This window comes from Paraburkholderia lycopersici, assembly GCF_900096975.1.
Lineage (GTDB): Bacteria > Pseudomonadota > Gammaproteobacteria > Burkholderiales > Burkholderiaceae > Paraburkholderia > Paraburkholderia lycopersici.
The window spans coordinates 55,195-170,537 of record NZ_FMYQ01000003.1; the positions used below are offsets into that span (position 1 = coordinate 55,195).

The window sequence follows — 115,343 nt, forward strand, 5'->3', positions numbered from 1 at the left end:
AAGAGGACGGCGGGACGTGTGACGAAGGCGCGCGCGAGCGCCACGCGCTGCTGCTCGCCGCCCGAGAGCAGTTTCGGATAGTGGCCGGTGCGCTCGGCGAGACCCACGCGTTCGAGCAGCGTACGCGCGCGCGCGAAAGCATCACGCGTCGACATGCCGCCCTGCAGTTCGAGCGGCAGTGCGACGTTCTCCAAAGCGGTGAGATGCGGCATCAACTGGAACGACTGGAACACGAAACCCACCGACCCATTGCGCAGGGCCGCGCGCTGGTCCTCGGCCATGCCGGTGAGTTCGTGCCCGAGCAGCCGCACCGAGCCTTCGCTCGCGCTGTCGAGTCCGGCCAGCAGCCCGAGCAGCGTCGATTTGCCGGAGCCCGAGGCGCCGACGATCGCCACGCTGCTGCCCGCCGGCACCGTGAGGTCGATACCGTCGAGAATCGTCAACTCGCCGGTGGCGTCGGTGACCCGCTTGCACAAACCCCGCACTTCAATGACTGGATCGCTATTCATTCGCACATGATGACGCACAGGTTAGCCGTGAACCCAAAACGCGCCGCGCGGCGCTCCGTCGTTGCCCGCGCCTTGAACAGCTTCAGCGCGCTCGCCTCCATCGCTCTCTTCGCCGCCGGCCTGCTCGGCCTGAGCGGCAGCGCGTCTGCCGCCGCGCCCGTTCAGGCGGCCAACGCGGCGGCGAATCCTGCCGCCATGGCAATGCCCACCGTCGTCGTGCTCGGCGACAGCCTGTCGGCCGAATACGGCCTGCCGCGCGATACGGGATGGGTCGCCTTGCTGCGCCAGCGGCTCGCCAGCGAGCGGATCGATTATAGCGTCGCGAATGCGAGCATCAGCGGGGACACGACGAGCGGCGGCCTCGCGCGCCTGCCGCTCGTCCTGCAGCGCATCAAGCCGTCGATCGTGATCGTCGAACTGGGCGCGAACGACGCGCTGCGCGGCGTGCCGCTCGCCACCACGGAAAGCAATCTTCGCGCCATCGTCGCGCAGATCCGCAAAGGCAACGCGAAACCCGTGCTGGTGGGCATGTACGTGCCGCCCAATTACGGACCCGACTACACTCGGAACTTCCATGCTATCTACGCAACGCTTGCGAAGGAACTGGATGTGCCGCTCGTTCCCTTCTTGCTGGCCGGTCTCGCCGACAAACCCGAGCTCTTCCAGGCCGATCAGATCCACCCGACCCGGCAGGCACAGCCTTTGCTCCTCGACAACGTGTGGCCGACGCTCAAGCCGCTGCTCGGCGGCGGCGCGCGGCACTGAGGTGGCAACCGGACGCCCCGTCCCCAGGCTTCGCCCGCCGTGTTCCGAAACGCTTCGGACCGCGTGGCAACGGGCAACGGCGCCTGGAACCCGCCACCGTTTGCGTCAGAGCGGCGAGCCGACAGGGCTCGCCGTCTGAATCCGACCGACCCTGACTGGAGGGAAGAAGCGTGAAATATTTACCTCTCATTGTCGTCACGGCAGCCTTGGCTGCCTGCGCCAATCAGCCGATGCCGAGCGGGACGCAATCCGTCGGTACGAGCCAGCAACCGCCTGCTGCCGTCGCGCAATGTATCGCGCAGAAGTGGGCCGACAAGTCGCAGCAGCAAGTCGTCTCGCAGTCCGTGCTGGCGAACGGCCAGGCGGTCGACGTCTACGTGCCTGGCCAGCAGCCGCCTAACGGCGCTGCGGCAACCATACGCCCGGCGTGGAGCGCCAGTGCGAAGACGTGGGTCGGCTTCCGCGCCGGCGGCGGTGCGGGCGGCGACGCCACCAGCGACATCAGCGCCTGCCTCTGATGTCGCGCTCGCGCAGAATGCAAAAAGCCCCGCCTTAGCGGGGCTTTTTTGTGTCGGCTTCGAAGGCCGGCACGCTGATGCTCTCTACGCCGTTTACTGGCCGCCGTCGCTCGCCTGGCCGGAAGGACCGAGCGAGCCGTAAAGCTTGACCTTCGAGCGATCACGCAGCGAATCGAGATAAGCCTGGACCTGCGACTGGCCGCCCACCTGGGCAAGCTGCTGCTGCGCGGCGGCCAGACGCGGGCCGTCCGCGGCCGGGCCGTTGGTCACGCTGTTCACGCGGTAGATCGCGTAGCCTTCCTTGCCGAGGTCCACGCCCACGTAGGCGGGCAACTTTTGCGCGTCGGCCTTGAAAACCGCCGACAGCGCGCTGGGCGGCAGACCTTGGGCATCGTTGCGCGACACCTTGAGCGCCGACGAGAAGCCATCGGTCGACTTCGACTTCTGCAATTCCGCGAGCTTTGCCTCGCCGTCCTTGCGCGCCATGTCGGCCGCCTGCTGCGCGACCACCTTCTGACGCACGGCGTCCTTCACCGCCGCGAAAGCGGGTACGGCGGCCGGTTGATAGTTCGTCACGTGCGCCGAGATCAGCGTGTTGTTGCCGACGTCGATTGCCTGGGTGTTGTTGTGCTGGTTCACCGAGTCGCCCGCGAACACGGCGTCAAGGAACTTCTGATTGTTCAGCGGGCTGTCCGGCGGCAGCGAAGCATTGGGCTTCGGCGTGACCGTGGCCGTCTGGATAGCGAGCTTGTACTTGTCGGCGGCCGGCTGAAGGCTCCTGGCCTGTTCGTAGACCGTCGAGGTGAAACCCTCGCTCGCATCGGCAAGCAGTTTCGCGGCCTGCTGGGCCTTCACCTCGTTCGCGATCTGCGCCTTCACGTCGTCGAACGGCTTCGTGGCAGCGGGTTTCACGTCCGTGACTTTCACGATGTGGTAGCCGAAGTCCGACTGGATCACATCGCTGATCTCGTCCTTCTTGAGCTTGAACACGGCGGCGTCGAACGCCTGGCCGCCCGCGATCATGCCCGGGCCGAAGTAGCCGAGGTCGCCGCCCTTCGACGCCGAGCCCGGATCCTGCGATTCCTTCTGCGCGATCTGCGCGAACTGGTCGGGATGCGCCTTCACTTCGGCGAGGATCGCCTCGGCCTTTTGCTTCGCCGCGTTGCGGTCGGCGGCGCTCGCATCCTTGGGCGCCGTGATCAGGATATGGCTCGCGCGAACCTCTTCCTGCGTGCGGTAGTGCGCGATGTTGTCGTCGTAGTACTTCTTGAGGTCGGCGTCGGTCGGTTGCACGTTCGCGGCCACGGTGCCCGCCGAGAGCACGACATACTGGATCTGCGCCGTGGCCGGCGTGGCGAACTCGTTCTTGTTGGCGTCGTAGTACGCCTGCAGTTGCGCGTCGGTCGGCTGAACCTTGGCCGCGTAGTCGCCTGCGTGGAAGGCGAGACCCTGAACGTCGCGCTGCTGCTCAGAGAGCCCGGTCAGCTGTTGCGCGAGCGCCTTCGGCGTGAACGCGCTGCTGATGATCGACGCCGGCAGTTGCTGCATGGCGAGGCTATAGCGCACGCGCTCGTCATACTGCTCGGGCGTCATGCCCTGCATGGCGAGCAGTTGCTTGTACTGGTCGAGATTGATCGTGCCGTCGGGATTCTTGAGCGAGGCGATCACCGGATCGGCGAGCAGCGCGCGGCGCACGGCATCGTCCGACGCGGTGAGATGCAGGCGCTGCGTCTCATCTACGAGCACGCGCTGCTGAATCAGTCCGTCGAGAATGTCCTTGCGATGCTGGGGCGTATCGAAGAGGCTCGCGTCGAACTGTGCACCCATGACCTGGCGGGCCTGGTCGAGTTGCTGGCGCGCGGCGTTGTCGTATTCGACACGCGTGATCTTGTATCCGTTGACGCTCGCGACGTTTGCGCTTTCATCGAAAAAGCCGCGAAAACCTTGAATCCCGACGAAGCCCAGCCCTGGCAGGATGACCAGGAGCAGCATGAACATCATCAGGCGTTTGTGATTGCGGAAAAAGTCGAGCATGCGTGACCAGACGTTGAGGGCGCCAAAAAATGGAACGCCCGATATTACAACAGCGGCCAACAAAAAAGGCGAACCGGAGTTCGCCTTCTTGTCGAGATATCCTTGGCGGAGCGGACGGGACTCGAACCCGCGACCCCCGGCGTGACAGGCCGGTATTCTAACCAACTGAACTACCGCTCCGTGCGGGTTTTTTGTGCTTTTGCGCGCCATCAATATTTCGCGCACTGCGCGAGGCACCGGAAACGAAGCTGTGGTGGGTGCTGAGAGGCTCGAACTCCCGACCTACGCCTTGTAAGGGCGCCGCTCTACCAACTGAGCTAAGCACCCAGCTTCATGCTTTCCTGCACTGCGACTTCTGCTGCGCCACCTCAACAGGTAGCGAGCCCGCTAGTTTAGCTCATCCTTGAGCGCTTTACCAGGCCTAAATTTGGGCACCTTTGCCGCCTTGATCTTGATCACATCGCCGGTCCGCGGATTGCGGCCCGTGCGCGCCGTGCGCTTGCCGACGGCAAATGTGCCGAAGCCGACGAGCGTCACCGAGCCACCTTTCTTGAGCGTCCCTTTGACGCCGCCGATCACGGCGTCCAATGCGCGCCCCGCAGCCGCTTTTGAAATGTCGGCTTGTTGCGCGATGTGGTCGATCAATTCCGTTTTATTCATTCCAGCCCCCGAGAATGTGTTTGGGCAATCGTAAGAAAGAAGTTCAACTTATCGGAAAGACGGCCCCGGCAGAGCGCGGGGTTCGCCCATTTAACGGGGCCGAAAGGGCCGTGTCAAGCGGGGTTGCGCCCGATTGGGCACGCGATTCGAGGGATTCCTCGAACAGGCCTGAAAAGAAGAAAACGCGACCGTTGTCATCACGATGTCAATGATCATGGCACGCGTAAAAAAACCCGCGGACCATGCCGCGGGTTTTTGGGGGTTCAACGCGCCGTGCCCGTGGCACGGCCTACGCGCAGGCTTAGTGCTTGACCACTTCGGTTGCGCCGGCATCCTTCGCTTCGGCCACGGGCGCCTTGGCGTCCTCGGCCTTCACCTCTTCTTCCGGCAGCGCCTGCGGCACACGTTCGAGCGCGAGTTCGAGCACCTTGTCGATCCAGCGGACCGGCACGATTTCGATCGCGTTCTTCACGTTGTCCGGGATCTCAGAGAGATCCTTGACGTTCTCTTCCGGGATCAGCACGAGCTTGATGCCGCCGCGATGCGCCGCGAGCAGTTTCTCCTTCAGCCCGCCGATCGGCAGCACTTCGCCGCGCAGCGTGATCTCGCCCGTCATCGCCACGTCGGCGCGCACCGGAATGCCCGTGAGCACGGACACCAGCGCGGTCGTCATCGCGATGCCGGCGGACGGGCCGTCCTTCGGCGTCGCGCCTTCCGGCACGTGGATGTGGATGTCCTGCTTCTCGAACGCCTCGTCCTTGATGCCGAGACGACGCGAACGCGAACGCACCACCGAGCGTGCCGCTTCGACCGATTCCTTCATGACGTCGCCGAGCGAACCCGTGCGGATCACGTTGCCCTTGCCGGGCATGACCGCCGCTTCGATCGTCAGCAGGTCGCCGCCCACTTCCGTCCACGCGAGGCCCGTGACCTGGCCGATCTGGTTTTCCTTCGCGGCCAGACCGAAATCGTACTTGCGCACGCCGAGGAACGTGTCGAGATTGCCGCTATCCACCGTGACGGCCTTGTCGGCCTTCTTCAGCAGCAGCATCTTCACGACCTTGCGGCAGATCTTCGACACTTCGCGCTCGAGCGAACGCACGCCCGCTTCACGCGTGTAGTAACGAATGATGTCGCGGATCGCGCCTTCGGCCACCTCGATCTCGCCGGCCTTCAGGCCGTTGTTCTTCTTCTGCTTGGGCAGAAGATAACGCTGCGCGATGCTGACCTTCTCGTCTTCCGTGTAGCCCGACAGGCGGATGACTTCCATCCGGTCGAGCAGCGGCGGCGGGATGTTCAGCGAGTTCGACGTGGCGACGAACATCACATCGGAGAGGTCGAAATCGACTTCGATGTAGTGATCGGCGAACGTGTGGTTCTGTTCCGGATCGAGCACTTCGAGCAGCGCCGACGACGGATCGCCGCGAAAATCCATGCCCATCTTGTCGACTTCGTCGAGCAGGAAGAGCGGATTGCGCACGCCGACCTTCGCGAGGCTCTGCAGGATCTTGCCCGGCATCGACCCGATGTACGTGCGACGGTGGCCGCGAATCTCGGCCTCGTCACGCACGCCGCCGAGCGCCATGCGCACGAACTTGCGGTTCGTTGCACGCGCAATCGACTGTCCCAGCGAGGTCTTGCCGACGCCGGGAGGCCCGACGAGGCACAGGATCGGCGCCTTCACCTTGTCCACGCGCTGTTGCACCGCGAGATACTCGAGAATGCGTTCCTTCACCTTTTCGAGACCGTAGTGGTCTTCGTCGAGCACGGTTTCGGCGTTCGAGAGGTCGTTGTTGACCTTGCTCTTCTTGCGCCACGGCAGGCCGATCAGCGTGTCGATGTAGTTGCGCACGACGGTGGCTTCCGCCGACATCGGCGACATCAGCTTGAGCTTCTTGAGCTCGGCGTCGGCCTTCTTCTTGGCTTCCTTCGGCATACGCGCGGCCGTGATGCGCTTCTCGAGTTCTTCGAGATCGGCACCCTCTTCGCCTTCGCCCAGTTCCTTCTGGATCGCCTTGACCTGTTCGTTCAGGTAGTACTCGCGCTGGCTCTTCTCCATCTGGCGCTTCACGCGGCCGCGGATGCGCTTCTCCACCTGGAGAATGTCGATCTCGGCTTCGAGCTGCGCGAGCAGATGTTCCAGACGCTCCACGACCGGGAACATCTCGAGGATGTGCTGCTTCTGGTCGAGCTTGAGCGGCAGGTGCGCGGCGATGGTGTCGGCAAGACGACCGGCCTCGTCGATACCCGACAGCGAGGTCAGGATCTCCGGCGGAATCTTCTTGTTGAGCTTCACGTACTGGTCGAACTGCGAGACGATCGCGCGGCGCAGCGCCTCGGTTTCGGCGCTGTCGGCGTGATCGGGCTCGAGCGGCATCACCTCGCACGAAAACTGCGTTTCCTGCTCTTCGATCGAGAGCGTTTTCGCGCGCTGCAGGCCCTCGACGAGCACCTTCACGGTGCCGTCGGGCAGCTTGAGCATCTGCAGGATGTTGGCGACACACCCTACTTCATACATGTCTTTTTCGGTCGGCTCATCCTTCGCGGCGGTCTTCTGGGCGACGAGCATGATGTGCTTGCCGCCTTCCATTGCCGCTTCGAGGGCCTTGATCGATTTCGGTCGGCCCACGAAAAGGGGAATCACCATATGCGGGAAAACTACGACGTCTCGCAGCGGCAGCAGCGGGAGCGTGGTGCGTTCCGGCGGGAGGAGTTGGGTTCCTGACATTTCATTTCCCCATGAGTGGAATCAATTGTTCGGTAATTGAGGCCTGAGATACCGATTGCAAGCCTCGCGCGTGTGGGAAAAGTTCAGTGACTCCAAAATAGTGCGCCATCGACCACAAGATAAACGAAAAAGCCGTTCATCCCATTGTATGAACGGCCTTTTTCCGGAACTCTTTAGCCGATCACCACCATCAGTTCGACCCTGCTACCTTCGGCGCGTCTTCGTAGATCAACAGCGGCTTGCCGTCGCCGTCGATCACGTTGTCGTCGATGATGACCTTGCTCACGCCCTTCATGGCCGGCAACTCATACATCACGTCGAGCAATGCCTGTTCCAGGATCGAGCGCAAACCGCGGGCCCCGGTCTTGCGGCGGATCGCCTTGCGGGCGACGGCCTGCAACGCGGCCGGGCGGATTTCCAGCTCCACGCGCTCCATGTTGAAGAGCTTGTGATACTGTTTGACGAGCGCGTTCTTCGGCTCGACCAGAATCTTCATGAGCGCAGCTTCGTCGAGCTTGCCGAGCGTGGCGACCACGGGCAGACGGCCGATCAGTTCCGGAATCAGACCGAACTTGATCAGATCCTCCGGCTCCGTCTCGCGCAGCACTTCGCCCGCGTCGCGCTCCTGCTTGCTCTTCACGCTCGCACCGAAGCCGATGCCGGTCTTCTCGGTACGGTCGGTGATGACCTTTTCCAGGCCGTCGAACGCGCCGCCGCAGATGAACAGGATATTGGTCGTATCGACCTGGATGAAATCCTGGTTCGGGTGCTTGCGGCCGCCCTGCGGCGGGACCGAGGCCATCGTGCCCTCAATAAGCTTGAGCAGTGCCTGCTGCACACCCTCGCCCGACACGTCGCGCGTGATCGACGGGTTGTCCGACTTGCGGCTGATCTTGTCGATTTCGTCGATATAGACGATGCCGCGCTGAGCTTTGTCGACTTCGTAATTGCAGTTCTGCAGCAGCTTCTGGATGATGTTCTCGACGTCTTCGCCCACGTAGCCGGCTTCGGTCAGCGTGGTGGCATCGGCGATCACGAACGGCACGTTCAGAAGACGCGCGAGCGTCTGCGCGAGCAGCGTTTTGCCCGAGCCCGTGGGCCCGATCAGGAGGATGTTGCTCTTCGAGAGTTCGACGTCGTCCTTCTTGTCGAGATGCTTCAGACGCTTGTAGTGGTTGTACACCGCCACCGCGAGGATTTTCTTCGCGCGCTCTTGCCCGATCACGTACTGGTCGAGAATGTCGCGGATCTCCTGCGGGCTCGGCAGGTCCGAGCGCGACAGCGCCGCGTCGACACCCGCGCCTGCGGCCTCGTCACGAATGATCTCGTTGCACAGATCGATACATTCATCGCAAATGAATACCGACGGGCCCGCAATCAGTTTCTTTACCTCATGCTGGCTTTTGCCGCAAAACGAGCAATACAACAGCTTTTCGCTGTTAGAACCTTTCTTGTCCGCCATGGATAGATGAGCCTCCGGACACTCTGTTACATGATACGCCGTTTCCCCCGGCGAGGCCGGGGGGTGCGTGAACCGCTTGCTGTGACGGCGTTGGGGCCGCAGGCCGCGAAGCGCGTATGCCGATTATTTCACAAGGTCTGCGCGGCGCCGACTATCCCCTTTTGTACGGGGGCCGGGTTGCGCGTATGGGCCGCTCCGGTTCTTTTCGGGGTCGGACGCGCAACGGTCGCTCGCGCGGAATTACGGACGCTTGTGCAGCACCTGGTCGACGAGACCGTACGCCTGGGCGTCGTCGCCCGACATGAAGTTGTCGCGATCGGTGTCGCGCGCAATGCGCTCGACCGGCTGACCGGTATGGTGCGCGAGCAACTGGTTCAGGCGCTCCTTCAGGTACAGGATTTCGCGCGCCTGGATTTCGATATCCGACGCCTGGCCCCGAGCGCCACCGAGCGGCTGGTGAATCATCACGCGCGAATTCGGCAGCGCGAAACGCTTGCCCTTGGCCCCCGACGCCAGCAGGAACGCGCCCATGCTGGCCGCGAGCCCCATGCAAAGGGTCGAAACGTCCGGCTTGATGAACTGCATCGTGTCGTAAATCGCCATGCCGGCCGACACCGAACCGCCCGGGCTGTTGATGTACAGGCTGATGTCCTTGTCCGGGTTTTCGCTTTCGAGGAACAGCAGCTGGGCGACCACGAGGTTCGCCGTCTGGTCGTTCACTTCGCCCACCAGGAACACCACGCGCTCCTTGAGGAGCCGCGAATAGATATCGTAGGAGCGTTCGCCGCGGCCGCTCGTTTCGACGACGATCGGCACGAGCCCGAGCGCCTGCGGGTCGAGGTCCCGCGATGCGTGGGAGGTCAACGTATCCAGCGATTGAGCGCGAATGGTCATGCGGTGCATCCTTGTCTGGAAAAGTTCTTCTGATAAACCCGTATGGAGACGGACCCCGGTCAAATCAACCACACGAACAACATGGCTAAAACCTGCGGATACAAAAACGGCGTGCTGGCCGTCGGTCGCTCCGACAGCCGGCACGCCGTAGCGGGCAGATTTAAGCCTGCGCCGTCGCGCTTGCCAGTTCTTCGAAGCTAACTTGCTTGTCCGTCACCTTGGCCTTGCCGATGACGAAGTCCACGACGTTAGATTCGACGACGTAGGCTTCCATTTCGGCCAGACGCTGCTGGTTGGAATAATACCAGCGCACGACCTCCTTCGGGTCCTCGTAGCTTTTCGCGAATTCGTCGACTTCGGCACGGATCTGCTCCGGCTTCGCCTCGAGGCCGTTGGCCTTCACGAGCTCGGCCAGCACGAGGCCGAGCTTCACACGGCGCTCGGCTTGCTCCTTGAACATTTCGGCCGGAATCGGCGCGTCCTTGGCGTTCGGCACGCCGCGCTGCGCGAGGTCCGCGCGCGCCATTTCGACGAGACGTTGCTGGTCCTGCTCGACGAGTGCGTTCGGCACGTCGAGTTCGGCGATCTTCAGCAGCGCGTCCATGACCTGGTTCTTGACGATGGCCTGCGTGCGGCGCTTCGCCTCGCGCTCGAGGTTTTCCTTGATTTCCGCGCGCATTTTCACGAGATCGCCGTCGGCGATGCCGAGCGACTTCGCGAACTCCGCGTCGATTTCCGGCAGGTGCGGCCATTCGATCTGCTGCATCGTGATCGTGAACTTCGCCGTCTTGCCCGCGACGTCCTTGCCGTGATAGTCCTCCGGGAACGCGAGGTCGAATTCGCGCGATTCGCCCTTCTTCAGGCCGATCGCGGCCTTTTCGAATTCGGGCAGCATGCGGCCTTCGCCCAGCACGAACGCGAAGCCTTCCGCGCTGCCGCCCGGGAATGCGACGTCGTCGATCTTGCCGACGAAATCGACCGTCACGCGGTCGCCTTCCTTCGCTGCGGTGTCGGCGCCGCCGTCACCGTGCTCGCCCGCTTCGCCGCGTGCGTGAAAGTGCACGCGCTGCTTGCGCAGGATATCGAGCGTGCGGTCGATTTCGGCTTCGGTGATGGTGGTCGTCGTGCGCTCGATTTCGGCCGTTGCGACGTCGCCCAGCGTCACTTCCGGGTAGACCTCGAAGGTCGCGTCGAACGCGTAGTCGCCTTCGGCGGCTTCGACCTTCGGGGCGAAGCTCGGCTGGCCGGCGACGCGCAGGTTCTCGGCGCGGCTGATGTCGAAGAATTCCTTGCCGACCTTGTCGCTCAGGACTTCGGCTTCGACCTGGCCCGAATACTGCTGCGTGACCATCTTGAGCGGCACCTTGCCCGGGCGGAAACCCGGCATGCGCACGTTCTTGGCGAGTTTACGGATGCGCGACTCGACTTCTTTCTGCACGGCATCCTTCGGCAGGGAAATCGTCACGCGGCGTTCGAGCTTGCCGAGGTTTTCAACAACGTTAGCCATGGCTTCAATCGTCCTAAAATTGTTCGAGCGAATCAGTAATCTGTAGTCTTTGCGTGCCGCAGCCCGTTGGGGCAGCCCGATGAGCGTTCCGCCAGCGGCTTGCCGCTGGGTCAGCCCGCGCTGGCAATCCTCTGCCGGTGCCTCGGTGCGCCGCTCCACAGCGCCAAAACGGGCGGATTGCGGCGCGGTCCCGTCAAAAGAGCCAAGTATTTTAGCAAACTATTTCGCGGACCCAGTGGAATTGCCTTTCGGATGCAATGGTGGTGTGCGATACGCCCCGATGCGCGCTATCGCAACACCGGTATCCAGCGCGTGCGGGGAGGCTGTTAAGCTTACCCTCGCGCCGGACGCCCCGCCGGCCGCAGCCGCTCCGACCACAATTCTTCCAGCAGAGACACCATGCCGAATTCGTCGACTGACGCTCCCGTTATCGTCATTGCTCCCGATTCTTTCAAAGGCTCGCTCAGCGCGGACGGGGTCGCCTCCGCGATCGCAGAGGGCATCCGCCGCGTGCGCGCCGACGCCGACATCCGCATCCGCCCCATGGCCGACGGCGGCGAAGGCACGCTGGACGCGATGCTGTCGACGGGCGGCGAACGCCGCGTCATTACCGTGGAAGGCGCGGCCGGCCCGAGGCGCGACGCCGCGATCGGCCTGCTCCACGACGGCAGCGCGATCGTCGAGACCGCCGAGATCGTCGGCATCACCGACCCGGTGGGCATGGGCGTGCCGGTCGCCGCGCGTAGCACGCGCGGGATGGGCGAAGCGATCCGCGCGCTGCTCGACGAAGGCGTGCGGCGCTTTTATGTGGCGCTCGGCGGCAGCAGCACCAACGACGCGGGAGCGGGCCTGCTCGCCGGCCTTGGCCTGCAGCTCTCCGACGCCGCCGGCAACGCGATCGAGCCCACGCCGCAAGCCCTCGCGCAGGTGGCGCGCGTGGACGTTTCGGGCCTCGACGCGCGGCTTCGCGAGGCATCGTTCGTCGCCATGTCGGACGTCGACAATCCGCTCACCGGCGATCACGGCGCCACCGCCGTGTTCGGCCCGCAAAAGGGTGTGACACCCGACCAGGTCGCGCCGATCGACGCCGCGCTCGGCCGTTTCGCGGATCTGCTCGAAGCCGCCCTCGGCCGCCGCGTGCGCGACGAGGCGGGCGCGGGCGCGGCCGGTGGCCTGGGTTTCGCGCTGCGCCTGCTCGGCGCGAGCTTCGAGCCCGGCGCCGAAGTAGTTGCGCGCACCATCGGTCTGGACGAAGCCCTCGAAAACGCGGACTGGCTCATCACCGGCGAAGGCCGCTCGGACGTGCAGACGCTGCACGGCAAGGCCCCGTTCGTCGCCTGCCGCCACGCCGCGGCTGCGGGCGTGCCGGCCACGCTGCTCTCGGGCGCCGTGGACGCGGCCGCGCTGCCTCGCCTCGCCGCGCACTTCAGCGGCTGCTTTTCTCCCGCGCCGGGACCCATCACGCTCGATACGGCGATCCGCGACGCCGCGCACCTGCTCGCCAACGAAGCCGAGCAGCTCGCGCGCCTCAAGTACGCTGCGCGTACACACAACTGAGCCGTCCACTGCACGCCGGGCGCGCACGGCCCCGGCCTCGCCGGCTGCTTCTGCGCGAGCCGATCCGCAGGCTGACCGCGCGGCCCATTCCGCAGTAAGCGATTAATAGATTCGTGCGCTCCCGCCGGGCGCTCGGCACGAGGGTTCGGACGCGTTGACCGGCGCGCCAGATGGGACAACAATCATAAAAGCGCGACCGGATCGCGCCCTTCCCAAGCGACCAGACCAGGACTCCCATGAAGGCAAGCAAAGCCGGACTCGAACAATTCCTCACCTATCGGCTGCATGTCCTGAACAAGCTTTCCGAGCGCGGTGCGAGCGAACGCTATCAGGCGAAGCTCGGCATCACGCTGCCGGAAGCTCGGCTCATTGCAGCTGTGGGTGCGTTCGGTCCGTTTTCGGTGATGGAGCTTGCGCGCCACGCGAACCTCGACAAAAGCCAGGCAAGCCGTGCAGCCGAGGCGCTGATACGCCGCGGCCTCATGCAGCGCGCCGCGAGCGAAGAAGACGGACGCCTCGTGCTCGTTTCGCTCACAACCGGCGGGCGCGAACTCTATCGCAAGGTCATGCCCGTCGCGCGCAAGTGGAATGTCGACCTCTTCGCAAGCCTCGACGACAAGGAACGCGACACGCTTGCGCGCGCACTCGACAAAGTCATCAACGCGATGCAGGCCGAGCAGTAGAGCCGCCGATGCAAACAGGGGCAATAACCTAAACAGATGGCGATCGCGTAACCGGCCGCCATCGTTCTTTTGCACGGCTGAGTTTCACCGCGCCCGCATCGCGCCGTTCAAAACAAAAAGGCCATGCCCCCTCCGGGACATGGCCTTTTTTATGGTGCGTGAGGCCGGACTCGAACCGGCACACCCTTGCGGGCGTCAGGACCTAAACCTGGTGCGTCTACCAATTTCGCCACTCACGCGAATTCTTGCGCTTGCTCCGTGCGCCCGGCAGGACCGCTGCGAATAACGCTTGCGATACAACCCTCCGCGACTGCCGACTGATCGAGTCCTCGTGAGACGCCGGGCGGCGTATCTCGCCTTGCCCGCAATCCGGCTCGCTTTCTGGCCGCGCCAGCCGGCTGCGATGCTTTGAAGTCGGGCCGGCCGCACGCGCTCGAAAGCGCAAGATTCTAACCGATTGACCGGCGCTTGTCTGCACCCGCAAAACGGTGCGCGGCAGCGCACCGGCCCGCCCGGCGCAGCCGGTCGAAAGTCGCCCGAATGCTAGAATCGCGGATCTGCCGTCGCGGCGGGCTCCGGCTCGCCGTGCGAGCTGCATCGCCCCACACCCTCCGAGCGCCGTGAACTTCGACGACTACTGCCTGCAAAAGGCGGCCCCCCCCGGTTCGAGCAACTACTATGCACTGCGTCAGGCTCGCGCCGCGCGCCAGCCGCTTCTCACCGCCCTCTTCGCGCTGCGTCGCGAACTCGAGGAAACCGCGAAAGAGACAAGCGATCCCACGGTCGGCCGCACGAAGCTCGCCTGGTGGCAAAAGGAACTGGCGGCGCTCACCGCGGGCAATCCCGCGCATCCGGTCACGCAGGCGATCGCGCAGCATGTCGACGATGTGAGCGCCGTCTATCCTGGCTTGCAGGCGCTGCTCGCCGGCTTCGAGATGGACTTCGAGCAAGCGCGCTATCTCGACCTGCCGAACCTGCGCCGCTATATGAACGGCGTGGGCGGAACGTTCGCCTCGCTCGTCGCGCAACTGAGCGCGCGCACGGACGAAGACCGCCGCTCCGCCGCCCGCTGGGCCGAGCCGCTTGGCAATGCGCTGATGCTCGCGCAGTTCGTGCCGGAGATCGGCAACGATGCGCGCCATGGACGCATCTACGTGCCTATCGATGAGCTGCAACGCTACAACGTGACCGCCGCCGATCTCATCAACCGGCGTTACAGCGCCGAGTTCACGGAGCTGATGCGGTTCCAGACCTCGCGCGCGCGCGAGTCGGTGCATGCGGCGCTCGACGCGATTCCGGCCGCCGTGCGGCGCGAGCAGCGCACCTTGCGTGCGCTCGCGGCGCTCGAGCTCGCACTGCTCGACGAAGTCGAGCGCGAGGGTTATCAAGTCCTGCATCAGCAGATCGTGCTCACGCCGGTCCGCAAACTCTGGATCGCGTGGCGCGCCGCGCGGCGTGCCTGACCCGGCCCGCTCCCGGGTTACGCCCGCAGCAACGGCAACGGCTCGAAGCGCTGCTGCAGCACCGCCCGCGCGTCGAGCCCCCACCATGGCCCAAGCACCGTTGCGTAAATCCGCCGGAAGTCGACGCTCACGGGCAAGTCGCCGTTGCCGTCGAGCCGCGCGAGTTGCGGCGCCTGTCCATAGAGCCCGCCCGCCACCCCGCCGCCCGCGACGAAATGCGCCGACGCCGCCCCGTGATCGGTGCCGCGGCTCGGATTCTCGCGCACGCGCCGCCCGAACTCCGCGTACGTCACGATGAGCGTGCGATTCCAGCGCCCCAGTTCGACGAGCGCGGCGCGCAACGCCACCATCCCGGCCGCAAACTGATGCAGCAAATCGGCGTGACGCTGCGGTTGGTTCTCGTGCGTATCGAACCCGTTCAGCGTCAGACGAATGGCCGCGACGCCGCCGCGCCCAAGCGCCGGCACGCCCTTCGGCGTGCCGGCCGAGGCGAGCGCCTGCATGGCTGTTTTGATCGAGGCCCCGAACGCGCCAGGCGCAAACGAGGTCTTCAAGGCGCCGGCGCGCGGCCGCAAGGCGTTTGCCGCACACCCGTTGCCGCTCTCGACGTCGACGACACCCGCAAGCGCCAGGTTGCGTTCCCTGAGCAAGACGGACGCGCCGAACGGCGAGTCGCTCGCGAACGGCGCGGGATTCGCAAGCGCAATGGTGCACGCCCCGTTCGCGAGCGGCCCCATCTCGGCGCTGCCGAGCACGAGCGCGTCGGCGGCGAAACCGCGTGGCACCGGCTGGCTCGCGAACGCGCGCGTAAGCCAGCCTTCGCGCAGATATTGATCGGAGCGCGATGCCGTGTCCCAGATTTCGATCGAGCGAAAGTGCGAGCGATTCGGCTGCGCGTAGCCCACGCCCTGCACGATCGCGAGTTCGCGTGCGCGCCACATCGACATGAGCGGCGCAAGCGAAGGATGCAGCGCAGTGCGCTCGTCGAGTTGCACTGCGCGAGCGCGCGGCACGGCAATGTTCGGCCGATAGCGGTTGTACAGCGGATCGGCAAAAGGCACGACCGTATTGAGGCTGTCGTTGCCGCCTTTGAGCTCGACGAGAATCAGCAGGTTCTCGTAGCCGGGCGCCGTATCGTGCGTATCGTGACCCACGAGCTGACCCGTGAATTGACCCACGAGCGCCGTGCCTTGCGCGCGAGCCGAGCCGGGCAACGATAGCGCCGCCCCCGCCATCGCAGCGGCAGCCGTGGCGCCGGCCGCAAGAAAGTCGCGTCGCTTCATGCCTTGCCTCGCTCGTCAGTGCGGCGGCGCACATTGTCACCTGGAATTCGGCCGATCATTTCCATGCTTCACTTCAACTGACACACCGGATCCGTCAGCAGTGCCTGGAGACATGAACCCGCACCGCTGCCCGCAGCAATCGCATCGATGGGTGCTCGAAGCTCGAAGCGCGTGCCGCGTTGTCACGTATCGCGTCGCCTCGCTTGCGCGCGACGCGTGTTCCGCAAGTCTTCGGCCGCGCTGGAAATGAACTCGCACCGCAGCTTCACCGCTGCATGACATCGCAGTTTGCGGCTGCGCGCGCAGGATGTCGAGCGCCCCGACACCGAAAGCACCGTTACCCCGAGCACGGTCTTTCTCTCCGTCATCGTGCGAGGCATGGCTATCGATATCGAGACTTCGGCCGGTACGGGCACACGGCTTCCGCAACGTCGCGCCGCAAGTATTGCCTTCGCAGCGCTGCCGCGCGCGTGGTGCCGCAAGCGCGCGTTTTGCGCGGCCATATTGACTGGCGGCCAGCAACCAGGCATCAGCGCCTCAAACGCATATCGCGGCTTAACGCCCACGCGAAACTGAATGCGGCTGGCGCAATGGCTACTGTATTTTTCAGCGCGATTCGTTAGTCCGTCCGCGCGAAGCCGTGCCGCCAAAATCGTGAAAGCCACGCCGGTATTTTTCGCGCGCCGCGCCGATATCAGCGCTTATACAGTTCGCGCACGGCGTCTTCGATATGCTGGCGCAAGAGGCGACGCTCTTCGGGCGTCATGTGTCCGTCGCGGCGACGCTGATCGAGATCGGGGGGAACAGCGGAACGTTGATTGATGTCTGATGCAGGATGCGGAATCGGGTCGCTGCGCACGCGCCGCATCGCCGGTCTGCCGCCCGGCCCGTGACCGGGAGACTGCGCATTCTCATAGCGGTCTGCAGAAGGCTGGGCCCGGGCCGGCGCCGACTCCAGTGCGGCGACCACGCCACCGGCTAGCGCCAGTGCAAGCATGGTGTGGCGCATTGTCGGCCTGACCCCTCCCATCGTTTTGTTCCCTTCTTGACGCGGCAAACGGCTACCTCGAATGCATGTACGAACCCGGCTCGGCGCGGGCCTGGAATTTAAAGTCGAATGAAGTATCTACCGAACGGCCGCTTTACGTAAAGAAGTCTATCCGCCGGTGCTTGATGCCGTGCCACAGGCCGGGTAAATTTTGTAACTGACTGTAACCTGATAATTGGTGCAAACTCGCATCACTATCCAATCGCGCTAAGATGCCAGGCATGGAAACCAAAAACCCGTCCAAAATTCTCGTTGTCGACGATGATCCCCGACTTCGTGACCTGCTGCGCCGCTACCTCGGCGAACAGGGCTTCAATGTATATGTGGCCGAAAACGCGCCCGCCATGAACAAGCTGTGGGTGCGCGAACGTTTCGACCTGCTGGTGCTCGATCTCATGCTGCCCGGAGAAGACGGCCTTTCGATCTGCCGGCGCCTGCGCGGCAGCAACGACCGCACGCCCATCATCATGCTCACCGCCAAGGGCGAAGACGTGGACCGTATCGTCGGCCTCGAAATGGGCGCCGACGACTATCTGCCCAAGCCCTTCAACCCGCGCGAACTGGTTGCGCGCATTCACGCGGTGCTGCGCCGGCAGGCGCCGTCCGAACTGCCGGGCGCGCCCTCCGAAACCACCGAGGTATTCGAGTTCGGCGAGTTCGCGTTGAATCTCGCCACCCGCACGCTCACCAAGGCGGGCCAGGAAATTCCGCTCACCACCGGCGAATTCTCGGTGCTCAAGGTGTTCGCGCGTCATCCGCGCCAACCGCTCTCGCGCGAAAAGCTCATGGAACTCGCACGCGGCCGTGAATACGAAGTGTTCGACCGCAGTCTCGACGTGCAGATCTCACGTCTGCGCAAGCTCATCGAGCCCGATCCGGGCAGCCCGCGTTTCATTCAAACGGTCTGGGGCCTCGGCTACGTGTTCATTCCCGACGGCGCCGCCTGATCCTGGATGGTGTCTCGTTGTCTGCACTGCCTCTGTTGAAACGGGAAGGGCCCATGCGGATTGACCGGCGTTTGCTCACGCTCGCGTTCGGCGATCTGTTCTGGCGCACCTTCCTGCTGATCGCCCTTCTCATAGCGGTCAGTCTCGCCGCATGGTTTCAGAGCTTCCGCGTGATCGAACGCGAGCCGCGCGCGCAGCGCGTGGCGCTTCAGCTCGTCGCCATCGTCAAGCTCACGCGCACGGCGCTCCTCTACTCCGATCCCGATCTGCGCCGCGCGCTGCTGCAGGACCTGGAGAGCAACGAGGGTGTGCGCGTCTATCCTCGCGAGACCACGGACAAATACAAGCTGCAGCCCGACGAGTCGCTCAACCGCCTGATCGAGCATGACATTCGCGGTCGTCTTGGCGACGACACCGTGATCGCGCAGTCCGTGAACGATATCCCCGGCGTCTGGATCAGCTTCAAGATCGACGACGACGACTACTGGGTCGCGCTCGACCGCGACCAGCTCGACAACGTCACGGGCCTGCAGTGGGTGGGATGGGGGATTTCCGCGCTCGCGCTCTCGCTGTTCGGCGCGGCCTTCATCACGAGTCTCGTGAACCGCCCGTTCGCCCGCCTCGCCATGTCGGCGCGCATGCTGGGCTCCGGGCAGTCGCCGGCGCCGTTGCCCGAAAGCGGCATGGGCGTCGCGGCCGAAACCAATCGTTCGTTCAACCAGATGGTGCGCGATCTCGAGCAACTGGAGGCCGACCGCGCGCTGATGCTCGCGGGCATTTCGCACGATCTGCGCACGCCGCTCGCGCGCCTGCGCCTCGAAACGGAAATGAGTCCGTCCGACCAGGCGACGAAAGACGCGATGATCGACGACATCGAACAGATGGACATGATCATCGGCCGCTTCCTCGATTACGCGCGCCCCATGCAGCGCATGCCCGAGCGCGTCGATCTTTCGGTGATCGCCGGCGAGATGGCCGCGCGCATGGCGAGCGAAGACGGCGTGCGCCTCATCACGCGGCTCGCGCCCTCGGCCATGATCGAAGCCGACGACACCGACATGCGCCGCGTGGTGGGCAACCTCATCGAGAACGCACGCAAATATGGCGCGAGCGAAACCGACGGCATTCCCCACATCATGCTCGAAACGCGCGTCTCGCATTCGCGCGTCGAGCTCTCGGTGGTCGACGAAGGCCCCGGCATTCCCGAAGACCAGCTCTCGCTCGTCACGCGGCCGTTCTACCGCGTCGACACCGCCCGCACCCAGGCCAACGGCACGGGCCTCGGCATGGCGATCGTGCAGCGGCTCGTGGGCCGCTATCGCGGCGCGCTGCGCCTGCGCAACCGCCTGCCCGGCCCGGGTCTCGAAGTGACGATCGAGTTCCCGCTCGCCAAGGGCGCTTAAAGCGCGCGCCTCGCCGGATCGAATCGCAAGGGCGGCGCACCCTCGCAGCATGCGCCCGCCGCACCTGCGACAATCGGATTCACAGGCACGCCACGTTACGCAGTGCGCGTGCGGCGTCAAAGCGGACCGGCCGGTCCGCGTCTCGTCTGAGGACCTCCGCCATGAAAACCGTGGGCGACAAACTCGAAGCCTTCACCGTCACGGCCGCGAAGCCCGGCTTCAACCATCCCGAGGAAAACGGCGAATCCGCGTTCGTCGAGATCACGGAGCAGACCTTCTCGAACAAGTGGAAAGTCATTTACTTCTACCCCAAGGACTTCACGCTCGTTTGCCCCACCGAGATCGTCGCGTTCGCGCGGCTCATCAAGGAATTCGATGATCGCGACACGGTCGTGATGGGCGGCAGTTGCGATAACGAGTACGTGAAGCTCGCGTGGCGGCGCGAAGACAAGGACCTCGATCGCCTCAATCACTATTCGTTCGGCGACGTGAAGGGCGAGCTCATCGACCAGCTTGGCATACGCGACAAGGAAGCAGGCGTGGCGCTGCGCGCGACCTTCATCGTCGATCCCGACAACACGATCCAGCACGTGACGGTGAACAATCTGAACGTCGGGCGCAGCGCCGAGGAAGTCCTGCGCGTGCTCGACGGCCTGCAAACCGGCGAGCTGTGCCCCGGCGACCGGGAGATTGGCGGCGCGACGCTCTAGCGCGGCGCTCGCATCACGTCTGGCCCGCCGTGGCGCGCGCGGGCAGGCGATTGCGTATCGCCGTTTCGAGCGGGCGCTTCCATTCGAGCACGCGCCTCTCCAGCACCTGCCACGAGAGATGCGCGAGCAGCACGGCCAGCGCGAACTGCAGCGCGAGCGCGAGGAACGGTTGCGCCGCGTCCGGCACGTGCAGCCGTGCGTAGAGTCCCGGCGCCACGCCAAGTCGCGACGGCACGAGATTGTGGAACAGATAGAAGCCGTAGCTGATCGTGCCGAGATACGCGAGCGGACGCATTTCGAGCACCGCGACGATAGCGCTTTCCTGGCGGCGCACGAGCCACAGGAACAGCGCGCCGAGCGAGAGCGCAAGCCCGATATCGAAGAGGCCCGGCAGCACCGCGCTCCCCGCACGTTCGGCGCAATCCGCGCGCGCCAGCGCGAAGCCGCCGATCGCCGCCCACGCTCCGGCAAGCCAGGCGAGACCCGGCACCCCGGGCCGCAAGGACACGCGTGCGCCGCCGATCGCCAGCGCGCCGCCAAGCGCGAGCATGGCGAAATTCCACGGCGAGAGCGCGTAGATGAGCGGCGCGATCGCACTTTCCTCGTAAAGCGCTAGATGGGCAAGCGCAGCGGCGACGATCGTCACCGCGCACAGCGCGAGATGGCGTGACGCGCGCGCGAACAGCAATGCGAACGGCGCGACCAGATAGAACTGCTGCTCGACCGCGAGACTCCAGAAATGCGAAACGGTGCCGGGCCAGCCGTCGTGCACCATGCCGATCCAGTAATTGGAAAGGAAGACGAAATGCCAGGCGAGACCCAGCTCGACGTCGCGCTGATAGAAGCTCGCATGCGCAATGGCGAGCGCGACGAGCAGCAGGTAGTACACGGGAAAGATGCGCAGCGCGCGCTTCATGAAGAACACGTACAGCAGCGCGGCCGTGCGTGCGCCGTGCTGCTCGATGCGCAGCCGGTTGCGATGCAGTTCGCCGATGATGAGATAGCCGCTGATCAGAAAAAACAGCCAGACGCCGATCTTGCCCGCGTCGATGGCATCGACGTGAGCCTTGTGCGAAAGGAATACGAGCACGACCGCGAGCGCCCGCAGGCCGTCGAGGCCTTTCACGCGACTTTGAACTCCCGCCATTGCCCTCCCCACTTCCCGTTAGCGGTTCAGTATGGGACGAAAAAAACGGAAATTAATCGGCAAGAAAAACCGTAGAGACGATGGTCTCCGCCGTGGCGGGAGCAGGCGCGCGCACTGCTCGCTTTCTCCAGCCCTTCCAAACGAGGGCTGGATGCTGCTCACGCGCGCGTGAGCAGCACGGCGGCCTGCGCTTCGATCCCTTCGCTGCGGCCCAGATAGCCGAGCTTTTCGTTCGTCTTGGCCTTCACGTTGACGCGTTCGATGGGCAGGTTCAGGTCTTCGGCGATCGTCTTGCGCATCGCCTCGATATGGGGGGCGAGCTTGGGCGCCTGCGCGATCACCGTGGTGTCGACGTTCATGAGCGTGAAGCCCGCTTCCTGCACGCGGCGCAGGCACTCGCGCAGCAGCACGCGGCTGTCGGCGCCGTAGAACTGCTTGTCGGTGTCGGGAAAATGGCGGCCGATATCGCCGAGCGCGGCAGCGCCGAACAGCGCGTCGGTGATGGCGTGCAGCAGCACGTCGGCGTCCGAGTGTCCGAGCAGGCCGCGATCGTAAGGGATCGTCACGCCGCCGATCACGAGCGGACGGCCCGGCACCAGCGCGTGCACGTCGTAGCCTTGTCCGATTCTGATGTCCATGTGTGGGGTTCCGGTGGATGGTTGCGATGCGCTTATTCTGCGGCCCGGCTGAGGATCGCCTCGGCGAGCGCGAAGTCTTCGGGGTACGTAACCTTGAAGTTGCGCAGGCTGCCCTGCACGAGACGCGGCGCGTGACCGAGCCACTCGATCGCGCTCGCTTCGTCGGTGAGATCGTGGCCGTCCTGCTGCGCACGCTCGATGGCGGCGCGCAACATGCCGATGCGGAACATCTGCGGGGTCTGGGCCTGCCAGAGACCGTCGCGCGCTTCGGTGCGCGCGATGTGCACGCCGCTCGCGGCATCGCTTTTGGGCGCGGCGCGCTTGAGCGTGTCGGCCACCGGCAACGCCATGATGCCGCCTACGGGGTCGTCCTTGAGCGTCTCGACGAGCGTGCGGATCAGCGCGGGCGTAATACCGGGGCGCGCCGCGTCGTGCACGAGCACCCAGTCGCCGTCGCGCGCGCCGAATTCGGCGAGCGCGCCGAGGCCGTTGTAGACCGAAGCCTGGCGCGAAGCGCCGCCGCAGCGGCGCACGGCGAAGCGCAGGCCGCTGAAGCGGCGGGCGTCGAAGTGGTTATCGTCGGGGGAAATCACCACGAGCGTCTGCGCGAATTCGTTGCAGGCGTCGAAAGCGGCGAGCGTATAGTGCAGGAGGTCACGTCCGGCGACGATTCGATATTGTTTCGGCATGGCCGACCCCGAACGGCTGCCGGTACCGGCGCACGGAATCAGGGCAAAAAGGCGTGGAGTCACGGTATCGCGAGCCGCATGAGTCAAAGTAAAGGACGGATTTTATAATAGGTCCTTTACCCGCACGCCGGACGCCCGCAAAACGCGCCGCAAACGCGCCCGGATTCGCTGGAATTCGAGCCTTGATCTGCGCGAAGGTCGGCAACCGGACGATGCGGCTTCATAGCCGGCTTCGCACTTGAAGACCCGAACCCGGCCCCCAGATCTGTGCGTCGCACGCCGCCCAGCGTCGCCAAAATTAACGGCCACCATACCGACACACGCGTCGGCCACCCTGCTGCCTATGTCCGATATTGCCGCATCCTCGCAGTCACCGTCCCCCGTCGCCGTCGTCAAGCCGGGGCAGCGCTACGCGTTCGACGGCACGCACGGCTCGTCCGATGCGCTCCTGATCGCCCGCTACCGCGAAGCCACGCGCGCCGGCACCGCCGCCGCACCGCTGCTGGCCGCGATCTGCGCGAGCGCCGTCGACGCGCAGCGGCTCGCGCAGGAAATCCCGTTCTTCGCGCCCGAGGCGCGCGTGCGCCTGCTGCCCGACTGGGAAACGCTGCCCTACGACACGTTCTCGCCGCACCAGGACCTCGTTTCCGAGCGGCTCGCCACGCTGCACGACCTCGGCGAAGGCCGCTGCGACATCCTGCTCGTGCCGGCCACCACCGCGCTCTACCGGATGCCGCCCGCGTCGTTCCTCGCGGCTTACACGTTCTCGTTCGCGCAGGGCGAGCGGCTCGACGAGGCGAAGCTCAAGTCGCAGCTGACGCTCGCCGGCTACGAGCACGTGAGCCAGGTCGTGCGCCCTGGCGAATACTGCGTGCGCGGCTCGCTCATCGACCTGTTCCCGATGGGCTCGCCGCTGCCGTACCGTATCGACCTGTTCGACGACCAGGTCGATTCGATCCGCGCATTCGACCCGGACAGCCAGCGCAGCCTCTATCCGGTCAAGGACGTGCGGCTCTTGCCGGGCCGCGAATTCCCGTTCGACGAGGCCTCGCGCACGGCTTTCCGCAGCCGCTGGCGCGAGGTGTTCGAGGGCGACCCGAGCCGCGCGACGATCTACAAGGACATGGGCAACGGCGTGCCGTCGGCGGGCATCGAGTACTACCTGCCGCTCTTTTTCGAAGAGACGGCCACGCTGTTCCACTATCTGCCCGCGAACGCGCAGCTCGTGTTCTCGGGCGATCTCGACGCCGCGATCCGCCGCTTCTCGGCCGACACGAAGCAGCGCTACAACTTCCTCTCGCACGACCGCGAGCGGCCGATTCTTGAGCCGCAGCGCCTGTTCCTCGCCGAAGACGACTTCTTCACGCTCGCCAAGCCGTTCGCGCGTCTCGTGCTGCCGGCCGCGAGCGCGGGCGGCTGGGCCAACGCGCTGCCGGACCTCGCCATCGACCGCCACGCCGACGACCCGCTCGCCGCCCTGCGCGGCTATCTCGGCACGACGAAGAACCGCGTGCTGTTCGCGGTGGAATCGGCGGGCCGCCGCGAGACCATTGCGCAACTGCTCGCCGACAACCATCTGCGCCCGGCCGGCGCCGACAGCTACGAAGACTGGCTCACCTCCGACGAGCGTTTCGTGCTGGGCGTCGCCCCGCTTTCGACGGGCTTCTCGCTGCCCGGCGAAGGGCTCGCCATCGTCACCGAAACCGAGCTGTACGGCCCGCTCGCGCGTCGCGCCGGACGCCGCCGTCAGGAACAGGCGAGCAACGTCGATTCGATGGTGCGCGACCTCTCCGAACTCAAGGTCGGCGACCCGGTCGTCCATGCGCAGCACGGCATCGGCCGCTATCACGGGCTCGTGACGATGGATCTCGGCGAAGGCGACACCGAGTTCCTGCACCTCGAATACGCGAACGGCAGCAAGCTCTACGTGCCCGTCTCGCAACTGCACGTGATCTCGCGCTACAGCGGCGCCGACCCCGACACCGCGCCGCTGCACGCGCTCGGCTCGGGCCAGTGGGAAAAAGCGCGCCGCAAGGCCGCGCAGCAGATCCGCGACACGGCCGCCGAGCTGCTGAACCTCTACGCGCGCCGCGCCGCGCGCGAGGGCCACGCGTTCAAGCTCGATCCGCGCGACTACGTGAAGTTCGCGGAAAGCTTCGGCTTCGAGGAGACGCCCGACCAGGCGGCGGCGATCGCGGCCGTGATCGGCGACATGACGAGCGGCAAGCCGATGGACCGCCTCGTGTGCGGCGACGTCGGCTTCGGCAAGACCGAAGTGGCGCTGCGCGCAGCGTTCATCGCCGTGATGGGCGGCAAGCAGGTGGCGATCCTCTCGCCCACCACGCTGCTCGCCGAACAGCACACGCAAACCTTCACCGACCGCTTCGCCGACTGGCCCGTGCGCATCGCCGAACTGTCGCGCTTCAAGTCGACGAAAGAGGTGAACGCGGCGATCCAGCAGATCAACGACGGCACCGTCGACATCGTGATCGGCACGCACAAGCTGCTCTCGTCGGACGTGCAGTTCAAGCGCCTCGGCCTCGTCATCATCGACGAGGAGCACCGTTTCGGCGTGCGCCAGAAGGAGGCGCTCAAGGCACTGCGCGCCGAAGTGGACGTGCTCACGCTCACGGCCACGCCGATCCCGCGCACGCTCGGCATGGCGCTCGAAGGGCTGCGCGACTTCTCGGTGATCGCGACCGCGCCGCAAAAGCGCCTCGCCATCAAGACCTTCGTGCGCCGCGAGGAAGACAGCGTGATCCGCGAGGCCATGCTGCGCGAACTCAAGCGCGGCGGCCAGGTGTACTTCCTGCACAACGAAGTCGAAACGATCGAGAACCGCCGCGCGATGCTCGAAGCGCTCGTGCCCGAGGCGCGCATCGCGGTCGCGCACGGCCAGATGCACGAGCGCGAACTCGAAGCGGTGATGCGCGATTTCGTGGCCCAGCGTGCGAACGTGCTGCTCTGCACGACGATCATCGAGACCGGCATCGACGTGCCGACCGCGAACACGATCCTCATCCATCGCTCCGACAAGTTCGGCCTCGCGCAACTGCACCAGCTGCGCGGGCGCGTCGGCCGCTCGCACCACCAGGCGTACGCGTATCTGCTCGTGCACGATCCGCAGGGGCTCACGAAGCAGGCGCAGCGCCGCCTCGAAGCGATCCAGCAGATGGAGGAACTCGGCTCGGGCTTCTATCTCGCGATGCACGACCTCGAAATCCGCGGCACGGGCGAAGTGCTCGGCGACAAGCAGTCGGGCGAGATTCAGGAGATCGGCTTCCAGCTCTACACGGACATGCTCAACGACGCCGTGAAGGCGCTGAAGGACGGCCGCGAACCCGACCTCAACGCGCCGCTCGCCGCGACCACGGAGATCAACCTGCACGCGCCCGCCATCCTGCCCGCCGACTATTGCGGCGACGTGCAGGAGCGCCTGTCGCTCTACAAGCGCCTCGCGAACTGCGAGCACGACGATTCGATCGACGGCATTCAGGAAGAGCTGATCGACCGCTTCGGCAAGATGCCGCCGCAGGCCCATGCGCTGATCGAAACGCATCGTCTGCGGCTCGCGGCGAAGCCGCTCGGCATCACGAAGATCGACGCGGGCGAAGCCGTGATCGGGCTGCAGTTCGTGCCGAATCCGCCGATCGACGCCATGCGCATCATCGAAATGGTGCAGAAGCACAAGCACATCAAGCTCGCGGGCCAGGACAAGCTGCGCATCGAAACGCGCAGCCCCGACCTCGCCGTGCGCGTGGCGACGGTGAAGGAAACGCTGCGCGCGCTCGGCGCGCCCAATCGCGCCGGCGCGTCGCGCTGAACGCTGCTTGCCTGCTCCGACGCCCGCGCGGATAGTGCTCCGCGCGGGCTTTTTTTTTGCGTGATGTTGCAGCGCGCCATGGACCTCGCGAACGACTGCCGGGGGAATCGGCGCGCCTCGTCCGCTTTGGCCCGCGCCATTCTTTTTGGGTAAGATGAAGAATACAAGCCAGCCGGAGCCCAATATGTCCCTCGCCGCCGAAGCCGCGCAGTCCTCCTCGCCCTCCGCCTCCCTTCCCGCCTCGCTCCCCTGGGTCACGCGCCTCGTTTCGATGGATACGGTCAGCCGTCATCCGAATCTCGGCCTGATCGAAACCGTGCGCGACGATCTGCGCGCGCGCGGCATCGAACCGACGCTCACCTATGGCCGCGACGGCAAATGGGCCAACCTGTTCGCCACGCTGCCCGCGCACGACGGCTCGACGAACGGCGGCATCGTGCTCTCGGGCCATACCGACGTCGTGCCCGTGGACGGCCAGAAGTGGGACAGCGACCCGTTCAGGCCCGAGGTCCGCGGCGGCCTGCTTTACGGCCGCGGCACGTGCGACATGAAGGGCTTTATCGGCGCGGCGCTCACGCTGCTCCCCGAGATCCAGCAGACGAAACTTGCCAAGCCCCTGCACCTCGCGCTTTCGTTCGACGAGGAAGTGGGCTGCGTGGGCGCACCGCTCATGATCGAAGAGCTCGTGAAGCGCGGCGTGAGGCCCGAGGGCTGCATCGTCGGCGAGCCCACGAGCATGCGTCCGATCGTGGCGCACAAGGGTATCAACGCGTACCAGTGCTGCGTGCGCGGCCAGGCCGCCCATTCGTCGCTCACGCCGCGCGGCTTGAATGCGATCGAGTACGCGGCGCGACTCATTTGCTACATCCGCGACATGGCCGACGAATTCCGCGCCAACGGCCCGTTCGACGAACTCTACGACGTGCCGTTCACGACCGCGCAAACGAGCACGGTCGAAGGCGGCAACGCCATCAACACGGTGCCGGCCGAATGCCGCTTCGCATTCGAGTTCCGCAATCTGCCGACGCTCAACCCGGACACGATCTTCACGCGCATCGAACAATACGCACGCGAAACGCTCGTGCCGAAAATGCAGCGCGAGCACGCAGCGGGCGCGATCGAGTTCACGAAGATCGCCGCGGCGCCCGGCCTCGACGCCACCGAGCAGGCCGCGATCACGCAACTCGTGCGCGCGCTCACCGCCGACCAGGCGCGGCGCAAGGTGGCCTACGGCACCGAAGCGGGCCTCTTCGCGCGCGCGGGCATTCCGAGCGTGGTGTGCGGGCCCGGCGACATCCAGCAGGCACACAAGGCCAACGAATACGTGTCGCTCGACCAGCTCGCGGCCTGCGAAGATTTCCTGCGCAAGCTCGTGCACGGCATGTCCGTGGGAGCCCAGGTGCAATGACGCGCACGCACGCGCAGTGACAAAACAGGACGCGCACCATCATGTCCACCGCCTCGCCGCTCCCCACCAGCCACACGATAGACGGTGAGGCAATCCCCACGCTCGACGCGATCGCCTCGCAGCATTTCGCGCTCGCGCCCTGGGTGCTGCGCACGCCGGTGTTCGACCGCCACGATCTGTCGACGCTCGAAGACACGCTCGTGAACTTCAAGTTCGAGCTGCTGCAGTCGAGCGGCAGCTTCAAGGTGCGCGGCGCGTTCACGCATCTGCTCGCGCTGGACGCCGCGCAGCGCCGCGCGGGCGTCACGTGCGTATCGGGCGGCAATCACGCCATTGCGGTCGCGTATGCGGCGATGCGGCTCGGCATCAGCGCGAAGGTCGTGCTCTTTCGTACCGCGAGCGCGGCGCGCGTCGCGCAATGCAAGCGCTTTGGCGCGGAAATCGTCGTGGCCGGCAACAGCAGCGAGGCGTTCGAGATCGTGCGCCGCATCGAGTCCGACGAGGGGCGCTATTTCGTGCATCCGTTCAACGGCTATCGCACGGTGCTCGGCACGGCGACGCTCGGCTACGAATGGGCCACCCAGGCGCCGGACCTGGACGCGGTGGTGGTGCCCATCGGCGGCGGCGGGCTCGCCGCTGGGGTGGCCACGGCACTGCGCCTCGCGAATCCGCACGTGCGCGTGTATGGCGTCGAACCCGAGGGCTCGGACGTGATGAGCCGAAGCTTCGCTGCGAACCACACGGTACGCATGACCCATATGGATTCCATCGCCGACTCGCTGATGTCGCCGCACACCGCGCAATACAGCTATACGCTGTGCCGCCGCCATATCGAGCGCATCGTCACCGTGTCGGACGACGCCCTGCGCAGCGCGATGCGCGTGCTCTTCGAGCAACTGAAGCTGGCTGTCGAACCGGCCTGCGCCACGGCCACGGCGGGACTTCTCGGACCGCTGCGCGACGCGCTGCAGGGCAAGCGCGTGGGGGTGCTGCTGTGCGGCACCAATACCGATCCCGTGACGTTCCACGAACAGATATCGTTCGCGTACTAAAAGCCCGGGCGCGCGACGCGGGCACGCCGCGTGCATTCGCGGGGCTTCGTCGCCAGCCTCGCCCACAAAATGCCAGAGAATGTCAAATTGCTACCACGATACGGTTGCGTTCGCTATCATTGCCGCAATGCGGCGTTTTGACCCCAGCCAGGTGCCGCGCAATTCAGGAGAGCCCGCTCATGAGCATAGTCAAGGAGTTCAAGGAATTTGCCGTCAAAGGCAATGTCATGGATCTCGCGGTCGGCGTGATCATCGGCGGCGCGTTCTCGAGCATTGTCAACTCGGTCGTGAAGGATCTCATCATGCCGGTCATCGGCGTGGTCACGGGCGGCCTCGACTTCTCGAACCTGTTCATCCGGCTGGGTCACATTCCCGCAAGCTACAAAGGCAACCCGGATTCGTACAAGGATCTGCAGACAGCGGGCGTCGCGGTTTTCGGCTATGGCTCGTTCATCACGGCCGTAATCAACTTCGTCATCCTCGCGTTCATCATCTTTTTGATGGTGAAGTTCATCAACAAGCTGCGCCGGCCGGAAGAAGCCGCGCCCGCAGCGCCGCCTCCCACGCCCGAAGACGTGCTGCTGCTGCGCGAGATCCGCGACTCGCTGAAGAACACCCCGCGCTGAGCCTCGCGAGAGGCCGGGCCACACCCGCGCCACCGCCAGGCCGCTGAACCGCCCCCACGAAGTTGGACTGAACCGCACCGGCCTGGTGGAGGCTCGCGAACGAGCCGGGTTTTTTGCTTCTGCCTCGCGTGAGAATCAGCGACGCGCGTTACGCTGCTGCCGGCATTGCTCGAACACGCACACGGCCGCCGCCGCGGCGACGTTGAGCGACTCCATGCCGCCCGGCTGCGGAATCGTCACGCGCAGCGCCGCCGCGTCGCGCCATACCTGCGAAACGCCCGCGCCTTCGTTGCCGAACACCCACGCGACAGGCCCCGTGAGATCGGCCTCGTCGATTGCCTGCGCGCCGTGCGAATCGGTGATTACGACCGGCACGCCGAGGACTTCGACGAGCGTTTCGACTTCCACGTTCTCGAACACCTGCAGCAGAAAATGCGCGCCCATGGCCGAGCGCAGCACCTTCGACGACCACACATAAGCCGTGCCCGGCGTGCAGAACACCTTGTCGATGCCGGCCGCCGCCGCGCTGCGCAGGATCGAGCCGACGTTGCCGGCATCCTGCAACCCGTCGAGCACGAGGCAAGTCGATTCGACGCGCTCGGGCAACTGCGCCTGCGGCATGTCGACGAGCAACAGCAACCCCACGCCGTGCACGACGTTCGAAAGCTGCCCGAACAGCGCGTCGGGCAGCGTGATAACGCGACGCTCGTCCACCCGCGCGACGATGTCTTGTGCGTCTTCGTGTGCGAGCGCACCTTCGGTCACCACGCAATACTCGGGCTGCGAGCCGCCTTCGAGCCACGCGCTCGCAAGATGGAAGCCTTCGAGCAAGGCCTGGTGGCTGCGCCGCTGCTGGTGCGTCGAACCAGCCAGCGCTTTCAGGCGCTTGTAGAGCGGATTGTCGCGCGAGGTAATGGCTTTCACGGGCAGGCCTGGCGTTTCAAGAGAGGATCGGTGGAAAGGAAAATGGCGCGGCCAGCATCGCGCGAAGCGGCGCGGGCGCGCATGGACGACGGCTCAGGGGAGTGGCGCGAAAGCGTCGTCTTCTTCGAGGCCAGCCACATCGCTGACGATCGCCGCCGTGCCGGACAGAACGATGCCGTGCAGCGCGTAGGCGTCACGCACGGGCGCGAACGAGCGCCGGTGATGCTCGCAAGGGCCATGCACGCGCAGCGCTTCGAGGTGCTGCGGCGTGCCGTATCCCGCATGCGCGTCGAAGCCGTAATGCGGATGGCGTCCGTGCAGTTCGACCAGCATGCGGTCGCGCGTGACCTTCGCGATGATCGATGCCGCCGAAATGCTCGGCACGAGCGCGTCGCCGCCAATCACGGCCTCGCTGCGCACCGGCATCACCGGGCAGCGATTGCCGTCGATCTTCGCGAGCGTCGGTACGATGCTCAAGCCTTCGACCGCTCGCCGCATCGCCAGCATCGTTGCGTGCAGGATGTTGAGCGTGTCGATCTCCTCGACGGTCGCCGAGGCGACGCACCACGCTAGCGCGCGCTCGACGATGCGTTCGTAAAGCTTTTCGCGCACCTGCGCCGTCAGCACCTTCGAGTCGTTGAGTCCGCGAATTGGCCTCGCCGGATCGAGAATCACGGCGGCCGCGACCACCGGCCCAGCCAGCGGCCCGCGACCTGCCTCGTCCACACCGCAGACCACGTCGTCGGGCGACTCGAACAACAGCCCGGCCTGACGCGCCGCCTTGCGACGCGCGGCGAGCTTGAGCGCGGCCTGCGAAGGCGGCTTTCTGCCAGCCGCCTTCGCGCCCGCGGCGGCAGCCGGCGCCCTGGTACGCTTGATCGTGCCCTCGCTCATGCCCGCCCCCTGCGGCTTTCCACGATGCTCGCGACCACTTCGGCCGCGCGCTCCGAGGTGTTTTGACGCAGAGTCAGATGCATCTGCGTGAACACCTCGGTCAGCGTGCGCCGGTTTGCCTCGTCGCGCAACTGCGTGAGCGTGGCGTCGGCGAGCGCTTCGGGCGTCGCGAAGTGCTGCAGGATTTCCGGCACGACGAAGCGGCCCGCGAGGATGTTCGGCAAGCCGACGTAAGGCAGATAGCCCTGGCGGCGCATGATCTGCCCCGTGAGCCAGGGCACCTTGTAGGAAATGACCATCGGCTTCTTGAGCAGCGCTGCTTCGAGCGTGACCGTGCCGCTCTTCACAAGAATCGCGTCGGCGGCCGTCATTGCAAGCTGCGACTGGCCGTCGATGATCGTGAGCGCGAGTCCCTGATGCGCGTTCGCCAGTTCCTGCAACTGCGCGTGGATGGCGGGCGTCGCCGCCGGCATCACGAAGCGCAGGCCCGGCTCGCGCCGCTGCATGATCTGCATCGCGTCGAAGAACGTCGGCCCGATCAGGTTGATCTCCGAGCGGCGGCTTCCCGGCAGCACCGCGATCACCGGGTCGCTCCCGGCCAGGCCGAGCGTGCGGCGCGCACCGGCAACGTCGGGTTCGAGCGGAATGTCGTCGGCAAGCGGATGGCCGACGTAGGAAGCCGCCACGCCGGCCCTTTCGAGAATCGCCGTTTCGAACGGGAACACGCACAGCATGTGATCGACGGCCTTCTGGATCTTCTTGATGCGCCCGCCGCGCCACGCCCAGATCGAGGGGCAAACGAAATGGATCGTCGGAATGCCCGCATCGCGCAGCGCGTGCTCGAGGCCGAAGTTGAAGTCGGGCGCGTCCACGCCGATGAACGCGTCGGGCGGGTCGGCCAGCAACTGATGCTTGAGCTCGTTGCGGATGCGCAGGATCTCGGGAATGTGCTTGAGCGCCTCGACGTAGCCGCGCACCGAGAGCTTTTCCATCGGCCAGTGCGCATCGAAGCCGGCAGCCATCATGCGCGGACCGCCGATTCCATAGTACTGCGTAGTACTGGGCAAGCGGGCCTTGAGGCCCGCGAGCAGCGAAGCGGCAAGCAGGTCGCCGGATGGTTCGCCGGCAACCATCGCGAGGCGCAACGGACGCGATTGCAGCGCCATCGGTCAGCGAATGATGCCGCGCTGCGACTGCTCGACGAAGTCGAGCAGCGCTTTCACGTGGGCGTCGCCGTCGCCGCCCGCCTGCGCGAGCTCGGCGAGCTGCACCTTCGCCTCTTCGAGCGAGAGCCCGTTCTTGTAAAGCGTGCGGTACGCCGAGCGCAGCGCCGAAATCGCGTCCGGCGTGAAGCCGCGGCGGCGCAGGCCTTCGACGTTGATGCCGTGCGGCACCGCCTTGTTGCCGGCGGCGATCACGAACGGCGGCACGTCCTGCACGAGCGCCGATGCGCCGCCCACCATCGAGTGCGCACCGATGCGCACGAACTGGTGCACGCCGGTCATGCCACCGACGATCGCATGGTCGTCGACGATCACGTGACCCGCGAGTTGCGCGTTGCTCGACATGATGATGTTGTCGCCGAGCCGGCAGTCATGGCCAACATGCACGTAGGCCATGATCCAGCAATCGTCGCCGATGATCGTGACGCCGGTGTCCTGCACCGTGCCCGTATGCAGCGTCGTGAACTCGCGGATGGTGTTGCGGTTGCCGATCACGAGCCTGGTAGGCTCGCCCTTGTACTTCATGTCCTGCGGGCGGCCGCCGATCGACGCGTAGTGGCCGATCGTATTGTCCTCGCCGATGGTCGTGTGGCCTTCCAGCACGCTATGCGAACCGACCTTCGTGCGCGCGCCGATTGCGACGTTCGCACCGATGACCGCGAACGCCCCGATTTCGACCGATTCGTCGATCTGCGCGCCCGGCTCGACGACCGCAGTGGGATGGATCCTGCTCATTCGTCCTCGCTCTCCGATTCCTGTTTCCGTGCCGGAGCGCCCCGCTCGAGGCGTGCGGCGGCATGCGGCGGCGCCTCTTATTGCGGCGCGTCCATTTTCTTGACGGTGCACATGAGCTCCGCCTCGCAGGCGACGGCGCCGTCCACTTCGGCCTGCGCCTTGAACTTCCAGATGCCGCGCATGTAGCGCTCGAATGTCGCATTGAGGATGAGCTGGTCGCCCGGTTCGACCACGCGCTTGAAGCGCGCACCGTCGATGCCTACGAAGTAGTAGAGCGTATTCTCGAAGTCCTGCTCTTCTTCCGAAAACGTGAGCAGCGCGGCGGTCTGCGCCAGCGCCTCGAGAATCATCACGCCGGGCATGACAGGACGCTGCGGGAAGTGACCCGTGAAAAAGGGCTCGTTGACCGTCACGTTCTTCAACGCCTTGATGCTCTTGTGCGGCTCGAGCTCGATGACCCGGTCCACCATCAGGAACGGATAGCGGTGCGGCAGCAGCGTGAGAATCTTGTGGATGTCGAAGTTGAGTTTTTCGATGTTCATGGTGGTTCTGCTCACGCAGGAATTGCGCGTGTGACTTTCGATTTCGATATTCGAGGCGCCTGGCCAAACATGCCCGCGCTGACGCGAAGTATGCGCCACGCCCGGGCTCCCGTGCATGAGGATTGCCCCGGGCGGGAAGCCCCGGGCGGGAAGCCCCGGGCGGAAAACCCCGGTTTGGCCGCCCGTGACGCAAAGCGGCGCGCAAGAGCCGGCGCCACGCACCGGCACCGGCTCTTGCGCGCCAGCCCTGCGACGTGCCGCTTGTGCGCTACGCCGCCCGTTACCCTCTACTGCTTTCCCGTTCGTCGCCGGCCTGCGGCTTCTGTGCGACAGCGGCCTCGAGCGCCTTGATGCGGTCGCGCAACTTGTCGATGTTACGCAACAGCGCAGCGCTCTTGTTCCAGTCGGCGTGATCGACTGCAGGGAAAGCGCTCGTATAGATGCCTGCCTTCGGCAACGACTTCGAGACGCCCGACTTCGCCGTGACGATCACGTAGTCGCCCAGCGTGACGTGCCCCGCAATGCCGACCGCGCCGCCGATCATGCAATGACGCCCGATCGTCGTGCTGCCTGCAATGCCGGCGCACCCGGCGATGACCGTATACGCGCCGATCTTGCAGTTGTGGCCGATCTGCACGAGGTTATCGATCTTCACGCCCACTTCGATGATCGTGTCGGCCATCGCACCACGGTCGATCGTCGTGTTCGCGCCGATCTCGACGTCCGGCCCGATGGCCACGCCGCCAACCTGCGGAATCTTGACCCAGCTGCCCGTACGCGAGTCGCCCTCGCCCGTGAAATCGGGGGCGAAACCAAAACCGTCCGATCCGATCACGGCGCCCGCATGCACGATGGCGCGTGCGCCGAGCTTGCAGCCGTGGTAGACGCTCACGCCCGGATACAGATGCGAGCCCTCGTCCACCTGCGTACCGCGGCCGATAAAGACGTTGGCGTCGAGGCGCACGTTCTCGCCGATCACGGCGCCAGCTTCGACCGTCACGTTCGGCCCGATCACCGCGCTCGCGGCGATCTTCGCGGTGGCGTCGACGTGCGCGCTCGCATGCACGCCAGGCTGAGCCTTCGGCGTGGCGAGGTCGATGAACGCCTGCGCGACGCGCGCGAAGTAAGCATACGGATTCGGTGTGACGATGAAGTTGCGACCCTCGCGCGATGCGAGCTTTTCGAGGTCGGCGGGGCTGATGAGCACCGCGCCCGCGCGGGTCGTCTCGACCTGGGCGAGATACTTCGGATTGGCGAGGAACGCGAGCTGTTGCGGACCGGCCTGGTCGAGAGGCGCGAGCGAACCGACGCATTGCGTCGCGTCGCCCACCACCTCGCCGCCGAACCGCCCGACGATGTCCTCAAGCGTAAATGCCATGCGCGTACTGCTCCTGCCTTAGTTGCTGTTGCTGCCGGCGCTGCCGGACGCCGCGAGCGCCTTCAGCACCTGGTCGGTGATGTCGATGCGCGGGCTCACGTACACCGCTTCCTGCACGATCAGGTCGTAGTGCTGTTGCTCGGCAATCTGCTTGATCACCTTGTTCGCACGGTCGAGCACCGCCGCGAGTTCTTCGTTGCGGCGCTGGTTCAGGTCTTCGCGGAATTCGCGCTGCTTGCGCTGGAAGTCGCTGTCGAGCGCCGAAAGATCGCGTTGCTTCTGCGCGCGATCGGTCGGCGACATCGACGCGCCGCTCTTGTCGAGCGAATCGGACATCGACTTCAGGCGCTGCGCCATGTCCTGCAGATCCTTGTCGCGCTTGGCGAACTCGGCTTCGAGTTTGGTCTGCGCGGCCTTCGCGGGAGCGGATTCGCGCAGGATGCGATCGGAGTTCACCGCCGCGATCCTTGCTTCCTGCGCTTGCGCCGCGCCCATGCCGAAACCGAGCAGCGCCAGCGACACGGTAACGGCCCCGATCGCCCGTCTGGAAAACATACCCGTTAGCAAATTCATCCTCTCGTTTCCTGGGTTCCGGCGCCGCGCTTCGCGGCACCGGGCTGAACATACGTCAGAATGCCGTCCCGATCTGGAACTGGAACTTCTGGTACTGGTCGCCATCGTGCTTGACGAGCGGGAAGCCAAGGCTCAGCTTGAGCGGGCCGATCGGCGAGATCCACGCAAGACCGAAACCGTAGCTGTAACGCAGGCCGTTCGAGCCGATGCTCGTGCCTTCGTCGCCCCAGACGTTACCACCATCGACGAACGTGAAGACTCGCAGCGTGCGGTCGTAGCCCGTGCCCGGCAACGGGAAGGTCAGTTCGACGTTGCCGACGAGCATCTTCGAACCGCCGATCGGGTCGTTCGTCGTCCTGTCGCGCGGACCCAGCGAGCTCGGCTCATAGCCACGCACCGAACCGATACCGCCCGCGTAGTAGTTCTTGAAGATCGGGTATGGCTTGCCGCCGAGGCCGTTGCCGTAGCCGCCCTGGAAGTTCAGCCCCAGCACGAAGCCGCGCGCGAAGGAGTAGTAGTACTGCGCCTGCACGTCGGCCTTGTAGTACTGCGTACCGCCGACCGGCGTGCCGTATTCGGCGTTCGCCTGCGTGAAGTAGCCCTTGCTCGGCACGAGCGCGCTGTCACGCGCGTCGCGCGACCAGCCGATCGTGAGCGGCACGTTGTTCGAGACACGCCCGAATTCATGCACATAGTCGATATAGCTTTGCGGCGTCGCGCCGTCGATGTCGAGCGTGTCCTGCTCGAAACCGGCACCGAAGTAGACCGTATCGACTTCCGAGAACGGAATGCCGAACTTGAGGTCGCCGCCCATCGTGATGATGCGGAAGCTCGAATCGGTCGAGTAGTACAGCGGCTGGTACGTGCGGTAGTAAACGTCGGTAATGCGCTTGATGCCGTCGACCGTGAAGTACGGGTCCACCTGCGTGACGGCCAGCGTGCGGTACGTCTTCGCGGTGTTCACGTTCACCGAGAGCGACGTGCCCGAACCGAACACGTTGTCCTGCGACACGCCCGCCGACAGCACCACCTTGTCCGTGGACGAGAAGCCCGCACCCAGCGTAATCGCGCCGGTCGGCTTTTCGGCGACCTTCACGTTCACGTCCACCTGGTCGGCCGTGCCTTCCACGGGCACCGTGGTCACGTCGACGTCGGTGAAGTAGCCCAAACGGTTGATGCGGTCCTTCGAGAGCGCAAGACGGTTCGAGTCGAACCACGAACTTTCGAGCTGGCGCATTTCGCGTCGCACGACTTCGTCGCGCGTACGCGTGTTGCCCACCACGTTGATGCGGCGCACGTAGACGCGGCGGCTCGGATCGACCTGCAGCGTGAGGTCGACCGTATGATTGGCCTGGTCGATCTGCGGCAGCGCATTGACGGTTGCGAACGCGTAGCCGTATTCGCCGAGCTTGTCGACGATGGCCTTGGTCGTGGCCTGCAGCTTTTCGGCCGAGAAAGTATCGCCCGGCTTGATCTTGATCAGCTTCTTGAGCTCGGCCTCGCGATCGAGCAGGTTGCCGGACAGGTGGACGCCCGACACCTTGTACGGCTCACCCTCGTGGATGCCGATGGTGAGGTACATGTCCTTCTTGTCGGGCGAGATCGAGACCTGCGTCGAGTCGATGTTGAACTCGAGGTAGCCGTGATTCAGGTAGTACGAGCGCACGTTCTCGAGGTCGCCCGTAAGCTTTTCCTTCGAGTAGAGGTCGTTTTTCGTGTACCACGAGAACCAGTTAGGCGTGGAGAGCTGCATCTCCGAAAGGAGCGTGCCGGTGCTGTACGTCTTGTTGCCGATGAAGTTGATCTGGCGGATCTTCGCGCTCGGACCTTCGACGACCGAGAACAGCAGCCCGACGCGATTGCGGTCGATCGGCGTGACCGTGGTCGTGACCTCGGCGGCGTAGAAGCCGCGCGTGAGGTACTGGCGCTTGAGCTCCTGCTCGGCCTTGTCGACGAGTGCCTTGTCGTAGTAGCGGCCTTGCGAGAGGCCGACCGCGCGCAGCGCCTTGGTGAGATTGTCCTTGTCGAATTCCTTGATGCCCGCGAAGTCGATCGTGCCGATGGCCGGGCGCTCCTGCACCTGCACCACCACCACCCCGCCTTCGGCGGCGATCTTCACGTCGTTGAAGAAGCCCGTCGCATAGAGTGCGCGGATGGCCTCGGACGCCTTTTCGTCGGTAAACGTGTCGCCTTGCTTGATCGGCAGGTAGGCGAACACCGTGCCCGGCTCGACGCGTTGCAGCCCTTCGATGCGGATGTCCTGAACCACGAAAGGCGTCGTTGCTGCGTGGGCAACGAGTCCATGTGCGGCGATCGCCGCGGCCGCAACCGTTTTTGGAACCAAGCGATGAGGTCTAAACAACGTGCTTCCCCAATTATGTATAGCTGCATCAGATCGGGCGGCCCGCCCTCGGACGCCGCCAGACATCTTCAAAAATGGATTAACCGAGCCAGATCGTTGAACAACGCGATCGCCGACAGCGCGACGATGCAGGCCAGCCCCGCTCGCTGCAGTACAAGCTGCCAGCGATCCGATACGGCTTTGCCCGTTACGGCTTCAACCAGATAATATAACAGATGCCCCCCGTCCAATACCGGAATTGGGAGCAGATTCAGCACACCGAGGCTGATGCTCACGAGGGCGAGGAACGATAAAAATGCGGATGGGCCGAGTCTCGCGCTCTTTCCTGCATAGTCGGCAATCGTCACCGGGCCCGACAGATTCTTCAGCGACGCTTCGCCCGTGACCATGCGGCCGAACATCCGCAGCGAATAGACCGCGATGTCCCACGTGCGGTACGCGCCAAGGCGCACACTCTCGAGCGGCCCGTAACGCACGTCCACCGAAGGCGCCTGTGCCGAGAGCGCCGCGCCGATCCGCCCGACTTCCTCGCCCGTCTGCACGTCGCGCTGCGGCGCGGGCGTGATCGTCAGCGTGAGCGCCTGCTGCGTATGCCGGGCGACGTCGTCGCGCGCGACCGTGAGCCGCACGGGCTTGCCGGCGTGGGTCTTCACATAGGCGATGAATGTCGTTGCGCTGTCCACGGGACGCCCGTCGATGGCACGCAGTTGATCGCCGGCTTGCAGTCCGGCATGTTGCGCCGCACTACCCGCCTCCACGGCCGCCACCTTCAGCGCGCTGCCGCCCGCTTCGAGGCCGAGCTTCGACATGAAGTCGTCGTCGAGGTCCTTGCTGGTGAGGTGCGAGAGATCGAGCGGGAAATCGTAGGTCCCGGCGCCGTCACGCGCGGAAAGGACGACATGGCCCTGATCGAATGCCGAGGCAAGCAGCTTCCAGCGCAGATCGGACCACGAACGCACGGGCTCGGTCTCGCTGCCGGTTGCATCGCTTACCGAAAGAATCGTCTCGCCACCCTGGAAGCCGGCCTGCGCCGCCGCCGACTGCGCGGGCGGCGCCGCGACGATGGCCGACTGCTCGGTCACCCCGCTCGCGTACACGACCGAAAAGAGCACGACGGCAAGCAGGAAATTGGCGATGGGCCCCGCCGCGACAATCGCAATGCGCTTGCCGACCGACTGCCGGTTGAACGCGTGAGGCAAATCGCGCGAGGCAATCGTGTCGGGCGACTCCCGCTCGTCGAGCATCTTCACGTAGCCGCCGAGCGGCAGCGCCGAGATCGTCCACTCGGTGCCGCTCTTCTTGCTGACCCACTGCACGAGCGGCCGGCCGAATCCGATCGAGAAGCGCAGGACCTTCACGCCGCACAGGCGCGCGACGCTGTAATGCCCGTACTCGTGCACGACGACCAGCACGCCGATCGCAACGACGAATGCGACCAGTTCGGTAAGCAGGTTCATGAGCGCCTCCTTGGCTGGGAGCAGCGCGTCGGTGCGGTAGCGGCCCCGAAGTCGGGCTCGCGGGCCTGATTGGCCACCAAGGGGCCAACTGAAGGGCCGCTGCGCGCCCCTTCGGCGAGCCCCCTGTAGCCTGTCAGGCCGGCACCGGCAGGCTGCCGATGATGGTGTGAGCCGCGCGGCGGGCGGCCGCGTCGGCTTCGAGCACGACTTCGAGACTCGACGCGCTGCGGTTCTCGAGCGCGTTGAGCACGGCGTCCACTGTCTGGGCGATCGCCATGAAGCCGATGCGTCGGTTCAAAAATGCTTCGACCGCGACCTCGTTGGCCGCGTTGAGCGCCGCGCTGGCCACGCCGCCGGCGGCCAACGCCTGCATGGCGAGCGCGAGGCACGGGAAGCGCGCGTAATCGGGCTGTTCGAACGTGAGCGTCGCGATCTGGGCGAGATCGAGCTGGGCGACGCCGGAATCGACACGATCGGGGTACGCGAGCGCGTGCGCGATCGGCGTGCGCATGTCGGGATTGCCCAGTTGCGCGAGCACCGACCCATCGGCATACGAGACCATCGAGTGAATCACGCTCTGCGGATGAATCAGCACGTCGATGCGCTCGCCCGGCAGATCGAACAGGTAGTGCGCCTCGATCACTTCGAGGCCCTTGTTCATCATCGTGGCCGAGTCGACGGAGATCTTGCGGCCCATCGACCAGTTCGGGTGCTTGCAGGCCTCGTCGGGCGTCACGTTCGCGAGCGTCGAGGGCTCGCGCGTGCGGAACGGGCCGCCCGAAGCGGTAAGGATGATCTTCGTGACGCCGGCGCGCTGCGCGTTTTCGCGCGGAAAGCACTGGAAGACGGCGTTGTGCTCGCTGTCGAGCGGCAGCAGCACGGCGCCGCTGTCGCACACGGCGTCGATGAAGATATCGCCCGACATCACGAGCGCTTCCTTGTTGGCGAGCAGGATCCGCTTGCCAGCCTTCGCCGCGGCGAGCGTCGGCCCGAGACCCGCCGCGCCGACGATGGCCGCGACCACGGTGTCGCAGCCGTCGCTCCTGGAGACTTCGACGAGCGCCTGCGGCCCATAGGTCACGACGGTCTTCGAACCGGCCTCGCGCAGCTTGCGCTCGACCTGCGCGGCCGTGTCGGCGTCGCCTACCACGGCCACTTCCGGCGCGAAGCGCAGGCATTGTTCGACGAGCTTCTCGCCGTTGCGGTGCGCGGTGAGCGCATAGACCGAGAAGCGTTGCGGATGACGCGCGACCACGTCGAGCGTGCTGTCTCCGATCGAGCCCGTGGAACCGAGCAGAGTGAGTCGTTTTTGCATATTCAAATCTCTAGCCGAGCGCCTCTAGCCGAGCAACAGCATGGCGAGCGGCAGCACGGGCAACAACGCGTCGATGCGGTCGAGCACTCCGCCGTGGCCCGGCAGAAGGCCGCTCGAATCCTTCACGCCGGCCTGGCGCTTCAGCATCGACTCGAACAGATCACCGATCACGCTGAACGCGACCAGCACGGTAAGCACAAAAAGCGCGCGGCCGAGCCCGATCTGGGCGGCAAGCGCGGAATACAGCGTGGGTTCGAACGCGTGCAGCGCGATCGCCGCGCCGGACACCACCATCACGGCGGCCCATCCGCCCGCGGCTCCCTCCCAGGTCTTGCCGGGGCTGATCGCGGGCGCGAGCTTATGCTTTCCGAATGCCTTACCTGCGAAGTATGCGCCGATATCGGCCAGCCAGACGACGAGCAGGAGGGACAGGACGAACGCCACGCCCGCCGTGCGCGCGACGACGAGCGCATGCCAGCAGGCTGCGAAGATGACGAGCCCGGCCAGGAGCAGGAAAACGCGCCAGGGACCCGCAGCGAGCGCCGGCTTGCGCAGCAGCACGTAAGGGCCGGCGATGATCCAGAACACGCCCGCCGCCTGAAAGAGCGGCCGGGGCGCGGGCAGGCGCGTACTGAGCGCCACGACGACCGCCGCGACGACGGCATAGACGATCGATCCCGCGGCCCCCCCCTTCAGGAGACGCGCCCATTCCCACGCGGCGAACACGACGACGATGCCGATGAGCGCGCCGAACGCCGCCACCGGCGCGAACAGCGTGACTGGCAGGAAAACGGCCAGCAGGACGAGCGCCGTGATGACGCGGGTTTTTAGCATGAAAGGGAATCTGCGTTCTGGGCTTCGACCTGGGCGCTCGTGCGGCCGAAACGGCGCTCGCGCTCGGCGTACGACGCAATGGCGCGATTGAGCGCCTCGGCGTCGAAATCCGGCCAGAACGTATCGGTGAAATAGAACTCGGCGTAAGCGAGTTGCCAGAGCAGGAAGTTGCTCACGCGCTGCTCGCCGCCGGTGCGGATGAAGAGATCGGGCTCGGGCGCGTACGCCATCGCCAGATGCTGGGCGAGCGAGTCTTCGGTGACGGGCACCGGCTGGCCCGTGGCGGCGGCCTCTTCGACCAGCTTGCGGGTTGCCTGCAGGATGTCCCAGCGGCCGCCGTAGTTCGCGGCGATTGTCAGCGTGAGGCGGGTGTTGCGCGCGGTCTTGGTTTGCGCGCGGCGAATCAGGTCCTGGATGCGCTCGTTGAACATCGACAGGTCGCCGACCACGCGCAGGCAAATGCCGTTCGCGTGCAGGCGCGCGACCTCGCGTTCAAGCGCGGTGACGAAGAGGCGCATGAGGAACGACACTTCGTCGGTCGGCCGGCGCCAGTTTTCGGAACTGAATGCAAACAGCGTGACGTACTCGACGCCCCGCTCCACACAGGCCTCGACGACCGCGCGCACGGCGTCGACGCCGCGCGTATGACCCGCGACGCGCGGCAGCCGGCGCTGCGTTGCCCAACGGCCATTGCCGTCCATGATGATCGCGATGTGGCGCGGCACGGCCGCCACGTCGGGCACGCGAACGGTTGAGCTGGTATAGGTCATGGCCGTCGGACTGTAGCTGCTGGGAAATGGGAAACCGCTTGAAACCTTGACGATACTGAGAGCCCGCGGGCCTCAGACCGTCATGATCTCGGCTTCCTTCGTCTGCACGAGCTTGTCGATCTCGGCCACGAAGCGGTCCGTCAACTTCTGGACGTCGTCGCCGCCGCGACGCTCGTCGTCTTCCGAGATTTCCTTGTCCTTCACGAGCTTCCTGAGCTGCTCGTTGGCGTCGCGACGCAGGTTGCGCACAGCCACCTTCGCCGTTTCGCCTTCGTTCTTGACGACCTTCGTGAGCTCCTTGCGGCGCTCTTCGGTGAGCGCGGGCATCGGCACGCGGATCAGATCGCCGTGGGTGGCCGGGTTCAAGCCGAGATCCGACTCCCGGATCGCCTTTTCGATGACTTGCACCATCTTCTTTTCCCACGGCTGCACGCCGATCGTGCGCGCGTCGACGAGCGTGAGGTTCGCGACCTGCGAGATGGGCACGGGCGAGCCGTAGTAGTCGACCTGGATGTGGTCGAGCAGACCGGTATGGGCGCGGCCCGTGCGGATTTTCGCCAGATCGCTCTTGAACGCGTCGATCGAACGCTGCATTTTCTGCTCTGCGCCCTTCTTGATGTCAGCCACAGCCATTTTGATACCTCCGAACCTTCATAACGGAACGGGCCCGCCGACGCGCTGGGGCGGCGCGGCCCGTGTTCGAATCTCTCGTGAAACGAGAGTTTACACGTGGACGAGCGTACCTTCGTCTTCGCCCTGAACGATGCGCTTCAGCGCACCCGGCTTGACGATGGAAAAAACCCGGATCGGCAGCTTCTGGTCGCGGCACAGCGCGAACGCCGTCGCGTCCATCACCTGCAGATTGCGGCCGATTGCCTCATCGAAGCTGATCGTCGAGTAGCGCGTGGCCGTCGGGTCCTTCTTCGGGTCGGCCGAGTAGACGCCGTCGACCTTGGTGGCCTTCAGCACGACTTCGGCGCCGACTTCCGAGCCGCGCAGCGCGGCCGCCGTGTCGGTGGTGAAGAACGGGTTGCCCGTGCCCGCGGCGAAGATCACGACCTTGCCTTCCTCGAGCTGGCGGATCGCGCGGGGGCGGATGTACGGCTCGACGACCTGGTCCATGCGCAGCGCCGACTGCACGCGCGCCTCGATGCCCGCGTGACGCATGGCGTCCTGGAGCGCCAGTGCGTTCATCATCGTCGCCAGCATACCCATGTAGTCGGCGGTTGCGCGGTCCATGCCGGCCGCGCCGCCCGCAACGCCGCGAAAAATGTTACCGCCGCCGATCACGACCGCGAGCTGGGTGCCGAGCCGCACGACCTCGGCCACGTCTGCCACCATACGTTCGATCGTGGCGCGATTAATGCCAAATGCATCGTCGCCCATCAGGGCTTCGCCGGAAAGTTTGAGCAGGACGCGTTTATAGGCGGGTGTGGGCATGGAGGTATCCAGGATCGCGCGCAAAGGGCAATAACTTGAAACTGTAGGGGTGAAATACGGCTTCGGGCAAGCGCCGCCAGAAATAGCGAAGATTTCCGGCACCGCACACGGCGAGGACTGCCGCGCGCGGCGCCGCTACGCTGCCCACCGCAGCGGATTGCTCCGCTACGGTCCACAACTGTGCTGCAACAACTGCGGTTGCCGCCTTGTCACGCGCAGCGCGGCAAGGCGGGCCGGTCCGGCTTTATTGCTGCTTTGCAGCAGCGACTTGCGCGGCCACTTCGGCGGCGAAGTCGTCCTGGCGCTTTTCGATGCCTTCGCCGACCACGAACAGCGCGAACTGATGAACCGTCGTGCCGGCGGCCTTCAGCATCTGCTCGATGGTCTGCTTGTCGTTCTTCACGAACGGCTGGTTCAGCAGCGAGACTTCCTTCAGGTACTTCTGGACCGCGCCTTCGACCATCTTCGCGACGATCTCGGCCGGCTTGCCCGACTCGGCGGCCTTCTGCTCGGCGATGCTGCGCTCCTTGGCGATCAGGTCGGCCGGCACGTCGTCCGACGACAGCGAGACCGGCTTCATCGCGGCGATGTGCATCGCGACGTCCTTGCCGACCTGCTCTTCGGCGCCCGTGTATTCGACCAGCACGCCGATGCGCGTGCCGTGCAGGTAGGACGCCAGCTTGTTCGAGGTCGCGAAGCGCGAGAAACGGCGGATCGAGAGGTTTTCGCCGATCTTGCCGACCAGCGCGAGGCGCACGGCGTCGACGGTCGAACCGTCGAGCGGCAGCGCCGACAGGGCCGGGACGTCGGCCGGGTTCTGCGTGGCGACGAGTTCGGCCACCTTCTTCGCGAACGCGTTGAAATCGTCGTTCTTCGCGACGAAGTCGGTTTCGCAGTTCAGTTCGACCACGGCGCCCGCGTTGTCGCCGATGAACGAAGCGATCACGCCTTCAGCCGTAACGCGCGACGCTGCCTTGCTCGCCTTGTTGCCGAGCTTCACGCGCAGCAGCTCTTCGGCGCGCGCCATGTCGCCGTCGGCTTCCGTCAGCGCCTTCTTGCATTCCATCATCGGCGCGTCGGTCTTCGCGCGCAGTTCTGCCACCATGCTTGCGGTAATTGCCGCCATCATTCGCTCCTTGAGTCTGTCTGCTACACGCCGTGCCGCATGCTTCGATGCGACCGGCAGGAATTCGTTTCCGTATCCGCCTGATGAGAAACGCTTTTTTACAGCTGCTTCTACAGGACTGCGGTGCCGCCCATATGACGCGGCCACAAAAGTCGCGGCTTAAAAAAAAGGGGCCTATGGAAAGCCCCCTTTTCTTGCCGGACACGGGGCAGCTTACGCCTCCGAATTGACCTCGACGAACTCGTCGTCGCCGTCGTTGCCGCGCACTGCCGCAACGACGTCGTTGACCGCGTTCGCACGGCCTTCGAGGATCGCGTCGGCCACGCCTTGCGCGTAGAGCGCAACGGCCTTGCTCGCGTCGTCGTTACCCGGGATCACGTAGTCGATGCCTTCGGGCGAGTGGTTCGTGTCGACCACGGCGATGACGGGGATGCCCAGCTTGTTGGCTTCCGTCACGGCAATCTTGTGGTAGCCGACGTCGACCACAAAAATCGCGTCCGGAATGCCGCCCATGTCCTTCACGCCGCCGATCGACTTTTGCAGCTTGGCGATTTCGCGTTCGAACAGGAGCGCTTCCTTCTTGCTCATCTTTTCGAGTTCGCCCGCTTCGACGGCGGCTTCCATGTCCTTCAGGCGCTTGATCGAAACCTTCAGCGTCTTGAAGTTGGTCAGCATGCCGCCGAGCCAGCGCGCGTTCACGAACGGCATGCCGGCGCGTTGCGCTTCGGCTGCGATCGTGTCGCGCGACTGGCGCTTCGTGCCGACGAACAGGATCGTGCCGCGGTTCGCTGCCAGTTGACGCACGTACTTCAGCGCGTCGTTGTACATCGGCAGCGTTTTTTCGAGGTTGATGATGTGAATCTTGTTGCGATGACCGAAGATGAAGGGGGCCATCTTCGGGTTCCAGAAGCGCGTCTGGTGACCGAAGTGGACACCGGCTTCCAGCATTTGGCGCATGGTAACTGCCATGAGAAATTCTCCGCTAGGGTTTGGGTCTTAAGCCGGCTGCCGTATCGGTGCGCTGCCCCGCCATATCCACGGGAACGACGCGCCCGACACCCTGGGTGCGCCGGCTTGCGAGTGTGCTGCCTGAAGAAGATGCTTCCGGATGTTCTTCGCGCGGCCTGCCAGTCACCTGCCCTGACAAGCCGCTCCGCGGCAACGGCGGATCGGCCGCCCGCCATGCTTAAAGCAAGAATTAACGCGAAAGCATGGGAAACGACGTAGCCGAAGAGTATAGCACGCAAACGATACTTTTCTCAAGACAGCTACTGCCCGCGCAATGAGCGCGGGCAGGCGCAGCAGACCGCGACGGGTTTTTCAAAAGCCAGCGACGGCCCGCATTAGGTGCGATAATTCGATATTCGACTGCATTTTCGGGCGTACACCATGGCCATCTCGATCAAGAACGAACACGACATCGCGCAAATGCGCGTCGCCTGCCGGCTGGCGAGCGAGGTGCTCGATTACATCACGCCGTTCATCACGGCCGGTGTGACGACGGGCGAGCTCGACCGCCTGTGCCACGAATACATGACCAATGTGCAGGGCACGGTGCCGGCACCGCTGAATTATCAGCCGCCCGGCTATCCGCCCTATCCGAAGGCGATCTGCACCTCCGTCAACGACGTGATCTGTCACGGTATTCCGGGAGACAAGGCGCTGAAGAACGGCGACACGCTCAATATCGACATCACCGTCATCAAAGATGGCTATTTCGGCGACACGAGCCGCATGTTCATCGTCGGCGAGGGCTCGATTCTCGCGAAGCGCCTCGTGCAAACCACCTACGAATGCATGTGGCTCGGCATCGAACAGGTGCGCCCCGGCGCGCATCTCGGCGACATCGGCCACGCCATCCAGCGCTACGCCGAGAGCCAGGGCTACAGCGTGGTGCGCGAATACTGCGGCCATGGCATCGGCACGGTGTTCCACGAAGATCCGCAGGTGCTGCACTACGGCCGCCCCGGCACCGGCATCGAACTCGTGCCCGGCATGATCTTCACCGTCGAGCCGATGATCAATGCCGGCCGCCGCGACATCCGCACCATGCCGGACCAGTGGACCGTCAAGACGAAGGACCGCAGCCTCTCGGCGCAGTGGGAGCACACGGTGCTCGTGACCGAAACGGGCTACGAGGTCCTGACGGTTTCGGCGGGCACGCCCGCCAAACCGGCCATCGTCGCGCAGATGGCGGGTACGGCGGCCTGACGCCAGAGCCGACGGGCCGGAAAGCGCACGCGACGCGGTCCGGCGCAACGATAGGTAAGGCCAGTGGCGGGAATCGGGCGTCCGGGCGTCCGGGCGTCAAGTATCCGGCCCCACGCAGCAAGTCGATCAATCGCGGCGCTCAGCGGGCACGGTCGAAGCCTGCGCCGTCGCCGCCAGGGACGAACCGTAGTCCAACGAAGCGCCGGAGTTGACCGCACCGGTAACCCGACCCGCCGAATTCAGGGAAACGACGAAGCAACCCAAGCCAACCCGCCGAGCCGTCCTCGCGAGAGCCGCCAGCCGGCAAAGCCGGACCGGCGCAGCGCGCAACCGGCCGCCGACCCAACCGCGTCAACCACGACCAGATCCCATGAGCGTTACCGCCGTTGCCGTTTCCGATACCTCGTCGCTGAAGTCCGACTACAAGGCCGCCAAGGCCCAGTTGCTCGAGCGGTTCAAGACCGCGACCAACGTCGACTCGCTGATGCGCGCACTCGCCCGCACCACCGACGAGACCTTGCGCCACGCCTGGAACCTCTGCGAGCTGCCGGCATCGCTCGCGCTCGTCGCCGTGGGCGGCTTCGGGCGCGGCGAGCTTGCGCCGTGGTCCGACGTCGATATCCTCGTGTTGCTGCCGGACGACGAACCGCTCGCGCCGCTCGAGGAACGCATCGAACGATTCATCGGTCTCGCATGGGATCTTGGACTCGATATCGGCAGCAGCGTGCGCAGCATCTCCCAATGCCTCGAGGAAGCCGCCAACGACGTCACCGTGCGCACATCGCTGCTGGAGGCGCGCCGCATCACCGGCAGCCCGACGCTCTTCGGCGATTTCGCGCAACGCTATCGCGACGCGATGGACCCCCGCGCCTTCTTCCAGGCGAAGGTGCTCGAAATGCGCCAGCGCCACGCACGCTTCCAGGACACACCCTACGCGCTCGAGCCGAACGTCAAGGAGAGCCCCGGCGGCCTGCGCGACCTGCAGCTGATCCTCTGGATCACCGAGGCCGCGGCCTTCGGCAGCAGCTGGAAGGAGCTGGACCAGCGCGGCCTCATTACCGGGCGCGAGGCGCGCGAGCTGCGCCGCAACGAGGCGTTCCTCAAGGCGTTGCGCGCGCGCCTGCACGTGATCGCGGGCCGCCGCCAGGACATTCTCGTATTCGATCTGCAAACGGCGGTGGCCGAGAGCTTCGGCTTCAAGGCGAGCGGCACGCGGCGCGCGAGCGAACAGCTCATGCGCCGCTATTACTGGGCCGCGAAGGCAGTCACGCAGCTTTCCACCATCCTGATCCAGAACATCGAGGCGCAACTCTTCCCGAGCACGAGCGGCATCACGCGCACGCTGTCCGACCACTTCGTCGAGAAGCAAGGCATGCTCGAAATCGTCAGCGACGACGTGTTCGAACGCGAGCCGCACGCCATTCTCGAAGCCTTCCTGCTCTACGAGCAGGTGCCGGGCGTGAAGGGCCTCTCGGCGCGCACCGTGCGCGCGCTTTACAACGCGCGCGAAACCATGGACCAGCACTGGCGGCGGGACCCGGAAAACCGCCGGCTCTTCATGGAGATTCTCCGGCAGCCGACCGGCATCACGCACGCCATGCGGCTCATGAACCAGACGAGCGTGCTCGGGCGCTACCTGCTCAATTTCCGGCGCATCGTCGGGCAGATGCAGCATGACCTCTATCACGTCTACACGGTCGACCAGCACATCCTGATGGTGCTGCGCAACATCCGCCGCTTCGCCGTGGCCGAGCATGCGCACGAATATCCATTCTGCAGCCAGCTGATCGCCAATTTCGAGCGCCCGTGGGTGCTCTACGTCGCGGCGCTGTTCCACGATATCGCCAAGGGACGCGGCGGCGACCACTCGCAGCTCGGCATGGCCGACGCGCGGCGCTTTTGCCGCGAACACGGCATCACGGGCGACGACGCCGACCTGATCGTCTGGCTCGTCGGGCAGCACCTGACGATGAGCCAGGTCGCCCAGAAGCAGGACATCACCGACCCCGAGGTCGTGAAGCGCTTCGCCGAGCTGGTCGGCACGGAGCGGCGCCTCTCGGCGCTTTACCTGCTGACGGTCGCCGACATCCGCGGCACGAGCCCGAAGGTCTGGAACAACTGGAAAGGCAAGCTGCTCGAGGATCTCTACCGCTCGACGCTCGCCGTGCTCGGCGGCGCCAAACCCGACGCGCACTCGGAACTCAAGACGCGCCAGGAGCTTGCGCTCGCGCTGCTGCGGCTCGAGACGGTGCCGGAAGACGCGCATCGAGCGCTTTGGGACAAGCTCGACGTGGGCTACTTCCTGCGCCACGACGCCGCCGACATCGCCTGGCAAACGCGCGTGCTCTACCGCCACGTCGAATCGCTGGAGCCGGTCGTGCGCGCGCGCCCGTCGCCGATCGGGGAGGCGCTGCAGGTACTCGTCTACGCACAGGACCGCCCCGACCTCTTCGCGACGATGTGCGCGTACTTCGACCGCAGCGGCCTCTCCGTGCTCGACGCGCGCGTAAGCACGACGCGCCACGGCTACGCGCTCGATAACTTCATCGTCGCGCACACCGAGGGCGACGTGCATTACCGCGATATCGCGAACCTCGTCGAGCAGGAACTCGCGGCGCGCCTGAAAGCAACCGGCAATGCGTTGCCCGAGCCTTCGAAGGGACGTCTGTCGCGCCTGTCGCGCACTTTCCCGGTCACGCCGCGCGTCGACCTGCGGGCCGACGAGCGCGGCCAGTACTACATCCTGTCCGTGTCGGCGAACGACCGGCCGGGCCTCCTCTATTCCATCGCGCGCGTGCTCGCGGAGCATCACGTCGGCGTCCATGCGGCGCGGATCAACACGCTCGGCGAACGGGTCGAAGACGTATTTCTGCTCGACGGCTCGGGCCTCTCCGACAACCGCCTGCAGATTCGCGTCGAAACCGAATTGCTGCGCGCGATCGCAGTGTGAATGACCAAGCGAAATACCCAAATCCCATGCGAGCCAAACTGACAGCCAAACATCCGCGCCCGACCACTCCGGAACGCGCCCCCGTCCGCCGCGGCAGCACGACCGCGCGTAAGCCGGTGCGGCCGGCTGAGGTGCGGCCGGCTGTTACCACGAAAACTTCGGCAGCGAAGCCCGCACGCGCCGAAACGCGCCCCGGCGATCGTCCCGCCCGGCCCGCCCGCGAAAGCGGCTTCGGTGACGGACGCCGCCAGACACGACGCACCGGCGATGAATCGCGCGGCTTCGCGCATGCTCGCGACGAAGGCGGCGAACGGCGTTTTGCGCGACGCACCGAAGGCGATGAGCGGCGTCCGCCGCGTAGCCGCGACGAAGGTGGTGAGCGACGCTTTGCGCGTCGCACCGAAGGCGATGACCGCCGTCCTCCGCGCAGCCGCGACGAAGGTGGCGAACGACGCTTTGCGCGTCGCGCCGAAGGCGATGAGCGGCGTCCGCCGCGCAGCCGCGACGAAGGCGGCGAACGACGCTTTGCGCGTCGCACCGAAGGCGATGACCGCCGTCCTCCGCGCAGCCGCGACGAAGGTGGTGAAAAGCGCTTTGCGCGACGCACCGAAGGCGATGACCGCCGTCCTCCGCGTAGCCGCGACGAAGGTGGTGAACGACGCTTTGCGCGTCGCACCGAAGGCGATGACCGCCGTCCTCCGCGTAACCGCGACGAAGGCGGTGAAAAGCGTTTTGCGCGTCGCACCGAAGGCGATGACCGCCGTCCTCCCCGTAGCCGCGAGGATGGCGGTGAAAAGCGCTTTGCGCGTCGCACCGAAGGCGATGACCGCCGTCCTCCCCGTAGCCGCGAGGATGGCGGTGAAAAGCGCTTTGCGCGTCGCACCGAAGGCGATGACCGCCGTCCTCCCCGTAGCCGCGAGGAAGGCACCGAGCGCCGTTTCGCGCGCCCGGTGAAATCCACCTGGAACGCCGACCGTGAAGGCGGTGCACCGCGCGCCCGCCGCGCCGCCGAGGAAGGCGCTGGCGCGCGCAAAACTGCCCGCCCGGTCAAATCGGTCGACCAGCCTCCGCGCCGCGCCGCTGACGGCGAAGCCGCGCCGCGCCGTGCGCCGCGCGACGAAATCGACGGCGACAATACGCTGCGCCTGTCCAAGCGCATGTCCGAACTGGGCCTGTGCTCGCGCCGCGAAGCCGACGAATGGATCGAAAAGGGCTGGGTCTACGTGGATGGCGAAGTCGTCGACACGCTCGGCGCCAAGGTCACACCGGAGCAGCACATCGAGATCGACCCGGCTGCGCTCGCCGCACAGGCGCGCCAGGTCACGATCCTGCTGCATAAACCCGTGGGCTACGTGTCGGGCCAGGCCGAGGACGGCTATGAGCCCGCCGCCGCCCTCATTACTGGCGAGAACCACTGGGACGGCGACCGCTCCGGCATCCGCTTCTCGGCGAAGCATCTGCGCACGCTTGCGCCGGCGGGCCGTCTCGACATCGACTCGACGGGCCTGCTCGTGCTGACCCAGGACGGCCGCGTGGCCAGACAACTGATCGGCGAGAGCTCCGACATCGACAAGGAATACCTCGTTCGCGTCACCTATGACGACATCGAAACCGAAATCGATCAGCATTTCCCGCCCGAACTGCTCGCGAAGCTGCGCCACGGCCTCTCGCTCGACGACGTTCCGCTCAAGCCCGCCCAGGTAAGCTGGCAGAATGGCGAGCAGTTACGTTTCGTGCTGCGCGAAGGCAAGAAGCGTCAGATTCGCCGCATGTGCGAACTGGTCGGTCTCAAGGTCGTGGGCCTCAAGCGCGTGCGCATGGGCCGCGTGCTGCTCGGCGCGCTGCCGCAAGGCCAATGGCGTTATCTGGCCGCCGACGAAGCGTTTTGAGCCGCCTTGCAGCAAACGCCGCGCTGAATGAAAACGGGAGCCAGATGGCTCCCGTTTTTTCTGGCGTGTCGGGGTTCAGTCGTCGCGGTTCGGATCGAGCTCCGGAAACAGCACATCGGTGAAACCGAATTTCGAGAAGTCGGTAATGCGCATGGGGTACAGCTTTCCGATCAGATGATCGCACTCATGCTGCACGACCCGTGCATGAAAACCCTCGGCCACGCGTTCGATGGGCACACCATACTGGTCGAAGCCGTTGTAGCGGATCATCGAGTAGCGGCTCACGGCGCCACGCATGCCCGGCACCGAAAGGCAGCCTTCCCACCCTTCTTCCATGTCGTGCGACAGCGGGTGGATGACCGGGTTGATGAGCACCGTTTGCGGCACGGCCGGCGCCTCGGGATAGCGCTCGTTCTGCTCGAAGCCAAAGATCACCACCTGCAGGTCGACGCCGATCTGCGGCGCGGCAAGGCCCGCACCGTTGGCCGCGTGCATGGTGTCGAACATATCGGCAATGAGTTCGTGCAGTTCGGGCGTATCGAAGTGATCGACCGGCCTGGCGATGCTGAGCAGGCGCGGATCGCCCATTCTGAGAATTTTGCGAATCATGTCGGTTGCCCCTCCAGGAGCTTGCGCATTCCTTCTTCGTCGAGCACCGGGACGCCAAGTTCCTCGGCTTTTGCAAGCTTGCTGCCCGCGTCGGCGCCCGCCACCACATAGTCGGTCTTCTTCGACACCGAGCCAGCCACCTTTGCGCCAGCCGCCTCCAGCATCTCCTTCGCCTCGTCGCGTGAGAGCGTGGGCAACGTGCCGGTAAGCACCACCGTCTTGCCGGCCAGCACGCCCACCGGCGCCCTGGGCGCGGCCGGACCTTCCGGCCATCTTACTTTGCCCGGCGCGCGCAACTGCTCGATCACTGTGCGGTTATGCGCTTCCGCAAAAAACTCGTGAATTGCGAGCGCGACGATCGGCCCGACGTCGTTCACTTCGAGCAGTTCTTCGATCGAAGCATTCATGATGGGATCAAGCGCACCGAAGTGCTTCGCGAGATCCTTGGCCGTCGATTCGCCCACATGGCGAATGCCTAACGCGTAGATGAAGCGCGCGAGCGTCGTGGACTTCGCCTTCTCGAGGGAATCGAGCAGGTTCTGCGCCGACTTGTCCGCCATGCGATCGAGTTGCGCCAGCGTGCCGAAGCCGAGATTGAAAAGATCGGCGGGCGTACGAACGAGGTTTTGCTCGACTAGCTGGTCGATGATCTTCTCGCCCAAACCGTCGATATCGAGCGCACGACGCTGCGCGAAGTGCCAGAGCGCCTGCTTGCGCTGCGCCGGACAGATCAGCCCGCCGGTGCAGCGCGCGACCGCCTCGTCGGGCAAACGCTCGATATGCGAACCGCAGACGGGGCATTTCGTCGGCATGACGAATTCGCGAGCGTCCGCGGGACGCCGATCGAGCAGCGCGCTCACGACCTCGGGAATCACGTCGCCGGCGCGCCGCACGATCACCGTGTCGCCAATGCGCACGTCTTTGCGGCGCAGGTCGTCTTCGTTGTGCAGCGTGGCCTTCGAGACCGTGACGCCGCCCACGAACACCGGTTCGAGGATCGCGAACGGCGTGACGGCCCCCGTACGCCCCACCGAGACGTCGATGTCGATCAGCTTCGTGAGCGCTTCCTGCGCCGGGAACTTGTGGGCAAGCGCGAAGCGCGGTGCACGCGAGACGAAGCCGAGTATGTCCTGCTCGTCGCGGCGATTCACCTTGTAGACGACGCCGTCGATGTCGTACGGCAGGCTATCGCGCTTTTCTCCCACCGCCCGGAAGAATTCGAGCAGGCCTTGTGCGCCCGTCACGACGGCTCGTTCGGAATTGACCGGCAAGCCCATTTCCGCGTACCAGTCGAGCAACTCGCTATGGGTGGCCGGCATCGGTTCGCCCTCGAGCACGCCGATGCCGTAAGCGAAGAACGAGAGCGGCCGTTGTGCCGTGATCTTCGGATCGAGCTGACGAAGGCTGCCTGCGGCCGCATTGCGCGGGTTCGCGAATTCCTTGTGACCAGCCTCGCGCTGACGCTGGTTCATGCGTTCGAAGTCGCGGCGGAACATCAGCACCTCGCCGCGCACGTCAAGCACCCTGGGCACGCGCTTGCCCTTCAGGCGCAGCGGCAGCGAGCGGATCGTGCGGACGTTTTCGGTGACGTTCTCTCCGGTCGTGCCGTCGCCACGCGTGGACGCCTGCTCGAACACGCCGTCGACATAGCGCAGCGAGATGGCGAGGCCGTCGAACTTCAGTTCCGCGGCGTATTCGACGTCGGTCTTGCCGAGCGCGTCGGCCACACGCTTGTCGAACGCCACGATGTCCTCGTCGGCGAAGCCATTGTTTAGCGAGAGCATCGGCACGTCGTGCACCACGGGCTCGAAGCCCACGGCGACTTCGCCACCCACGCGCTGGGTGGGCGAATCGGGCGTGATGAGATCGGGATGCGCGGCCTCGATCTGCTGAAGTTCGCCGAACAATTTGTCGTATTCCGCGTCAGGCAGCTCCGGCTGGTCGAGCACGTAGTAGGCGTGATTCGCACGCTCGAGTTCGGCGCGCAACCACGCCGCGCGCTGCGCAGCAGTGGCTTCTTCGGGAGGACGGGCGGGAGTACGGACCATGCCTTGTGCAACTCGCGGTTGGATGTGATTTCGGACGTCAGATTATCTCAGGAAGAGGCGTGTGTCGCATCGGCCGAACGGCCATCTTCGTGCGCCCCCGTACGGCCTTCGCGAAGGTCCTGGCCGGTTGGCTAACGTTGCGGCCAGGCCGTTGACGCCGACAGCCCGCGATGCGAACTTCAGTGCACCGCAACACGCCTGCCCGCTACGCCGCCCGATCATCAATGAACGAACACCGCGACCTTCCCGCGCCTTGCCGCTCATACACAAAAAAGGCGCGGCGCCCGTATGGCGCCGCGCCTTGTCCGAAGACCGGTTGCTGGCTTTGCCCGGTATGCCCGTTACTGGCTGAAGAGCCGCCGCGTGGCCGGCGAGCCGGCCGGAATGCCGGCCTGCTCCAGTTTTGCGTACAGCGTCATGAGCTGCTTGTCGATGGACTGCAGCACCGATTCAGGCAGCGGCCGGCGCTGATCATCGACCACACGCCCGCCAATGCGCTCCGCAAGCGACTTCGCGTAATCGCACATCAGGCGGAACGGCAGGATGTCTTCGTCGGCCACGGGCACATCAAGGATCAGCGTAATCAGCTCGCCGCCCTTGTAGGTGAGGTCGTCGCGCAGGAAGTTGGTGTCGCCGAACTGCAGCATGAACACGGGGCTCTGTTTCGCGTCGAGCTTCACAAAGCGCGTGCCGTCGCGCGAAAGCAGAAGACCGTCCTGCGCGGCCACGGCCTGCACGTAGTTCGCCGACCACGGCGCGCCGTCCGACATCACGTTGATCGAGAGCTGCGCGTCGCACTGCGCGGCGAAGCCATCGAGCTCACGCGCCATGGCCACCGTCTCCATCATGTCAGGAAATTCGGGCGCGGCGTCGAGCGCGTCGGCGAACTGCTGTACGCCCGTCACGAACTCCGAGAATTCGAGCTCGTTAAGAGGGCCGTTGCGGTTCGCGAGCTGGGCGGCAGCGCGCAGCTCCTCGTAGCGCACGCCGTTTTGCAGCAGTTCCCAGCCATCGCCGCCCTCGGGCTTGCCTTCGATATGAACCGGCTTGCTGCCCGCGCGGCGCAGCCGCTGCGCCAACGGAATCACGCGCTCGCCCGCCACCGGCGAGCCGAGCCGGATCGGCACGATGCAGTCGATGCGACGGTCCACCACGGCAGGCGGAGCCGAGGAGATCGTGGTCGCGGCCGGCATGACAGGCTCGATTCGTTCAGCTTCGTCGGCCTTCTCCTTCGCGGGTTCCGCGGCGGTGGCGACGTTCGCAGCCGGCGCGGCCTCGGTGGCCTCGTCGGGGCTCGCCTCGATCTCCTGCAAGCCGTTCGGCGTCGTGCTTTCTGCCTGGATGTCGGCGGGCGTGTCGAGCGGGGCCGCGGTCGCGAAACCCGGCTCCACGCGCCCGGTTTCCATGCCGCCCGCGAGCGAGGGTTCGCGCCGGGCCGGGGCATGAGCCGGCTCGATAAACGGGCTTGGTTCCTGAAACTCGTCGCGCGGCGGCGTCTCGACCGCCTCCGAGGGCATCGGGCGCGGCATGCGCCGGCGCACCCTCGCGCCCTGCCACGCGTTGTAAACCACCACGCCCCCGACCACCACGGCGCCCGCGCCGATCAACCCGAGAGTCAACTCGTCCATGCATGCTCCATCAGCAATTCTTGTTCGATGGCGCGCGCACCATGCGCGCCCTTTCCATGGCGTTCGCGTCGCGCGCGGGAGCTGCCTGTCCATCGGCGCCGCCGGCCGCGCGTCGCGCGCCATCCGTTAGACCGTTTAAATCGACTAGACCGTATTCTGGGCGAAACCCGCCGCTGTTTCCATGTCGACCGCGACGATGCGTGATACGCCTTGCTCCTGCATCGTCACGCCAATGAGCTGCTGCGCCATCTCCATGGCGATCTTGTTGTGCGAAATGAACAGGAACTGCGTTTTGTCCGACATCGCGCGCACGAGGTTGGCGAAGCGTTCCGTGTTCGCGTCGTCGAGCGGCGCGTCCACTTCGTCGAGCAGACAGAACGGCGCGGGATTGAGCTGGAACATCGCGAACACCAGTGCCGTGGCCGTGAGCGCCTTCTCGCCGCCAGAAAGCAGGTGAATCGTCGAGTTCTTCTTGCCAGGCGGCTGCGCCATCACCTGGACCCCGGCGTCGAGAATCTCGTCGCCGGTCATGATGAGCTTCGCCTGGCCGCCACCGAAGAGACGCGGGAACAACTCGCCGAAATGGCGGTTCACTTCGTCGAACGTGCCCTGCAACAGCGTGCGCGTTTCCTGGTCGATCTTGCGAATCGCGTCCTCGAGCGTTTCGATCGCACTCGTGAGGTCGGCCGACTGCGCGTCGAGGAAGGTCTTGCGCTCCTTCGCCGCGGCCAGTTCGTCGAGTGCCGCCATGTTCACGGGCCCGAGCGCCGTGATCGCGTTGCTGATGCGCGTAACTTCGCCTTGCAGGTACGACGGCTTCATGTCCGCCGTAAGCTTTTCCTGCAGCGCGGCTTCGTCCACGCCCGCGGCCTGCAACTGCTCGACGAACTGCTCCCCGTTCAGCCGTGCCGCCTGCTCCTTCAACTGAAGCTCGGTGATGCGATCGCGCAGCGGCTGCAGCGCGCGCTCCGCGGCAAGGCGCGTTTCGTCGGCGGCGCGCAGCTTCGCGCTCAGGTCGTCGAGCTCGGCGCGCGCGGCGCGCAACGTCTCTTCCTTCTGCGCGCGGATTTCCAGCGCGTCCTGCAGACCCGTATGCGCGGTCTGCTCGTTGATCGTTTCGAGTTCCGCACGCGCGTCTTCGAGCGACGCAGCCACGCGTTCGCTCTGATCGTGCGCGACCTGAATGTTGCGCCTCAACTCCTCGATGCGGTTCGCCATGTTGCGCGCCGCAAAGCGCGCGTCGCCAGCAGCGCGTTCGAGGTCGCGCGCCTCGTTGCGCGCCGCGCCGAGTTCCTCGTCGAGCGCTTCGAAAGCGAGCTGGTTGTCCTCGAAGCGTGCCTGCAATTCGGCGAGTTCGATGTCATGGCGCTCGAAGTTCGCTTCCGACTCCGCCCGCAGCGCGCGCTGCTCCTCGATCTGCGCGCAAATTTCCTCAAGTTCCTCGCGGATCTGCGTGCTGCGCGCCGTGTAGCGCTCGTGCGCCTGTGTCAGCTTCAGCACGTCCATTTGCAGCGCGTGTACGCGCTGGGTCGCGCGCTCGGCCTGCTGGCGCACTTCGGTGAGCACCTGGGCTGCCTGAGTGTGTGCCGCTTCGGCGCGCACCACCGCGCTACGCGCGTCGTCGGCGAGCAGCGCCTGGGCTCGCACCTGACGTTCGAGATTCTCGATCTCCTGCTGACGCGCGAGCATGCCGGCCTGCTCCGTGTCGGCGGCGTAAAGCTGAACGCCCACACGCGTCACGCTATGACCCGCCTTCACCACGAAAGCGCCGCCATTCGGCAGCTGCGCGCGCTGCGCGAGCGCCTCGGCAAGGTCGTTGGCCACGAAGGTCGCACCGAGCCACTCGTTGAGAACCGCGCGCAAGCCAGCGTCGTCGATGCGCACCAGGGAGACCAACGGCGTGAGACCCGCGGGCGCGGCGGGCACCTGGCCCGCCGCGGGCGGCGAATAGAATGCGAGCTTCGCGGGCGGCGCGTCACTCGCGAACGCCTTCACCCAGTCGAGGTTCGAAACTTCGAGCGCGGCAAGCCGCTCGCGCAGCGCGGCTTCGAGCGCCGTTTCCCAGCCCGCGTCGACATGCAGCTTCTTCCACAGACGCGGCAGCGTACCCAGTTCGTGACGATCGAGCCACGGCTGGATCTTGCCTTCGGTCTGCACGTTTTCCTGCAGTTGCCGAAGCGCGGCAAGGCGAGCTTCGAGCTGGTGGATCTGCGCATTTTCCGCCTGCACGCGCTCGTGTGCGCCGCGGCGTTCCGCGTCGAGGCGCGGCACGGTTTCCTGGGCGTCGGCAAGGCGCGCCTGGGCGTCGTGAAGGATTTCCTCCTGCTCGGCCAGTTGCATGCGCAGCGCTTCGAGCTGCGCTTCGTCCGGGGCGTCGAGGCCGCCTTCCTCCGACTTCAAGCGCTCCTGGCGTTGTTGAAGCTGCTGGAGCATCTGGTCGGCGTTGCGCTGGTGCGCGGCTTCGAGCTTGATTGCCTGCTCGGTGAGCGCGATACCCGCGCGCTCGTCGTTCAGTTGCGCCTGCGCGTCGCGCCAGCGGTTTTCGAGCGCGGGCAGTGCGTCCTGCTTCGCCGCCGCCTCTTCCTCAGCGAGCGCCGCCTTTTCCTCGGCGATCGCCAGTTGTTCCCCGGCGTCTTCGATATCGCCCTGCGCCTTCCGAGCCTGCGCCTGCCATTGCTCGCGCTGCGCGGTGAGCGCGGCGATCTGCGCCTGCACGCGATTGCGCGACTCGACGATGAACTTGATCTCGGCTTCGAGACGGCTCACCTCGGCGTTCGCTTCATAGAGCGCACCTTGCGCGCCCTGCATCGCGTCACTCGCCGAATAGTGGGCCACGCGCAGCGTTTCGAGCTGCGCTTCCACTTCGCGCAACTGCGCGGTGTGGCGTTCCAGGTCGATTTGCGCCTGCTCGATCGCGCGCTGCTGGCGCTGCTGCTCGCCCGCCGCCTCATTCTTGCGCAACAGCCACAGGAGGCGCTGCTTTTCCTCGCCTTCGGACTGCAGTTCGCGGAACTTCGTCGCAACGACCGCCTGACCCTCGAGCTTTTCGAGGTTGGTGGACAGCTCGCGCACGATGTCCTCCACACGAGTGAGATTCTCGCGCGTGTCGTGCAGTCGGTTCTCTGTCTCGCGGCGGCGCTCCTTGTACTTCGAAACGCCCGCGGCCTCTTCGAGAAACACGCGCAGCTCTTCGGGCTTCGCCTCGATGATGCGCGCGATCATGCCCTGGCCGATGATCGCGTAAGCGCGCGGGCCGAGGCCCGTGCCGAGGAAGATGTCCTGAATGTCGCGGCGGCGCGCCGGGAGGTTGTTGATGTAGTAGCTCGAGGTACCGTCACGCGTGAGCACGCGCTTGACGGCGATCTCCGCATACTGGCCCCACTGGCCGGCGGCACGGCCGTCCGCGTTGTCGAATACCAGTTCGACGCTCGCACGGCTGCCTGGCTTGCGCGCCGTGGAACCGTTGAAGATGACGTCCTGCATCGACTCGCCGCGCAGTTCGGACGCCCGGGACTCGCCGAGCACCCAGCGCACCGCGTCGATGATGTTGGATTTTCCGCAGCCGTTCGGCCCGACCACCCCGACGAGTTGGCCCGGAACCTGAAAATGCGTGGGATCGACGAATGATTTGAAGCCAGCGAGTTTAATCGAGGTCAGACGCACGGCGATATCGCTGTTTGAATAGTGGTGAACGGGACCGCCCGTGCCGCGCGCCTGGCGCCGCCGTCAATCCGGTTTCGATCGCACGGCGTGGGTACGCACACAGGGCGGCCGCCACGGCTCGCCGCACGAGCGCGCATGCGCGCGGGCGGTCGGCGGGAATCAGCGGCAATCATACCATCGCGCGCGCGCCATTCCGCGCGCCGGAAGGCCCGAGGCCGAAGCCGCCGCCTGTGTTTTGCCGCCGCGCTCGCCGTCGCTGTCTTCGCCGCTCTCGCCGCCGTTGCCGCTGTCGTCCTCCGGGCCGTTGCCGCAAACGTCGCCGGCATCGTCCGCGCCGTCGGCGCGGCCGGTGTCTGCGTAGGTGATGACGCTCGCGTGCTCGCCGCGCTTGCGTGCGTCCTGCGCGCGGTGCACCCAGCTCGAGAGCAGCGAAGCCAGCACGATGCACGCGCCGCCCGCCCATTCGCGCGGGCCCGGCATCTCGCCGGCGAACAGCCACGAGGTGAGGGCCGTCACGACGATCTCGAACAGCATGATGATCGAAGCGCGGTTCGCGGGCACGCGAGCGAGCCCGTACTGAACCAGCATATTGTTGGTGCCGAGCACCATGCCGAGCGCCAGCACGAGCAGAACGACGCGCGCAAGATGCTCGCCCGCCGGTGCGGACGCCATCGGCTCGAAGCACGACGTCAGCGCGCCGAAGAGCGCCGCGCCCGCGAAGATCACAGCGGTGCGCATCTCCGGCTTCATGTGCGGGAGCACGCGGCTCGTCTTCACCACGAGCACGTTGCTCATCGCGAAACCCATCCCGCCGATGAGGCCGGCCCATTCGGCGGCGTTGGCCGGCAGCGGCACGCCGAGTTGCGGCGACCAGAGCATCGTGACCGCGCCCGCCAGCGAGAGCGCCGAGAGCGCCCCGCCCGCCCACGTGAGGCGCTCATGCAGGATGAAATGCGCAAAAAGCGCGGTCCACGCCGGGGTCAGATAGAAAAGCAGCAGCACGCGCATCACTTCGCCGTGAATCGCACCCCATACGAAGCCGACGTTGGTCACGCCCGCGGCGAGTCCGAGCATCGGCAGCACCCAGTGCCAGCGCACGGTGGCGAGCGAGCGCCAGCGCAGTATCAGCACGAAGAGGCAGCCGGCCGCGCTCGTCGCCGCGCTCGAAGCAGTGCCGGTCAGCCCGAAGGCTGCCAGCATTCGCAGCGGATACCAGACGAAGCCCCATACGGACGCGCCGATCATGATGGCAAGCGTCGGCCAGGCGGCGCGCAGCCCCGTGCTCTGGCTCATTGCCGGCGCGTTCCGTGGTTCGCCCGCGCACTGCTGGCGAACGGCGCGATCGTCGAAAAACTCATGCCTCTCCTTTGTGTTGCGGGCCGGCGCGCGCTAGCCGGCGCCCGCAGCGGCAGCGCCGCCACGCTATAATCGGCCGCTTGCAGCCGCAAGGTCGCGCTGCCGTGTTTTTTGCCCTGCCCAGCGCGGCTGGCTAGCCGGTCCGCACCAGCCGCTCCGCCGCTGCGCGCCGCGCCTCCGTTTTTCGCCCACGCCTGTCCGACGCCTCGACGCTCAAGTGAACCCGCTACTCGATACCCTTCAGTCCTACCCCTTCGAAAAGCTCCGTGTGCTCTTCAAGGACGTCACGCCAAACGCCGGCCTGCGCCACATCAGCTTCGGGATCGGCGAGCCGAAACACCCCACGCCCGCGCTGATCCGCGACGCCATCGTCGCCTCGCTCGACGGCCTCTCGTCGTATCCGGCCACGGCGGGCAGCCCGGCACTGCGCGAATCCATCGCGAACTGGGTGAAGGCGCGCTACGGACTGCCGGCCATCGACGCGAACACCCAAATCCTGCCCGTCTCGGGTTCGCGCGAAGCCCTCTTCGCGCTTGCGCAGACCGTGATCGACCCCACAGCGGGCGTGAAAGACCCGGCAAAGCGGGCGATCGTACTCTGCCCGAATCCTTTCTACCAGATCTATGAGGGCGCCGCGCTGCTCGGCGGCGGCGAGCCGTATTTCGTGAACAGCGATCCGGCCCGCAACTTCGCCTGCGACTATTCGCAGGTTCCCGAAGAAGTCTGGGCGCGTACGCAACTGCTTTATGTGTGCTCGCCGGGCAATCCCACGGGCGCCGTCATCACGCTCGACGACTGGCGCGAGCTGTTCGCGCTCTCGGACCGCTACGGCTTCGTGATCGCTTCCGACGAGTGCTACTCGGAAATCTACTTCGACGAAGCGAATCCGCCGCTCGGCGGCCTGGAGGCGGCGCACAAGCTGGGCCGCAGCTTCGAGCGCCTCATCATGCTCTCGAGCCTGTCCAAGCGCTCGAACGCGCCGGGCATGCGCTCGGGCTTCGTGGCCGGCGACGCCGCGATCCTCAAGCAGTTCCTGCTGTACCGCACCTACCACGGCTCGGCCATGTCGCCGGTCTGGCAGTCCGCCAGCATCGCGGCCTGGGGCGACGAAGCGCACGTGCGCGAGAACCGCGCGAAATACGTGCAGAAGTTCTCCACCGTCACGCCGATGCTCGCCGACGTGCTCGACGTGAAGCTGCCCGACGCCGCGTTCTACCTCTGGGCCAACGTCGCGCGCACCGGTCTCACGGACACCGCGTTCGCCCAGCGCCTCTACGCCGACTATAATGTGACGGTTCTGCCCGGCTCGTTCCTCGCGCGCGAAGCGCATGGCACCAATCCGGGCAAAGACTTCGTCCGCATGGCGCTCGTCGCCGACGTCGAGGAGTGCATCGAGGGCGCGCAGCGCATCGTCGAGTTCTGCCGCTCGCTCAAACCGTAAAGCCCTCCTGCGCGCAGGGGTCGCCGGCCTCTCGGCGCGCAACGCTGCTTTCAACCATCAAACTCACGAAATCACCACCATGTCGCAACAACTTCAGCAGACCATCGACACCGCCTGGGAAAACCGCGCCGATTTCTCGGCGAAGTCCGCCCCGAACGACGTGCGCGAAGCCGTCGCCCACGTCATCGCCGAGCTGGACAAAGGCGCCCTGCGCTGCGCCGAGAAGAAGGACGGCGACTGGGTCGTCAACCAGTGGGTGAAGAAGGCCGTGCTGCTGTCGTTCCGCCTCGAAGACAACGCGCCGATGCCCGCGGGCGGCTACACGCAGTTCTACGACAAGGTGCCCTCGAAGTTCGCGAACTACACGGCCGAAGACTTCGCCGCGGGCGGTTTCCGCGTCGTGCCGCCGGCCATCGCGCGCCGCGGCTCGTTCATCGCGAAGAACGTCGTGCTGATGCCGTCGTACACGAACATCGGCGCTTACGTCGACGAAGGCACGATGGTCGACACGTGGGCAACCGTCGGCTCGTGCGCGCAGATCGGCAAGAACGTGCACCTCTCGGGCGGCGTCGGCATCGGCGGCGTGCTGGAGCCGCTGCAGGCCAACCCTGTCATCATCGAGGACAACTGCTTCATCGGCGCGCGCTCGGAAGTCGTGGAAGGCGTGATCGTCGAGGAAAACTCGGTCATCTCGATGGGCGTGTATCTCGGCCAGTCGACCAAAATCTACGACCGCGAAACCGGCGAGATTTCGTACGGCCGCATTCCGGCGGGCTCGGTCGTCGTCGCGGGCAACCTGCCCTCGAAGGACGGCTCGCACAGCCTCTACTGCGCCGTGATCGTGAAGAAGGTCGACGCGAAGACGCGCGCGAAGGTCGGCCTGAACGAGCTGCTGCGAGGCGACTGATGGCGAAGGCCGCGAAAACCGTCGTCTACGGCATTCCGAACTGCGACACGGTGAAGAAGGCGTGCGTATGGCTCGAAGAGCACGGCGTCGAGTTCGAGTTCCACGACTTCAAGAAGGCCGGCGTCTCGAATGCGCTCGTGCAGGACTGGCTCAAGGACGTGCCGCTGGATCAGCTCATCAACAAGCGCGGCACGACCTGGCGCGGCCTGTCCGACGTGCACAAGGCCGAAGCCGGCACGACCGCGGGCGCGATCGCGCTGATGATCCACAAGCCGTCGATCATCAAGCGGCCCGTCGTGGTGGTGAACGGCCGCGTGAAAACGCTCGGTTTCTCCGCCGATCACTATGCGGAACTGTTCTCCTGAGCGCCGCCTGAGACAGGCGTGCCCCGCCTGAAGCGCTGCCCGGCGCGCGCGATCTGTCCGAGTCGCCTCGTGGCATGTCGCGCGCAACCGGTCATGACACGTTGTTGCCGGCCCCTGCTCCGTCAGCGGCGCCGGCATTTTTATTGAAAGTGGTCTTTTTATGTCAGCCACCCTCGCCCTTACCGAAGCCTTGATCGCGCGCGCGTCCGTCACGCCCGACGACCAGCACTGCCAGCGCATCATGACCGAACGTCTCGGGGCGCTCGGCTTCGCGTGCGAAACGATCGAATCCAACGGCGTGACGAACCTGTGGGCCGTCAAGCGCGGCACGGCGGGCGCGCACGGCCCGCTGCTCGCGTTCGCGGGCCACACCGACGTCGTGCCGACCGGCCCCATCGAGCAATGGAGCTCGCCGCCGTTCCAGCCTTCGCACCGCGACGGCGTCCTCTACGGGCGCGGCGCCGCCGACATGAAGACCTCGCTCGCCGCCTTCGTGGTGGCGAGCGAGGAGTTCGTGGCGTCGAATCCGCGGCATCGCGGCGCCATCGCCTTCCTCATCACGAGCGACGAGGAAGGCCCGGCCACCGACGGCACCGTCAAGGTCGTCGAGGCGCTGCAGGCGCGCGGCGAGAAGATGGACTACTGCATCGTGGGCGAGCCGACTTCGACGAACACGCTCGGCGACTGCGTGAAGAATGGCCGCCGCGGCTCGATGTCGGGCAAACTTGTCGTGAAAGGCGTGCAGGGGCACATCGCCTATCCGCATCTCGCGAAGAACCCGGTGCACCTGCTCGCGCCGGCGCTCGCCGAACTCGTCGCCGAGAAGTGGGACGACGGCAACGAGTACTTCCCGCCCACCACCTGGCAGGTCTCGAACATGCATAGCGGCACGGGCGCGAGCAACGTGATTCCGGGCCACGCCGAAGTGATGTTCAATTTCCGTTTCTCGACGGCGAGCACGGTGGACGGCCTGCAAAAGCGCGTGCACGCGGTTCTCGACAAGCATGGCCTCGACTACGATCTGCACTGGAGCGTGAGCGGCCTGCCCTTCCTCACGCCGCGCGGCGCGCTTTCGAACGCGCTCGAAAAGGCGATTCACGACGAAACCGGTGTCACGACGGAGCTCTCGACCACGGGGGGCACGTCGGACGGCCGCTTCATCGCGCGCATGTGCCAGCAGGTGGTGGAGTTCGGGCCGCCCAACGCCAGCATCCACAAGATCGACGAGCACATCGAAGTGAAATTCATCGATCCGCTCAAAAATGTGTACCGCCGCGTGCTCGAACAGCTGATCGCCTGAGCCGCCCACCGAACACGCCCTGGAGTCCAGAACATGACCCATCCGCTAGCCACCACGTTTGCCACCGTGCGCGACCTGCTGCGCTACGGCGTTTCGCGCTTTTCGGCCGAGCAGCTCGCATTCGGCCACGGCTCGAGCAACGCCTACGACGAAGCCGCGTACCTGGTGCTGCACACGCTGCATCTGCCGCTCGACTTGCTCGACCCGTTTCTCGACGCCCGCCTCACGGCCGAGGAAATCGACAGGGTGCTCGGCGTGATCGAGCGCCGCGCGAACGAGCGCGTGCCCGCCGCCTACATCACGCAGGAAGCGTGGATGCACGGCCTGCGCTTTTACGTGGACGAGCGCGTGATCGTGCCGCGCTCGTTCATCGGCGAGCTGCTCGAAGACGGCCTGCAACCCTACGTGGAGGACCCCGAGCAGGTCACGGCGGTGCTGGAGCTGTGCACCGGCTCGGCGAGCCTCGCGATCCTGGCCGCCCACGCGTTCCCGAACGCCGACATCGACGCCGTCGATCTCTCCGCTCCCGCGCTCGAAGTCGCGCGGCGCAACGTGCACGAGCATGGCCTCGACGAGCGCATCGCCCTTTTCGAAGGCGACCTGTACGCGCCGCTGCCCGAGCGTCGCTACGACGTCATCATCACGAACCCGCCGTACGTCAACGCCGATTCGATGGAAGCGCTGCCGCCCGAGTACCGGCACGAGCCGGCGATGGCGCTCGCGGGCGGCGCGGACGGCATGGACATCGTGCGCCGCATCATCAAGGACGCACGCAACTGGCTCACCGACAACGGCGTGCTGGTGGTCGAAATCGGCAACGAGCGCGAGAACGTGGAAGCGGCGTTCGGCGGTCTCGATCTCGTATGGCTCTCGACAAGCGCCGGCGACGATCAGGTGTTCCTGATCCAGGCCTGCGACCTGCCGGTGTGACCGCCTTGCGCGAGCGGGCCCCGGCGCCTGTGCGCCGGGTCTCGCCGCGTGCAGGAAAGGGACGATAACCGTCGGCGCAGCGGGTTCGGTAAGATTGACGCTTTCGGCCCAGGGAGCGTCCCACGCATCTATGCGATTCGACTGGTCACACCTCGGCACGCTGATCGCGATCGTCCATCTGCTCGGGCTGATCGCGGCGTGCCACGCCATTCTCAACACGCGCACCTCGCAGGGCGCGATCGCCTGGGCCGTCTCGCTCGCGACGATGCCCTACCTCACGCTCGTCCCGTACCTCTTTCTCGGCCGCAGCAAGTTTGCGGGTTACGCCGACGCACGGCGCCTGCGCAACGAAACATTGCGCTCTCGCGCCCACGCGCCCGAATGGGACGAGCTCGTCTCCACCGGCGAATGGCCAGCCGACGAACTGGGTGTCCGCGTGATCCGGACATTCGCGCGCCTGGGCGGCATGCCACTCGTGCCGGGCAATTCGGTACGCACGCTCGTGAACGGCGAGGCGACCTTCTCGGCCATCTTCGAGGCAATCGAGCACGCGCGCCACTATGTGATCGTGCAGTTCTTCATCGTGCGCGCCGACGCGCTCGGCGACATGCTCAAGGAAATCCTGCTCGGCTGCGCGAAACGCGGCGTGCGCGTGTACTTCCTCTACGACAGCATCGGCTCGTTCGACCTGCCCGCCAGCTACGTGCACGAGTTGCAGAGCGGCGGCGTGGAAGTGCATCCGTTCTCCACGAAGCGCCACTTCGTCAACCGCTTCCAGCTCAATTTCCGCAACCATCGCAAGATCGTCGTGGTGGACGGACAGCGCGCGTTCGTGGGGGGCCACAACGTGGGCACCGAATATCTGGGCTCGAACGCGCGCCTCTCCCCCTGGCGCGACACGCATATCGAACTGCGCGGGCCGGCCGTGGCGAACGTGCAGTTCGTCTTCACCGAGGACTGGTACTGGGCCACGCAGCAGTTGCCCGGCTGCGAGCCGCCCGCGGTCGCGCCGCAAGACGGCGACGACATGTACTGCCTCGTCTTGCCCACAGGTCCGGCCGATCGCCAGGAGACCTGCTCGCTCTTCTTCGTCGAGGCGATCAACGCCGCAAAGAAGCGCCTGTGGATCACCACGCCCTACCTCGTGCCCGACGAAGCCGTGTTCTCGGCGCTGCGGCTCGCGGCGCTGCGCGGTGTGGACGTACGCATCATGATCCCGAGCCGGCGCGACCATTACGTGGTGTTCGAGGCCTCCACGCTGTATGCCTTCGACGCGGTGCGCGCGGGCATCCGCATCTTCCGCTACAAGCCGGGCTTTTTGCACCAGAAGGTCGTGCTGATCGACGACGTGGCAGCCGCGATCGGCAGCGCGAACCTCGACAACCGGTCGTTTCGCCTGAACTTCGAGATCATGGTGCTGACCGTGCACCGCGGCTTCGCGGCCGAGGTCGAAGCGATGCTGCTGCGCGACTTCGAACAGACGTTCGAGATCGACCGCGGCGAGTACCGCGACGCGCCCGCCTGGCGCAAGATCACGATGCATCTCGCGCGGCTCTTCGCACCGATTCTTTAGGCGCTCAAAGCTGCCTTTCGATGTCTGCCGCGATCGCCTCGGGCTTCGTGACGGGTGCGTAGCGCTTCACCACGTTGCCGTTGCGGTCGACGAGAAACTTCGTGAAATTCCACTTGATGCCTTCGAGCCCGAGCAGGCCCGGGGCCTCGCCCGTGAGCCAGCGATAAAGCGGGTGCGCGTTCGCCCCGTTCACGTCGATCTTCTCGAACATCGGGAACGTGACGCCGTAGTTCTTCTCGCAGAAGCTGCCGATCTGCGCGGCGTCGCCGGGTTCCTGCTTGCCGAACTGGTTGCACGGAAAGCCGAGCACAGCGAGCCCGCGCGCGGCGTACTGGTCATAGAGTTTCTGCAGGCCCGCGTACTGCGGCGTGAATCCGCATTCGCTCGCCGTGTTGACGACGAGGAGCACTTTGCCCGCGTACCGCTCGAAGCTGACCGGCTCGCCACCACCTAGCGGTTGCGCCGAAAACGAATAGATCGATGTCATCTGGCTCTCCCGTGGAAAAGCGCCAGTCTACGTGAGAACGCGCGCAATTCGCACCCGGCCGAACGGCTAGCCATTCGGCCGATGCCGGCCAACGCGCGCCACAGTCTAAAATAGCGCTTTCTTTCGCATTCTTCCCGCTGGCGCCGTCGTGATCCGCTTCAACCAATTCAGTCTTGCCCGCGGCACCAAGCCGCTTTTCGACCAGACCTCGTTCACGCTGAACCCCGGCGAAAAGGCCGGTCTCGTCGGCGCGAACGGCGCGGGTAAATCCACGCTGTTCGCCGTACTGCGCGGCGAACTGCACGCGGACGGCGGCGACTTCTCGCTGCCGCCGTCGTGGCGCATCGCACACGTCGCCCAGGAAACGCCGGCCGTCGACCGCACCGCGCTCGACTACACGCTAGACGGCGACGCCGCGCTGCGCGAGATCGAGGCGCGCATCGCGGAGGCGGCGGCGGCGCACGACGGCGCGGCCGAAGCCGAAGCGCACGGCGCCTTCGCCGACGCCGACGGCTACACGGCCCCCGCGCGCGCCGAGGCGCTGCTGCTCGGCCTCGGCTTCACCCTCGAGCAAACGCGCCGGCCCGTGGCGAGCTTCTCGGGCGGCTGGCGCATGCGCCTGAACCTCGCGCAGGCACTCATGTGCCGTTCGGACCTGCTGCTGCTCGACGAACCGACGAACCACCTCGACCTCGACGCGATCGTCTGGCTCGAAGACTGGCTCCATCGCTATCCCGGCACGCTCGTCGTGATCTCGCACGACCGCGAATTCCTCGACTCGGTCTGCAACGTCACGCTGCATCTGGAGAACCAGCAGGTCAAGCGCTACGGCGGCAACTACTCGCAGTTCGAGATCCTGCGCGCGCAACAGCTGGCGCTCCAGCAAAGCGCCTATGAAAAGCAGCAGAGAACGGTCGCCCACCTGCAAAGCTTCGTCGACCGCTTCAAGGCCAAGGCCACCAAGGCGCGCCAGGCGCAAAGCCGCGTGAAGGCGCTGGAAAAGATGGAGCTGATCGCGCCCGCTCACGCGAGCTCGCCGTTCACGTTCGAATTCCGCACGCCCGACTCGGCGCCGAACCCCATGCTCGTAATGGAAGACGTGCGCTGCGGCTATCGCGCCGAAAACGGCAGCGAAACGCCCATTGTCGAGCACGTCACGCTGTCGATCCAGAACGGCCAGCGCATCGGCCTGCTCGGCGCAAACGGCCAGGGCAAGTCCACGCTCGTCAAGACGCTGGCGGGCACGCTCGCGCCGCTCTCCGGTGAGCTGCGCGCGGGCAAGGGCCTGCAGATCGGCTATTTCGCGCAGCATCAGCTCGAAACACTGCGCCCAGACGACTCGCCGCTCCGGCATCTCGCGCGCCTCGCGCCCGACACGCGCGAGCAGGAGCTGCGCGACTTCCTCGGCGGCTTCAACTTCCCCGGCGAAATGGCCACGGCGCCCATCGCGCCGTTCTCGGGCGGCGAAAAGGCGCGCCTCGCGCTCGCGCTCATCATTTGGCAAAAACCCAATTTGCTGTTGCTCGACGAGCCGACCAACCACCTCGACCTCGAAACGCGCCATGCGCTGACCATGGCGCTCGCGCAGTTCGAAGGCACGCTGATCCTCGTCTCGCACGACCGGCATTTGCTGCGCGCCACGACCGATCAGTTCATGCTGGTGGCGAAGCACCGCCTGCAGCCGTTCGACGGCGACCTCGACGACTACCGCGACTGGCTGCTACAGCATGCGGCCGAGCAACGCGCGGCCCTCAAGGAAGCGGCGTCCGGCACGGCGAATGGCGCAAATGGGGCCGCTACGGGCGACAGCGTCAACCGCAGGGAACAGCGGCGCCAGGAAGCCGAACAGCGCCAAAAGCTCGCCCACCTGAAAAAGCCGTTGCAGGCGAAAATCGGCAAGATCGAAAAGGAAATGGATGCGCTCAACAGCGAAAAGAGCACGCTCGACGCCTTCGTTGCCGACCCGGCAAGCTACGAGCCGGAGCGCAAGGGTCGCCTGACCGAGGCGATTCGCCGTCAGGCGGAAGTCGCAGCGCGCCTGGAGGCGCTCGAAGCCGACTGGCTCGACGCGCACGAGGAACTCGAGCAGATCGGCTAGCACATCCCTTAGCCGCAGCTATATAGCAACAACCGCGCTTTTCGCCACGCCTTATCGCCAGGAGCCACGAGTGTCGTCACCCGCCGCATTGCAGGGCCTTCGCGTACTGGATCTGACCCGCCTTTTGCCCGGACCGGTGGCCACCTTGCGGCTCGCGGAAATGGGCGCCGACGTGCTGAAAATCGAGCCGCCCGGCGCAGGCGACGCTGCGCGCCTGATGATGCAAAGCGCCGTCGACGAAGTTGCCGCACGCCCTAGCGCGTTCTATCGCCTCGTCAATCGCGGCAAGCGGGAAACGCGGCTAGATCTGAAAACCGAGAGCGGACGCGCCGTGCTGCTGGCGCTCGCGCGCGACGCGGACGTGCTGGTCGAGAGCTTTCGGCCCGGGGTGATGGACCGCCTCGGCGTCGGATACGAAACGCTGCGCCAGGCCAACCCCAAGCTCGTTTATTGCGCGATCACCGGCTACGGCACGACCGGACCCTTCGCCGACCACCCGGGCCACGACATCAACTATGTCGCTTACTCGGGCGTGCTCGACCAGCTCGCCACGCGCGATGGCATGCCCGTGCTGCCCAACTTCCAGATCGCCGACCTGCTCGGCGGCGCGCTGTCGGCGGTCACGCAGATTCTCGCGGCGCTCTGGCAGGTGGCGCGCGGCGGTGAAGGCCGTTTCGTCGACGTTTCAATGACGCATTCGAGTTATGCGCACAACGTGGTCGCCCAGGTCGCGCTCGCCAACGACGACGCCGCTGCCCTCCAGCCAGGCGGCGGCCTGCTCAATGGCGGCGTGCCCTGCTACAACCTCTATCGCACGCAGGACGGCCGGTGGCTTGCCGTCGGCGCACTGGAGCTGAAATTCTGGCAAACGCTTTGCCATGCGATCGGTCGCGACGACTGGATCGAACGACACTGGAGCCTTGGCCAGGCAATCGGCGGCGCGGATGCTGCGGCGATGACGCGCGAACTCGCGTCGATGATCGAGTCGGAGTCGCTGCAAACGTGGATCGACCGTCTGGAGGCGATCGACTGCTGCGTCTCGCCGGTCCTCACGCCGGGCGAGGCGTCGCGTCATCCGCTCTTCAACGCCGAGGTGCTGCAGGCCATGATGGACGGCGAGATGGCCGCGCAGAAGCAGGAGGCCGCGCCCCGCATGCAGGCGGCCTCGCTCCCGCCCGGCGCACAGCCGCCGCAAAGCGGCCAGGTCGGCCCGGGCAGCGACGCGCCTCGCGACCCGGACGGGAAAAAACCGTTCACGTACGGTCCCTGGGGCTAGCCTCGCCGCGCGCCGTATATACGAACTACGAACGGCACAGATGGCGCGAATAAAAAATGGGCGCCTCGCAGCGCCCATTTTTTTCGTCTAGCGCCGCGGCAGTGTTTGCCGCGGCGCACGCTCGTCGTCATGCAGCACGTACTTGCGGCCTTCCACGTGGCGCGCGATGGTGCTGCGCACCTCCGCCGCGGTCACGTCTTCGGCCACGACTCGGCGCGAAATGCGCCCGTCACCGTCGATCCACTCGACAATTCGGCAACTGCTGCCCCAAGGTTGCATGAGCGGCTCGGAAACCCGGCAGCCGCGCACGACGATCGAACGACCGCCGAAGGACGTATCAGTCTGTTTCAAGTCGCTATCCTTTCCGCTGGACACGGGTTGAACATCGCGCCAAGGATAGGGAAATCGCCGTGCGAAAAGGTTACAGTCGCGACCAGGGTTGTTACTAATCATTACGCGACAGTACACGCCTCGCGCATGGCCGCGCCGCGCTCATTCCAGCTCTCGCACGCGGTCGATCGCTTCGTCCAGGCGCTCCACCGCAATCACCTGTAAACCGTCGATCGGCTGTTTCGGCGCGTTGGCGCGGGGAATCAGCGCGCATGAAAAACCGAGCTTGGCGGCCTCCTTCAAGCGTTCCTGGCCGCGCGGCGAGGGCCGGATCTCGCCCGCGAGGCCGACTTCGCCAAAAACGATCAGTCCCTTGGGCAACGCCTTGTTACGCATCGAGGAGTGAATGGCGAGCAGCACGGCCAGGTCAGCGGCCGGTTCGGTGATCTTCACGCCGCCCACCGCATTGAGGAACACGTCCTGGTCGAAGCACGCGATACCCGCATGACGGTGCAGCACCGCCAGCAGCATGGCGAGCCGGTTTTGCTCGAGGCCGACCGCGAGACGGCGCGGATTCGGCACGTGCGCAGTATCCACGAGCGCCTGGACCTCGACGAGCAGCGGGCGCGAACCTTCCTGCGTGACGAGCACGCAGGAGCCCGGCACGCTCTGCTCGTGCTGCGAAAGAAACAGCGCCGAGGGATTCGCGACGCCGCGCAGACCTTTTTCCGTCATCGCGAACACGCCCAGCTCATTGACCGCGCCAAAGCGATTCTTGAACGCGCGCACGAGACGGAACGACGAATGCGTGTCGCCTTCGAAGTACAGCACGGTGTCGACGATATGCTCCAGCACGCGCGGGCCCGCGAGGTTGCCCTCCTTCGTCACGTGACCGACCATGATGATCGCCGTGCCCGACTGCTTCGCGATGCGCGTAAGCTGCGCCGCGCACTCGCGCACCTGCGCGACCGAGCCGGGCGCGGAAGTCAGCGCTTCGGAATAGATCGTCTGGATGGAGTCGATGACGGCGACGTCAGGCTTTTCCGCCTCGATCGTCGCCTGGATTCTTTCGAGCTGGATCTCCGCAAGCAGCTTGAGCTCGCTTGCCATCGACCCCGGATCGAGCAGCGCCAGTCGTTGCGCGCGCAACGCGATCTGCGCGGCCGACTCCTCGCCGCTCACGTAGAGCGCGCGACGCTCCGCCGCGATCTGCGCGAGCGATTGCAGCAGCAGCGTCGACTTGCCGATGCCGGGATCGCCGCCGATGAGCACCACGCCGCCCGCCACGAGGCCGCCGCCCAGCACGCGGTCGAATTCGCCCACGCCCGTCGTGAAACGCGGTACGTCCGACGCCTCGATATCGGCGAGACGCCGTACCGGCGCGCTCTTCGCGAGCGACTGGAAGCGGTGGCCGCCGGCCGGTTCGGCCACGCCCTCCACCAGCGTGTTCCACGCCCCGCACGCGGGGCACTGGCCTTGCCACTTCGGCGCCTGTCCGCCGCATTCGGTGCAGGTGTACAGCGTCTTGACCTTCGCCATGCTCTTTGCCATGGCGTTATTCGGCGCGCACGGGCACACGCGGCGCGACCGCGCACATCAATTCGTAGCCGATCGTGCCGCAGGACCTCGCGACGTCGTCGATGGGCAGGTTGACACCCCACAGTTCGACGCGCGCGCCCACGCCCGCGCCGTGCACGGGCGTCAGGTCGACGGTGAGCATGTCCATGGACACGCGGCCCACGACGCGCGTGAGCACGCCGTCGACGATCACGGGCGTGCCTTCGGGCGCGACGCGCGGATAGCCGTCGGCGTAACCGCATGCGACCACGCCGATGCGCATGGGCTTGCGCGCCGTGAACATCGAACCGTAGCCGACGGTCTGACCTTCGGCGACGGTCTGCGTGGCGATGAGCTCGGACGCGAGCGTCATGGCCGGTTGCAGGCCCACGCCTTCGAGCGCCGAAGCAAAGCCGGACGGCGACGCGCCATAAAGGATGATGCCGGGCCGCACCCAGTCGAAGTGCGTCGAAGGATGCCAGAGCGTGGCGGCCGAATTGGCGAGGCTGCGCGCGCCCGCAATGCCTTGGGCGCCGCGCTCGAACGCCTCCATCTGCTCGCCGACGCCGCGCGGCGTATCGGCGTCCGCGAAGTGGGTCATCAGTGTGATCTGGCCGATGCCGGCGCAGGCGCGCGCCCGCTCCCACGCGGCGCGGTACTTCTCGGGCGTGTAGCCGAGCCGGTTCATGCCGCTGTTCATCTTCAGCTGGACGTTGACCGGCTTCGAGAGGCGCGCCATTTCGAGCATGCGCATCTGCTCGTCGCAATGGACGACGGTCGTGAGGCTGTAGCGGTCGATCACGTCGATGTCGGTCGGGCGGAAAAAGCCTTCGAGCAGCAGGATCGGTCCCGCCCAGCCGAGTTCGCGCAGCTTGGCGGCTTCTTCGAGGTCGAGAAGGCCGAAACCGTCCGTCGCGCGCAGGCCGGGAAACGCTCGCGCAAGCCCGTGCCCGTAGGCGTTGGCCTTCACGACGGCCCAGATTTTCGACTTTGGCGCGTACTTGCGGACGACGGCGAGATTATTGGCGAGAGCGGCGGTGTGGATCGTTGCTGAGAGGGGGCGCGGCATGGGAGATTTTTCGCAAAGACGCTTTTGAATCAGGAGCTTACAGGGTGTTTTCAGTGCCCGGCAGGCCCGTCTGACGGGCGGTCAAGGATTGTGCTAGTCCGAATGCACCTATTTTCGTGATATAAAGCCCTGCGCACAACCCATTTCGAACGTAATAAGCCCGGATGCCTCCCACCCGTCCGGGGCGGACGGACCGCAGCGAGGAAAGCATCGCAACAGATGAAAAAAGGCTTTTACACCATCATGGCCGCGCAGTTTTTTTCGTCGTTGGCCGACAATGCGCTCCTGATCGCTGCGATTGCACTGCTAAAAGATCTCCACGCCCCGAACTGGATGACGCCGCTGCTCAAGCTGTTCTTCGTCCTCTCCTACGTCGTTCTTGCCGCCTTCGTCGGCGCCTTTGCAGATTCTCGCCCCAAGGGCCGCGTGATGTTCATCACGAACACGATCAAGGTCGTGGGCTGCGCCATGATGCTCGCCGGCACGCATCCTCTGTTCGCCTATGGCGTGGTGGGCTTCGGCGCGGCGGCGTATTCGCCGGCCAAGTACGGCATCCTCACCGAACTGCTGCCGCCTGAGCGCCTCGTCGCCGCGAACGGCTGGATCGAAGGCACCACGGTCGGCTCGATCATCCTCGGTACCGTCCTCGGCGGCGCGCTCATCAGTCCCCACATCGCCTCGCACGTGATCCGCCATACGCCCGCCTCGATCAACACGCCCGCCGAGGCGGCCATGCTCGTCATCATGGCGATCTATGTGATCGCCGCCCTTTTCAATCTGCGCATTCCCGACACGGGTGCACGCTATCCGCGCCAGCAGCACGGCCCCTTCCGCCTCATCACCGATTTCGCCGACTGCTTCAACACGCTGTGGCACGACAAGCTCGGCCAGATCTCGCTCGCGGTCACGACGCTCTTCTGGGGCGCGGGCGCGACGCTGCAGTTCATCGTGCTCAAATGGGCCGAAGTCTCGCTCGGCATGTCGCTTTCGGAAGGCGCGGTGCTGCAGGCCGTCGTGGCCGTCGGCGTGGCGGCCGGCGCGGTGATCGCGGCGGCGCGCATTCCGCTCAAGAAGTCGCTCTCGGTGCTGCCGGTCGGCATCATCATGGGTCTCGCCGTCATGCTCATGGCGTTCTACACGCGCCATCTCTTTCCGCCGCACTGGGGCCTGCATATCGGACATCTGCGCATTCCGGGCTACCTGGTTTTCGCCTACCTCTTCCTGATGGTCGTGGGCGGCCTCTCGGGTTTCTTCGTCGTGCCGATGAACGCGCTGCTCCAGCACCGCGGCCACGTGCTGCTCTCGGCGGGCCACTCCATCGCCGTGCAGAACTTCAACGAGAACCTGTCGGTGCTCGTGATGCTGTGCCTCTATGCCGTGCTCGTCTGGCTCGACGTGCCGGTGACCATCGTGATCGTGCTGTTCGGCACGTTCGTCTGCCTGATGATGTGGCTCGTGATGCGCCGCCATCAGGCGAATCAGCGCTCGTTCGACTCGGTCGCGCTGATCGGCGAAAATCACAGGCACTGATGGGCGGGCGTGCCGCGCCGCTTCATCTGCCAAACCGATTCTTTCCTGCGCACGCGCGGCGGCATGCCGCGCGCGACGCGCATCTGACGCTGCCATGAACTCACCGATTTTCAACGTCCTCACGATCGCCGGGTCCGACTCGGGCGGCGGCGCCGGCATCCAGGCCGACCTCAAGGCGTTCTCCGCGCTCGGCGCGTACGGCGCGAGCGTCATCACGGCGCTGACCGCGCAGAACACGCGCGGCGTCACCGCGATCCACGCGCCCGATGCGGGCTTTGTCACCGCGCAGCTCGACGCGGTGTTCGACGACATCCGCATCGACGCCGTGAAGATCGGCATGCTCGCCAACGCGTCGATCGTGCGCGCCGTTGCCGATGCGTTGCGCCGCCATGCGCCGCCGCGCATCGTGCTCGACACCGTGATGATCTCGAAGAGCAACCACGCGCTGCTCGCGGCCGAAGCCGTGGCCGCGCTGCGCGATGAACTGCTGCCGCTCGCAGGCATCGTCACGCCGAATCTGCCCGAAGCCGCGGCCTTGCTCGAGGTGGCGCCCGCCGTCGATGAAACCGCCATGGTCGAGCAAGGCGAAGCGCTGCGCGCGCTCGGCGCGCAGGCCGTTCTGATGAAGGGCGGCCACCTGGGCGGCGAAGACAGCCCCGACTGGCTCATCGAAGCGGACGGCACGCTGCGCCTCGGCGGCCCGCGCGTACCGGTCGCGAATACGCATGGCACAGGCTGCACGCTATCGTCGGCGATTGCCGCGCTGTGGCCGCAACGCGGCGCACTCGCGCCGGCCGTCGGCGAGGCCAAGCAGTATCTGACGGCGGCGCTGGAGGCGAGCTCGCGGCTCGACGTGGGCCATGGCGTCGGCCCCGTGCATCACTTCTGGCGCTGGTGGTGAGCGCGGAGCGGACGCGTTATCGCGCGCGTTTCATTGACGCGCGAATTCGGCCGCGCGCGCAGGCCAGTCCTCGGGGACGATGAAGCCGCGCGACGCCTCGCGATAACCGCCCGCCCCATCGGCGACGAATGCGGCGACGAGCACGGTGTCGTCCGGGCCCGTTGGCGCGATGGCCTCGGGGGGCGCAGGAAAAGCAATCGCCGCGCGCTCGCCGCCTTGCGCGGATATCGCGCCTCCCGCCAGCCTTCGCGGCGCGAGCCATGCGAGTCTTGGCAACACGCTCCAGCCGTCGGCTGCTTGTTGCTGGGCGAACGCCGGCCACTCCGAACGCGTCACCCACCAGCCGCGCCCGTGATCGGCGGCTAGCCCGGGCACATCTTCCATGCGTGACGGCGCCGCCTTCCCCGCCCGATAGAAAAGCCAGCCTTTCACGAACATCTGCGCGAGCCACGGTCCGCCGTAACCGAGCGAGGCGAACGCTTCGCGCGTCGTCAAACGGAGTTGATGGTCGCGTAAATGCGCCAGCTTCCAGTCGAAGCGATCGCGCAGATCCGGTCCGACGAATTCGGCAAGCGACGCACGCGCGCCATGGTCAGCGCCCGCATACAGATAGCACTTCACCGCGAGCTCCCAATGCAGGCGCGCGCCCGAACGGCTTTGCACGAGAAAATCGCATTCGCCGAGCGTGAGCCCGGCGCGCCTCAGCGCCACGTTCTGCGCGACGAGCCGCGCCGCCGGTCCGTTTGCGAGGAACCAGCCGAGCAGGATTTCGGCGTAACGTCCCAAGCGGTTCGTCGGCGCGCCCGCAAGCGTTTCGTGCAGACGTGCGGGATCGCGGTCGAGTTGCACGAGCCAGTCGAACGTGGCTCCGGCTTCCTTGTCATCGGCCCACCACTGCGCGAGCGGAGCCACGGGAGGTTGCGCGCGCAACAGGTCAGCGCTGAAGAGCAGCCAGGCGAGATCGCGCACGGCCGGGTCGGACAGCGTATCGAAGGCGCCATGGAATCCGGGAACGATCTGCGCAGAGGCATGACGCGGCCCGCTGTCACCCCCGGCGTCCGCAGGCCGCGCGCCGTTCATTGCCCGCCGCCCGCCGCCGCGCGCCAGGTGTCGCGCGCGAGACAGAGGTCGCTCCAGGCCTTCGCCTTGTCGTGCAGGCTGCGCAGCAGATACGCGGGGTGATACGTGACGATGACGGGCACGCCTTCGTATTCGTGGACGCGGCCACGCAGCGATGCGATGCTGCCGTCGGTCTTCAACAGGCTCTGTGCAGCGAAGCGGCCGAGCGCGACGATGATCTTCGGCTTCACGAGCGCCACCTGGCGCTGCAGATAAGGCTCGCAGCGCGCGACTTCGTCGGGCTCGGGATTGCGGTTGCCAGGCGGGCGGCACTTGATGACGTTCGCGATATAGACGTTCTCGCCGCGCGCAAGCGAAAGCGCGCGCAGCATGTTGTCGAGCAGCTTGCCCGCCTGACCGACGAAGGGCTCGCCAAGACGATCCTCGTTCTCGCCAGGCGCTTCGCCGATCAGCATCCAGTCGGCCTCGCGGTCTCCCACGCCGAACACGGTGTTGGTCCGCTTCTCGCACAGCCGGCAGCGCGTACACGACGCGACGCGCTCGGCGAGCGCGTCCCAGTCGAGCGTCGCGACATCGTCGCGTGCGGCGGCGCCGGTTTGGGCGGGGGCCACTGCGGCGGGCACGATGGGCTCCGCCACGGCGTCAAACCAGGCGAAATCGTCTTCGGTGAGAGGCGGTGGTTCGTCGGACGCAGGCGGAACGGGCTTCGCAGGCGACATGGTGCGCGCGGCGGACCGGTGCGGTTCCGTCGGCTCAGGCTGCTCCATTCGCGCCTCAGTGGCGCTCACTTCGGCAAGCGGGGGCTCGCCAAGCGGACGCGCCGCTTGCGCCTCGGCATCCGCCAGATCGGCCTCGGCCGCGCGCGCGGGCACTGGCGTGGCCGCGTCATCTTCACGCGGCGCCCGGACTTCGGCCACCGCGCCCTGCACGCCCTTGCGCACCCAGCGCGGCGCCAGTCCAAGCTCCTCCAGCGCGATCTCATCGAGCGGCATCCGCGCCCTCCCCTGCAAAAGAAAAACGCATCACGAGTGCATCCTCGCGGCTGTGATGCCGGGCCGGATAGTAGTTCTTGCGGCGGCCAATCGTGACGAAGCCGAACTGTTCGTACAGTCGAATCGCCCGGTGGTTGGACGGCCGCACTTCGAGCAGCAGGCCTTCGAGTCCCTGCGCGCGCGCAATGCGCACGGCCTCGCGCAGCATCGCGAGACCCGCGCCCGCGCCTTGTGCCTGTGGCGCGACACACAGGTTGAGCAGATGCATCTCGTCGACCACGGGCATCAGCACGCAATAGCCGATCAGCGTACCGGTGACGTGGCGCATGCAAAGGCCGTAGTAGCCGTTGCGCAGCGAGTCTTCGAAATTACCGCGCGACCACGGAAACTCATATGCCGAGCGTTCGATGATCGCGACTTCGTCGAGGTCGCTCTCGGTCATCGGCGAGAGATAGCGGTCGGTCATGAGCACACCGCTCATCGCCCGCCCTCGCCGCCTTCGTCGTTCCCGGCGCCCGTCGCGCCCTGCGCGGCGGCCTTTGCGGCGAGACGCTCGGCCGTGGTCTGCGCGACCTTGTTGCGCACGTATTCGGGCGCGGCCTGGTCGGCGCGTTGTGTGCGGCCCGCGCGGTAAGCCCGCAGCGCCGCGTGGGCGAGCGGCAGCGCGTGCGGCAGCGCCTCGGCGTCGATCGTGCGCGCGGCGGCCGACGCCGCAAGGCGTGCGCCGAACGCGGCGGCCGCGTTGCCCGCCAGCGTGAACGGCGCTTCGGGTGCGACGATATGCTCCGGCGCATCGAGCGAAGCCGCCTGGAGCGTGCGCCAGTCGCCGGCTGCGGCGTCCCACGCATAGTCAGCCCAGTAGGCTTCGTCCATGCGCGCGTCGAGCGCGGCCAGCACGCGTGTCGCGGCGGAGTCGCGCAGCCGTGCGCTCTCCGCGCAGACGAGCAGCGTGCCGACCGGCACCACGGGAATGTCGAGGCCGAACGCCAGCCCCTGAGCCACGCCCGTCGCGGTGCGCAGCCCGGTGAACGAGCCCGGACCCGCGCCGAACGCGATCGCATCGCAGTCGGCGAGCGTGAGCCCGGCTTCGTCGAGCAGTTCGCCGATGGCCGGCAAGAGGCGCGTGCTCGAGACCGCCCCCGTCGCCTCATGACGCACCCAGACGCTCACTTCGGAGCGGGATCCGGAGCCGGGTTCGGCCCCGATAGGGGAAGAAGCCCCTTCGTCGGAAGAAAAAGCGCCAGCGGCGACGCGAAGCAGCGCAACCGAGCAGTATTCGGTCGAGGTATCGAGGGCAAGGAGCACGGTTTCAGTCATGAGCGCTATTGTAATGCCCCGCCCCGCGCGCGGGCCTCCGCCTCTCGCCATCCGGCGCGGCGTTCTCGTCCGTGCGTTCCCGGCGCGAGTGGAGGAATCGCTCCAGCTTTTCGGCGGATTGCGCTGCTACCATCGGCGCGCTGACCCGAACCAACATGCGGAGGAAACAACGATGAGCGACGTGAACGCGCAGTTCGCCCAAGCCCAGCAAGACGTGCAGCAACTTCCGGAGCGCCCCGGCAACCTCACGCTGCTGCGCCTCTATGCGCTTTTCAAGCAGGCCACCGAAGGCGACGTGCACGGCGACAAGCCAGGCTTCACCGACATCGTCGGCAAGTACAAGTACGAGGCGTGGGCCGCGCTGCAAGGCACGGCGCAGGAAACGGCGAAGCAGCAGTACGTCGCGCTGGTCGAGTCGCTCAAGAACGGCGCCGCCACCTGAGCCTGAGCCACGGCGATTCGGCCTCGCCGCAAACCCCAAGCGTGACGCAGGAAGCCGTCCGGCATATTGCGTCACGCCGCCGCTCTCGGTGCATTCGCTGCGCGTCACGCTGGCGCGCCGCAACAAAACGAGATACAATGCACGCTGCGTTGTGCTCCGGTCGCCCGTTCGATCAGTACAACGCCTCGTAGCGTTAAGCTCCAATCCAGTTTAGAACCTGTCCCCTCCTGCCGTGGCCCTGTTTTCGGGCCGTCATGTATCAGGCTGGCGGCTGGCCAATCCCGGCTCAGTCGCACCCAAAACAGCTTCTAACGAAAATCCGCCGAGGTGTGCGGATTGCCCCCGTTTTTCGATTTGTTCGCACAATCCGACGACTTGGGTATGCCGATTGGCGCCGACGTTCTATTTCCTGTGTAACAAGGATTTTCATGACTTCGAGCAATACCCAAAGCCCCCTCGACGCAATCGCCGATCAGGCCCTCGGCCTCTCCGCCGCCGCCAGCGCTTCCACTGAAGCCCCCGCGCAGGCCGCCGAGACCCTCGAAGGCCCGACGTTCGCGTCGCTCGGTCTGTCGCCGGAGATCGTCTCCGCGTTGATCGCGGCGGGCTACAAGGCGCCTACCCCCGTGCAGGAACGCGCGATCCCGGCCGCCATCGCCGGCCGCGACCTGCTGGTCTCGAGCCCGACCGGTTCGGGCAAGACCGCAGCATTCATGCTGCCCGCCATCGAGCGCTTCGCGCAACTCCAGAAGACCCAGGCTGCCCAGCCGCGCGAACCTCGCCCGAACGGCACCCCCGGCGGCGCCCAAGGCCAGCAAGGCGATCGCCGCCAGCGCCGTCCGCAACCGGTGGCGCGCCCCGGCCTTCTCGTCCTCACGCCGACGCGCGAACTCGCCATGCAGGTGACCACGGCCGCTTCGACGTACGGCAAGCATCTGCGCCGTCTGCGCACCGTCAGCATCCTCGGCGGCGTGGCCTACGGCCAGCAGCTCATGCTGCTCGCCAAGAACCCCGAGATTCTCGTCGCGACGCCGGGCCGTCTGCTCGACCACCTCGAGCGCGGCCGCATCGACCTGTCCGAGCTGAAGATGCTCGTGCTCGACGAAGCCGACCGCATGCTCGACATGGGCTTCATCGACGACATCGACACGATCGTCGCCGCCACGCCCGAGTCGCGTCAGACGATGCTGTTCTCGGCCACGCTCGACGGCAAGATCGCGTCGATCACGGGCCGTCTGCTGAAAGACCCCGAGCGTATCGAGATCGTGCGCAAGGTCGAAGCGAACTCGAACATCGCGCAGACCGTGCACTACGTCGACGACCGCGACCACAAGGATCGCCTGCTCGACCACCTGCTGCGCGACGCGAGCCTCGACCAGGCTGTCGTGTTCACGGCCACGAAGATGGACGCCGACCAGCTGGCCGGCAAGCTCGCCGACGCGGGCTTCGAAACCGCCGCGCTGCACGGCGACCTGCCGCAAGGCGCGCGCAACCGCACGATCCGCGCGCTGCGCGAGCGACGCGTGCGCGTGCTCGTCGCGACCGACGTCGCGGCGCGCGGCATCGACATTCCCGGCATCACGCACGTCTTCAACTACGACCTGCCGAAGTTCGCCGAAGACTACGTGCACCGAATCGGCCGTACCGGCCGCGCGGGCCGCTCGGGTGTGGCGGTGAGCCTCGTGCATCACGCCGAACAAGGCGCGCTCAAGCGCATCGAGCGCTTCGTGCGCTCGCCGCTGCCCGTGAACGTCGTGGAAGGCTTCGAACCGCGCAAGGCGCCGCCGGCCAACCGTGGCTTTGGCGGTCGCGGCCGTCCGGGCGGTAATGGCGGTGGCCGTCGCTTCGGCAGCGGCAACGGCAAGCCGGGTGGCTACGGCGCGCGCGGCGGCAACGGTGGCAACGGCGGCGGCAATAGCTGGGGTAACAAGCCCGAAGGCTCGCGTGGCGGCTATGGCGCCCGCGAAGGCGGCTACGGTTCGCGTGAAGGCGGCTTGGGCGGCGGCTCGCGCGGCGAAGGCGGCCGCGGCGGCTATGGCCAGCAACGCGAAGGTTATGGCCGTTCGCGCGACGGCGGTTACGGCGCGCGTCGTACCGACGGCCCGCGTGGTGCCCGTCGCGATAGCTAAAGAATAAACAGCGGCGCCCGCGGCCTTCGAGCCGCCCCGCCGCCGCAGTGAAAGACTCATGACCGGTGCTTCGTCACCGGTCTTTTTTTATGCTCACGCGAATTTCACGATATAAAAATTTTTTTTGCTTCGTAAAAAATTGTGCTGCGTGGCACAAAGAGCCTCGTTGCAAGATAAAAAATTGCGTTTTGCATCATAAAATAACTGAATTAACTTATTGATTTTATTGAAATATAAAACATAAAAAAAGCGCACTACCCTCCTGTTGCCGACCCGTCGATTTGCCTAGACTCTTATATAAGAGTTCGCGAAACGAAACGCCCGGATCCAGACCCGGCGCTCGCGTTCCGTGAGTTGCAGCGGTTCCCTGTCAGCGATCCACTTACCAGGCAAGCGAAGGAGCACATCATGTCGACTCGTCAACAGCAAGCCCAGCAACTCCAGCAGCAATGGGAAGCGGATCCGCGCTGGAAGGGTATCAAGCGCAACTACACGGCTGAAGACGTCGTGCGCCTGCGCGGTTCGGTCCAGCCCGAGCACACGCTCGCGAAGCACGGCGCCGAAAAGCTCTGGAAGGGCGTGAACACCGGGCCGTTCATCAACGCGCTGGGCGCGCTCACGGGCAACCAGGCCATGCAGCAGGTCAAGGCCGGCCTCAAGGCGATCTATCTCTCGGGCTGGCAGGTCGCGGGCGACGCCAACCTCGCCGGCGAAATGTATCCCGACCAGTCGCTCTACCCGGCCAACTCGGTGCCGCAGGTCGTCAAGCGCATCAACAACACGCTCGCGCGCGCCGACCAGATCCAGTGGTCCGAAGGCAAAAACCCCGGCGACGAAGGCTACGTCGACTACTTCCAGCCGATCGTGGCCGACGCCGAAGCGGGCTTCGGCGGCGTGCTGAACGCGTTCGAACTGATGAAGGCGATGATCGAGGCCGGCGCCGCGGGCGTGCACTTCGAAGACCAGCTCGCGTCGGTAAAGAAGTGCGGCCACATGGGCGGCAAGGTGCTCGTGCCGACGCGCGAAGCGATCGCCAAGCTCACGGCCGCGCGCCTCGCCGCCGACGTCTGCGGCGTGCCGACCGTGCTGCTCGCCCGCACCGACGCCGAAGCCGCCGACCTCGTCACCTCCGACATCGACGACAACGACAAGCCGTTCCTCACCGGGGAGCGTACCGTGGAAGGCTTCTTCCGCACGCGCAACGGACTCGAACAGTCGATCTCGCGCGGCCTCGCCTACGCGCCGTACGCCGACATGATCTGGTGCGAAACGGGCAAGCCCGATCTCGAGTTCGCGAAGAAGTTCGCCGAGGCGATCCACAAGCAGTTTCCCGGCAAGCTGCTTTCGTACAACTGCTCGCCGTCGTTCAACTGGAAGAAGAACCTCGACGACGCGACGATCGCGCGGTTCCAGCGCGAACTCGGCGCGATGGGCTACAAGTTCCAGTTCATCACGCTCGCGGGCTTCCACGCGCTGAACTACTCGATGTTCAACCTCGCGCATGGCTATGCGCGCCAGAACATGAGCGCGTTCGTCGAACTCCAGCAGGCCGAGTTCGCCGCCGCCGAGAAGGGCTTCACCGCAGTCAAGCACCAGCGCGAGGTCGGCACGGGCTACTTCGACGCCGTGACGCAGACGGTCGAGCGCGAAGCCTCGACGACCGCCCTGCGCGGTTCGACGGAAGATGAGCAGTTCTTCGACAAGAAGGTGGCGTAAGACCACCAGCAGCAACGGCGGCGAGCATTACGCTCCCGTCGTGCACGGAGAGGCAGCCGGCGCGCGTAACCTTGGCGGGGCGCGTCGGCGGCCGACCGGCGCGGCTGGGGCGTACGCCGCCGGAGATTCCTGGGCGAACGCGGCAAGGCGTGAGCGGCAGGGATCGGCAGCGGCAATCAGGGAGGCGCGGCAAGGAGACACAGGCCGCGCGCGCTGGACAGAATCCGGCGCGCGGCACGCCCAGCCAACGCACCGGGCGTGCATGGCCATGTGCTTCCTCGCGTATCCGGGAAAGCGCCCGCGACCGGCCCCCGCACACCTGACTAGCGATACACGATCACTGGAATCTTCGTATGGGTGAGCACCCGTTGCGTCTCGCTGCCGATCAGCAGGCTGCCGAGCCCGCGCCGCCCGTGCGAGGCCATGAAGATGACGTCGCAGCCGACGGATTCGGCGGCTTCGATGATGCCGAGATACGGCGATGGATGCACGCTCGTGCGGCTTTCGCAGTTCACGCCCGCGCTGCGCGCCGCCGCCTCGATTTCCTGCAGATGCGTGCGCGCCTCGCGCTCACTGCGCGTCTGGAAGGCGCTTGGCGGCTCGATGATCACGTCGGCGTAGGGCGAGTACGGATATTGAGGCAGGCACGCATAGGCCGTGACGCGCGCGCCGACCGTGCGAGCGAGGTCGATCGCACCGTCGATCGCCTTCCGGGACAACTCGGAGCCGTCGGTCGGAACGAGAATGTGCTTGAACATGGTGCCCTCCGTGGTCCATCGCTGTCAGGGGCAATTCGCGGAGCAAGTCAGGCAGCGTCTTGCACTGGCTTGCGCAAGGGCCTCAGGTCGATTGTAGTGCGCGAAAAATCGGTGCAAGCCATGCGTCCGGGTCACTCCGGATATCGGAAACGCGCATTGCAGCCCCTATTCCCAGTAACCGGGCTGACCGTAGGTATGCTTGAGATAGTCGAGAAAGAGACGCACACGCAGCGGCAAATGGCGGCGCTGCGGAAACACGGCGTGAATGCCGATGGGCGGCGCCGCGAACGCGTCGAGCACGGCCACGAGCCGGCCCGCCGCGATGTCCTCGCCGACTTCCCACCACGAGCGCCACGCGAGACCGTGCCCCGCGAGACACCATTCGTGCAGCACCGCGCCGTCCGAGCACTCCATCGTGCCCGCCACGCGGATCGACACTACCTTGCCGTCCTGCTGGAACGCCCAGCCGCGCTGCTGGTTCGAGCTCGAGCCGAAGGCGAGGCAGTTGTGGCGCGCGAGATCGGCGAGCGTTTCGGGCGCGCCGCGGCGCGACAGATACGCGGGCGCGGCCACGCACACGCGCCGGGTTTCGCCGAGCTTGAGCGACACGAGGGACGAATCGGGCAATTCGCCGAGACGCACCGCGCAATCGAAGCCTTCGTTCACGAGATCGACAAGCCGGTCCGAGAGATCGAGCGTGATGCTCACGTCCGGATGCGCGACCGTGAAATCGGGCACGAGCGGCGCGACGTGCCGCCTCCCGAAGCCCGCGGGCGCGGAAACGCGCAAGTGCCCGCTCGCCTTCACGCCGCCGGCCGAAACGCTCGCTTCGGCGTTCTGCATGTCGTGGATGATGCGCTGGCAATCTTCCAGGAACGCCGAGCCCTCGAACGTGAGCGTGATGCGCCGCGTGGTGCGCACGAGCAGTTTCACGCCGAGCCGCTCCTCGAGCGCGTCGATACGCCGGCCAATGATGGCGGGCGCGACTCCCTCGACCTGCGCGGCGGCGGAAAGGCTGCCTTTGGCGGCCACGGTGGCGAAGGTTTCGATCTGCTTGAAACGGTCCATCGGCGGGCAATGCGGGGAGCAAATGACGGGAAAGGTGAGGTTGATCGACAGATTAGGTGGGTAAAAGTAAAAGATCAAGTGATCAATCCCGCCTTTTTCAGCAATACGACTCATGAATACAATCGACCTCGACCTCTGAAGACGGAGTGCAAGGCTATGTCGGCCACAACGACACCACGATTGCCCAAGGCAGTGATCTTCGACGCGTATGGCACGCTCTTCGACGTGCACTCGGTCGTCGCGGCCGCGGAGCAGATGTTCCCCGGCCACGGCGAATCGCTTTCCCAGCTCTGGCGTCTGAAACAGATCGAATACACGCAATTGCGCACGCTTTCGGACTTGTCCGGCGCGCGCTATCGCCCGTTCTGGGACATCACGCTCGACGCGCTGCGCTATGCCGCGCGCCGTCTTGGCCTGCCCCTCACGGGCGCGGGCGAAAAGCGCCTCATGGACGAGTACGCCTGCCTCTCGGCCTTTCCCGATGTCCTGCCTGTGCTGCGCCGGCTGCGCGAACCACGCGAAGACGGCACGCGCATCGGCCTCGCGATACTCTCGAACGGCAACCCGCAGATGCTCGACATCGCGGTGAAGAGCGCGGGCATGGGCGGCCTTTTCGATCACGTGCTGTCCGTCGATGCCGTGCGCGCCTACAAGCCGGCCGCCGCCGCCTATTCGCTCGGCACAGCCGCGTTCGACGCCGCGCCGCGAGACATGGTGTTCGTGTCGTCGAACGGCTGGGACGCCGCTGGCGCCGGCTGGTTCGGCTACACCACGTTCTGGATCAACCGCCAGCGGCTGCCCGCCGAAGAGCTCGGCATCGCGCCGCACGGCACCGGCGGCGGCATGGCCGAACTCGCCGCCTTCATCGAAACCGCTGCGTCCGAGAAACAAAGCCGCCCTCGCCCCGGCCCGGGCGCGTGACGGCCCACGCTCGACGCAGCCATAACACCCTCGCATTCACAATCTGACCGACCAAGGAGCAAGCAAATGGCGAACACATTGCAACTGCCGCAAGGCATGCAGATCACGGCTGATGCAACGATTCAGCCCGGCTTCGAAACGATCCTCACGCCCGAAGCGCTCGAACTCGTCGCAAAGCTGCACCGCGCCTTCGAACCGCGCCGCCAGGAACTGCTGAAGGCGCGCGTCGAGCGCACGAAGCGGCTCGACGCCGGCGAGCGCCCTGACTTTCTTGCCGAGACGAAATCGATCCGCGAAAGCGACTGGAAGATCGCGGCGCTGCCAAAGGACCTCGAATGCCGCCGCGTGGAAATCACGGGCCCGGTCGAGCGCAAGATGATCATCAACGCGCTGAACTCGGGCGCGGACTCGTACATGACGGACTTCGAGGACTCGAACTCGCCGAACTGGGACAACCAGATCACCGGCCAGATCAACCTCAAGGACGCCGTGCGCCGCACGATTTCGCTCGAGCAGAACGGCAAGAGCTACAAGCTCAACGACAAGGTCGCCACGCTGATCGTGCGTCCGCGCGGCTGGCACCTCGACGAAAAGCACGTGACGGTGGACGGCCAGCGCGTGTCGGGCGGCATCTTCGATTTCGCGCTCTATCTCTTTCACAACGCGAAGGAGCTGATTGCGCGCGGCAGCGGTCCGTACTTCTATCTGCCGAAAATGGAAAGTCACCTCGAAGCGCGCCTGTGGAACGACGTCTTCGTCGCCGCGCAGGAAGCGATCGGCATCCCGCGCGGCACGATCCGCGCGACGGTGCTCGTCGAGACGATTCTCGCCGCCTTCGAGATGGACGAAATCCTCTATGAATTGCGCGAGCACAGCTCGGGCCTCAACGCGGGCCGCTGGGACTACATCTTCTCGGCGATCAAGAAGTTCAAGAATGACAAGGACTTCTGCCTCGCGGACCGCTCGCAGATCACGATGAACGTGCCGTTCATGCGCGCCTACGCGCTCGAACTGCTGAAGACCTGCCACCGCCGCAACGCGCCGGCCATCGGCGGCATGAGCGCGCTCATTCCGATCAAGAACGACGCCGCAGCCAACGACAAGGCCATGGCCGGCGTGCGCTCGGACAAGGCACGCGACGCGACCGACGGCTACGACGGCGGCTGGGTCGCGCATCCTGGCCTCGTGCCGATCGCGATGGAAGAGTTCGTGAAGGTGCTCGGCGACAAGCCGAACCAGATCGCGAAGCAGCGCGCCGACGTGAACGTTGCGAGCAAGGACCTGCTCGACTTCCGTCCGGAAGCGCCGATCACCGAAACGGGCCTGCGCAACAACATCAACGTGGGCATCCACTATCTGGGCTCGTGGCTCGCGGGCAATGGCTGCGTGCCGATCCACAACCTGATGGAAGACGCGGCGACCGCGGAAATCTCACGCTCGCAGGTGTGGCAGTGGATCCGCACGCCCAAGGGCAAGCTCGAAGACGGCCGCAAGGTCACGGCCGAACTCGTGCGCGAACTGATCCCGCAGGAGCTCGACAAGGTCAAGGCCGTGGTCGGTGGCGACACGAAGCCGTACGAGCGCGCCGCGCAGATCTTCGAGCAGATGTCGACGGCGGAAAACTTCGTCGAGTTCCTGACGCTGCCGCTTTACGAAGAAATCTGATCGGTCAGTACGCCTGACGGCCAGCCGATGAACAAGGCCCGGCGGATGCGAATCCGCCGGGCCTTCGTGTTCTGCTGGAGTCGCAGGCGTTCAGCGCGCGCGCCGGTGCGCAACCCAGTCGCCGCCTTCGATCTCGGGGCGACCGGCGGCCGCTGCGGGCGCGACCGGATAGTAGAGGCAGGCGACGCGCTCGCCCTGCACTTCGACGTTCACCTGCCCGGAGACGAAGAGACCATCCACGCCCGGATAGACCTGCTCGATTTCGTCCAGCACGGGCAGGAGCGCATCGTCGATTTCGTAGACGTCGCCGGTCACCGTCGACTGCCCATCAGCGGCTTGCGCCACCATCCCCGGATACGTCCCGAAGTCGAAAAGCCGCCCGGCAAGTTTCGTAAGGCCAAGGTGGCGTGGCCGCGCAATCGCGTGGCGATCCGCCGCGAGGTTGATGTCGTTGATCTCGCCCGCGCGCAGGGTGCCGTAGACGAACACGTATTTCATCGCTTCCTTCTCCTTCAAACCGGCTCGCCCGACACGAGCACGCTGTCGAATCGTCGGCATTATGCACGGCCACACGCGCGCAGCGCCACACTCGAGGCGTCTACAATGCCTTCACCTGTGCCGCCCTGCCCGTCATGTCTGAAAATCCGCCCCACGATCCGCCGCCCCCCGCCGAGCTCATCGATATTCCGCCCGAGTTCGCACCAACGCCCACGCATCCTGTCCGCGTGCGTTCGCGGCCCATGCCGGCCGGCGTTTGCATCGCGCGGCACACGCACGCTTGGGCGCAGCTCGCCTACTCCTCGCGCGGCGTGCTGCGCATGACGACGCCCGGCACGACGTGGATGGTGCCGCCCTCGCGCGCGATCTGGGTGCCGCCGCACGTGACGCACGAGGTGGCGATCGTCGAGGACGCGTTCCTGCGCACGCTTTACGTAGACGAATCGGTGATTCCGCCCGGCCTCGACGCCTGCCGCGTGGTCGAAGTCTCCGGCCTCCTGCGTGAGACGATTGCCGCACTCGACGAGCGCGGCATTCCCGCTGCGCGCGAGCGTCTGCTCGGCGCGCTGGCGCTCGACGAAATCACGCGCTCGGCGCCGCTGCCGCTCGCCGTACCGATGCCCGAGGAAAAACGTCTGCGCGCACTGTGCGAGGCGCTGATCGACGACCCCGCCAGTCCCGGCTCGCTCGAATATTGGGCCGCACACGTGGGCGCGAGCACGCGCACGATCGCGCGGCTCTTTCGCCAGGAACTGGGCGTGAGCTTTTCGCAGTGGCGCCAGCAGGCCATTCTCGCGCGCGCGATTCCATTGCTCAATCAAGGGCGGCCTATGGCGGCCGTGGCCCAGGCGCTCGGCTACCAGAGCCAGAGCGCGTTTTCGGCGATGTTTCGCCGCGCCTTTGGCGAGAGCCCGCGCGCCTTCATCGCGCGCGGCACGGGCGATCGCGACGAACACGAGCCCGAAGATTCCGTGGCCGCCGCGCGCGACGACGCGCACTGAGCCAGGTTCCCCATCCGTTCAAACTAGCCGCGTCATATGCCGGATCGAGCCGAGACGCGCAAGCCGCGGTCCCGCCACCCGGTAGCCCATGCGCAGATAAAGACGCGCCGCCGGGTTATCGACGAACACGCGCAACTGCAGTTCGCGCAGGCCGCGCTCGCGAGCCCACCGATGCGAGATGTCGAGCAGGAACGTCCCGGCGCCATTGCCGCGATACCCCTCGGCGATCTGCACGTCGCGAATGTGCAGCGAATCGCCCTCCTGCGTCACGCGCAGCACGCCGATCGCGCGGCCGTCGAGTTCGAGGATGAAGTTCTCCGACTCGCGATAGCTCGCCAGAAAGAGGTCGCCGCGCCAGACGAGGTGATGCCGCAGATAGTAGCCGCCCATGTTGTTGCGCGTGAGCGTTTCGGCGAATTCGAAGTCGTCTATGGTGGCGCGGCGCAGTTGAAACGGCGACGGGATGTCGTTCGGTGCGAACATGTCGGCAAGCGGGGAAACGAAGTTTCGACAACGCTACGATAACGCGTAGCCGCCGGCAATCGCAGATTGTCCGTACGACGCAGCGAAATAACGCACAGAGAAGACTGGAGAGAAGTCGGGAAACATCTGCGGAAAAAGAAAAAGCCCGTTGGACGCGTCCAACGGGCTTTGTTCTGGCGGAGCGGACGGGACTCGAACCCGCGACCCCCGGCGTGACAGGCCGGTATTCTAACCGACTGAACTACCGCTCCAGTTTGCTGCTCACCGGCGGGCGTCGGTTGATTCCCGCTGGCGGCGTCGCCGTACTGCTTGTGGCGCCGCGTTTTGACTTGGCGTCCCCTAGGGGATTCGAACCCCTGTACTCACCGTGAAAGGGTGATGTCCTAGGCCTCTAGACGAAGGGGACAACACAGGCTTGCGCCTTGAACTGCATTTTAACTTCGGCGCGCTCGCTACTGCCGAACGGGCTTTGAATCTGGCGGAGCGGACGGGACTCGAACCCGCGACCCCCGGCGTGACAGGCCGGTATTCTAACCGACTGAACTACCGCTCCAGCTTGCTGCTCACCGGCGGGCGTCGGTTGATTCCCGCTGGCGGCGTCGCCGTACTGCTTGTGGCGCCGCGTTTTGACTTGGCGTCCCCTAGGGGATTCGAACCCCTGTACTCACCGTGAAAGGGTGATGTCCTAGGCCTCTAGACGAAGGGGACAACACAGGCTTACGCCTTTTGAACTAAAAAGCCCGCTCACTAATTCTGAACGGGCTCGATCTGGCGGAGCGGACGGGACTCGAACCCGCGACCCCCGGCGTGACAGGCCGGTATTCTAACCAACTGAACTACCGCTCCATTTCGACATACCCGGATGGACGTCGATTGATTTCCACCCGCTGCGCCGCCGATCTCGCCGACGACGCTCATGTCTGGCGTCCCCTAGGGGATTCGAACCCCTGTACTCACCGTGAAAGGGTGATGTCCTAGGCCTCTAGACGAAGGGGACATGATCTTTTCAGACTATGTCTTCGCTACACTTACTGCTTACCGCGTGCTCTGTTGGTGGAGGTAAGCGGGATCGAACCGCTGACCTCTTGCATGCCATGCAAGCGCTCTCCCAGCTGAGCTATACCCCCTTGCAGAACAGAAGCGAGATTTTAAACATCAATTTCGCTTTCGTCAAGAGCTTTTGAATCGTTTTTTGTAGCGCTTCTATGTTTCCTTGAAACATCATTGCCCGATTCTGCGGCTCTTTGCGTGAGATTCACTGCATCTCGCGCTCCGTATTCAACGGAGCCCGAATACTACAAGAACTGCCGCCCGGACGCTAGGGCCCGGGCGAAAATTCTTCGAAAAAATTAGGTCGCAGCCGAAACGCCCTTCTCGATCCGGCTCACCACCGCATCGCGGCCGAACAACACGAGCACGGCGTCGACCGACGGCGTATGCGTCGTGCCCGCCACGAGCAGGCGGGCCGGCATCGCGAGCTGCGGCATCTTGAGCTTGTGCGCGCCGAGCGTCGCCTTGAGCGCGGACGAGACACCCTCCTTCGTCCACTCCGCGCTCTTGAGCGCGGCGGCGAGATCGACGAGCGCCGGACGCACTGCGTCCGTCAAGTGCTGCGCGAGCGCTTCGGCTTCCGGCTGCGGCTCGCGATAGAACATCATCGCGCTCTCCGCAATCTCCTTGATCGTGTTCGCGCGATCCTTGAAGAGCGCGACCACGCCTTCGAGCGACGGCCCATTCGCGAGCGCGGCCTCATCGACGCCCAGCGCCGCGAAGAACGGCTTCGAAAGCGCCGCGAGACGTGCGTTGTCCACTTCCTTCAGGTAGTGGTTGTTGAGCCAGTTGAGCTTGTTGTGGTCGTACTGCGCCGGCGACTTGCCGAGGTGCTCGAGATCGAACCATTCGACGAACTGCTCGCGCGTGAACACCTCGGCGTCGCCGTGCGACCAGCCCAGGCGCGCCAGGTAGTTGAGCACCGCCTCCGGCAGATAGCCCGCGTCGCGATACCCCATCACGCTCATCGCGCCGTGGCGCTTGCTCATTTTCTCGCCCTGCTCGTTGAGCACGGTCGGCAAGTGCGCATACACCGGCGGCTCGGCGCCGAGCGCGCGCAGGATGTTGATCTGGCGCGGCGTGTTGTTCACGTGGTCGTCGCCGCGAATCACGTGCGTGATCTTCATGTCGAGGTCGTCCACGACCACGCAGAAGTTGTAGGTCGGCGTGCCGTCCGGGCGGGCGATCACGAGGTCGTCGAGCTCTTCGTTCGAGATCTCGACGCGGCCCTTCACGGCGTCGTCCCACGCCACCACGCCCGTGAGCGGGTTGCGAAAACGCAGTACCGGCTGCACGCCTTCCGGCGGCGCGGGCAGCACCTTGCCCGGCTCCGGGCGCCACGTGCCGTCGTAGCGCGGCTTCTCGCCGGCGGCGCGCTGGCGCTCGCGCAGCGCGTCGAGCTCTTCGGTGGACATGTAGCACGGGTAGACGAGGCCCTGCTCCTGCATCTGCTTGAGCACTTCGCGATAGCGGTCCATGCGCTGCATCTGGTAGAACGGGCCTTCGTCGAAATTCAGCCCGAGCCATTCCATGCCTTCGAGAATCGCATCGACGGATTCCGACGTCGAACGCTCGAGGTCGGTATCCTCGATCCGCAGCACGAACACGCCCTTGTTGTGGCGCGCGAATGCCCAGGGATAGAGCGCGGAACGGATGTTGCCGAGGTGGATGAAGCCGGTCGGGCTCGGCGCGAAGCGGGTACGGACGACAGAGGTGGTCATGGGCGATTACTCGAAGACGACGCCATCCGGCGCGGCGCTGGCGACAATCGCGGCAACGGCGGCGGACGGCTAAGGTTCGCGGCGCATTCGGCTCGCGCCGGAAGCGCGGGCGCGCCGGGGCGAGCACCTTCGCGCGCACGAACGGAAATCCGGGAAAATTCGAGACCGGATTATACCCGCCGCCCTTCGCTTCGGCCCGGAACGACGTGCGGCGCGGGCTGCGGCGTGCGCCATGTTGCCGCTTTCTGCCAGGTGGCCGAACCGCAACGGCGCGCCGCCCTGGATGAAAACGTCGACCGACACATCGCGTTACATGCGCACGCGCGAAACCCGCCGCGCTTTGCCTTATGATGTCGGCGCGCCGTCACGAGCATGCGGCGTCGCGTGCGCGAACGCCGCCCGCGCGAGCAGACCGGGGCACCGCGTCGTTCCTTGGCCGCACACCGACGCGGGCCGCATGGAGAACCTTTTTGAAGCAGTCATCGCCCTCTCTGAGCCGCCGCCACTTTTCGCTTGCGGCCGCCTCCACCGTCCTTGCCGCCTGCACGACAGCGGGCACGCAGACCGCCAGCACCCCGCCGCCCGCCGCCACCGCGCCGGCACCGCCCGTTGCGAGGCCAGCGCGCCCGATCCGCGTGGGGCTCGCGCTCGGCGGCGGCGCGGCGCGCGGCTTCGCGCACATCGGCGTGATCAAGGCGCTCGAGGCCCGCAACGTCCAGATCGACTTCGTGGTCGGCACGAGCGCGGGATCGGTCGTTGCGGCGTTGTACGCCTCCGGCATGAACGGTTTCGCGATCAACAAGCTCGCACTGACGATGGACGAAGCCTCGATTAGCGACTGGGCCATGCCGTTTCGCACGCGCGGCCTGTTGCAAGGCGTAGCACTCCAGAACTACCTGAACACGACACTGCGCGAGCGCCCCATCGAAAAGATGGCAAAGCCGCTCGGCATTGTCGCCACCGACCTGCGCACAGGCCAGCCGATCCTGTTCCAGCGCGGCAACACGGGAACTGCCGTGCGCGCGTCGTGCAGCATCCCGTCGATCTTCGAGCCGGTGAAGATCGCGGGTCACGAATACGTGGACGGCGGCCTCGTGAGTCCCGTGCCGGCCTCGTTCGCGCGCAGGATGGGCGCCGACTTCGTGATCGCCGTGGACATCTCGGCGCGTCCGGAAACGGCCTCGACGCTGAGCCAGTTCGACGTGCTGATGCAGACCTTCACGATCATGGGGCAGACGATCAAGACCTATGAACTCGACAAGTACGCCGACGTCGTGATCCGCCCGAACCTCAACGCAATGTCGAGCAGCGACTTCACACAGCGCAACGCGGCAATTCTCGCCGGCGAGGAAGCCGCGGCGCGCATCATGCCGGAACTCGAACGCAAGCTGGCCGCGGCGCGCCTGACGGTTTGAGCGCCGGGCCGACCGCTCGCCGTCGGCGGCCGCTCAAACGCGAAAAGCCTGCTTCGTATGAAGCAGGCTTTTTAACGCGGCAGAACCACGATCAGTTGCCGCTGCTGCCGCTGAACTGCGCGCTCACGCGCTTGAGGCTTTGCTGCTGGTCAGGCGTGAACGAGGTCTCGATACGGCGTGCGCCGGTGAAACGCTTTTCCCAGTAGCCGTCGTCGAGATCGTCGACGCGAATCGTGCTGCCCGTGGACGGCGAATGCACGAACTTGTTGTCGCCGATATAAATGCCGACGTGCGAGAACGTGCGGCGCATCGTGTTGAAGAACACGAGGTCGCCCGGCTTCAGGTTGCTCATGCTGACTTTCTCGCCCACGCGGCTCATTTCCTCCGCGCGGCGCGGCAGCGACATGCCGAGCGTGTCCTGGAACACGTAGCGCACGAAGCCGCTGCAATCGAGGCCCGAGTCCGGCGTGTTGCCGCCCCAGCGGTAGCGCACGCCAATCATGTTGAGCGCGCCTACAACGACGTCGCCGGCCTTGCCGGCCATGCCGGAAAGGAACGCCTTGGCGCCGCCTTCGGACGGAGCCGAAGCGCTCGCCTGGCCGGCACTCTGGAATGCGGGGATGGATTGCGAATTCGCCGCGTTGTTCGGCGAAAATGAGGCATTTTGGCTAAAACTGCTTACTTCGTCGGCGAACGCGCCGGGAGCTGCAGCCATAAGTACGCCGATGAACATCCCGGCGACGACGCGCGTGCAAGCCTGGGTCAGGTATCGGTGCTGCATGGGTCGGTAGAAATTGCCCGTAAATCAGGGAGTTAGTAGAAAAGTTTGGACGATACTAGCCAGTAAGTATTTGTGTGTCAAAACAAATAGAAAAATTCAATCGCGAGATTCACCTCATTGGTGAATTTCACCGAAATCGGCTCTCAAGTTCCGCCAAAGGCTAGTGATCAAACGCGGCTTTCAACAATTTTTGCGTGTAAGGATGGGTCGGCCTGTCGAAGATACTCGAGACTTCCCCAGCCTCGACGATCGCGCCGTTCTGCATCACCGCAACCCGATGCGCCATCGCGCCGATCACCGCGAGATCGTGGCTGATGAACACATAGCCCAGGTTGTACTTGCGTTGCAGGTCGGTCAGTAATCGCAACACTTGTTGCTGGATCGAGACATCGAGGGCGCTCGTCGGTTCGTCGAGCACGATCACCCGTGGCTCCACCACCAGCGTACGCGCGATGGCGATACGCTGGCGCTGGCCACCGGAGAACTCGTGCGGATATCGTTGCAAAGCCGTGCGGTCGAGGCCCACTTCGCGCAATACGCCGACAATGCGTTTGCGCCGCTCGTCGGCGGAAAGATCTGGCCGATGCAGCGCGAGCCCCTCCCCAACGATGCGCTCGACGGTCTGCCGCGGCGAAAGCGAACTGAACGGGTCCTGAAAGACGACCTGCAGATGCGAGCGCAACGAAAGCTTTTCGCGCCCCTGATAGCTTCCGATCGGGCGGCCCTGGAACTCGACGACGCCGGCCGCCGTGCGCTGCAACCCCAGCATCGCCATCGCGAGCGTCGTCTTGCCCGATCCCGACTCGCCAACGATGCCGAGCGTCTCGCCCTGGCGCACCGCGATGTTCGCGTCGTTCACGGCGCGATAGCGCCCCGTGCGCCACCAGCCGCGAAAACCCGGCAGCTTCGTTGCGAAGTCGACGATTACGTCCTTCGCCTGCAGCAGCACCGGTGCGATCGGCAGCACGGGCAGCACGCGGCGCTCCGGCCGGCTCGCGATGAGCCGCTGCGTGTACGCATGCTGCGGCGCCCCGAAAATCTGCTCGACGCCGCCCGACTCCACGAGCCGGCCCTTTTCCATCACGGCCACGCGCTGCGCGAAACGGCGCACGAGATTCAGGTCGTGCGTGATGAGCAGCACCGACATGCCACGCCGCGCCGCCTCCTCGCGCTGCAGTTCGAGCAGCAGGTCGACGATCTGGCCGCGTATCGTGACGTCGAGCGCCGTGGTCGGCTCGTCGGCGAGCAAGAGGCGCGGACGGCACGCGAGCGCCATCGCGATCATCACGCGCTGGCGCTGGCCGCCCGAGAGCTGATGCGGATAGCTCGACACGCGCCGCCGCGCCTCGGCAATGCCTGTGCGCTCGAGCAGCCCGACGGCGCGCTCGTACGCTTCCTTCTTCGAAACGCCGTCGTGCAGCACGATCGTCTCCGCGATCTGCTCGCCGATCGTGTAGAGCGGATTGAGCGCCGTCATCGGCTCCTGGAAGATCATCGCGATGTCGCTGCCGCGCAGGCCGCGCATCGCGCGCTCGCTTTTCGCGAGCAGATCGTCGCCGTCGAGGCGGATCGTCCCCGCGATCTGCGCGTCCTGCAACAGGCGCAGCACCGCGAGCGCGGTGACGGTCTTGCCCGAACCCGACTCGCCGACGAGCGCCACGCGCTCGCCGCGGCCGATCGCGAGCGTGACGTCGTCGACGGCGAGCGTCTCGCCAAAACGCACGCTCAGGTGCTCGATCGAGAGCAGCGGCGCGGCGCTCACTGGTTGCCTCCAGCCTTCATGGCGTCGGAGATGCGCGTGTCGAGCGCGTTGCGCAGCGCGTCGCCGATGAACGTGAGGAGCAGCAGCGTCGCCACGAGCACGCCGAAGGTCGAGAGCGCGATCCACCATGCGTCGAGATTGCGCTTGCCCTGGGCGAGCAGTTCGCCGAGGCTGGGCGTGGGCGGCGGAACGCCCAGGCCGAGAAAGTCGAGGCTCGTGAGCGCGAGGATCGCGCCGCTCATGCGAAACGGCAGGAACGTGATGACGGGCGTGAGGCTGTTGGGCAGCACGTGACGCCAGATGATCTGCCAGTTCGAGAGACCCATCGCACGCGCGGCGAGCACGTAGTCCTGATTGCGGTTGCGCAGGAATTCGGCGCGCACGTAGTCGGAGAGGCCGATCCAGCCGAATAGCGAGAGCAGCGCGATCAGCAGCACGAAGCCCGGCTCGAAGATCGCCGCGAAGATGATAAGCAGATAAAGCTCGGGCAACGAGCTCCATATTTCGATGAGGCGCTGCCCGAAAATATCGACCTTGCCGCCGAAGTACCCCTGCACCGCGCCCGCCAGCACGCCAAGCAGCGTACCGATCACGGTCAGCACGAGCGCGAACTCGACGGATACGCGAAAGCCGTAGAGCAATCGCGCGAACAGGTCGCGGCCGCTTTCGTCGGTGCCGAGCCAGTTCTGGCGCGAAGGCGGCGCGGGGTTCGGCACCTTCGCGAAGTAGTTCAGCGTGTCGTAGTAGTACGGGTTCGGCGGATAGAGCGCGAAATTGCCGGGTGCGTCGAAGCGGTGGCGGATGTACGGATCGAGATAGTCGGCGGGCGTAGGGAAATCGCCGCCGAAGGCCGTCTCCGGATAATCCTTGAACAGCGGGAAATACAGGTGCCCCTCGTAGCGCACGACAAGCGGCTTGTCGTTGCACCAGAGCGGTCCCGCAAGACTCGCGGCGAACGCGACGAGAAAAACGATCAGGCTCCAGTAGCCAAGGCGCTGCTGCCTGAAGCGCAGCCATACGCGGCGGGCGGGCGTGGGCGACTTGAAGGCGCGCACGCTCTCTGTGCGCAATTCGGGCTCGGCGCCGGCGCGGACTCGGTTCAACTCAGCGCTCCAGTTGTTCGAATTGGATGCGGGGATCGACCCACACGTAGCACAGATCGGAGATCAGCTTGGTCAGCAGCCCGATCAGCGTGAAGAGATATAGCGTCCCCAGCACGACCGGATAGTCGCGCCGCACGACGGACTCGTACGAAAGCAGGCCGAGGCCGTCGAGCGAGAAAAGCGTTTCGATCAGCAGGCTGCCCGTGAAGAAGGCACCGATGAACGCCGCCGGAAACCCGACCACGAGCGGCAGCAAGGCGTTGCGAAACACGTGTTTCCAGAGCACCGTGCGCTCCGAAAGCCCCTTGGCGCGCGCGGTCAGCACATACTGACGGCGAATCTCTTCGAGAAAGGCGTTCTTCGTAAGCATCGTCGTGACGGCGAAGCTGCCCACCACCGAAGCCGTCACGGGCAGCGTGATGTGCCACAGATAGTCGAGGATCTTGCCGCCGAGCGAGAGCGTGTCCCAGTTGTCGGACGTGAGATTGCGCAGCGGAAAGAGCTGCAGGAACGAGCCGCCGCCGAACAGCACGAGCAGCAGCACGCCCAGCACGAAGCCCGGAATCGCATAGCCGACGAGCACGACGAGGCTCGTCACGAGATCGAAGCGCGAGCCGTTGCGCACCGCCTTGGCGATGCCCAACGGCACCGATATCAGGTAGGTGAGAAAGAAAGTCCAGAGCCCGATGCTGATCGAGACCGGCAGCTTCGAGACGATGAGCGACCAGACGCTCTGGTGATGAAAATAGCTTTGCCCGAGATCGAAGCGCGCGAAACGCCCAAGCATCAGGAAATAGCGTTGCAGCGGCGGCTTGTCGAAGCCGTAGAACTGCTTGAGCTGCGCGATCTGCTGTGCATCCACGCCCGAATGCGCGCGCATGCCGAACGGCATGCCCTGCTCCGCGCCGCGCCGCAACTCGCGCACCGCTTGCTCGACGGGGCCGCCCGGCACGAACTGGATCACGCCAAACGTCAGCGTGAGCACGCCGAGCAGCGTCGGGATCATCAGCAGCAGGCGTTTGACGATGTAGCTCCACATGATTCGTTGCTTCCGTCGTGTCCGTTGTCAATGACCCGCAGCTTGTGGCTTGAACCACCAGGTCGAGATGATCCAGTCGTTCGCGCCATAGTACAGCGGCAATTTCGCCGGATACGCGAGGGTGTTCCTGTACGCCACACGGTGCGTCGCGCTGTACCACTGCGGCACCACATAGTAGCCGTGCATCAGCACCCGGTCGAGCGCGTGCGTGGCGTCGAGCAGTTGCTCGAGCGTCTGCGCCTCGGTGAGCGCCTTGAGGATCGCATCGACGGCCGGGGACTTCAGGCCGAGCAGATTGCCGGAGCCCGGCTCGTCGGCCGCCTTGCTGCCGAACCGGTCGACCTGCTCCGCGCCGGGCACCTGGACATCGGGAAACTTGATGGTCGTCATGTCGAAGTCGAAGGCGTCGAGCCGCTTCTGGTACAGCGCAAAATCGACCGAGCGATAGTTCACGCGAATGCCAAGCCGCGCCAGCGCCTGCGTGTACTGCGCCATGATCGGCGCCCACTGCGCGGACGCGCTCGTGTCGTCGAGCACCTCGAACGTGAACGGCTCGCCCTTCGCGTTACGCAACGCCCCGTCGCGATAGGTCCAGCCAGCGTCGGCGAGAAGCGAGCGCGCCTCGAGCAGGTTCGCACGAAGCGATCCGGGCGGGTTCGTATCGGGCTGCACCGGCGGCGCCCCGAACACGGCCGGGTCGAGCGACTTGCGCCACGGCTCGAGCAACGCAAGCTCGCCTCGCGACGGCAGGCCTTTCGCCTGCAACTGCGTGTTCGCGAACCAGCTGTCGATGCGACGGTACTGGCTATAGAACAGCATGCGGTTGAGCCACTGGAAATCGAGCGCGAGGTCGAGCGCACGACGCACGCGCACGTCCTCGAACACGGGCTTGCGCAGGTTCATGACGAAGCCCTGCATGCCGGTGCCGTTGTGCTGCGGAAATTCGCGCTTGATGAGTTCGCCGGTCTCGAAGCGCTTGCCGACATCGCGCCGCACCCAGTTGCGCGCGACGTATTCGACGAGCGCGTCGTATTCGCCCGCCTTGAACGCTTCGAGACGCGCGACGTCGTCCGAATAGAGCTTGTATGTGATGCGCTCGAAATTGTCGGTGCCCACGCGTACGGGCAAGGCTTTGCCCCAGTAGTTCTCGTCGAGCCTGTAGGTGATCGTGCGGCCGTTCGAGTAACGGTCGATCACGTACGGCCCGCTGCCGACCGGCTGCTCGAACGCAAGCTGGTCGAACGCGACGCGGCTGCCGTCCGGGCGCAGGCCCCACTTGTGCGAGAACACCGGCATGCCGCCCGCTATGAGCGGCAATTCGCGATTGTTGCTGCGGAACTCGAAGCGGATCGTCGCCGCATCGACGACGACCGCGCGCGTGATCTCGCTGAAATACGCCTGCATCGAAGGCGCTGCCTGGCGGCTCTTGAGGGTGTCGAGCGAGAACTTCACGTCTTCGGCCGTCACCGGATCGCCGTTCGAGAAGCGGGCATGCGGATTGATGTGGAACGTGACCGAGTGTGCGTCGAGCGCGACGCGGATGTCGTCGGCGAGCAGGCCGTAGGCCGAGGCCACTTCGTCGAGGCTCCCCGTCGTCAGGCTCTCGAACAGCATGCCGAGCCCCGGCGCCGCGTTGCCACGCAGCGTGAACGGGTTGAACTTGTCGAAGCTCGTGAGGCGGTCCGGATTGGCGAGCACGAGCGTGCCGCCCTTGGGCGCGGCCGGATTCACATAGTCGAAATGCGCGAAGCCCTGCGGATATCTGGGTTCGCCATATTGCGCGATGGCATAGACCGCATGGGCGCAAGGCATCGTCACGAGCCCGGACGCGAGCGCCACACCCGCCGCCAGCCACGAGGCAAGCCGGCGCCGCCCCGCGGGAACCCTCACCTCGCGCGCGCCGCGCGCGGTCCCGCCTCGCGTTCCAGTCGTCATAGATCGGTATTTGTCCGGGGTGCCTTGTCAGTTGTGAGAGAATTCTACCCAAACCACGCGGCGCCGCCCCACAGGCGCCCGACGCACAGACCTGATTTAGGAGAATTCATGGGCTTCCTCGCTGGCAAACGCATTCTGTTGACCGGCCTGCTGTCGAACCGTTCGATCGCGTATGGCATCGCGCAGGCGTGCAAGCGCGAAGGCGCGGAACTGGCGTTCACGTACGTCGGCGAACGCTTCAAGGATCGCATCACCGAGTTCGCCACCGAATTCGGCAGCGATCTCGTGTTCCCCTGCGACGTCGCCGACGATGCGCAAATCGAAGCGCTCTTCGTCGACCTCAAGCAGCACTGGGGCACGCTCGACGGCCTCGTCCACTCGATCGGCTTCGCGCCGCGCGAAGCGATCGCGGGCGACTTCCTCGAAGGCATGACGCGCGAAAATTTTCGCATCGCCCACGACATCTCGGCATACAGCTTCCCGGCGCTCGCAAAGGCCGCGCAGTCGATGCTCGCCGACAACGCGTCGCTGCTCACGCTCACCTATCTCGGGGCAGAACGCGCGATCCCGAACTACAACACGATGGGCCTCGCGAAGGCCTCGCTCGAAGCGAGCGTGCGTTATCTCGCGGTCTCGCTCGGCGAGAAGGGCGTGCGCGTGAACGGCATTTCGGCGGGCCCGATCAAAACGCTTGCGGCAAGCGGCATCAAGAGCTTCGGCAAGATTCTCGACTTCGTCGAGCAAAACGCGCCGCTGCACCGTAACGTGACCATCGAGCAGGTCGGCAACACCGCCGCATTTCTGCTCTCCGACCTGGCAGGCGGCGTGACGGCCGAGATCATGCACGTCGATGCAGGCTTCAATGCCGTGGTTGGCGGCATGGCCGGTCTCGATTAAGCTGGCCTTCGCGCTGCGCGCGCTTCGTTGCGCGCGCAACGACAGCAAAAAGCCGCCCGATGGGCGGCTTTTTCTTTGGCTTGGCGCGCAACGCGTCACGCGTGCAATGTGCCTCGTGGCTTAGTGCCAGTGTCCCGGAGGACCGCCGTGATCGCGGTCGTAGTGGCCACGGCCCGGACCGCCGTAGCCGCCGTGATGGCGATACCAGTCGTCACGACCCCAGTAGCGGCGGCCGTCCCAGTAGCGGTCGCCGTGCCAGCCGATCACGATGGCAGGCGGCGCTGCATAAACGGGCGCCGGCTGATAGACGACCGGCGGAGGCGGCGGGGCGTAGACCGGCTGCGGCGCGACATAAACCGGGGCCGGAATACCGATATTGACGCCGACGCTTACGCCGGCCATGGCAGCGCTCGACACGCCGATAGCCACGCCCCCGAGCAGCATTGCAACAACACGTGGGAACTTCATGGACTCACCTTTCGGGTTTGATGTTTTGTTGAAGCCAATATAACGCAGGGCCTTCGTCCGGCGTATTTCAAACTTGTAATAACTGATGCACAAACCTGCCCCGCGTTCGATGCCGTTACGTCTCGTTACACCAGCGCGAAAGCGCGCACCGTGCGTGCCGCCGACGGGTTTTGGCGCCGGCGCATGCAGCACCGCGAACGACAGCGCAGCGGAGGATATCATCGCTGGCGCCAACGCGCGCTGGCATCAACGGGCTCCGACGCCGCGCACGCAAACGCGGCGTGTCGCAATTCCCGTCGACCGGACCGGCTAGCTGTGCGCCAATTCATTCGCACCCCAAACCAGTTTCCGTGCGCCCTGCTCTCCCACCCGACGCAGCACATGGACTTTGAACAGAACGACGCACGGCGAACCGGCTCAACGATAGTTCATCAGCACGGTGGCGTATGAGGCCTCCGCCGCGCCGGTCGGTGGTCTCGGCGTGAGTGCGAGGACACCGCCCGAAGCGCCGATGAAGTAGTGACCGGCCACGTCCGGCGCCACGCGTCGACCGGCGCCGTTCGTGAAGCCCACCCGCATGTGCGGCCGGGGCGCGGAGGCATCTTGCACACGGGCGTCGTTTGCCGCGAGGACCGAGACTTCGGCGCTCGGCGCGACGCCCGGTTCGCTGCTATAGGCGACGGTCGTGGCACCCATGACGGCGTCGTCATCTTGCCGTCCCGCCATCGTGGCGGGTGCCACCGAAGCGCCGCGCCCAGGTGCGATGTCGAACGTTGGTTCGACGATGGCACCAACAAAGCGAATCGTCCCGCCATCGGCCCATGCCGCCCCACAAGCACACAGCGCCGCTGCCGCGCCAGCAGCCGTCACCGCGCCTTGTACCGATGCCTTCCAGTCATGCCTTGCTTTCATCGCACCCTCCACTCGAGAAGTTCCCGGGACCGCTTGATGGCGGTTCACAACAACACTCGTGTTGACGGCATATCAACGAAAATATTGACGGTCGTCAATCTGATTTTGCGACCAGTAGCAGCATGAAATCGCATGCCACGCGGAGGAACTGCCATGCCTCTGGAATCTGAAGGGCTTTTCTGACAGAAAAATACTGTAGTCCTGAACATCAGGAACACCACGCTAGCGATGCGGACAGCGTGCGCTGTGCCTTGCTATTTGCACGAGAACTTCTGCGCATTGCGGGCCCAAAAAACAAAAACCCCGCAAGCCGAGACTTGCGGGGTTTCGCCGCCATATGGCGGAGACGGAGGGATTCGAACCCTCGATCCAGGTTTTGGCCCAGATGCTCCCTTAGCAGGGGAGTGCCTTCGACCTCTCGGCCACGTCTCCCAAAAACTTCGTTCGCGCTAGGGAGGCAGCGCAACGAAGCCAAGATAATAGCGGGTCCGGACGTTCCGGTCAATTCATAAGGCGCTTTTTAGCGAAGTTTTTTCCGCAAGCGCACAACGAGCGTCGCGCGCGGCGCATCGAACCGAACGACGTCACACCCGCGTCATACGACGCGCCTTACGCGTGCTCGAGATCGAACGCCTTGTGGAGCGCGCGAACAGCCAGCTCCATGTACTTCTCGTCGATCAGCACCGAGATCTTGATTTCCGAGGTCGAGATCATCTGAATGTTGATGCCCTCTTCCGAGAGCGTGCGGAACATCTTGCTCGCCACGCCCACGTGCGAACGCATGCCCACGCCGACCACCGAAACCTTCGAGACCTTCGCGTCGCCCAGCACCTGCTCGGCATTCACGTGACCCTTCACCTGGTTCGTGAGGATATCCATTGCGCGCTGATAGTCGCCGCGGCCCACCGTGAACGTGAAGTCGGTCTTGCCGGCCACGCTCTGGTTCTGGATGATCATGTCGACGTCGATGTTCGCGTCCGCCACCGGGCCGAGGATCTGGTACGCGATGCCCGGCTTGTCGGGCACGCCCATCACGATGATGCGGGCCTCGTCGCGCTGGAACGCAATACCCGAGATGACTGCTTTTTCCATGGTCTCGTCTTCTTCAAAAGTAATCAGGGTGCCCGAGTTCATTTCTTCGTCGAGATTCATCATCGGGTCGGTCAGGCTCGAGAGCACACGCGTCTTTACCTGATACTTGCCCGCGAATTCGACCGAGCGGATCTGCAGCACCTTCGAGCCGAGGCTGGCCATTTCCAGCATCTCTTCGAACGTAATGCGGTCGAGACGGCGCGCGTCGTCCACCACGCGCGGGTCGGTCGTGTAGACGCCGTCGACGTCCGTGTAGATGAGACATTCGTCGGCCTTCAGCGCGGCCGCGACCGCAACCGCCGAGGTGTCCGAGCCGCCGCGGCCGAGCGTGGTGATGTGGCCTTCGGGGTCGATGCCCTGGAAGCCGGTGATGACGACCACCTTGCCGGCGTCGAGATCGGCCAGCACGCGCTCGCCGTCGATGTCGTTGATGCGCGCTTTGGTGAACGAGCTGTCGGTTTTGACCGGCACTTGCCAGCCGGTGTAGCTGATGGCGTCGACGCCGGCTTCCTGCAGGGCGATCGACAAGAGGCCGACGCTCACCTGCTCACCGGTCGATGCAATCATGTCGAGCTCGCGCGGGCTCGGCTGCGGCGAAATCTCTTTCGCAAGACCGAGCAGACGATTGGTTTCGCCGGACATCGCCGAAGGCACGACGACCATCTTGTGGCCGGCCTTGTGCCATTTGGCGACGCGCTTGGCGACGTTCTTGATGCGCTCGACCGAGCCCATCGAGGTGCCGCCGTATTTGTGTACGATGAGTGCCATTGTCGTTCTGAACTGGAGATGTTACCGCGCTGGCGCACTGATAGACCGCGTCGCCATGGAAACCCACGGCCGTGGCGACGGTTGCTCATGCAGCGCGTGCAGCACGCGCGGGTTTTGCCCTCAGCGGGCGCGAAGGCGGTGGCATCGTGCGATGCGCGCATGCACCCGCATGCACCTCGCGTACCTCTCTCACTCGCGCCCTGCCCGCATGCCGCTACGACGTCCCTGCAACCGTCGGATACCGCTCGAAGGAAAAATCGCGCCTTCATGGCACGCGCCGCTGTTCGCCGCTGCTCGCCGCTATTGGCGGCATCGTGCATGAGCCGTTTTTGACGGCGTCCGTGAACGCGAAAAAGCGGGCTGGACAAACGACTTACACTACCCGATCAGGGTCAAAATTACAAGACGCAACGGACTTGGGATTACCGAAAAAGGCTTGCGCGGCAAGGATTTGCGGGGGGAACGATCGCCCTCCCGCAACCATCTTTCGCCGATTGACGCCTTGTGGCCGGCGCAAAGCGCGGCGAGCGCCCGCGACACGTTCAGGCGAGCAGCAAGTCGTCGCGCCATTCGATGCGACGCCAGGCCGCGCCCTGCACGATCGGCTCCGTGCCGAACGCAGACCGGTTCACGCCGATACGGGGTACGAACAGTAGCGTTTCGCCGACGAAGAGCAGCGGCACGTCGCGCTCCCATGCGGGCACGCCCCGCGCCTGGAACACGTTTTTGAGCGTGCGGCTGAGGTTCGCCGCTTCGTCGCGCAAACGCTCGCCGCCGCTGCGTTCGCGCGCGACGAGCGGTGCGCGGGCGAGCACCTGCTCGGGAACGGCGTCGGGGTCGCCGGCGGCAGCGGGAGCGAAAACGTACGTGCCGCGCCACGACGGCAGACGCCAGACCTCCTCGCCGTGCCAGTGCAACGTCTGAGGCGTGCGCAATGCGCGCCCGTCTGAGCGTTCGCCACGCATCGCGCTGTCGCTCGCGCGCGCGGCTTCCCACGACACGCACCCGCGATAGCAGCGCAATCGATGTCCCGCATGCTCGACGCGCAACGCGTAGCCACCGCCTTCGCGGCGCGCGACCTCGCGCAGTTGCCTCAGCATGTCCGCAAGACGGGCCGCCGACGCAGCGGGCAGTCCAAGCGTGCGCATCCAGTAGCGCAGCAGGTTGAGCGCGCGCGGATCATCGAGTGCGAGCAGCGCGGTGTGCGAAAGCGCATCCCCATCGCCGCTCGCCACTTCGCGCAAATCGAGTTGCGCCAGATCGTCGAGCAAACGTTGCGACGAAGCCGCGTGCGCCGCCGTGCGCGCGAGCGCATCGCGATAACCGGGGAAATGCGCGGAAAGCGCGGGCATTACATCGTGGCGCAGCGCGTTGCGCGCGTAGCGCGTGTCGGCGTTCGACTCGTCGTCGATCCAGTGCAGGCCATGCGCGCGGGCGTGGCGCTCAAGTTGCGCGCGCAACAAAGGCAGCAACGGCCGCATGCGCGGCACGCCGGCCGCCACCGCGCGCGAAGGCGCCATCGCCGCGATGCCCGCGAGTCCCGCGCCGCGCAGCAGTTGCAGCAGCACCGTTTCCGCCTGATCGTCCGCATGCTGCGCGAGCCAGAGCGCCTGCGCGCCGTGCGCCGCGCACATCGCGTCGAGCGCGCGGTAGCGTGCGTCGCGGGCAGCCGCCTCGACGCCGGCCGCGTCGTCGCGCGCCACCTCGACGCGCCTCGCGTCGAACGTCACGCCGTAAGCGCGCGCGGTCGTCTCGCAGTGCGCGAGCCACGCGTCGGCATTCGGGCTCAGGCCATGGTGAACGTGCAGCGCGACAAGGCGCCCGGCCCCCGCCACGCGAACCGCTCCGTCGAGCAGCACCGACGAGTCGAGCCCGCCGCTATACGCGATAGCGATGCGCGCATCGTCGGGGAGCGTGGAAAGCACAACGCCGAGCACATCGACAACGATGTGCCCGGCGTCGGATCTGGAATGGTCGGTCACGGCACGACGGTGCGAATGCACCGGCACTGATGACGTCGCGCGCCTTACGCGCCCGGCGTCGTTTCCTTGAACTTGCCGTAGGCCATCAGGCGCTCGAAGCGGCGCTCCTTGAGATCGGCGATGCTCATGCCCTGAAACTGGCGCAGCGAGTCGGCAAGCGCGCGACGCAGAAGCGCGGCCATGCCCTTCGGATCGCGGTGCGCGCCGCCGAGCGGCTCGTTCACGATCTTGTCGATGAGGCCGAGCGCCTTGAGACGATGCGCCGTGAGGCCCAGCGCTTCGGCGGCTTCGGGCGCCTTTGCGGCGCTCTTCCAGAGAATCGACGCGCAGCCCTCCGGCGAGATCACCGAGTAGGTCGAGAACTGCAGCATCATGACCGTGTCGGCCACGGCCACCGCGAGCGCGCCGCCCGAACCGCCCTCGCCGATGATCGTCGTGATGATCGGCGTCTTGAGTTCGGCCATCACGTAGAGATTGCGGCCGATCGCCTCCGACTGGCCGCGCTCTTCCGCGCCGATGCCGGGGTACGCACCCGGCGTGTCGACGAACGTGAAGATGGGCAAACCGAACTTCTCGGCGAGGCGCATGAGGCGCTCGGCCTTGCGATAGCCTTCCGGGCGCGGCATGCCGAAGTTGCGCGCGGCGCGCTCCTTCGTGTCGCGGCCCTTCTGATGGCCGATCACCATGCAAGCCTGGCCGTTGAAGCGCGCGAGGCCGCCGACGACCGAAAGGTCGTCCGCGAACGCGCGGTCGCCATGGAGCTCGTGAAAATCGGTGAACAGCTCGTGCACGTAATCGAGCGTGTACGGGCGCTGCGGATGACGCGCGATCTGCGAAACCTGCCACGGGCTCAGGTTCGCGTAGAGGTCCTTCGTGAGCTGCTGGCTCTTCTTCGACAGCCGCTCGATTTCTTCCGAAATATCGACGGCCGAGTCGTCCTGAACAAAGCGCAGTTCTTCGATCTTCGCTTCCAGTTCAGCGATCGGCTGTTCGAAATCCAGAAACGTGGTCTTCATGTGTGGGAATCCTTCACTTTGCGGCAGCGCGTATTCTAACCGCGCCGGCCCGCGCCGAAATCGGCTCAGAACTATCGATTTCTTGCATCGATAGATAAATGCTTAGCCATTCGTTGTTCGTCCGGCTGCGCAGGCAGCGCGCCGGTGCCTCATGACGGCTCGAGGCTGCGCCACATGTACCAGGTCGCGACGGTACGCCACGGCTCCCAGTTGGCCGCGACTTCGCGCGCCTCACTGCGCGTGACCGGCTCGCCGCTGAAATAGTTGATGCTGATCGCGCGGATCAGGCCCAGATCGTCGAGCGGCAGCACGTTCGGACGCGCGAGATTGAAGATGAGGAACATCTCGGCGGTCCAGCGGCCGATGCCGCGAATCGCGGTGAGTTCGGCGATGACATCCTCATCGTCCATCGAGGTCCACTTGCCGACGTGCAGCGCCCCCGAAACGAAGTGCTGCGCGAGATCGAGGATGTACTCCGTCTTGCGCTTCGACAGTCCGCACGCGGCGAGCTTCTCGTGACCGAGCTTGATGAACTGCTGCGGCACGAGCTTCGGGCATGCGGCTTCGACGCGCTGCCACAGCGCCTGCGCCGCCGCCGTCGAAATCTGCTGGCCGACCACCGAACGTGCGAGCGTCCCGAACGGGTCGTCGCGGCTCAGCAGATGAACGGGCCCAAACTTCGGAATCAACTTCTTGAGAATGCGGTCGCGCTTGACGAGATCCACGCAGGCCTTGTCCCAATAGTCGGGACGCTGCACCTCGAAGTCGAGATCGCCGAGCGCGTTCGCGGCCGGCTCCACGGCTTCGAGCGCTGCGGGACCATTCGAGAGCGTGGCCTCGATCGCCGCGCCGTCGAGCGCCTCGTGCGAGACGCCCGTTCCGTTGGCCTTCGCGCGCGCCGGCTTGCTTGCTGCTTTCCCGCCTGCACCGTTGAGCGCTCGCTTTGCGCCCTCCGGCGCACCCGCGGTTCCGCCCGTTAGCGACGCAGACCGCTTCGCCTGCGTCTTCGTGGCCGTTGCCATCCTGCCTCCTGCCTCGCGAATCGATCAGTGGAAACTGGACAGCCCGCTCACACGCGGCGCCACTCGGTCAACCCGCCCGGTTTGTCTTCGAGCGCGACACCGGATTCGAGCAGTTCGGCCCGGATCCGGTCCGCCTCCGCATATTGCTTCGCCTGCTTGGCCGCCGTGCGCGCGGCAATCTTTTCTTCGATCGCCGCGACGTCGAGCGCGCCTGCCCCCTGCGCGCCGGCCGCCTGCTGCAGGAACACGCGCGGCTCGCGCACGAGCAACCCGATCACACGCGCGAGGCGCTGCAGCTGACGCGCGAGCACCGCGTCATGCGTCCGGTTCACTTCGCTCGCCAGCTCGAACAGCACGGCGATCGCCACCGGCGTGTTGAAGTCGTCGTTCATCGCCGCGCGGAAACGCTGCGCGTACGGCTCGTTCCAGTCGAGCTCCCCGGCGTCCGGCGTCACGTCCTTCAACGCCGTGTAAAGACGCGTGAGCGCGTTGCGCGCGTCGTCCAGATGCACGTCGCTGTAGTTCAGCGGCGAGCGGTAATGCGCGCGCGCCATGAAGAAGCGCACCACTTCGGCATCGTACTTCGCCAGCACCTCGCGGATCGTGAAGAAGTTGCCGAGCGACTTCGACATCTTCTCGTTGTCGATCTGCACGAAGCCGTTATGCATCCACGTATTGACGAACGTCTTGCCCGTCGCGCCTTCGCTCTGCGCAATCTCGTTCTCATGGTGCGGAAACTGCAGATCCTGGCCGCCGCCATGAATGTCGAAATGATCGCCCAGCAACGCGCACCCCATCGCCGAGCATTCGATGTGCCAGCCGGGACGTCCGCGCCCGTACTTCGAGTCCCAGCTCGTGTCGGCCGGCTCTTGCGGTTTTGCCTGTTTCCACAGCACGAAGTCAAGCGGATCCTGCTTGGCATCGTTCGTCGCCACACGTTCGCCCGCGCGCAGGTCCTCGATCGACTTGCCCGAGAGCGCGCCATAGTTCGCGAACTTGCGCACCGCGTAGTTCACGTCGCCGTCGGTAGCCTGGTAAGCGTAGCCGTTCGCTTCGAGCTTGCCGATCATGTCGAGCATCTGCGGAATGTATTGCGTCGCGCGCGGCTCATGGTCGGGACGCTCGATGCCGAGCGCGTCCGCGTCTTCGTGCAGCGCCGCGATGAAACGGTCGGTGAGCTGCTTGATGGTCTCGCCGTTCTCCACCGCGCGACGAATGATCTTGTCGTCGATGTCGGTAATGTTGCGCACGTAGGTCACGTTGTAACCGAGCGCGCGCAGCCAGCGTTGCACGATGTCGAACACCACCATCACACGCGCATGCCCGACGTGACAATAGTCGTACACCGTCATCCCGCAGACATACATACGCACGACGCCGGGCACGAGGGGCACGAAATTTTGCTTGTCACGCGCGAGCGTGTTGTAGATGCGCAGTGATTCCATAAAGACGATGGATACGTGGGTCGAAGGAAATCCGCGGCGACACCGACCGCAGCGTGCGGGCGCGTTGGCCCGCATTGTTCAGGCTGCTGCTTGTCGGCGCCCGGCCTGCAAACAGGCGGCTATCGGGGCGGAGACGACCACGAGTGGCGAAAGAAAGCCCGGCGGCTCATGCAACGCGCCCGGAATGCCCACGAAACTGGCGAGGGACAAAGCGCGCGACGAAAACGCACAGACCTTTTGTTAGAATGGCTCGGAGTATAACACCGCGACCTCACCCTATGAAACCTTCCAGCGGCCGCGCGCCCCGTGCTGCGACCCTTGCCGCGTCGGCTCTCGCGAGCGTCGCGATTGCGCTGTTCGGCGCCAGCATCGCGCATGCCGCGCCCCCGGCGACGGCCGACGGCACGCCCGGCGCCGACGCAGCAATCGCCCAGCACGACTGGGCGACGGCACTGAGCCAGCTCGACGAGCGCATCAAGACGAACCCGCGCGACGTGCAGGCGAAGTTCAAGCGCGCAACCATTCTCGCGCGCCTGAACCGCGACGACGACGCGATCGAGGCGTTCACCGAACTCACGCAGCTCTACCCCGAGCTGCCCGAGCCCTACAACAATCTCGCTGCGCTTTACGCGAAGCACGGCCGCTACGACGAGGCGCGCATCGCGCTCGAAACGGCCCTGAAGGCGAACCCTTCGTACGGTCTCGCCTGGGAAAATCTCGGCGACCTGTACCTGCGTCTTGCCGATGCGTCATACCGCCGCGCGCAAACGCTTGGCCATGCGAGCGGCACGACGCAGCAGCGCCTCGCCGACATCGGGAAGATCGTCTCGCCGCCACCCGCGCAGAAGAATGCGGGCGCCGCCTCGGCTGAAGCCGCATCCGAAGCGGGCCCCTCGCATCTCGTGCCGGCGCTCACGAATCCTGCGTACCAGTTCGGCGGCCCGACCGGGTCGCTGGCGATGCCCCCGTTCGTGGCGCCATCGAACTAAGCTGCGGCGCGCGATGCATCCCGGCGCGCCGCAACACGTTTTTCCCGCACTTCCGAGGATACTCATGAAATGGTTGATGTTGGCGCTCGGCAGCGCCGCCCTGATCGCGAACGCACCGGCCTTCGCGCAAAACGGCCAGCCGGCCGCGGCGCACCCGCAAGTGCTCTTCAAGACCAGTGAAGGCGACATTCGCGTCGAGCTCTATCCCGAGAAGGCGCCGAAGACCGTCGACAACTTCCTGCAGTACGTGAAAGCCGGCCAGTACAACGGCACGATCTTTCATCGCGTGATTCGCGGCTTCATGATCCAGGGCGGCGGCTACACGCAGAGCTTCGTCGAGAAGCCGACGCGCGCACCCATCGCGCTCGAGAGCCGGAATGGCCTGAAGAATCTCATGGGCACGATCGCGATGGCGCGCACGAGCGACCCGAACTCGGCCACGGCCCAGTTCTTCATCAACACCGTCGACAACGCCGGCCTCGACTATCCGAACCCGGACGGCAACGGCTACGCCGTGTTCGGCAAGGTCACGCAGGGCATGGACGTCGTGAAGAAGATCGAAGCGGCGCCCACTACTTCGCGCGGCCCGATGGCCGACGTACCGCAAAAGGAAATCGTGATCCAGTCGGCCACGCTCGTCGGCAAGTAATCACCTGCAACACGACTGTCGTCATCGACTACCCGGGCGGCCGTGCCGCCCCCACCCGTCGCACGTCGCGGCGCCGGCACACGCGTTGGGCAACACGCCTCGCCTCTTGCCGATGCGGCGACGTCCATCCCCCCGCCACAGGCAAAGGATTCCATCATGGTCGAACTGCATACGAACCACGGCGTCATCAAACTCGAACTGAACGCCGAGAAGGCCCCGAAGACGGTCGCCAACTTCCTCAACTATGTGAAGAACGGCCACTATGACGGCACGGTTTTTCACCGCGTCATCGACGGGTTCATGATCCAGGGCGGCGGCTTCGAAGCCGGCATGAAGCAAAAGCCGACCGAAGCGCCGATCGAAAACGAAGCGAACAACGGCCTGAAGAACGAGCGCGGCTCGATCGCCATGGCGCGCACCAACGACCCGCATTCGGCGAGCGCGCAGTTCTTCATCAACGTCGCCGACAACGACTTCCTGAACCACTCGTCGCCGACGCCGCAAGGCTGGGGCTACGCCGTGTTCGGCAAGGTCGTCGAGGGCCTCGAAGTGGTCGACAAGATCAAGAAGGTCAAGACGGGCTCGAAGGGCTTCCATCAGGACGTGCCGGTCGACGACGTCGTGATCGAAAAGGCCGTCGTCGTCGAATAAGCTTCATACAACACTCACGCGCTCCCCTCTCGATGCTGCAGGAAAAGGCTTTACGACACGCTGCTGCGGGCGTGCCCGGCGAGGGCAAGCGCCCGCACGCGGCACGCCCGTTCCTGTTCATTTCCGACGTGCATCTGAATGAGGGGATTCCGCGCACGGTCGCCGCGTTCGAACGCTTCGTCCGGGTCACCGCCGATCAGGCGGACTCGGTGTTCATACTCGGCGACCTCTTCGAATACTGGATCGGCGACGACATGCTCGCCGATCCGTTCGTCGCGCGCATGACCGCGCTGATGCATACGCTTTCCGAGCGCGGCATCGCGCTCTACGTCATGCACGGCAATCGCGACTTCCTGATGGGCAAGCGCTTCATGAAAGCGGCGGGCGCGATCTGGCTGCCCGATCCCATCGCCATCACCGCGTTCGGCACCCGCATCGCGCTCGCGCACGGCGACGCGATGTGCACCGACGATCGCGGCTATCAGCTCTTTCGCAAGCTCGCGCGCAACCGGCTCGCGCAGTTGCTCTTTCTCGCGTGGCCGTTGCGCTGGCGGCGCGCGCTCGCCGAGCGGGCTCGCCGCGCAAGCGAAGACAAGCGCAACGGGCCGCGCCTGCCGAAGTACGACGTCACCCCGAGAGGCGTCGCGACGCTATTCAAGCGCTCGCGCGCGAACACCATCGTGCATGGCCACACGCACCGTCCCGCGCGCCACCAGGAGCCCGGCGGCACGCGCTGGGTCTTGCCCGACTGGGATCTCGATCACGGCAAGCCGCGCGGCGGCTACCTGCGCGTGGATGCCGAAGGATTCAGGGTGTTGCCGCTCGACTGAAGTCAAGCGCCAATCATGCGCAAACGCGCAGCCAGATAGCGCGTTTTCCACGCCTCATTGACGCTTTCACGCTGCCGTTGAGGTCACGTGCTCGGGCGCCTTCTCGCCACCGGCCGCCGCCTCGCCTTGCGCGCCGCCGCACTCCAGCCCCGCGGACAAACGCCGCAACTCGGCCAGCGCCGCATCGGCGCCGTGCAGGGCTTCGAGACGCGCCCCGAGCCGCTCGAGCGCCGCGACGATGGCGTCGACGCGCTGCGTCTGCGTGGCCGCATGATCGATCAGCCCGTGGATCGCGAGCGAAACGGGATCGTCGGCGTTGGGCGTGATGCCGTATGCGCAGAAGCCGTCGCGCGCCGAGGCGGGCCTTGCGCGCTCGGGCGCCGTCTTCGCGGGCACGATGATCCGCGCCGGATTGCCGACTGCCGTTCCGCCTTCGGGCACGGGCTTCACGACCACCGCGTTCGAACCGATCTTCGCGCCTGCCCCTACCGTGAAGCCGCC

At 65.6% G+C, this 115,343-nt stretch carries 96 protein-coding genes, 11 tRNA genes and 1 pseudogene (2 of these 108 only partly in view); 38 read left to right on the forward strand and 70 right to left on the reverse strand.

The features are described from left to right. On the reverse strand, positions 1-509 hold the 5' portion of the coding sequence (locus BLU17_RS04735; protein WP_091995278.1) for an ABC transporter ATP-binding protein. Its footprint begins 232 nt before the window's first position; 509 of the gene's 741 nt are visible here — the first part of the coding sequence; the start codon lies at positions 507-509; its stop codon lies off the left edge, out of view. Positions 510-536: 27 nt separating this feature from the next. On the opposite strand from BLU17_RS04735, the gene BLU17_RS04740 reads away from it, so the two are divergent. Further along, on the forward strand, positions 537-1,274 hold the full coding sequence (locus BLU17_RS04740) for an arylesterase (protein WP_245746726.1): 738 nt from the start codon (positions 537-539) through the stop codon (positions 1,272-1,274). A gap of 170 nt (positions 1,275-1,444) precedes the next feature. After that, entirely contained in the window at positions 1,445-1,792 is a 348-nt protein-coding gene (locus tag BLU17_RS04745) for a hypothetical protein (protein ID WP_091995280.1), read from the forward strand. A gap of 93 nt (positions 1,793-1,885) precedes the next feature. On the opposite strand, the gene BLU17_RS04750 is transcribed toward BLU17_RS04745, so the two are convergent. From BLU17_RS04750 to tig, 8 genes are all read right to left on the reverse strand, one after another. Further along, positions 1,886-3,826 (reverse strand): SurA N-terminal domain-containing protein, encoded by a 1,941-nt coding sequence (locus BLU17_RS04750; protein ID WP_091995283.1) that lies wholly within the window; start codon positions 3,824-3,826, stop codon positions 1,886-1,888. A 103-nt stretch (positions 3,827-3,929) separates the two neighbouring features. Next, a tRNA-Asp gene (locus BLU17_RS04755) sits at positions 3,930-4,006 on the reverse strand. A 71-nt stretch (positions 4,007-4,077) separates the two neighbouring features. Next, positions 4,078-4,153 (reverse strand) — tRNA-Val (locus BLU17_RS04760). Positions 4,154-4,213: 60 nt separating this feature from the next. Continuing rightward, the gene (locus tag BLU17_RS04765) at positions 4,214-4,486 is read right to left on the reverse strand and encodes an HU family DNA-binding protein (RefSeq protein ID WP_091995286.1); all 273 of its coding nucleotides are present in this window, start codon (positions 4,484-4,486) and stop codon (positions 4,214-4,216) included. 301 nt (positions 4,487-4,787) lie between these two features. Beyond that, positions 4,788-7,214, reverse strand: a complete 2,427-nt coding sequence (lon, locus tag BLU17_RS04770; RefSeq protein ID WP_091995289.1) for an endopeptidase La — start codon at positions 7,212-7,214, stop codon at positions 4,788-4,790. A 190-nt stretch (positions 7,215-7,404) separates the two neighbouring features. Then, the gene (clpX, locus tag BLU17_RS04775; RefSeq protein ID WP_091995293.1) at positions 7,405-8,676 is read right to left on the reverse strand and encodes an ATP-dependent Clp protease ATP-binding subunit ClpX; all 1,272 of its coding nucleotides are present in this window, start codon (positions 8,674-8,676) and stop codon (positions 7,405-7,407) included. 240 nt (positions 8,677-8,916) lie between these two features. Beyond that, complete coding sequence (gene clpP / locus BLU17_RS04780) at positions 8,917-9,570, reverse strand: ATP-dependent Clp endopeptidase proteolytic subunit ClpP (protein ID WP_028224820.1); 654 nt, start codon at positions 9,568-9,570, stop codon at positions 8,917-8,919. 160 nt (positions 9,571-9,730) lie between these two features. Then, positions 9,731-11,077: a trigger factor gene (gene tig, locus BLU17_RS04785; protein WP_091995296.1), complete on the reverse strand. Its 1,347-nt coding sequence runs from the start codon at positions 11,075-11,077 to the stop codon at positions 9,731-9,733. Between the two features lie 399 nt (positions 11,078-11,476). Between tig and BLU17_RS04790 the strand changes: the two genes are divergently transcribed. Beyond that, complete coding sequence (locus BLU17_RS04790; RefSeq protein WP_091995299.1) at positions 11,477-12,634, forward strand: glycerate kinase; 1,158 nt, start codon at positions 11,477-11,479, stop codon at positions 12,632-12,634. A 236-nt stretch (positions 12,635-12,870) separates the two neighbouring features. After that, positions 12,871-13,317, forward strand: coding sequence for a MarR family winged helix-turn-helix transcriptional regulator (locus tag BLU17_RS04795; protein WP_091995301.1), 447 nt, complete (start codon positions 12,871-12,873; stop codon positions 13,315-13,317). A gap of 152 nt (positions 13,318-13,469) precedes the next feature. Here the strand turns inward: BLU17_RS04795 and BLU17_RS04800 are convergent. Further along, positions 13,470-13,556 (reverse strand) — tRNA-Leu (locus BLU17_RS04800). A 381-nt stretch (positions 13,557-13,937) separates the two neighbouring features. Here BLU17_RS04800 and BLU17_RS04805 point away from each other — a divergent pair. After that, positions 13,938-14,780, forward strand: a complete 843-nt coding sequence (locus BLU17_RS04805) for a squalene/phytoene synthase family protein (protein ID WP_091995304.1) — start codon at positions 13,938-13,940, stop codon at positions 14,778-14,780. 17 nt (positions 14,781-14,797) lie between these two features. Here BLU17_RS04805 and BLU17_RS04810 read toward each other — a convergent pair whose 3' ends face one another. Together BLU17_RS04810 and BLU17_RS04815 are read right to left on the reverse strand one after the other, a co-directional pair. After that, on the reverse strand, positions 14,798-16,063 hold the full coding sequence (locus tag BLU17_RS04810; protein WP_091995306.1) for a DUF1501 domain-containing protein: 1,266 nt from the start codon (positions 16,061-16,063) through the stop codon (positions 14,798-14,800). Positions 16,064-16,757: 694 nt separating this feature from the next. After that, entirely contained in the window at positions 16,758-17,072 is a 315-nt protein-coding gene (locus BLU17_RS04815; protein WP_091995309.1) for a hypothetical protein, read from the reverse strand. Between the two features lie 251 nt (positions 17,073-17,323). On the opposite strand from BLU17_RS04815, the gene ompR reads away from it, so the two are divergent. From ompR to BLU17_RS04830, 3 genes are all read left to right on the forward strand, one after another. Further along, positions 17,324-18,058, forward strand: a complete 735-nt coding sequence (gene ompR, locus BLU17_RS04820; protein ID WP_027814652.1) for an osmolarity response regulator transcription factor OmpR — start codon at positions 17,324-17,326, stop codon at positions 18,056-18,058. Between the two features lie 53 nt (positions 18,059-18,111). Beyond that, positions 18,112-19,461: an ATP-binding protein gene (locus BLU17_RS04825; RefSeq protein ID WP_091995311.1), complete on the forward strand. Its 1,350-nt coding sequence runs from the start codon at positions 18,112-18,114 to the stop codon at positions 19,459-19,461. A gap of 161 nt (positions 19,462-19,622) precedes the next feature. Beyond that, positions 19,623-20,171 carry a peroxiredoxin gene (locus BLU17_RS04830; protein WP_091995314.1) on the forward strand — a complete coding sequence of 183 codons (549 nt, stop codon included), beginning with the start codon at positions 19,623-19,625 and terminating at the stop codon, positions 20,169-20,171. A gap of 46 nt (positions 20,172-20,217) precedes the next feature. Here the strand turns inward: BLU17_RS04830 and BLU17_RS04835 are convergent. From BLU17_RS04835 to ispD, 3 genes and pseudogenes are all read right to left on the reverse strand, one after another. After that, positions 20,218-21,330 (reverse strand): annotated as a pseudogene (locus BLU17_RS04835) (acyltransferase family protein); the annotation flags it as partial. Between the two features lie 146 nt (positions 21,331-21,476). Further along, entirely contained in the window at positions 21,477-21,956 is a 480-nt protein-coding gene (ispF, locus tag BLU17_RS04840; protein WP_091995320.1) for a 2-C-methyl-D-erythritol 2,4-cyclodiphosphate synthase, read from the reverse strand. Between the two features lie 32 nt (positions 21,957-21,988). Then, positions 21,989-22,708: a 2-C-methyl-D-erythritol 4-phosphate cytidylyltransferase gene (gene ispD, locus BLU17_RS04845; RefSeq protein ID WP_091995322.1), complete on the reverse strand. Its 720-nt coding sequence runs from the start codon at positions 22,706-22,708 to the stop codon at positions 21,989-21,991. 280 nt (positions 22,709-22,988) lie between these two features. Here ispD and mfd point away from each other — a divergent pair, with 280 nt between their 5' ends. The 4 genes from mfd to mscL all read left to right on the forward strand — a co-directional run bounded on the left by mfd (position 22,989) and on the right by mscL (position 29,554). Beyond that, positions 22,989-26,468: a transcription-repair coupling factor gene (gene mfd / locus BLU17_RS04850; RefSeq protein WP_091995325.1), complete on the forward strand. Its 3,480-nt coding sequence runs from the start codon at positions 22,989-22,991 to the stop codon at positions 26,466-26,468. A gap of 184 nt (positions 26,469-26,652) precedes the next feature. Beyond that, positions 26,653-27,876, forward strand: a complete 1,224-nt coding sequence (gene argE, locus BLU17_RS04855; RefSeq protein ID WP_091995328.1) for an acetylornithine deacetylase — start codon at positions 26,653-26,655, stop codon at positions 27,874-27,876. A gap of 41 nt (positions 27,877-27,917) precedes the next feature. Further along, positions 27,918-28,928 (forward strand): threonine/serine dehydratase family protein, encoded by a 1,011-nt coding sequence (locus BLU17_RS04860; RefSeq protein ID WP_091995331.1) that lies wholly within the window; start codon positions 27,918-27,920, stop codon positions 28,926-28,928. Between the two features lie 179 nt (positions 28,929-29,107). Beyond that, positions 29,108-29,554, forward strand: a complete 447-nt coding sequence (gene mscL, locus BLU17_RS04865) for a large conductance mechanosensitive channel protein MscL (protein ID WP_091995334.1) — start codon at positions 29,108-29,110, stop codon at positions 29,552-29,554. 135 nt (positions 29,555-29,689) lie between these two features. Here mscL and BLU17_RS04870 read toward each other — a convergent pair whose 3' ends face one another. From BLU17_RS04870 to rpsB, 16 genes are all read right to left on the reverse strand, one after another. Next, a complete protein-coding gene (locus tag BLU17_RS04870) occupies positions 29,690-30,478 on the reverse strand; it encodes a TrmH family RNA methyltransferase (protein WP_091995336.1) in 789 nt (262 codons plus the stop codon). A 93-nt stretch (positions 30,479-30,571) separates the two neighbouring features. Beyond that, a complete protein-coding gene (rnhB, locus tag BLU17_RS04875; protein WP_091995338.1) occupies positions 30,572-31,372 on the reverse strand; it encodes a ribonuclease HII in 801 nt (266 codons plus the stop codon). Continuing rightward, positions 31,369-32,538 (reverse strand): lipid-A-disaccharide synthase, encoded by a 1,170-nt coding sequence (lpxB, locus tag BLU17_RS04880; RefSeq protein WP_091995340.1) that lies wholly within the window; start codon positions 32,536-32,538, stop codon positions 31,369-31,371. Before lpxB ends, rnhB begins: the two co-directional genes overlap by 4 nt. 3 nt (positions 32,539-32,541) lie before the next feature. Then, positions 32,542-33,330, reverse strand: coding sequence for an acyl-ACP--UDP-N-acetylglucosamine O-acyltransferase (lpxA, locus tag BLU17_RS04885; protein WP_091995342.1), 789 nt, complete (start codon positions 33,328-33,330; stop codon positions 32,542-32,544). 77 nt (positions 33,331-33,407) lie between these two features. After that, complete coding sequence (gene fabZ / locus BLU17_RS04890; protein WP_091995761.1) at positions 33,408-33,872, reverse strand: 3-hydroxyacyl-ACP dehydratase FabZ; 465 nt, start codon at positions 33,870-33,872, stop codon at positions 33,408-33,410. A 280-nt stretch (positions 33,873-34,152) separates the two neighbouring features. Continuing rightward, positions 34,153-35,250 carry a UDP-3-O-(3-hydroxymyristoyl)glucosamine N-acyltransferase gene (gene lpxD, locus BLU17_RS04895; RefSeq protein ID WP_091995344.1) on the reverse strand — a complete coding sequence of 366 codons (1,098 nt, stop codon included), beginning with the start codon at positions 35,248-35,250 and terminating at the stop codon, positions 34,153-34,155. Between the two features lie 18 nt (positions 35,251-35,268). After that, positions 35,269-35,817 carry an OmpH/Skp family outer membrane protein gene (locus BLU17_RS04900; RefSeq protein WP_091995763.1) on the reverse strand — a complete coding sequence of 183 codons (549 nt, stop codon included), beginning with the start codon at positions 35,815-35,817 and terminating at the stop codon, positions 35,269-35,271. A 61-nt stretch (positions 35,818-35,878) separates the two neighbouring features. Beyond that, positions 35,879-38,185: an outer membrane protein assembly factor BamA gene (bamA, locus tag BLU17_RS04905; RefSeq protein ID WP_091995346.1), complete on the reverse strand. Its 2,307-nt coding sequence runs from the start codon at positions 38,183-38,185 to the stop codon at positions 35,879-35,881. A 68-nt stretch (positions 38,186-38,253) separates the two neighbouring features. After that, a complete protein-coding gene (gene rseP / locus BLU17_RS04910) occupies positions 38,254-39,642 on the reverse strand; it encodes an RIP metalloprotease RseP (protein WP_091995348.1) in 1,389 nt (462 codons plus the stop codon). Between the two features lie 133 nt (positions 39,643-39,775). After that, positions 39,776-40,957, reverse strand: coding sequence for a 1-deoxy-D-xylulose-5-phosphate reductoisomerase (locus BLU17_RS04915; protein ID WP_091995350.1), 1,182 nt, complete (start codon positions 40,955-40,957; stop codon positions 39,776-39,778). A 24-nt stretch (positions 40,958-40,981) separates the two neighbouring features. Continuing rightward, a complete protein-coding gene (locus tag BLU17_RS04920) occupies positions 40,982-41,791 on the reverse strand; it encodes a phosphatidate cytidylyltransferase (RefSeq protein ID WP_091995352.1) in 810 nt (269 codons plus the stop codon). Then, a complete protein-coding gene (gene uppS, locus BLU17_RS04925; RefSeq protein ID WP_091995354.1) occupies positions 41,785-42,561 on the reverse strand; it encodes a polyprenyl diphosphate synthase in 777 nt (258 codons plus the stop codon). Before uppS ends, BLU17_RS04920 begins: the two co-directional genes overlap by 7 nt. A gap of 72 nt (positions 42,562-42,633) precedes the next feature. Continuing rightward, positions 42,634-43,194: a ribosome recycling factor gene (gene frr, locus BLU17_RS04930; RefSeq protein WP_091995355.1), complete on the reverse strand. Its 561-nt coding sequence runs from the start codon at positions 43,192-43,194 to the stop codon at positions 42,634-42,636. Positions 43,195-43,284: 90 nt separating this feature from the next. Continuing rightward, positions 43,285-44,001, reverse strand: a complete 717-nt coding sequence (gene pyrH / locus BLU17_RS04935) for a UMP kinase (protein ID WP_028229252.1) — start codon at positions 43,999-44,001, stop codon at positions 43,285-43,287. Positions 44,002-44,245: 244 nt separating this feature from the next. Then, positions 44,246-45,127 (reverse strand): translation elongation factor Ts, encoded by an 882-nt coding sequence (tsf, locus tag BLU17_RS04940; protein WP_091995357.1) that lies wholly within the window; start codon positions 45,125-45,127, stop codon positions 44,246-44,248. Positions 45,128-45,340: 213 nt separating this feature from the next. After that, positions 45,341-46,096 carry a 30S ribosomal protein S2 gene (rpsB, locus tag BLU17_RS04945; protein ID WP_091995359.1) on the reverse strand — a complete coding sequence of 252 codons (756 nt, stop codon included), beginning with the start codon at positions 46,094-46,096 and terminating at the stop codon, positions 45,341-45,343. Positions 46,097-46,516: 420 nt separating this feature from the next. Between rpsB and map the strand changes: the two genes are divergently transcribed. The 4 genes from map (at position 46,517) to BLU17_RS34375 (ending at position 52,177) form a co-directional block, all read left to right on the forward strand. Then, a complete protein-coding gene (gene map, locus BLU17_RS04950; protein ID WP_091995361.1) occupies positions 46,517-47,338 on the forward strand; it encodes a type I methionyl aminopeptidase in 822 nt (273 codons plus the stop codon). A gap of 370 nt (positions 47,339-47,708) precedes the next feature. Then, entirely contained in the window at positions 47,709-50,288 is a 2,580-nt protein-coding gene (locus BLU17_RS04955) for a [protein-PII] uridylyltransferase (RefSeq protein ID WP_091995363.1), read from the forward strand. A gap of 288 nt (positions 50,289-50,576) precedes the next feature. Beyond that, a complete protein-coding gene (locus tag BLU17_RS34370; protein ID WP_342713803.1) occupies positions 50,577-51,242 on the forward strand; it encodes a hypothetical protein in 666 nt (221 codons plus the stop codon). Continuing rightward, on the forward strand, positions 51,239-52,177 hold the full coding sequence (locus BLU17_RS34375) for a pseudouridine synthase (protein WP_342713804.1): 939 nt from the start codon (positions 51,239-51,241) through the stop codon (positions 52,175-52,177). The genes BLU17_RS34370 and BLU17_RS34375 overlap by 4 nt, the downstream gene beginning before the upstream one ends. Before the next feature lie 75 nt (positions 52,178-52,252). Here the strand turns inward: BLU17_RS34375 and def are convergent, their stop codons facing one another. The 5 genes from def to BLU17_RS04985 all read right to left on the reverse strand — a co-directional run bounded on the left by def (position 52,253) and on the right by BLU17_RS04985 (position 61,418). After that, on the reverse strand, positions 52,253-52,786 hold the full coding sequence (def, locus tag BLU17_RS04965) for a peptide deformylase (protein ID WP_091995366.1): 534 nt from the start codon (positions 52,784-52,786) through the stop codon (positions 52,253-52,255). After that, positions 52,783-54,834 (reverse strand): NAD-dependent DNA ligase LigA, encoded by a 2,052-nt coding sequence (ligA, locus tag BLU17_RS04970; RefSeq protein ID WP_091995368.1) that lies wholly within the window; start codon positions 54,832-54,834, stop codon positions 52,783-52,785. The genes def and ligA overlap by 4 nt, the downstream gene beginning before the upstream one ends. A 341-nt stretch (positions 54,835-55,175) precedes the next feature. Further along, positions 55,176-56,462, reverse strand: coding sequence for a cell division protein ZipA C-terminal FtsZ-binding domain-containing protein (locus tag BLU17_RS04975; RefSeq protein WP_091995370.1), 1,287 nt, complete (start codon positions 56,460-56,462; stop codon positions 55,176-55,178). Positions 56,463-56,606: 144 nt separating this feature from the next. After that, positions 56,607-60,125, reverse strand: a complete 3,519-nt coding sequence (smc, locus tag BLU17_RS04980; protein ID WP_091995373.1) for a chromosome segregation protein SMC — start codon at positions 60,123-60,125, stop codon at positions 56,607-56,609. A 159-nt stretch (positions 60,126-60,284) separates the two neighbouring features. Next, positions 60,285-61,418, reverse strand: coding sequence for a DMT family transporter (locus tag BLU17_RS04985; protein WP_091995375.1), 1,134 nt, complete (start codon positions 61,416-61,418; stop codon positions 60,285-60,287). 280 nt (positions 61,419-61,698) lie between these two features. Here BLU17_RS04985 and dapC point away from each other — a divergent pair, with 280 nt between their 5' ends. The 6 genes from dapC to cls all read left to right on the forward strand — a co-directional run bounded on the left by dapC (position 61,699) and on the right by cls (position 67,997). Next, complete coding sequence (dapC, locus tag BLU17_RS04990; protein ID WP_091995377.1) at positions 61,699-62,922, forward strand: succinyldiaminopimelate transaminase; 1,224 nt, start codon at positions 61,699-61,701, stop codon at positions 62,920-62,922. 79 nt (positions 62,923-63,001) lie between these two features. After that, positions 63,002-63,829, forward strand: a complete 828-nt coding sequence (gene dapD / locus BLU17_RS04995) for a 2,3,4,5-tetrahydropyridine-2,6-dicarboxylate N-succinyltransferase (RefSeq protein ID WP_091995379.1) — start codon at positions 63,002-63,004, stop codon at positions 63,827-63,829. Continuing rightward, positions 63,829-64,194 carry an arsenate reductase gene (locus BLU17_RS05000; RefSeq protein WP_091995381.1) on the forward strand — a complete coding sequence of 122 codons (366 nt, stop codon included), beginning with the start codon at positions 63,829-63,831 and terminating at the stop codon, positions 64,192-64,194. Before dapD ends, BLU17_RS05000 begins: the two co-directional genes overlap by 1 nt. A 160-nt stretch (positions 64,195-64,354) precedes the next feature. After that, a complete protein-coding gene (dapE, locus tag BLU17_RS05005; RefSeq protein WP_091995383.1) occupies positions 64,355-65,494 on the forward strand; it encodes a succinyl-diaminopimelate desuccinylase in 1,140 nt (379 codons plus the stop codon). Between the two features lie 33 nt (positions 65,495-65,527). Then, complete coding sequence (prmB, locus tag BLU17_RS05010; protein WP_091995386.1) at positions 65,528-66,424, forward strand: 50S ribosomal protein L3 N(5)-glutamine methyltransferase; 897 nt, start codon at positions 65,528-65,530, stop codon at positions 66,422-66,424. Positions 66,425-66,554: 130 nt separating this feature from the next. Further along, a complete protein-coding gene (gene cls, locus BLU17_RS05015; RefSeq protein WP_091995388.1) occupies positions 66,555-67,997 on the forward strand; it encodes a cardiolipin synthase in 1,443 nt (480 codons plus the stop codon). A gap of 4 nt (positions 67,998-68,001) precedes the next feature. Here the strand turns inward: cls and BLU17_RS05020 are convergent, their stop codons facing one another. Continuing rightward, the gene (locus tag BLU17_RS05020) at positions 68,002-68,484 is read right to left on the reverse strand and encodes a glutathione peroxidase (protein ID WP_091995390.1); all 483 of its coding nucleotides are present in this window, start codon (positions 68,482-68,484) and stop codon (positions 68,002-68,004) included. A 148-nt stretch (positions 68,485-68,632) separates the two neighbouring features. Here BLU17_RS05020 and BLU17_RS05025 point away from each other — a divergent pair, with 148 nt between their 5' ends. Together BLU17_RS05025 and BLU17_RS05030 are read left to right on the forward strand one after the other, a co-directional pair. Further along, entirely contained in the window at positions 68,633-70,582 is a 1,950-nt protein-coding gene (locus BLU17_RS05025) for an ATP-binding cassette domain-containing protein (protein WP_091995392.1), read from the forward strand. Positions 70,583-70,652: 70 nt separating this feature from the next. Continuing rightward, positions 70,653-71,858, forward strand: a complete 1,206-nt coding sequence (locus BLU17_RS05030; RefSeq protein WP_091995394.1) for a CaiB/BaiF CoA transferase family protein — start codon at positions 70,653-70,655, stop codon at positions 71,856-71,858. Between the two features lie 87 nt (positions 71,859-71,945). On the opposite strand, the gene BLU17_RS05035 is transcribed toward BLU17_RS05030, so the two are convergent. The 3 genes from BLU17_RS05035 to alr all read right to left on the reverse strand — a co-directional run bounded on the left by BLU17_RS05035 (position 71,946) and on the right by alr (position 74,814). Continuing rightward, positions 71,946-72,209, reverse strand: coding sequence for a DUF2866 domain-containing protein (locus BLU17_RS05035; protein ID WP_176928922.1), 264 nt, complete (start codon positions 72,207-72,209; stop codon positions 71,946-71,948). Positions 72,210-72,350: 141 nt separating this feature from the next. Continuing rightward, entirely contained in the window at positions 72,351-73,727 is a 1,377-nt protein-coding gene (gene radA / locus BLU17_RS05040) for a DNA repair protein RadA (protein WP_091995399.1), read from the reverse strand. A gap of 16 nt (positions 73,728-73,743) precedes the next feature. Further along, positions 73,744-74,814, reverse strand: a complete 1,071-nt coding sequence (gene alr, locus BLU17_RS05045) for an alanine racemase (RefSeq protein ID WP_091995401.1) — start codon at positions 74,812-74,814, stop codon at positions 73,744-73,746. A gap of 219 nt (positions 74,815-75,033) precedes the next feature. On the opposite strand from alr, the gene lplT reads away from it, so the two are divergent. Together lplT and thiD are read left to right on the forward strand one after the other, a co-directional pair. Continuing rightward, positions 75,034-76,344: a lysophospholipid transporter LplT gene (gene lplT, locus BLU17_RS05050; protein WP_091995403.1), complete on the forward strand. Its 1,311-nt coding sequence runs from the start codon at positions 75,034-75,036 to the stop codon at positions 76,342-76,344. A 94-nt stretch (positions 76,345-76,438) separates the two neighbouring features. Then, positions 76,439-77,245 (forward strand): bifunctional hydroxymethylpyrimidine kinase/phosphomethylpyrimidine kinase, encoded by an 807-nt coding sequence (gene thiD / locus BLU17_RS05055; protein ID WP_091995405.1) that lies wholly within the window; start codon positions 76,439-76,441, stop codon positions 77,243-77,245. Positions 77,246-77,275: 30 nt separating this feature from the next. Here the strand turns inward: thiD and BLU17_RS05060 are convergent, their stop codons facing one another. Genes BLU17_RS05060 through tsaB form a run of 4 tightly spaced genes read right to left on the reverse strand, consistent with a single transcriptional unit; the run spans position 77,276 to position 80,634 of the window. Next, positions 77,276-78,325: a DUF1853 family protein gene (locus BLU17_RS05060; protein WP_091995407.1), complete on the reverse strand. Its 1,050-nt coding sequence runs from the start codon at positions 78,323-78,325 to the stop codon at positions 77,276-77,278. Beyond that, entirely contained in the window at positions 78,322-79,317 is a 996-nt protein-coding gene (locus tag BLU17_RS05065) for a uracil-DNA glycosylase (RefSeq protein ID WP_091995409.1), read from the reverse strand. Before BLU17_RS05065 ends, BLU17_RS05060 begins: the two co-directional genes overlap by 4 nt. Then, positions 79,304-79,798 (reverse strand): ribosomal protein S18-alanine N-acetyltransferase, encoded by a 495-nt coding sequence (gene rimI / locus BLU17_RS05070; protein WP_091995411.1) that lies wholly within the window; start codon positions 79,796-79,798, stop codon positions 79,304-79,306. The genes BLU17_RS05065 and rimI overlap by 14 nt, the downstream gene beginning before the upstream one ends. Then, positions 79,795-80,634, reverse strand: a complete 840-nt coding sequence (gene tsaB, locus BLU17_RS05075; protein ID WP_091995413.1) for a tRNA (adenosine(37)-N6)-threonylcarbamoyltransferase complex dimerization subunit type 1 TsaB — start codon at positions 80,632-80,634, stop codon at positions 79,795-79,797. The genes rimI and tsaB overlap by 4 nt, the downstream gene beginning before the upstream one ends. A 172-nt stretch (positions 80,635-80,806) precedes the next feature. Here tsaB and BLU17_RS05080 point away from each other — a divergent pair, with 172 nt between their 5' ends. From BLU17_RS05080 to aceA, 3 genes are all read left to right on the forward strand, one after another. After that, positions 80,807-81,076, forward strand: a complete 270-nt coding sequence (locus tag BLU17_RS05080; protein WP_091995765.1) for an acyl-CoA-binding protein — start codon at positions 80,807-80,809, stop codon at positions 81,074-81,076. Between the two features lie 428 nt (positions 81,077-81,504). Next, positions 81,505-83,205: a DEAD/DEAH box helicase gene (locus tag BLU17_RS05090; RefSeq protein ID WP_091995417.1), complete on the forward strand. Its 1,701-nt coding sequence runs from the start codon at positions 81,505-81,507 to the stop codon at positions 83,203-83,205. A gap of 408 nt (positions 83,206-83,613) precedes the next feature. Further along, positions 83,614-84,921 carry an isocitrate lyase gene (aceA, locus tag BLU17_RS05095; RefSeq protein ID WP_091995419.1) on the forward strand — a complete coding sequence of 436 codons (1,308 nt, stop codon included), beginning with the start codon at positions 83,614-83,616 and terminating at the stop codon, positions 84,919-84,921. Positions 84,922-85,244: 323 nt separating this feature from the next. On the opposite strand, the gene BLU17_RS05100 is transcribed toward aceA, so the two are convergent. Both BLU17_RS05100 and BLU17_RS05105 read right to left on the reverse strand, forming a co-directional pair. Then, positions 85,245-85,679, reverse strand: coding sequence for a universal stress protein (locus tag BLU17_RS05100; protein WP_091995421.1), 435 nt, complete (start codon positions 85,677-85,679; stop codon positions 85,245-85,247). A gap of 165 nt (positions 85,680-85,844) precedes the next feature. Continuing rightward, positions 85,845-86,747, reverse strand: a complete 903-nt coding sequence (locus BLU17_RS05105; RefSeq protein WP_091995424.1) for a LysR family transcriptional regulator — start codon at positions 86,745-86,747, stop codon at positions 85,845-85,847. Between the two features lie 156 nt (positions 86,748-86,903). Between BLU17_RS05105 and BLU17_RS05110 the strand changes: the two genes are divergently transcribed. Beyond that, positions 86,904-87,668 carry a haloacid dehalogenase type II gene (locus tag BLU17_RS05110; protein ID WP_091995427.1) on the forward strand — a complete coding sequence of 255 codons (765 nt, stop codon included), beginning with the start codon at positions 86,904-86,906 and terminating at the stop codon, positions 87,666-87,668. 66 nt (positions 87,669-87,734) lie between these two features. After that, a complete protein-coding gene (gene aceB, locus BLU17_RS05115) occupies positions 87,735-89,333 on the forward strand; it encodes a malate synthase A (RefSeq protein ID WP_091995430.1) in 1,599 nt (532 codons plus the stop codon). 90 nt (positions 89,334-89,423) lie between these two features. Here aceB and BLU17_RS05120 read toward each other — a convergent pair whose 3' ends face one another. Further along, positions 89,424-89,831, reverse strand: coding sequence for a gamma-glutamylcyclotransferase family protein (locus BLU17_RS05120; protein WP_091995433.1), 408 nt, complete (start codon positions 89,829-89,831; stop codon positions 89,424-89,426). A gap of 134 nt (positions 89,832-89,965) precedes the next feature. Here BLU17_RS05120 and BLU17_RS05125 point away from each other — a divergent pair, with 134 nt between their 5' ends. Then, complete coding sequence (locus BLU17_RS05125) at positions 89,966-90,832, forward strand: AraC family transcriptional regulator (RefSeq protein WP_091995435.1); 867 nt, start codon at positions 89,966-89,968, stop codon at positions 90,830-90,832. Between the two features lie 18 nt (positions 90,833-90,850). On the opposite strand, the gene BLU17_RS05130 is transcribed toward BLU17_RS05125, so the two are convergent. The 9 genes from BLU17_RS05130 to gltX form a co-directional block, all read right to left on the reverse strand. Next, on the reverse strand, positions 90,851-91,315 hold the full coding sequence (locus BLU17_RS05130) for a GNAT family N-acetyltransferase (protein ID WP_091995437.1): 465 nt from the start codon (positions 91,313-91,315) through the stop codon (positions 90,851-90,853). A 174-nt stretch (positions 91,316-91,489) separates the two neighbouring features. After that, positions 91,490-91,566 (reverse strand) — tRNA-Asp (locus BLU17_RS05135). Between the two features lie 79 nt (positions 91,567-91,645). Next, a tRNA-Glu gene (locus BLU17_RS05140) sits at positions 91,646-91,721 on the reverse strand. 70 nt (positions 91,722-91,791) lie between these two features. Next, positions 91,792-91,868: transfer RNA gene (locus BLU17_RS05145), tRNA-Asp, on the reverse strand. A gap of 79 nt (positions 91,869-91,947) precedes the next feature. Further along, a tRNA-Glu gene (locus tag BLU17_RS05150) sits at positions 91,948-92,023 on the reverse strand. Positions 92,024-92,084: 61 nt separating this feature from the next. Further along, positions 92,085-92,161 (reverse strand) — tRNA-Asp (locus BLU17_RS05155). 75 nt (positions 92,162-92,236) lie between these two features. Beyond that, positions 92,237-92,312 (reverse strand) — tRNA-Glu (locus BLU17_RS05160). A gap of 54 nt (positions 92,313-92,366) precedes the next feature. Next, positions 92,367-92,442, reverse strand: a tRNA-Ala gene (locus BLU17_RS05165). A 222-nt stretch (positions 92,443-92,664) separates the two neighbouring features. Continuing rightward, positions 92,665-94,086, reverse strand: a complete 1,422-nt coding sequence (gene gltX, locus BLU17_RS05170; RefSeq protein WP_091995439.1) for a glutamate--tRNA ligase — start codon at positions 94,084-94,086, stop codon at positions 92,665-92,667. Positions 94,087-94,556: 470 nt separating this feature from the next. Between gltX and BLU17_RS05175 the strand changes: the two genes are divergently transcribed. Then, positions 94,557-95,501 carry a patatin-like phospholipase family protein gene (locus BLU17_RS05175; protein ID WP_245746727.1) on the forward strand — a complete coding sequence of 315 codons (945 nt, stop codon included), beginning with the start codon at positions 94,557-94,559 and terminating at the stop codon, positions 95,499-95,501. A 91-nt stretch (positions 95,502-95,592) separates the two neighbouring features. Here BLU17_RS05175 and BLU17_RS05180 read toward each other — a convergent pair whose 3' ends face one another. From BLU17_RS05180 to BLU17_RS05200, 5 genes are all read right to left on the reverse strand, one after another. After that, positions 95,593-96,282 (reverse strand): C40 family peptidase, encoded by a 690-nt coding sequence (locus BLU17_RS05180; protein WP_091995441.1) that lies wholly within the window; start codon positions 96,280-96,282, stop codon positions 95,593-95,595. A gap of 160 nt (positions 96,283-96,442) precedes the next feature. Beyond that, positions 96,443-98,044: an ABC transporter ATP-binding protein gene (locus BLU17_RS05185; RefSeq protein ID WP_245746728.1), complete on the reverse strand. Its 1,602-nt coding sequence runs from the start codon at positions 98,042-98,044 to the stop codon at positions 96,443-96,445. Beyond that, positions 98,041-99,147: an ABC transporter permease gene (locus tag BLU17_RS05190; RefSeq protein ID WP_425434063.1), complete on the reverse strand. Its 1,107-nt coding sequence runs from the start codon at positions 99,145-99,147 to the stop codon at positions 98,041-98,043. Before BLU17_RS05190 ends, BLU17_RS05185 begins: the two co-directional genes overlap by 4 nt. 1 nt (position 99,148) lies before the next feature. Further along, the gene (locus tag BLU17_RS05195) at positions 99,149-100,186 is read right to left on the reverse strand and encodes a microcin C ABC transporter permease YejB (RefSeq protein WP_091995446.1); all 1,038 of its coding nucleotides are present in this window, start codon (positions 100,184-100,186) and stop codon (positions 99,149-99,151) included. A 27-nt stretch (positions 100,187-100,213) separates the two neighbouring features. After that, the gene (locus BLU17_RS05200) at positions 100,214-102,121 is read right to left on the reverse strand and encodes an extracellular solute-binding protein (protein WP_091995448.1); all 1,908 of its coding nucleotides are present in this window, start codon (positions 102,119-102,121) and stop codon (positions 100,214-100,216) included. 108 nt (positions 102,122-102,229) lie between these two features. On the opposite strand from BLU17_RS05200, the gene fabI reads away from it, so the two are divergent. Further along, positions 102,230-103,018 carry an enoyl-ACP reductase FabI gene (gene fabI / locus BLU17_RS05205; RefSeq protein WP_091995450.1) on the forward strand — a complete coding sequence of 263 codons (789 nt, stop codon included), beginning with the start codon at positions 102,230-102,232 and terminating at the stop codon, positions 103,016-103,018. Positions 103,019-103,138: 120 nt separating this feature from the next. Here fabI and BLU17_RS05210 read toward each other — a convergent pair whose 3' ends face one another. The 8 genes from BLU17_RS05210 to cysS all read right to left on the reverse strand — a co-directional run bounded on the left by BLU17_RS05210 (position 103,139) and on the right by cysS (position 111,723). Then, entirely contained in the window at positions 103,139-103,486 is a 348-nt protein-coding gene (locus BLU17_RS05210) for a hypothetical protein (protein WP_091995452.1), read from the reverse strand. 417 nt (positions 103,487-103,903) lie between these two features. After that, positions 103,904-104,398: a hypothetical protein gene (locus BLU17_RS32205; RefSeq protein ID WP_143189183.1), complete on the reverse strand. Its 495-nt coding sequence runs from the start codon at positions 104,396-104,398 to the stop codon at positions 103,904-103,906. A gap of 338 nt (positions 104,399-104,736) precedes the next feature. Further along, a tRNA-Ser gene (locus BLU17_RS05220) sits at positions 104,737-104,830 on the reverse strand. Between the two features lie 177 nt (positions 104,831-105,007). Next, the gene (locus tag BLU17_RS05225) at positions 105,008-106,258 is read right to left on the reverse strand and encodes an aspartate kinase (RefSeq protein ID WP_091995457.1); all 1,251 of its coding nucleotides are present in this window, start codon (positions 106,256-106,258) and stop codon (positions 105,008-105,010) included. A gap of 542 nt (positions 106,259-106,800) precedes the next feature. After that, a complete protein-coding gene (gene tilS, locus BLU17_RS05230; RefSeq protein WP_091995769.1) occupies positions 106,801-108,240 on the reverse strand; it encodes a tRNA lysidine(34) synthetase TilS in 1,440 nt (479 codons plus the stop codon). A gap of 44 nt (positions 108,241-108,284) precedes the next feature. Continuing rightward, a complete protein-coding gene (locus BLU17_RS05235) occupies positions 108,285-109,256 on the reverse strand; it encodes an acetyl-CoA carboxylase carboxyltransferase subunit alpha (protein ID WP_091995459.1) in 972 nt (323 codons plus the stop codon). 149 nt (positions 109,257-109,405) lie between these two features. Beyond that, entirely contained in the window at positions 109,406-110,278 is an 873-nt protein-coding gene (locus BLU17_RS05240) for a DNA-3-methyladenine glycosylase family protein (protein ID WP_091995461.1), read from the reverse strand. Positions 110,279-110,325: 47 nt separating this feature from the next. After that, positions 110,326-111,723 carry a cysteine--tRNA ligase gene (gene cysS, locus BLU17_RS05245; protein ID WP_091995463.1) on the reverse strand — a complete coding sequence of 466 codons (1,398 nt, stop codon included), beginning with the start codon at positions 111,721-111,723 and terminating at the stop codon, positions 110,326-110,328. 278 nt (positions 111,724-112,001) lie between these two features. On the opposite strand from cysS, the gene BLU17_RS05250 reads away from it, so the two are divergent. From BLU17_RS05250 to BLU17_RS05265, 4 genes are all read left to right on the forward strand, one after another. After that, positions 112,002-112,712 carry a tetratricopeptide repeat protein gene (locus tag BLU17_RS05250; protein WP_091995465.1) on the forward strand — a complete coding sequence of 237 codons (711 nt, stop codon included), beginning with the start codon at positions 112,002-112,004 and terminating at the stop codon, positions 112,710-112,712. Positions 112,713-112,776: 64 nt separating this feature from the next. Further along, positions 112,777-113,361 carry a peptidylprolyl isomerase gene (locus tag BLU17_RS05255; RefSeq protein WP_091995771.1) on the forward strand — a complete coding sequence of 195 codons (585 nt, stop codon included), beginning with the start codon at positions 112,777-112,779 and terminating at the stop codon, positions 113,359-113,361. A 156-nt stretch (positions 113,362-113,517) separates the two neighbouring features. Continuing rightward, positions 113,518-114,012: a peptidylprolyl isomerase gene (locus BLU17_RS05260; RefSeq protein ID WP_028210008.1), complete on the forward strand. Its 495-nt coding sequence runs from the start codon at positions 113,518-113,520 to the stop codon at positions 114,010-114,012. A gap of 32 nt (positions 114,013-114,044) precedes the next feature. Next, a complete protein-coding gene (locus tag BLU17_RS05265) occupies positions 114,045-114,842 on the forward strand; it encodes a UDP-2,3-diacylglucosamine diphosphatase (RefSeq protein WP_091995467.1) in 798 nt (265 codons plus the stop codon). Between the two features lie 66 nt (positions 114,843-114,908). Here BLU17_RS05265 and cysE read toward each other — a convergent pair whose 3' ends face one another. After that, positions 114,909-115,343, reverse strand: the 3' portion of a protein-coding gene (gene cysE / locus BLU17_RS05270) for a serine O-acetyltransferase (RefSeq protein WP_091995470.1). Its footprint extends 402 nt past the window's final position; 435 of the gene's 837 nt are visible here — the last part of the coding sequence; its start codon lies off the right edge, out of view — the gene reads right to left on this strand; it ends in the stop codon at positions 114,909-114,911.

What these genes read in the sequence shown, in the direction of transcription:
- BLU17_RS04750 (WP_091995283.1), bottom strand. Translation starts at nt 3,826, where the DNA reads ATGCTCGACTTTTTCCGCAATCACAAACGCCTGATGATGTTCATGCTG.
- BLU17_RS04765 (WP_091995286.1), bottom strand. Translation starts at nt 4,486, where the DNA reads ATGAATAAAACGGAATTGATCGACCACATCGCGCAACAAGCCGACATT.
- lon (WP_091995289.1), bottom strand. Translation starts at nt 7,214, where the DNA reads ATGTCAGGAACCCAACTCCTCCCGCCGGAACGCACCACGCTCCCGCTG.
- clpX (WP_091995293.1), bottom strand. Translation starts at nt 8,676, where the DNA reads ATGGCGGACAAGAAAGGTTCTAACAGCGAAAAGCTGTTGTATTGCTCG.
- clpP (WP_028224820.1), bottom strand. Translation starts at nt 9,570, where the DNA reads ATGACCATTCGCGCTCAATCGCTGGATACGTTGACCTCCCACGCATCG.
- tig (WP_091995296.1), bottom strand. Translation starts at nt 11,077, where the DNA reads ATGGCTAACGTTGTTGAAAACCTCGGCAAGCTCGAACGCCGCGTGACG.
- BLU17_RS04790 (WP_091995299.1), top strand. Translation starts at nt 11,477, where the DNA reads ATGCCGAATTCGTCGACTGACGCTCCCGTTATCGTCATTGCTCCCGAT.
- BLU17_RS04795 (WP_091995301.1), top strand. Translation starts at nt 12,871, where the DNA reads ATGAAGGCAAGCAAAGCCGGACTCGAACAATTCCTCACCTATCGGCTG.
- BLU17_RS04810 (WP_091995306.1), bottom strand. Translation starts at nt 16,063, where the DNA reads ATGAAGCGACGCGACTTTCTTGCGGCCGGCGCCACGGCTGCCGCTGCG.
- BLU17_RS04815 (WP_091995309.1), bottom strand. Translation starts at nt 17,072, where the DNA reads ATGCGCCACACCATGCTTGCACTGGCGCTAGCCGGTGGCGTGGTCGCC.
- ompR (WP_027814652.1), top strand. Translation starts at nt 17,324, where the DNA reads ATGCCAGGCATGGAAACCAAAAACCCGTCCAAAATTCTCGTTGTCGAC.
- BLU17_RS04825 (WP_091995311.1), top strand. Translation starts at nt 18,112, where the DNA reads ATGCGGATTGACCGGCGTTTGCTCACGCTCGCGTTCGGCGATCTGTTC.
- BLU17_RS04830 (WP_091995314.1), top strand. Translation starts at nt 19,623, where the DNA reads ATGAAAACCGTGGGCGACAAACTCGAAGCCTTCACCGTCACGGCCGCG.
- ispF (WP_091995320.1), bottom strand. Translation starts at nt 21,956, where the DNA reads ATGGACATCAGAATCGGACAAGGCTACGACGTGCACGCGCTGGTGCCG.
- mfd (WP_091995325.1), top strand. Translation starts at nt 22,989, where the DNA reads ATGTCCGATATTGCCGCATCCTCGCAGTCACCGTCCCCCGTCGCCGTC.
- argE (WP_091995328.1), top strand. Translation starts at nt 26,653, where the DNA reads ATGTCCCTCGCCGCCGAAGCCGCGCAGTCCTCCTCGCCCTCCGCCTCC.
- BLU17_RS04860 (WP_091995331.1), top strand. Translation starts at nt 27,918, where the DNA reads ATGTCCACCGCCTCGCCGCTCCCCACCAGCCACACGATAGACGGTGAG.
- mscL (WP_091995334.1), top strand. Translation starts at nt 29,108, where the DNA reads ATGAGCATAGTCAAGGAGTTCAAGGAATTTGCCGTCAAAGGCAATGTC.
- rnhB (WP_091995338.1), bottom strand. Translation starts at nt 31,372, where the DNA reads ATGAGCGAGGGCACGATCAAGCGTACCAGGGCGCCGGCTGCCGCCGCG.
- lpxB (WP_091995340.1), bottom strand. Translation starts at nt 32,538, where the DNA reads ATGGCGCTGCAATCGCGTCCGTTGCGCCTCGCGATGGTTGCCGGCGAA.
- lpxA (WP_091995342.1), bottom strand. Translation starts at nt 33,330, where the DNA reads ATGAGCAGGATCCATCCCACTGCGGTCGTCGAGCCGGGCGCGCAGATC.
- fabZ (WP_091995761.1), bottom strand. Translation starts at nt 33,872, where the DNA reads ATGAACATCGAAAAACTCAACTTCGACATCCACAAGATTCTCACGCTG.
- lpxD (WP_091995344.1), bottom strand. Translation starts at nt 35,250, where the DNA reads ATGGCATTTACGCTTGAGGACATCGTCGGGCGGTTCGGCGGCGAGGTG.
- rseP (WP_091995348.1), bottom strand. Translation starts at nt 39,642, where the DNA reads ATGAACCTGCTTACCGAACTGGTCGCATTCGTCGTTGCGATCGGCGTG.
- BLU17_RS04915 (WP_091995350.1), bottom strand. Translation starts at nt 40,957, where the DNA reads ATGCAAAAACGACTCACTCTGCTCGGTTCCACGGGCTCGATCGGAGAC.
- BLU17_RS04920 (WP_091995352.1), bottom strand. Translation starts at nt 41,791, where the DNA reads ATGCTAAAAACCCGCGTCATCACGGCGCTCGTCCTGCTGGCCGTTTTC.
- uppS (WP_091995354.1), bottom strand. Translation starts at nt 42,561, where the DNA reads ATGACCTATACCAGCTCAACCGTTCGCGTGCCCGACGTGGCGGCCGTG.
- frr (WP_091995355.1), bottom strand. Translation starts at nt 43,194, where the DNA reads ATGGCTGTGGCTGACATCAAGAAGGGCGCAGAGCAGAAAATGCAGCGT.
- pyrH (WP_028229252.1), bottom strand. Translation starts at nt 44,001, where the DNA reads ATGCCCACACCCGCCTATAAACGCGTCCTGCTCAAACTTTCCGGCGAA.
- tsf (WP_091995357.1), bottom strand. Translation starts at nt 45,127, where the DNA reads ATGGCGGCAATTACCGCAAGCATGGTGGCAGAACTGCGCGCGAAGACC.
- rpsB (WP_091995359.1), bottom strand. Translation starts at nt 46,096, where the DNA reads ATGGCAGTTACCATGCGCCAAATGCTGGAAGCCGGTGTCCACTTCGGT.
- map (WP_091995361.1), top strand. Translation starts at nt 46,517, where the DNA reads ATGGCCATCTCGATCAAGAACGAACACGACATCGCGCAAATGCGCGTC.
- BLU17_RS04955 (WP_091995363.1), top strand. Translation starts at nt 47,709, where the DNA reads ATGAGCGTTACCGCCGTTGCCGTTTCCGATACCTCGTCGCTGAAGTCC.
- BLU17_RS34370 (WP_342713803.1), top strand. Translation starts at nt 50,577, where the DNA reads ATGCTCGCGACGAAGGCGGCGAACGGCGTTTTGCGCGACGCACCGAAG.
- def (WP_091995366.1), bottom strand. Translation starts at nt 52,786, where the DNA reads ATGATTCGCAAAATTCTCAGAATGGGCGATCCGCGCCTGCTCAGCATC.
- ligA (WP_091995368.1), bottom strand. Translation starts at nt 54,834, where the DNA reads ATGGTCCGTACTCCCGCCCGTCCTCCCGAAGAAGCCACTGCTGCGCAG.
- BLU17_RS04975 (WP_091995370.1), bottom strand. Translation starts at nt 56,462, where the DNA reads ATGGACGAGTTGACTCTCGGGTTGATCGGCGCGGGCGCCGTGGTGGTC.
- BLU17_RS04985 (WP_091995375.1), bottom strand. Translation starts at nt 61,418, where the DNA reads ATGAGCCAGAGCACGGGGCTGCGCGCCGCCTGGCCGACGCTTGCCATC.
- dapD (WP_091995379.1), top strand. Translation starts at nt 63,002, where the DNA reads ATGTCGCAACAACTTCAGCAGACCATCGACACCGCCTGGGAAAACCGC.
- BLU17_RS05000 (WP_091995381.1), top strand. Translation starts at nt 63,829, where the DNA reads ATGGCGAAGGCCGCGAAAACCGTCGTCTACGGCATTCCGAACTGCGAC.
- dapE (WP_091995383.1), top strand. Translation starts at nt 64,355, where the DNA reads ATGTCAGCCACCCTCGCCCTTACCGAAGCCTTGATCGCGCGCGCGTCC.
- prmB (WP_091995386.1), top strand. Translation starts at nt 65,528, where the DNA reads ATGACCCATCCGCTAGCCACCACGTTTGCCACCGTGCGCGACCTGCTG.
- cls (WP_091995388.1), top strand. Translation starts at nt 66,555, where the DNA reads ATGCGATTCGACTGGTCACACCTCGGCACGCTGATCGCGATCGTCCAT.
- BLU17_RS05020 (WP_091995390.1), bottom strand. Translation starts at nt 68,484, where the DNA reads ATGACATCGATCTATTCGTTTTCGGCGCAACCGCTAGGTGGTGGCGAG.
- radA (WP_091995399.1), bottom strand. Translation starts at nt 73,727, where the DNA reads ATGGCGAAGGTCAAGACGCTGTACACCTGCACCGAATGCGGCGGACAG.
- alr (WP_091995401.1), bottom strand. Translation starts at nt 74,814, where the DNA reads ATGCCGCGCCCCCTCTCAGCAACGATCCACACCGCCGCTCTCGCCAAT.
- lplT (WP_091995403.1), top strand. Translation starts at nt 75,034, where the DNA reads ATGAAAAAAGGCTTTTACACCATCATGGCCGCGCAGTTTTTTTCGTCG.
- thiD (WP_091995405.1), top strand. Translation starts at nt 76,439, where the DNA reads ATGAACTCACCGATTTTCAACGTCCTCACGATCGCCGGGTCCGACTCG.
- BLU17_RS05060 (WP_091995407.1), bottom strand. Translation starts at nt 78,325, where the DNA reads ATGAACGGCGCGCGGCCTGCGGACGCCGGGGGTGACAGCGGGCCGCGT.
- BLU17_RS05065 (WP_091995409.1), bottom strand. Translation starts at nt 79,317, where the DNA reads ATGCCGCTCGATGAGATCGCGCTGGAGGAGCTTGGACTGGCGCCGCGC.
- rimI (WP_091995411.1), bottom strand. Translation starts at nt 79,798, where the DNA reads ATGAGCGGTGTGCTCATGACCGACCGCTATCTCTCGCCGATGACCGAG.
- tsaB (WP_091995413.1), bottom strand. Translation starts at nt 80,634, where the DNA reads ATGACTGAAACCGTGCTCCTTGCCCTCGATACCTCGACCGAATACTGC.
- BLU17_RS05080 (WP_091995765.1), top strand. Translation starts at nt 80,807, where the DNA reads ATGAGCGACGTGAACGCGCAGTTCGCCCAAGCCCAGCAAGACGTGCAG.
- BLU17_RS05090 (WP_091995417.1), top strand. Translation starts at nt 81,505, where the DNA reads ATGACTTCGAGCAATACCCAAAGCCCCCTCGACGCAATCGCCGATCAG.
- aceA (WP_091995419.1), top strand. Translation starts at nt 83,614, where the DNA reads ATGTCGACTCGTCAACAGCAAGCCCAGCAACTCCAGCAGCAATGGGAA.
- BLU17_RS05100 (WP_091995421.1), bottom strand. Translation starts at nt 85,679, where the DNA reads ATGTTCAAGCACATTCTCGTTCCGACCGACGGCTCCGAGTTGTCCCGG.
- BLU17_RS05105 (WP_091995424.1), bottom strand. Translation starts at nt 86,747, where the DNA reads ATGGACCGTTTCAAGCAGATCGAAACCTTCGCCACCGTGGCCGCCAAA.
- BLU17_RS05110 (WP_091995427.1), top strand. Translation starts at nt 86,904, where the DNA reads ATGTCGGCCACAACGACACCACGATTGCCCAAGGCAGTGATCTTCGAC.
- aceB (WP_091995430.1), top strand. Translation starts at nt 87,735, where the DNA reads ATGGCGAACACATTGCAACTGCCGCAAGGCATGCAGATCACGGCTGAT.
- BLU17_RS05120 (WP_091995433.1), bottom strand. Translation starts at nt 89,831, where the DNA reads ATGAAATACGTGTTCGTCTACGGCACCCTGCGCGCGGGCGAGATCAAC.
- BLU17_RS05125 (WP_091995435.1), top strand. Translation starts at nt 89,966, where the DNA reads ATGTCTGAAAATCCGCCCCACGATCCGCCGCCCCCCGCCGAGCTCATC.
- BLU17_RS05130 (WP_091995437.1), bottom strand. Translation starts at nt 91,315, where the DNA reads ATGTTCGCACCGAACGACATCCCGTCGCCGTTTCAACTGCGCCGCGCC.
- gltX (WP_091995439.1), bottom strand. Translation starts at nt 94,086, where the DNA reads ATGACCACCTCTGTCGTCCGTACCCGCTTCGCGCCGAGCCCGACCGGC.
- BLU17_RS05180 (WP_091995441.1), bottom strand. Translation starts at nt 96,282, where the DNA reads ATGCAGCACCGATACCTGACCCAGGCTTGCACGCGCGTCGTCGCCGGG.
- BLU17_RS05195 (WP_091995446.1), bottom strand. Translation starts at nt 100,186, where the DNA reads ATGTGGAGCTACATCGTCAAACGCCTGCTGCTGATGATCCCGACGCTG.
- BLU17_RS05200 (WP_091995448.1), bottom strand. Translation starts at nt 102,121, where the DNA reads ATGACGACTGGAACGCGAGGCGGGACCGCGCGCGGCGCGCGCGAGGTG.
- fabI (WP_091995450.1), top strand. Translation starts at nt 102,230, where the DNA reads ATGGGCTTCCTCGCTGGCAAACGCATTCTGTTGACCGGCCTGCTGTCG.
- BLU17_RS05210 (WP_091995452.1), bottom strand. Translation starts at nt 103,486, where the DNA reads ATGAAGTTCCCACGTGTTGTTGCAATGCTGCTCGGGGGCGTGGCTATC.
- BLU17_RS32205 (WP_143189183.1), bottom strand. Translation starts at nt 104,398, where the DNA reads ATGAAAGCAAGGCATGACTGGAAGGCATCGGTACAAGGCGCGGTGACG.
- BLU17_RS05225 (WP_091995457.1), bottom strand. Translation starts at nt 106,258, where the DNA reads ATGGCACTCATCGTACACAAATACGGCGGCACCTCGATGGGCTCGGTC.
- BLU17_RS05235 (WP_091995459.1), bottom strand. Translation starts at nt 109,256, where the DNA reads ATGAAGACCACGTTTCTGGATTTCGAACAGCCGATCGCTGAACTGGAA.
- BLU17_RS05240 (WP_091995461.1), bottom strand. Translation starts at nt 110,278, where the DNA reads ATGGCAACGGCCACGAAGACGCAGGCGAAGCGGTCTGCGTCGCTAACG.
- cysS (WP_091995463.1), bottom strand. Translation starts at nt 111,723, where the DNA reads ATGGAATCACTGCGCATCTACAACACGCTCGCGCGTGACAAGCAAAAT.
- BLU17_RS05250 (WP_091995465.1), top strand. Translation starts at nt 112,002, where the DNA reads ATGAAACCTTCCAGCGGCCGCGCGCCCCGTGCTGCGACCCTTGCCGCG.
- BLU17_RS05255 (WP_091995771.1), top strand. Translation starts at nt 112,777, where the DNA reads ATGAAATGGTTGATGTTGGCGCTCGGCAGCGCCGCCCTGATCGCGAAC.
- BLU17_RS05260 (WP_028210008.1), top strand. Translation starts at nt 113,518, where the DNA reads ATGGTCGAACTGCATACGAACCACGGCGTCATCAAACTCGAACTGAAC.
- BLU17_RS05265 (WP_091995467.1), top strand. Translation starts at nt 114,045, where the DNA reads ATGCTGCAGGAAAAGGCTTTACGACACGCTGCTGCGGGCGTGCCCGGC.